Consider the following 111,280-nt stretch of genomic DNA (forward strand, 5'->3'; position numbering starts at 1 on the left):
GCGTCACGCTGCAGGCGTGCGATCGCGTCGGGCGCCCGCTCGACGGCGCCCCCGTGGTGGTCGGGCACGCCGTCGTCGACGAGAGCGCCGAGGGGCGCGAGCGGCTCGTGGCGCTCTTCAAGCGGAAGTACGGGGCCCAGTACCTGGCGATCCTCGGCCTGCAGAAGCTGCGCGGCACGACCGATCGCTCGGTCACGCTGCGCATCACCGCGCCGGTCGCCTCGGGCGGGCACCCGGCCGAGTAGGCGGCGTCGGATGCTGCGCCTACCCTTGCCCGCATGACGACCGTCGCCGACGCGCGCCCCGCGCCGGGCTCGGCGACCCCCGACGCGGCCGGCGTCTACGCTCCCGGCCGGCCGGTGGATCTGCGGCTCACGCTCTTCCCGCTGCGTCGCGGCCACGCCGACCCGACGCTGCAGTGGACGGTCGACGGGGCCGCGTGGCGCACCCAGCGCACCCCCGAGGGCCCGGCCCTGCTGCGGATGCTCGCCCACCGCGCGACCGCGCCCGATGGCTCGCCCGCCACCGCCGTCGAGCTCGCCGCCTGGGGCCCCGGCGCCGCGTGGTCGATCGACCACGCGCCCGAGCTGCTCGGCGAGGGCGACGACTGGAGCGAGCTCGACGCGCTGCTCGCGGCGCACGCAGCGGACGAGGCGGGCGGGCGCTACCCGCGCGGCGTCGTCGCGGGGCTCGCCCGGCTGCGACGGCAGCACCCCGGCCTGCGGCTGCTGCGCACCGGCATCGTGCTCGACTCCGCCGTCGGGGCGGTGCTCGAGCAGAAGGTCACGGGCGTCGAGGCGCGGCGCGCGTGGCGCACGCTCATCCGGCAGCACGGCGAGGTGCCGCCCGGGCCCGCGCCGGAGGGCATGCGTGTCTTGCCCGACGCCGAGCGCTGGCGCAGCATCCCCGACCACGACTGGCACCGCGCCGGGGTCGGCCCGCAGCGCATGCGCACGCTGCGCCGCATGATGGCGGTCGCGCCGGCGCTCGAGCGCACGCTCGCGCACGGCCGCGGCGGGGCGGCGGTCACGGCGGCGCTCACGTCGATCCCGGGGGTGGGGGTGTGGACGGCGGCGGAGATCACCCAGCGCGCCCACGGCGACGCGGATGCGATCAGCGTCGGCGACTTCCACCTCGCGGGGCTCGTCGGGCACGTGCTCACCGGGTCGCGCACCGAAGACGCGGGCATGCTGCGACTGCTCGAGCCGTTCTCCGCTCATCGGCAGCGGGTCGTGCGGCTCGTCATGCTGACCGGCTCGACGGCGCCCCGCCAGGGGCCGCGCATGACGATCCAGGACCACCGCGGGCACTGACCGAAAGCACACGAAAGAGCCGACATGCCGCACGTCATCAAGCCGCTCACCGCCGAGACATTCCCCGCGTGGCTTGCGCTCGCGCAGAAGCACAATGGCGTGTGGGGCGGCTGCTACTGCTCGTACTTCCACGGCGACACCGCGGGGACCGTGAAGGCCGACTACGACCGGGCGACGTTCAAGCGGCGGCTCGTCGAGGAGGGGGTCGCTCACGCGGCGCTGGTCTTCGACGGCGACGACGCGATCGCCTGGTGCGAGTACGGCAGCCCGATCGAGCTTCCGAACATCTACCACCGCAAGCAGTACGACGCGGGCGAGTCGAGACCGGCTCCGTGGCGTATCACGTGCTTCTTCGTCGACCGCGACCACCGCCGCTCGGGCGTCGCCCGCGGGGCTCTCGATGGTGCGCTCGCCCTCATCGCCGCGGCCGGAGGCGGCGAAGTGGTGTCGTTCCCGAATGAGCTCGTGCCCGGCAAGCGCACCTCGTCATCGTTTCTCCACAACGGCACGCGGGCGATGTTCGAGAAGGCCGGGTTCACGTTCGAGCGGCACATCGGCACGAGCAAGACGGTGATGCGCATCACGGTGCTGCCAGCGAGCTTCTGATGTTTGCGGACCACCGCGGGCACGGAGCGGGGGCTGCGGTTGGAGGTGGCCGACAGGCGGCGCGACGGCCGGATGCTCGGCTCGTAGCCTCGGCGGAGTGAACATGCTCTTCCGCCTGCTGTGGCTCAGCATCCGCTCGCGATTCGGGCCGCGCCTGGCGCCGACGGATGTGGCGCGCACGACGTTCCGCGTCTGGCCGACCGACCTCGACGTGCTCAACCACATGAACAACGGCGTGTACCTGTCGATCATGGATCTGGGGCGCATCGACCTCATGGCCCGCTCGGGCGTCTGGCCCGAGCTGCGCCGCCGCGGGTACTACCCGGTCGTCGTGAGCTCGACGATCACCTACCGCCGCTCGCTCGAGCCGTGGCAGCGGTTCACGGTCGAGAGCCGCATCGTCGGCCTCGACGAGGTCGCCGGCTACGTCGAGCAGCGCTTCGTGCGCGACGGCGAGGTGTGCGCGCGCGGCGTGATCAAGGCGCGGTTCCTGAAGAAGTCGGGCGGCATCGTGCCGATTCCCGAGCTCGCCGAGCTGTTCGGCCTCGACCCGCAGAACCACCCGCTGCCGTCGTGGCTCGCCGACTGGAGCGCCGCCGCGAGCCTGCCGCCGCGCCGCGAGCCGACGCCGAGCGTGTGGGACTGAGCGGCGCGCGGGGGTGGCTCGTGGCGCTCCGGCTCGCTACGGTGCCAGGGTGAGCTCCGACGCCGCCCGACCCGCCCCCTCGACCGCCCCCGACGACCGCAAGCCGCAGTCGGTGTACGGCGTCGGCAGCGAGCCCGACGTGCAGGCGAGCCTCGCGAACGAGCGCACGGCGCTGTCGTGGATCCGCACGGGCCTCGCGCTCGTCGCCGGCGGTGTCGCCCTCGCGACGCTCGCGAGCTTCGGCGAGCTGCCGACCGTCATCGTCGCGATCGCGGGCCTCGCGAGCCTCGGCGGCGGACTGCTCGCCGTGTGGGCGCTCGTGAGCTGGCGCCGCACCGAGCGGGCACTGCGCCTGCAGGAGCCGCTGCCCCCGCCCGCGGCGCTGCCGTGGCTGGTCGGCGCGGTCGTCGCCGTCGCGATCTTCCTCGCCGCGTTCTCGGCCTACCAGGCGCTGACGGGCGTCTGATGGTTCCGAGCGTCCAGGCCGGTTCGGCGAACCGCACGACTCTGTCGTGGCAGCGGACGTCGGCCTCGGCGGCGCTCGTGGCGATGTTCGCGGCCTTCACGGCGTTCCGCCTCGGCGAGCCCGGTGTCGCGATCGCCGCCGGTGTCGTGGCGGTCGGGGGGCTGGTGATCGGCGCGACGACGCCCCGGGTCTCGCGCCACCGGCCCGAGGAGCGGCACCCCTACCCGTACATCGTCCGGGGCGCGATCGTGCTCGGCATCACTGGTCTGCTCGGGGCGGCGCTCGCCGTCTACGCGCTCGCCGACGGGTAGTCCGCGCCGCAGCGCCCCGGGTGCAGTCCTTATCGGCAGACTCTGCGAACGGCGGAAGATCGTGAACCGACGTCGCGATTTTCCGCCGTTCGCAGAGGGTGCGTCGCGACCGCCCCTGGGGAGAGGCGGGCCGTGCGACGGCCCGCACTCGACCGACCGGCGTTAGCGTGCGCCGCGCCCGCGGCGACCGCGGCATGCCCGGCGACCCCGTCACCCGCGGCATGCCCGGCGACCGCGTCACCCGCGGCGCGCCGGGCCACCAGAACCCGCGGCATCGGCTGCGCGAGCGGTCCGCCGCCACCGCGGCCGTGCTCAGCGGCTCTCGAGCACCGCCATCGCCGCGTTGTGCCCGCCGATCGCCGAGACCGCGCCGCCGCGCTGCGCGCCCGAGCCGCAGAAGAAGATGCCCGGCAGGCCCGTGTCGACGCCCCAGCGCGCGGCGGGCGTCGAGAGGTCGGCGCCGTCCTCCGCGAACGGCCACGACAGGTCGCCGTGGAAGATGCTGCCGCCCGGCAGGCGCAGCGCGTGCTCGAGGTCGCGCGTCGTCTTCGTCTCCAGGCACGGGTCGCCGTTGCCGTCGGTGAGCAGGAGGTCTCCGATCGGCTCGGCGAGCACCGAGTTCAGCGAGTCGAGCACGCCGCGCTCGAGGCGGGCGCGCATCGCATCGTTCGTGCCCTCGGTGAGCAGGCGGTCGGGAGTGTGGAGGGCGAAGACCGTGAGCGTCTGCGCGCCGGCCGCCTGCAGCTCGGGCGACAGGATCGAGGGGTCGGTGAGTGAGTGGCAGTAGATCTCCGCCGGGATCGGGTCGGGCACCGCGCCGCCCGCGGCCGCGTCGTAGGCGGCCTGCAGCTGCGTCCACGTCTCGTTGATGTGGAACGTGCCGCCGAACGCCGCCGCAGGGTCGACGCTCGCGTCGCGCAGGCGAGGAAGCCGGCGCAGCAGCATGTTGACCTTCACCTGGGCGCCCTCGGCGTCGGGGCAGGCGGTGCCGTGCTCGTCGTCGGCCGTGGCGCCGCCGGCGGCGAGCAGGCGCGCGAGCTCCTGCGGCGAGCATCCGACGAGCACGTGGTCGGCCGCGATGCGGCGCTCGGTCGCGCCGTCGCCGCTGCCGCCTGACCCGCCCTGCCGCACCGTCACGACGCGGTCCGGGCTCAGTGCGGTCACCTCGGCGTTCGGGGTGAGGATGCTCCCCGCGAGCCGCGCCGCCCGCGCGAGCTCGCCGCTCACCGCCCCCATGCCGCCGACCGGCACGTTCCAGTCGCCCGTGCCGCCGCCGATCACGTGGTACAGGTAGCAGCGGTTGGCGGTGAGCGTGGCATCCACGTTCGGGGCGAAGGTGCCGATGAGCGCGTCGGTGTAGACCACCCCGCGCACGAGGTCGTCGGCGAAGGTGCCCTCGATCGTCTCGCCGACGGGTCGCTCGATGAGGGCATCCCACACCGCATCGTCGGCGACGGCCGCCCGAGCCTCCGATCGCGTCAGCAGCGGGTCGGTCACCGTCGGGAACAGCGCGCGGGCGAGCCGCTGCGTTCCCTCGTAGAAGCGGCCCCACGCCTCGGCGTCGGCGCCCGCGCCGAGGGCAGCGAACGAGGCGGCGGTCGCGGCGGCGTCGTGGTTGTCGACGAGCAGCCCGCGGTCGGTGCCGGGCAGCGGGGTGTACGACGAGTAGCGGCGCGGCGCGAGGCGGATGCTCAAGCCCAGGTCGTCGATGATGCGCTGGGGCAGCAGGCTCACGAGGTACGAGTAGCGGCTGAGCCGGGCATCCACGTCGGGGAAGGCCTGGGCGGAGATCGCGGCGCCGCCGAGCACGTCGAGCCGCTCGAGCACCTCGACCTCGAGGCCCGCACGGCTCAGGTAGGCGGCCGCGGCGAGGGCGTTGTGGCCCCCGCCGATGATGACGACGTCGCGGCGCTCGGTGGACGGGATCACGGGCACGGGCTCCTTCGCGGCGGTGCGATCCCGCGGCGTCGCGGGTCGAGTTCCGTCAGCCTACGACGGCGCCGCCAGGCTCACTGTGCCCGTCGGCGACCGACGGCGATATAGGTCACGATCGCCGCGACCAAACCCGCGCCCACGGCGATGAAGAGTCGCGCGAAGACGTCGAGGTCGGTGCCGATAGCGAGCGCAATGCTCACGACCGTGATGACGACGAGGAGTGCGACAGTGGCGGCGACGTCGGCTCGCGGTTTCCGTTGATTGCTCATGTTGTGACCGTAGTGGGTTACGGCGCGACAGCGCGAGCGAGCATCCCTCGCACGGCGACGATCGCGGGGCGGTCGGCCGACGAGCGACGCGCGGCCGTGAACACCTCGCGCGCGGGCGCTCCCGGCAGGTCGACGAGCCGTACGGGCGCGCGGCCGCCCATCCACAGCAGGTCGGGCAGCAGGGCGACGGCGTGGCCGGCCTCGATGAGCCGCACGTGCGCCTGCAGGTCGGCGGTCTCGAAACGCACGTCGGGCTCGAAGCCCGCGAGGCGGCACTGCTGCTCGGCCCAGTGGCGGCTGGCGGTGCCGCGCGGCTCCATGACCCACGCGGCGTCGGCGACGTCGACGAGCGACCGCACCCGCGACCGCGACCGCACGCCGAGCCGCAGGGCGTCGCGGTGCAGCGGCACGCGGTCGAGCTCGCGCCGCAGCGGGGCGGCGTGCGCGGGGTACTGCTCGGCGATGACGAGGTCGAACTCCCGCGCCCACACCTCGTCGAGCGCGCTCTCGGGCTCGCGCTGGGTCACCTCGACGCGCAGCGACGGATGCTCGGCCTCGAGCAGCGAGAGCGCGCGAGGCACGATGCCCAGAGCCGCCGACTGGAACACCGCGAGCCGCACGGTTCCGCGCAGCGGCTCGTCCGCGGTCGCGGCCACGGATGCTCCGAGCGCCGACTCGAGGCGCTCCATCTCGTCGAGGACGCGGCCCGCACCCTCGGCGAGCAGCTCGCCCTGCGGGGTCAGCTGCACGCCCCGGCCGACGCGCTCGAGCAGCGGCACGCCCGCCTCGAGCTCGAGCTGGGCGAGCTGCTGCGAGATCGTCGACGGGCTGTACGACAGGGCGCGGGCGACGGCGTGCACGGTGCCGCGTCGGTGCAGCTCGCGCAGCAGGCTCAGGCGGCGCACGTCGAGCACGGAGGCCTCCTCGGCGAATTGTTCGGGCATCCCGAACATAACCGTGCGTGAATGCCCGCTTTTCTCGACGCGCCGCCCGGCGCAGACTGGCCCGAGCAGGGCACGACGGGGCCGCGATGTGCGCGGGCTCGGGCCCCTCACCGCGGAGGCTGACACGCTGATGACCATGAGCTCTTCGATCGATCACCCGCTCGACCGCTCAGCGCAGGCGGGGGCCGAGCCGCATGCCCACCCCGAGGCTGCGTCGCTCGCCGCCCTCGGCGACGAGGCCGTCGCCCTCGTGCGCCGCTGGCTCGACGAGGCCGGCGATGCGAAGCCCGACGCGGCCGCCGCACGCCTCGCCGGACTGCTGAAAGACCCCGACGGGCTGCACTTCGCGATCGGCTTCGTCGACCGCGTCGCCCGGCCGGAGGACCTGCGCGTCGCGGCCCGCAACCTGGAGGAGCTCAGCGAGCGCATCCCGAGGTTCCTGCCCGCGCCGATGCGGGCGCTCATCGCGCTCGGCGGCGGGTTCGCGCGGTTCCTGCCGAACCCGATCATCCCCATCGCGCGGCGCGTGCTGCGGCAGATGGTCGGGCACCTCATCGTCGACGCGAGCCCCGACCGGCTCGGCGCCACGCTCGAGCGGCTGCGGGCCGACGGCGATCGGCTCAACATCAACCTGCTCGGCGAGGCGGTGCTGGGCGACGCCGAGGCGGACAAGCGCCTGGCGGGCATCCGCGCCCTCGTCGCTCGCGACGACGTCGACTACGTCTCGGTCAAGGTGTCGTCGATCGTCAGCCAGCTGTCGATGTGGGCCTTCGACGAGACCGTCGAGCGCGTCGTCGAGCGCCTCGTGCCGCTCTACGAGGAGGCGGCGCGCTCGGGCACGTTCCTGAACCTCGACATGGAGGAGTTCCGCGACCTCGACCTGACGATCTCGGTCTTCGAGAAGCTGCTCGACCGGCGCTCGCTCGCCCAGTACGAGGCCGGCATCGTGCTGCAGGCCTACCTGCCGGAGGCGGTGCCCGCGCTCGAGCGCCTCACCGCGTGGGCGCAGCGCCGCCGGGCCGCGGGCGGCGCCGGCATCAAGGTGCGCGTCGTGAAGGGCGCCAACCTCGCCATGGAGCGCGTCGACGCCGCCGTGCACGGCTGGCCCGTCGCCGTGCTGCCGAGCAAGCAGGCTAGCGACGCCAACTACAAGCGCGTGCTCGAGCTCGCCCTGCGCCCCGACCGGGTCGACGCCGTGCGCATCGGCGTCGCCGGCCACAACCTGTTCGACATCGCCTGGGCGCACCTGCTCGCCACCTCGCGCGGCGTCGAGAGCCGCGTCGAGTTCGAGATGCTGCTCGGCATGGCGCCCGACCAGTCGGCGGCGGTGCGCCGCACGGTCGGCTCGCTGCTGCTCTACACGCCCGTCGTGCACCCGGAGGACTTCGAGTCGGCGATCAGCTACCTGATCCGCCGCCTGGAGGAGAACGCGAGCACCGAGAACTTCCTCTCCGGCGCGTTCGAGCTCGCCGGCTCGCAGCCGATCTTCGACCGCGAGCAGGGCCGCTTCCTGGCCTCGCTCGCCGACCTCGTCCAGCATCCGGCCGCGCCGGCGCCGCACCGCGTGCAGAACCGGCTGACGGCGACGGATGCCCCGCGCGAGCTGCCCCTCACCGCGACGGTCGCGAGCTCGGGCGTGCGCGACAACTTCGACAACGAGCCCGACACCGACCCGGCGCTGCCCGCCAACCGGGAGTGGGGCCGCGCGATCCTCGCGCGCGCCGCGGCGAGCACGCTCGGCGCCGACGTCGCGGCCGCCGCCGCGATCGCGACGCCGGGGGCCCTGGAGCGCGAGATCGCCGACGCGCGCGGCGCCGCATCCGCCTGGGCTTCTCGCTCGGCCGACGATCGCGCCGCCGTGCTGCACGCCGCGGGGCGGATGCTCGCCGCCCGCCGCGCGGAGCTGCTCGAGGTCATGGCCGCCGAGGCCGGCAAGACCCTCGCCGAGGGCGACCCGGAGGTGAGCGAGGCGATCGACTTCGCCCACTACTACGCCGAGAGCGCGCGCGACCTCGCGCGCGTGGAGGAGGCGCGGTTCGAGCCCGTGCGGCTGACGCTCGTCGTGCCGCCGTGGAACTTCCCCGTCGCGATCCCGGCAGGCGGGGTGCTCGCGGCGCTCGCCGCGGGCAGTGCCGTCATCATCAAGCCCGCCCCGCAGGTGCGCCGCTGCGCCGCCGTTATGGTGCAGGCGCTGTGGGATGCGGGCGTGCCGCGCGAGGTGCTGCGCCTCGTCGACGTGCCCGAGAACGAGCTCGGGCGGCAGCTCGTCAGCCACCCGGCGGTCGACCGCGTCGTGCTGACGGGGGCATTCGAGACGGCGGCGCTGTTCCGCTCGTGGCGGCCCGACCTGCCGCTGCTGGCGGAGACGAGCGGCAAGAACGCGATCGTCGTGACGCCCTCGGCCGATTTCGACCTCGCCGCCGCCGACCTCGCCCGCTCGGCCTTCGGCCACGCGGGGCAGAAGTGCTCGGCGGCGTCGCTCGGCATCCTCGTGGGGTCGGTGGCCGATGCGCCGGCGTTCCGTCGCCAGCTGGTGGATGCCGTGCGCACCCTGCGCGTCGGCTGGGCGACCGACCCGACCACGGTCGTCGGGCCGCTCATCGAGCCGGCGTCGGGCAAGCTGCTGCGCGCGCTCACCGAGCTCGGCCCGGGGGAGGAGTGGCTCGTCGAGCCGCGCCGCCTCGACGAGGAGGGCCGGCTGTGGTCGCCGGGGGTGCGGCTCGGCGTCGCGCCGGGCAGCGAGTTCCACACGACCGAGTACTTCGGGCCGGTGCTCGGCCTGATGCGCGCTCGCGACCTGGACGAGGCGCTCGACCTGCAGAACGCGACGCCCTTCGGGCTCACGGCAGGGCTGCACTCGCTCGACGCCGACGAGGTCGCCTACTGGGCGGAGCACGTCGAGGCCGGCAACCTCTACGTCAACCGCGGCATCACGGGCGCGATCGTGCGCCGCCAGCCGTTCGGCGGCTGGAAGCGCTCGAGCGTCGGCGGGTCGACGAAGGCCGGCGGGCCCTCGTACGTGGCCAGCTTCGGCACGTGGATGCCCGTGCCTCGCTCGCCGAAGCAGAACCTCAGCATGCGCGGGCTGAGCGCTCGCGTGCGCACCGTGCTCGAGGCGGCGCAGCCCGGCCTCGACTTCGCGGGCTTCGACACCGCGCGGGCCGGCGCGCTCGCGGACGAGCGCGCGTGGGCCGACGAGTTCGGCGTCGCCCGCGACGTCAGCGACCTCGGCGTGGAGCGGAACGTGCTGCGCTACCGCCCCGTGACGGAGCCCGTCGTGGTGCGGCTCGCCGAGGGCGTGTCGGCCGGTTCGCTCGTGCGCGTGCTGCTCGCGGCCGTGCGGGCGGGCGCGCCCGTGGCCGTGTCGACGCCGGTCGCGCTGCCCTCGGCGCTGCTGTCGCTCGCGGGGCAGGCCGACTCGCCGCTGCGCGCCGCCTCGGTCGCGATCGAGAGCGATGCGGCGTTCACGGCGCGCGTCGTCGCGGAGCGACCGGCGCGCATCCGCCTCATCGGTGCCGACACCGGGGGCGCGGATGCTCGGCCCGCGTCGGAACTCGCCCGCGAGCTGCTCTCCGCCCTCGGCGGAGACCCCGACGTCGCGCTCTGGTCGGGGCCCGTCACGACCGCGGGCCGCGTGGAGCTGCTGCCGTTCCTGCGCGAGCAGTCGGTGAGCGTCACGGCGCACCGGTTCGGCAACCCGTACCCGGCGCTCGCCGAGCTGCCGCTGTAGGGCGGCGCGCGGCGAGGCTCAGGCTCGCAGGGCAGCCTGCACGAGCGCGAGCGCGACGTCGTCGGCGAGGCCGAGGCGGCGGATGCGGTCGGCGAACTGGCGCGCAGCATCCTGGGCCTGGCGCTCCGTGGGGTCGCCGTGCTGGGCGACGAAGGTGCCGTTGCGACCGCGCGTCTCGATGATGCCGTCGGCCTCGAGCTCGCGGTAGGCGCGGGCGACCGTGTTGACGGCGAGGCCGAGCTCCTGCGCGAGGGCGCGCACCGTCGGCAGCTTCGCCCCCGCCGCGAGGGCGCCGGTCGCGACCGCGTCGCGCACCTGCACGCGCAGCTGCTCGAACGGCGGCGTCGCCGACCGCGGGTCGATCGTGACGATCATGATGCGATCATCCCCGATGCGGGCGCCGGCGCCGACCACAAGCGACGCCGGAAATGCTGAGCCGTTCGCCGGTCGAGCACGACCACGAGCAGCACCGTGAGCAGACCGATCGTGGCGTAGAAGCCCACTGCTGGGCCGGCCGCCGCGCCCGCGAGTGTCGCCTCCGCGAGCCAGAAGGCGTCAGCGATCAGCACCGGCACGGCGAGGAGCGCCGCGAACGCTGGGATCGTCAGCAGGTCGCGAGCGCTCTCGGCGCGGAGCGCGTCGCTCCACGCGAGCGTCATCGTGTCGCCCGCGACCGGGCGCGAGCCCGCGATGAAGCGGACAGCCGGCGCGAAGAGGAGCAGCGACACGACTCCGAGCGCGACGAGGCCTCCGGTCACCGGCAGGGCCGGCGACAGCGGCGAGCTCGGGATGGTGCTCACGTTGTTGAGCGCGAGCACCGCACTGAGCGACGTGATCGCCACGACGAGCGTGACGACCCGCGGCGGCACGAGGTCGAGCGGACTCAGCCGCTCCAGGCGTGCGACGGGCTGCCCGAACGACCGACGCCGCCGGTCGACGAGCTGCATCACCGTCATCGAGATCACGCCGACGAACGCGGAGAGCGGCATGACGAGGAACGACCACGAACTCGTCGCGAGCTCGTCGTTCACCAGAAGGGCGGCGAGACCGAGAGTGCTCGCCAGGCCCATGCCGAGCATCCAGCCACGCTGGCGTCGCGTCACGAGGCGCAGCAGCTCGGGCTCGAGCTCGGCGGGCACCGCGAGGTCGGCGCGCGAGGCGAGGCGGTGGAGCTGCCGCTGCTGCCAGTGGGGCGAGCGCGTGCGCAGCAGCTGCGACGCCCACAGCGCCACGAAGACGAGCGTCACGGCGGCGACGAAGGGGAGTCGATCGCTCATCGGGCACCGCCGTGCGCGAGCTCGGGCCAGAGCCGGCGCTGGTAGTGCTGTGCCGGGTTGCGCGGCGAGGCCGGGCTCGCCTGCAGCGCCGCGGCGACGATCGAGACGACGAGCACGACGAGGGCGAGCAGGCCCAGGCCGGCTCCGGCGATGATCGCGACGGGAGGCTCGGCGAGGGAGATCAGTTCGCCGAGCAGCACGAGCGGTGCGTAGATCGCCGCGGTGAGCGGCAGCGCGATCATGTCGCGCAGCGTGAGCGAGCGGAGGGCGTCGCTCCATGCGAGGGCCTGTGTGCCGCCGCCGATGGGGCGCCAGCGCGCGATACGCGTACCGAGCGCCCACCAGAGGAGCGTGCTCGTGGCGGCGAGTGCGAGGAGTCCGAACGCCACGGCCATCGCCGTCGGATCGAGCTGGTCGAGCTGGTCGGTCAGGCCCAGCCCGAGCAGGATCACGAGCACCAGCACTGCGCCGACGGCCAGCGCGATCGGCATGCCGCGGCGCTCGCCCGACGGCACGAGGTCGGCGATGTGAACGGGGGTCAGGCGCCCGGCGCTCGGTGCCGCCCGGTCTGCGGCGTCGCGGTGCGCCCGCCGCGCGTGCAGCAGCGCCGCGACGGCGACGCCCATCGCGACACCGCCGAAGACTCCGAGCACGATCGCGCCCGAGCGCAGGGACGAGTCGGTCGGCACGAGCACGAGCACCACGCCCGCGGCCGCGAGGGCCCCGAGCGCGGAGGCGACGACGCGGCGACGCTGGAACCGCATGACCTCGTCGCGCACATCGTCGTCGAGGGCGAGGTTGACGCGGCGCGCGAGCCGTTCCACGCTCGCGGCGAGCGAGGCGGGGGTGAGCTGCACGAGCAGCACGAGGGCCACGATCACGGCGATCACGAGTAGGGGTACGAGGGTGGCGAGCAACGTCATCGAGAGCATCCTTCTTTGTCTGTCGTTTGTCTCAATGTAGCAATACAAACGCGCGATGTCGAACGATGCTCCGGCGCGTGCACCACGCCCGCCTCGAGCAGTGCAGCGCTCGCCCGAGAAGTCCTGCGCTGTTCCCCTCGCTCAGCGACGCGGGCATTTGCGTCGAAACGGGCCTGCCGAGAGCCCGGCTCGACGCGAACGCCCGCGTCGAGCCGGCTTTGTTCGGCCTGCGCCCCGCCTACCCCGCGGCGTGCCGCTCGAGGAACGCGTACACCTCCGTGCGGTCCACCCCCGGGAAGCTCTCGCGCGGCAGCGCGGCGAGCAGCGACGAGTGGATGCGCGCCTGCGGGCGGGCGGCGTCGGCCCAGCGGGCGGCGAGCTCCGGCGGGGCATCCTGGCAGCAGGCCGGGTCGGGGCAGGTCGACGAGCCGCGACGGGTCGTCTCGCGCCCACGGAACCACTTCACGTGCGCGAACGGCGTGCCCACCGAGATCGAGAAGTCGCCGCCCGAGCCCGACTCGATGCGCGAGGTGCACCAGTAGGTGCCCGTCGGTTTGTCGGTGTACTGATGGAAGGGGCTGAACCGGTCGGGCTCTTCGAACACCTGCCGCGCCGACCACTTCCGGCACACCGTCTGGCCCTCGACGGCGCCGAGCGCGTCGGAGGGGAAGCGCACGCTGTCGTTCTCGTACGCCTTCGACAGCACGCCCGCCGACGACACCTTGAGGAAGTGCACGGGGATGCCCAGATGCTCGGTCGCGAGGTTCGTGAACCGGTGCGCTGCGGTCTCGTACGAGACGGCGAAGCGGTCGCGCAGGTCTTCGACGGCGAGGGCCCGGTCGCGCTTGGCGGCCTGCAGGAAGGCGACCGCGTCGGCCTCGGCGATGAGCAGCGCGCCGGCGAGGTAGTTCGTCTCGACCCGCTGCCGCAGGAACTCGCCGTACGAGGTCGGCTCGGGCCGCTGCAGCACGTGCGCGGCGAGCGCCTGCAGCAGGTTCGTGCGCGGGTCGCGCCCGGCGGCGTTCTGCACCGGCAGGTAGATGCGCCGATGCTCGAGGTCGGTCACCGAGCGCGTCGACGGCGGCAGGTCGGTGACGTAGTGCAGGGTCACGCCGAGGTGCGCGGCGAGCTCGGCCGCGAGGCGCTGCGAGAGCGGCCCGCCCGTGTGCCCGATTGCCTTCAGCAGCCCCGCCGCGATCTGCTCGAGCTCGCCGAAGTAGTTGCCGCGCGCCCGCATCTCGCCGCGCAGCTCGGCGTTCGCGCGCCTGGCCTCCTCGGGCGTCGCGGCGCGCTCGCGGTGCACGCGCTCGAGCTCGGCGTGCAGGGCGAGGATCGTGCGGATCGCGTCGTCCGACAGCGACTTCCGCAGCGGCAGAGGGGGGATGCCCAGCGCGCCGAACAGCGGACCCTCCTGCACTCGGGCGAGCGCGATCTCGAGCGCGGCGCGACCCGTCGGCGGCTCCGAGCTCAGCAGCCGCTCGAGTGGCACGCCGAGCGCCCGCGCGATCGCCTGCAGCTCGCCGAGCTTCGCCTCGCGCTTGCCGTTCTCGAGCACCGATACGTGCGAGGTCGCGACGCCGATGCGCTCGCCGAGCGCGGCGAGCGTCAGGCCGGCGTCGCCGCGCAGCTGACGGATGCGGCGGCCGAGCGTGAGGGGATCGAGCACCTCTTCAGCGTGGCCGGGGGTCTGCGCGCGGTCGAGCATGCGACGAGCATCCCACGCGTCGCATTTCGGGCCAAGCGAAAAAGCAAGGAATTTCAGTCAATCTTTCGGGATGCGCACGCCCGTTCTTCGACGAACGTGGAGCGCACGGCGCCGTGAAGAAGGCGTCGCAGCCAGCCCCGCACGACACGCGGGCACACCGAAGGAGCAACACGATGACCACCCAGCACCGCACCGGAGACCAGACCCAGACCGCCGCCGAGCTCGAGACCGCGTGGAAGACGGAGGCACGGTGGTCGGGGGTCCAGCGCGACTACTCCGCTGAAGACGTCATCGCGCTGCGCGGCACCGTCCAGGTCGAGCACACCCTCGCCCGCCGCGGCGCCGAGAACCTCTGGAACCTCCTCCACACCGAGGACTACGTCAACGCCCTCGGCGCCCTCACCGGCAACCAGGCCGTGCAGCAGGTGCGCGCCGGCCTCAAGGCCATCTACCTCAGCGGCTGGCAGGTCGCCGCCGACGCCAACCTCAGCGGCAACACCTACCCCGACCAGAGCCTCTACCCGGCCAACTCGGTGCCCTCGGTCGTCAAGCGCATCAACAACGCGCTGCGTCGCGCCGACCAGATCGCCGCCGCCGAGGGCGCCTCGTCGGGTCGCGACGGCAGCATCGACTGGCTCGCCCCCATCGTGGCGGATGCCGAGGCCGGCTTCGGCGGACCCCTCAACGCCTACGAGCTCATGACCTCGATGATCGAGGCGGGTGCGGCGGGCGTGCACTGGGAGGACCAGCTCGCGAGCGAGAAGAAGTGCGGCCACCTCGGCGGCAAGGTGCTCATCCCCACGCAGCAGCACATCCGCACCCTCAACGCCGCGCGCCTCGCCGCCGACGTCGCTGGCGTGCCGACCGTGATCGTCGCGCGCACCGACTCGCTCGCCGCCGACCTCATCACGAGCGACGTCGACGAGCGCGACCAGCCGTTCCTCACCGGCGAGCGCACAGTCGAGGGCTTCTTCCGCACGAAGCCCGGCATCGAGACGGTGCTCGCCCGCGGCCACGCCTACGCGCCCTACGCCGACCTGCTGTGGGTCGAGTCGAGCGAGCCCGACCTGGAGCTCGCGCGCACCTTCGCCGAGAGCATCCACGCCGAGTTCCCCGGCAAGAAGCTCGCCTACAACTGCTCGCCGTCGTTCAACTGGAAGCGCCACCTCGACGACGACACCATCGCGAAGTTCCAGAACGAGCTCGGGGCGATGGGCTACGCGTTCCAGTTCATCACCCTCGCCGGGTTCCACTCGCTCAACCACTCGATGTTCGAGCTCGCGCGCGGCTACAAGGAGCGCCAGATGAGCGCCTACGTCGAGCTGCAGGAGGCCGAGTTCGCCTCCGAGGCGAACGGCTACACGGCCACCAAGCACCAGCGAGAGGTCGGCACGGGCTACTTCGACCGCATCGCGACGGCGCTCAACCCCGACAGCGCGACGCTCGCGCTCGTGGGCTCGACCGAGGCCCAGCAGTTCCACTAGGCCGCTGCCGGGCATCCCCCTCTTCACCGACACGACTCACCTGAGACGAGACGATCATGACCACCTCGACCATCACCGACCACCAGCTGACCACGGGGCCTCTGACGATCCTGGGGCCGATGCGCCCCCGCTACGACGAGATCCTCACGCCGGAGGCGCTCGCCTTCGTCGGCGAGCTGCACCGCCGCTTCGCCGGCGACCGCCACGACCGGCTCGCCGACCGCATGCGCCGCCGCTACGAGCTCGGCAACGGGCGCGACCTCGGCTTCCTGCCCGAGACGGCGGATGTCCGTGCCGACACCTCCTGGAGGGTCGCCGGCGCGGGCCCCGGCCTGGAGGACCGGCGCATCGAGATCACGGGCCCCACCGACCCGAAGATGACCATCAACGCGCTCAACTCGGGAGCCAACGTGTGGCTCGCCGACCTGGAGGACGCCACGAGCCCCACCTGGGCGAACATCGTCGAGGGGCAGCTGTCGCTGCGCGACGCGATCCGCGACCAGCTCGAGTTCACCTCGCCCGAGGGCAAGCAGTACCGCGTGACCGCGAAGCGCACCCCGACGATCGTGATGCGGCCGCGCGGCTGGCACCTGGTCGAGAAGCACCTCGAGTACACCGACCGCTCGGGCCTGCGTCTCGCCGCGAGCGCGAGCCTCGTCGACTTCGGGCTCTACGCCTTCCACAACGCTCGCGAGCTCGTCGCCCGCGGCCGCGGCCCGTACTTCTACCTGCCGAAGCTCGAGAGCCACCGCGAGGCGCGGCTCTGGAACGACGTCTTCACCTTCACCGAGCAGGCGCTGGGGCTCGAGCACGGCACGATCCGCGCGACGGTGCTCATCGAGACCTTCCCGGCGGCGTTCGAGATGGAGGAGATCCTCTACGAGCTGCGCGACCACTGCGCCGGCCTGAACGCCGGCCGCTGGGACTACGTCTTCTCGATCATCAAGAACTACCGCGGCCGAGGCCAGTGGTTCGTGCTGCCCGACCGCGACCGCATCCTCATGACCCTGCCGTTCATGCGCGCCTACACCGAGCTGCTCGTCAAGACGTGCCACCAGCGCGGCGCGCACGCCATCGGCGGCATGAGCGCGTTCATCCCGAACCGCCGCGACCCCGAGGTCACCGAGCGTGCCCTCGAGCGCGTCGCCGCCGACAAGCGCCGCGAGGCCGGCGACGGTTTCGACGGCTCGTGGGTGGCGCACCCCGACCTGATCCCGGTGGCGCGCGCCGAGTTCGACGCCGTGCTCGGCGAGAAGCCGAACCAGCTCGACCGCCAGCGCGACGACGTGCACGTCACCGCGCGCGACCTGCTCGACATCCGCTCGGCCGGGGGCGAGGTGACCCTCGCCGGCGTGCGCGCCAACATCTCGATCACGGTGCGCTACCTCGAGGCGTGGCTGCGCGGCCTCGGCGCCGTCGCGCTCGACAACCTCATGGAGGACGCCGCGACGGCCGAGATCAGCCGCTCGCAGCTGTGGCAGTGGATCCACCAGGACCACGTCACCGTCGAGGGCGAGCAGGTCACGCGCGAGCTCGTCGAGCGGATGCTCGGCGAGGTGCTCGCGGAGCTGCCCCGCCCGGCCGGCCACCGGTACGCCGAGGCGGAGGAGCTGTTCCGCACGGTGACGCTGCAGGAGGAGTTCCCGACCTTCCTCACGGTGCCCGGGTACACGCGGTACCTGGTCGAGCAGCCCGAGGCCGAGGCCGCCGAGGAGGCGCGCGCCGCGTAGGCCGCGCCCCCGGCCCGCCGAGATGGGGGTTTGCGTCGAGCCGGGCCGTTCGGAGGCCCGTCTCGACGCAAGCGCCCGCGTCGGCGTCCCGGGGCGGCGCCGCGTAGCGCGCCGGGCTACTCGTGCGTGCGGTCGACGAGCCGCGAGAAGACGATGGCCGAGCGGGTGTGGTCGACGTTGGGCGCCGACCGCACCCGCTCGAGCGCTTCCTCCATGCTGGGGATGTCGCGCGAGCGCAGCCGCACGATGGCGTCGGCGTCGCCGGTCACGGTGCCGGCCTCGACGACCTCGGGCACGGCGAGCAGGATGCGCCGCAGCTCGTCGGGCGCGACGGTGCCGCGGCAGAACAGTTCGACGTAGGCCTCGACGGCGAGCCCTTCGACGGCGGGGTCGACCTGCACGGTGAAGCCGCGGATGACGCGGTCGGCGACGAGCTTGTCGACGCGGCGCTTGACGGCGGAGGCGCTGAGCCCGACGACGTCGCCGATGTCGCCGTACCCGGCGCGGGCGTTCTGACGCAGCTGTTCGATGATGCGCGAGTCGATGGCGTCCATGCGCTCACGCTAGACGAGGGGGCGGCGCTCGCGGGCATCCGTCGGGCGAAGGCGGGGGATGCCCGTGGCTGGCACTCTCAGGAATGTAAGGCTAGCCTTACCTCCGGCAGCGTCGCCGTGTCCCGCACCTCTTCTCCCTTCGCCCTCGGAGCCTCTCTCATGCGCTCGTTCCGCCCTGTCTCCCTGCTCGCTCTGCCGATCGCCGGGCTGCTGCTCGCCGGCTGCGCCGCCCCCGCCGAGGAGGAGGCCGACGCGGCCTTCACCCTCTACTCGGGCCGCGACGAAGACCTGGTGCAGCCGCTCATCGACGCCTTCACCGAGGAGACCGGCATCGAGGTCGAGGTGCGCTACGGCAACACGCCGGAGATGGCGGCGCTGCTGCTGGAGGAGGGCGACGCCAGCCCGGCCGACGTGTTCCTCTCGCAGGATGCCGGCGCGCTCGGGGCGATCGCCGACGAGGGCCTGTTCACGACGCTGCCGGAGGACATCACGGGCGCGGTCGTGCCCGAGTTCAGCTCCACCGACGGCAGCTGGGTGGGCGTGACGGGTCGCGCACGCGTCGTCGTCTACGACGGCGAGACGCTGACGGAGGACGACCTGCCCGACACGATCGACGGCTACGTCACGGAGGAGTGGGCGGGCCGCCTGGGCGTCGCGCCGACGAACGCGAGCTTCCAGTCGTTCGTGACGGCGCTGCGCGTCATCGAGGGCGAGGATGCCGCCGAGCAGTGGGCGCAGGCGCTCGCCGACAACGACCCGCAGATCTTCGAGTCGAACATCCCGATCCTCACCGCCGTCAACGACGGCGTGATCGAGGCGGGCCTTATCAACCACTACTACTGGTTCCGTCAGGCGAACGAGGTCGGCGCCGAGAACATGCGCGCCCAGCTGAAGTACCTCACCGCCGGTGACGCCGGATCGATCGTGAACGTCACTGGCGCGGGTCTGCTGAACGGCGCCGCCGAGAACGAGGACGCGCTCGCGTTCATCGAGTACCTCGTGTCGGAGGCGGGCCAGCAGTACTTCGTGAACGAGACCTTCGAGTACCCGCTCGTGCCGGGCATCCCCGCCCCGGAGGGTCTGCCGGCGCTCGAGTCGCTCGTCACGCCGAACTTCGACCTCAGCGACCTCGACTCGCTCGCCGAGACGCAGGAGCTGCTGGCCCGCGTCGGCCTCATCTAGTCCACCCGCCGGCGGGTCTTCCGACCCTGCCGGCGCCCAGCCTCGGAATGGTCGAATAGCGCCATGACCCTCGCGCCGCCCGCCGCGGCCGCTCCCGCACCGTCGGGCGCGGCCGCGGCGTCGCGTGCGCCGGGCGAGCGGGGGGCGGATGCCCGGCTCGCGTCGCGCGCGGCCCGGCCGCCGCTCTGGCTGGTGCTGCTGGGGTCGTTCGCGGCGCTGCTGGCGAGCATCCCCCTGGTGTACCTGCTGGTGCGCGCGGGCGGTTCGGGGCCGGAGCGCTTCGTCGAGACGCTGACCCGCGGCCGCGTGCTGGAGTACGCGGCGAACTCGCTCGGGCTCGCGGCGGCGACGACGGCGACGGCGCTCGTGCTGGGCACGGCGGTGGCGTTCACGCTGTCGCGGCTGCGGGTGCCGTTCCCGCGGCTGTGGCTGCTGGCGTCGTCGCTGCCGCTCGCGGTGCCCTCGTTCCTGGCGGGCTACGGCTGGCTGGTGCTGGTGCCGAGCGCGCAGGGCTTCGTGCCGAGCTGGCTGCTGCTGTCGGCGGTGACGATGCCGTACGTGGCGCTGCCGGTCGCGGCGGCGCTGCGCGGGGCGTCGGGCGACCTGGAGGGCGTGGCGCGCACGCTGGGTCGCGGGCCGCTGTCGGCGTTCTTCGTGGCGACGTGGCCGCAGGTGCGGCCGGCGGCGATCGCGGGCGGGCTGCTGGTGGCGCTGTACGCGCTGAGCGACTTCGGGCTCGTGGCGATGATGCGGTTCCCGACGCTGACGTGGGGCATCAGCGCGGCGTACTCGGCGAGCTTCGACCGCGCGCAGGCGGCGATCCTGGCGCTGCTGCTCGTGGTGTTGGCGCTGCTGGTGGTGCTGGGCGAGCGCAGCGCTCGCGGTCGCGTGCCGCGCGCGGCGGCCCGAGCGGTGGCGCCCCGCGCGATCGGCCGCGGGATGCTGCTGTCGCTGCTGCCCGTCGTCGCGGCGGCCCCGGTGGTGGGCGTCGCGATCCCGCTGCTGGGTCTGGCGACGCGCCTGGTGCAGGCGGAGACGCTGCGCGAGCTGGACGTGCCGCGGCTGCTGGCGGCGATCGGCTCGACGGTGGGGGTCGCGCTCGCCGCTGCCGCGCTCGCGGTCGTGCTCGCGCTGCCCATCGCGGCGCTCGGCGCCCGCTTCCGCGGCCGCCTCGTCTCGGTCATCGAGTCGGCGGGCTATCTCGGCCACGCGCTGCCCGGCATCGTGGTGGGTCTCTCGCTCGTGTTCTTCTCGCTCGCGGTGCTACCGGGGCTGTACCAGAGCGTGGTGGTGCTGGTGTTCGCCTACGCGGTGCTGTTCATGCCGAAGGCGATCGGCACGATGCGCTCGGGCCTGGCCGACGTGCCGGTGTCGCTCGTGGCGGTGGCGCGCACGCTCGGCGAGTCGCCGCTGCGCGCGTGGTGGCGGGTGACGGTGCCGCTGGCGCTGCCGAGCGTCGGCATCGGCGCCCTGCTGGTGGCGATCGCGACCATGAAAGAATTGCCGGCGACGCTGCTGCTGCGTCCGACCGGAATCCAGACGCTGGCCACGGAGTTGTGGAACAGGACGGTCGTGTTCGAGTTCGGCGCGGCCGCCCCGTACGCGGCGGTGCTGGTGCTCGTCGCGGCGGTTCCCGCGATGGTGCTGTCGGGCATCCGCAGCACGGCGAAGGAGGAGTGGTGAGCGATCTCGTCATCGATCACGCGAGCGTCACCCACGGGTCGACGCTCGCCGTCGACGACGTGTCGCTGACGATCCGGCAGGGCGAGCTGGTGGCGGTGCTGGGCCCGTCGGGCTGCGGCAAGACGTCGCTGCTGCTGGCGATCGCGGGGCTGCTGCCGCTGCAGGAGGGCTCGATCTCGGTGGGCTCGCGCGAGCTGTCGCGCCGGGGCCGCAGCGTGCCGCCGGAGAAGCGCGGCGTCGGCTGGGTGCCGCAGGAGGCCTCGCTGTTCCCGCACCTGTCGGTCGGCGAGAACATCGGCTTCGCGGTGCCGCGGGGTCGCGGTCGTGCTCGCGCCGACCGCATCGCCGAGCTCGCGCGGCTCGTGGGGCTCGGCGCCCTGACGAACCGCGCCCCGAACCAGCTCTCGGGCGGGCAGGCGCAGCGCGTCGCCCTGGCCCGTGCCCTCGCCCCGCGGCCCGACGTGCTGCTGCTCGACGAGCCGTTCGCAGCGCTCGACACGCAGCTGCGCACGGGTCTGCGCCGCGAGGTCGCCGAGCTGCTGCGCGCGCAGGGCACCACGTCGATCCTGGTGACGCACGACCAGGAGGAGGCGCTGACCCTCGCCGACCGCGTCGCCGTGCTGCGCGACGGGCACCTGGAGCAGTTCGGCACCCCGGAGGAGATCTACCAGCAGCCGGCGAGCGACTGGGTCGCCCAGTTCGTCGGCGACGTCGTCGAGCTCGAGGGCCGCTGGCGCGCGGGCCGCGTGACGTGCGCGCTCGGCGCGGTGGAGGCCGCCGCGGTCGGCTTCGCGCCCGCCGACGGCGACGCGGTGCGCCTCATGCTGCGCCCCGAGTGGATCGTGCCCCGCCACGACCTGCTCGCCCACGCCGCTGCAGGGGCGGATGCCCGGGTCGCCTCGATCTCGTACGCCGGCCACGACGCGATGCTGGCCTGCGATCTCACCGCGGGTCTCACGGTGCGCATGCGCATGGCGGCCGTCGACCTGCCGGAGGTCGGCGAGCAGCTGCGCCTCGCGGTGCAGCGGCCGGGGCTCGCGTTCCCGACGCGCGCGGCGTAGCCGGCGCCCCGCCCCGGCTCCCGCCGCGCCGGCTTCCGCCGCGCCGGCTTCCGCCGGTGACCCGAAATGTGGCGGATGAGCCGGAAGGTTTCGACTCACTTGCCACGTCTCGACTCACTCGCGCCGCCGAGGGGCCCGGCCTAGGCTGACCGGGTGACCGCCGCCGCGCACCTGCCCGACCCGGCCGCGCTCGACGCGGCCGACCTGCTCGCCGCCGTCGTCGACCGCTTCGAGCCGGGCGACGACCTCGTCGCCTACCTCGACGGCAACTCGCTCGGGCGGCCGCTGCGGGCGACGGTCGAGGCGCTGCCCGAGTTCGTGCGTACGCAGTGGGCGGGCAGGCTCATCCGCGGGTGGGACGACGGCTGGCTCACCCTCGCCGAGCGGCTGGGCGACCGCATCGGGGCGGCGTGCCTCGGCGCGGCATCCGGTCAGACGATCGTCGCCGACTCGACGACGGTGCTCATCTTCAAGCTGCTGCGCGCCGCGATCGCGATGCGCGGCGAGGGCGCCGCCCGCGACGAGCTCGTGATCGCGCGCGACGAGTTCCCGACCGACCGCTTCATCGTCGAGCGCCTCGCCGACGATCACGGCCTCACCGTGCGCTGGCTCGACGTGCCGCACGACGGCGGGGTCACCCCCGAGCTCGCCGCCGAGGTCGTGAGCGAGCGAACGATCGCCGCGCTGCTCGGCGGCGTCGCGTACCGCAGCGCGTGGTGGGCCGACATGGCCGCGGTGACCGGCGTCGTGCAGGCGCACGGCGCACTCGTCATCTGGGACTGCTCGCACGCCGTCGGCTCGGTGCCGCTCGAGCTCGACGCCTGGGGCGTCGACATGGCGGTCGGATGCTCGTACAAGTACCTGAACGGAGGCCCGGGCGCCCCCGCCTGGGCCTACGTCGCCGCGCGGCACCAGGCGCAGCTGCGCAACCCGATCCCCGGGTGGCTGGGCGCGGCGGAGCCGTTCAGCATGACGGCCGGCTTCGAGCCCGCGCCGGGCATCCGCCGCCTGGTTAGCGGCACGCCGCCCATCCTGGGCATGCAGCCGATCGCCCACATGGTGGGCGAGATCGAGGCGGCGGGCATGCCTGCGATCCGGGCGAAGTCGGGCGCGCTGACCGAGTACGCGATCGCGCTCGTCGACGCCCTGATCCCGGATGCCGTGCTCGCCTCGCCGCGCGACGCCGCCCGTCGCGGGGGCCACATCACGATCGACCACCCGAACGCTCGCCGCGCCGTCGAGCGCCTCTGGGGCGAGGGAGTGATCCCCGACTTCCGGCATCCGAGCGGCGTGCGCATCGGGCTGTCGCCGCTCAGCACGAGCTTCGCCGAGGTCGAGCGGGGCATCCGCGCGCTCGCGGCGGCGCTCGCCGACTGAGCCGGTCGCCCGCGCGCTGCCTGGGATGCCGCCCCACGCGGCCGCAGCCGGAGGGCCGCCCGCCCCTACCGCGACAGCGTCGCGAACTTGCGGATCGACAGCGGCACGAACACCAGCAGCAGCACGACCACGCCGATGAGCACGGTCGCGATCGGGTTCTGCGCCGGCCACGCGTCGCCGACCGGCGTGCCCGGCGGCACGTTGCCGAAGAGCTCGCGCGCCGACTGCACGAGCGCCGACACCGGGTTCCACTCCGCGAACACGCGCAGCGGTTCGGGCAGGCGCTCGCTCGGCACGAAGGCGTTCGAGATGAACGTGATCGGGAAGAGGATGAGGAACGACGCGTTGTTGATGATCTCCGGGCTCTTCACCGCCATGCCGAGGTACGCCATGACCCACGAGAACGCGTAGGCGAACAGCAGCAGCAGCGCGACCCCGGCGAGGAACTCGGGGAGCGACGAGTTCACGCGCCAGCCCACGATCCAGCCGGTGATCATCATGACGATCATCGACAGCGCGTTGATGGCGAGGTCGCCGTTCGTGCGACCGACGAGCACCGCGGCCCCGCTCATCGGCAGGGTGCGGAAGCGGTCGATGATGCCGTCTTTCAGGTCTTGCGCCATCGCCGAGCCCGAGTACGTCGAGCCGAAGACGACGGTCTGGGCGAAGATGCCCGCCATGAGGAACGACGTGTAGCCGTCGCCGGGGATGTCGATCGCGGCGCCGAAGACGTAGGTGAACAGCAGCACGAACATGATCGGCTGGATCATCGTGAACAGCAGGATCTCGGGCACGCGGATGATCTTCATGAGGTTGCGCCACGTGGTCACCCACCCGTCGCTGAGGAAGCGCGAGATCGCGCTGCCGGGTGCCGGCTCGAGCGTGCCGTGCGCGCCCGAGTCCGACTCCGGCGCCGTCGTGCCGGTTGCCCGGCCGCTGCCGATCGTGCTCATGCCGCGCTCCCCGTCGTCTCGTCGGACTCTTCGGCCACGTGGCCCGTGAGCTGCAGGAACACGTCGTCGAGCGTGGGCCTGCGCATGCCGGCGTCGTGCAGCGCGACGCCCTCGGCCGAGGCTGCCGCGACGACCGACGCGAGCGCCGCCGGCCCGTCGGCGACCGGCACGACCCACGTGCGACCTCCCGTCACGACCGGCTCGCCGGTGCCGTGCCGGGCGAGGATGCCCCGCACCGCGTCGCCGTCGGCCTCATCGACGACGGTCAGAGCCACGCGCTGCCCGCCGACCGAGGCCTTGAGCTCGTCGGCCGTGCCCTTCGCGATGACTCTGCCCTCGTCGATGACCGAGATCGAGTCGGCGAGGCGGTCGGCCTCTTCGAGGTACTGCGTCGTCAGCAGCACGGTCGTGCCGTCGCTCACGAGCGACTCGATGATCTCCCACAGGCCGAGGCGACTGCGCGGGTCGAGGCCCGTCGTCGGCTCGTCGAGGAACAGCACGGGCGGACGGATGACGAGCGCACCGGCGAGGTCGATGCGTCGCCGCATGCCGCCGGAGTAGCCCTTCACCGGCCGGTTCTGAGCTTCGGCGAGGTCGAACAGCTCGATGAGCTCGGTCGCCCGCTGCCGCGCGACCCGCGAGCCCAGGTGGTAGAGCCGACCGACCATCATGAGGTTCTCGAAGCCGGTGAGGTTCTCGTCGACGGCGGCGTACTGGCCGCTCGCGCCGATCATGCGCCGCACCCGGTCAGGGTCGGCGAGCACGTCGACCCCGTCGATCGTCGCCGAGCCCGAGTCGGGGCGGATGAGCGTCGTGAGCACCTTGACGGTCGTCGTCTTGCCGGCGCCGTTGGGCCCGAGCAGCGCGGTGACGGTGCCCTGCGGCACCTCCAGCGACAGCCCGTCGAGCGCCCGCACGACGGGGGCGCCCTTCGGGGTGTAGGTCTTGACGAGCTCGCTCGCCTCGAGGAACGGCATGCGCGGATGCTACTCCTGGCCGGCGACATCGCAACGGCCGGTCAGGGGCCGCGAGTAGCGTGGCAGCATGACCGCCGAGCCGAGCAGTGTGCCGAGCGACGCCCCCACCGCTGTGCCGCCGACCGTGCTGACGCCCGAGCTGCTGCAGGGCATCCGCGATCGCGCCGCCGACTACGACGCCCGCAACGCGTTCTTCTTCGACGACCTCGACGAGCTGCGCGCCGCCGGCTACCTGCGCCCCCGCAGCCTCACCTCAGCGGCGCGCGACCAGCGGCTGCTCGCGGCGCACGCTCCGGCGACGGCGCTCGGCATGACGATGCACCTGGTCTGGATGGGCGTCGCCCGCGACCTCGCCGCCGCCGGCGACGACAGCCTGCGCTGGGTGCTCGACGACTGCGCGGCGGGCGAGCTGTTCGCCTTCGCGATCAGCGAGGCCGGCAACGACCGCGTCATGACCGACTCGGTGACGCGCGCCGAGCGGGTCGAGGGCGCCGACGGCCGCACCGGCTGGGCGGTCACGGGCACGAAGATCTTCACGAGCCTCAGCCCGGCGTGGACGCGCCTCGGCATCATCGCCCGCCACCACCCGGCCGGCGCCGAACCCGCCACCCCCGACCCCGCCCCGCAGATCATCCACGGCTTCCTCACGCGCACCGCCCCCGTCACGACGCCCGACCGCTTCGAGCCGCACCCCGCCCCCGGCGTCACGATCACCCCCGACTGGAACACCCTCGGCATGCGCGCCACGCAGAGCCACACCACGACGCTCGAGCGCGCGTTCATCGCCGACGAGCACGTGTCGCGCATCCTGCCCGTCGGCCCGACGCCCGACCCGCTGCTGCTGGCGATCTCGGCGAACTTCCTCACCCTCATGGCCGCCGTCTACGCGGGGCTCGCCGACCGCGCCCTCGAGCTCGTCGTCGAGAGTGCGCACCGGCGCACGAGCCTCAAGAACGGCGGGGCGCCGCAGTCGGCCGACCCGGACATCCGCTGGCGCGTCGCGGATGCGGCGCTCGCCCTCGACGCGCTCGCCCCGCAGCTCGAGGCCGTCTGCCGCGATCGCGACCACGGCGTCGACCGCGGCAGCCGGTGGCACCGCGACCTGGCGGGGCTCAAGCAGCGCGCCGTCGAGACGGCTCGGCACGTCGTGGACCAGGCGATGCGCATCGCGGGCGGCGGCGCGTACCGCTCGAGCGCCGAGCTCAGCCGCCTGCAGCGCGACGTGCTCGCCGGCATCTACCACCCGAGCGACCCCGAGGCCGTGCACGCGACGGTCGCCGCGGACCTGCTCGGCCCCCTGCCGTGAGCGTCGCCGTCCGCGAGTTCGACGTCGCCCTCGACGGAGGCGCGGTGCTGCACGCCTACGACTCGGAGACCGGCGGGGTGGGTGCGCTCCCGGTGGTGTGGCTCCACGGCACGCCGAACATCGGCACCCCGCCGACCCCGCTGCTCGACCTCGCCGACCGACTCGGGCTGCGGCTGCTGGGCTACGACCGGCCCGGCTACGGCGGCTCGACCGCGCGGCGCGGGCGCTCGATCGGCTCAGCGGCGCGAGACGCCGCCGGGGTGGTCGACGCCCTCGAGGGGGCGGAGGACGGGCGGGCGTCACCGTTCGCCGTCATCGGCCATTCGGGAGGCGGTGCTCACGCGCTGGCCTGCGCGGCGCTCGAGCCGGGGCGCGTCGTGGCGGCGGTCAGCATCGCCGGCCTCTCGCCCTACGACCCGGCCGACGACGCCGCGTGGTTCACCGGCTTCGCGGAGCTGGGCGAGGCGTCGCTGCGCGCGGCGGTCGAGGGCCGGGAGGAGAAGGAGCGCTACGAGTCGACCGAGCACGACGGCGACTTCGGGTTCGCCGAGATCGATCAGCGCGCCTTCGACGGCGAGTGGGGCTGGATCCTGGAGGTGGTGCGGCCGGCGCTCGCCGATGGGCCGGCGCCGGTGGTCGACGACGACCTCGCCGTGGTCGGCGACTGGGGCTTCGCGCCGGCCGACATCCGCGTTCCGGTGCGGCTCGTGCACGGTGGCCTCGATCGCGTGGTGCCGCCCTCGCACTCCGAGCGCCTCGCGCGGAGCATCCCGCACGCCGTCGTCGACCGGCAGCCGGACGACGGCCACGTCTCGATCCTGCGACGCGCCCCGGCCGCGCTCGAGTGGATCGGCGCCGTACGCGACGCGGCCGCGCTGCGCTGAGCCGCCGCGGCGGGCCGCGCATCCCGACACCCCGCCGGCGGGCAGGCGCCGGCCACCGCGCGGGTCTACCCTGTCGGGCGACGGCCGCGCCATCGGGGAACCTCCTCGCGTGAGGCGCGCGACTCCCCGAGCGGCCGAAGGAGGTCGCCCGACCATGCGCACCGCTTCGCTCACCGACACCGGCTCGGTGTCGATCCCGCCCCGCGCGACGCGCGGCACCGACGAGAAGCGCCGGATGCTCTGGCGCCGCATCCTCATCGTGCTCGCCGTCGGCCAGCCGGTGTCGTCGCTCGTGTTCGACTGGCTCTCGCCGACGACGCTGCAGTCGGGGGCGGAGTTCTCACCGCTCGTGCCGCCCGGCGCCTGGTTCGCCGTCTGGGGCGTCATCATCGTGCTGAGCATCGCCTACGCGCTCGCCCAGGTGCGGCCGTCGACGCTCACACCGCTGCCGAGCATCCGCGATCGGGTGGTCGGGCCGCTGAGCGTGGTTTTCGCGTGCTTCGGCCTGTGGCTCGCGACGGCTGCGCTCGGGCAGGACAACCCGCTCGGCCTCGTCGTCTTCGTCGTCATCATCAGCGCCCACGTCGTCGCCTGGACCCGCGTCGTGCGCGCCCGCGACGAGCTCGCCTCCTGGAATCCGCTCGAGCGCGGCCTGCTCTACGGCCTGCTCGGCACCTACTCGGGCTGGACGTCGATGGCGTTCTTCGTGCAGATCGGCACCGTTACGCAGGGCACGGGCGCGCCGGTCGACACCGCGTGGGGGCAGGTGTGGCAGTCGCTCGTGCTGCTCGCGGCGACGGGGCTCGCGGTGAGCTTCGTGCTCGGCTCGCGCGCCTCGATCGTCTACGCCGCGACGGTCACGTACGCGCTCATCGGGGTCGGCATCAGCACGGGCGCCGCGGGTCTCGGCGTGCTGACGCTCGTCTGCGTCATCGGCGTCACCCTGGTCTGGGCATCCGTCGTCGTCATCAGGGCGTCGGATGCCCGGCACCCGTCGCCGACGCCACGCGGCTCCCAGCGCCCCCGCTGACGATCGCGGCGCACGCCGCCCCGCCCTCGCCCCGCGCCCTCGGCGCCGAGGGGTCAGTCGATCCAGCCGAGCTCGCGCAGCCACTCGGCGCAGTCGCGCGTCCAGTGCCGGGCGATGCCGGCCTCCTCGCCGCCGCTCACGCCGGCGACAAGGCCGAGCCCGTGGCGCCCGCGCGGGTAGACGTGCAGCGCGTGCGGAACCTCGTGCGCCGCGAGCGCCCGGCCGAGCAGGTAGGCGTGCTCGACGGGCACGAGGGCATCCTCGGCGGTGTGCCACACGAACATCGGGGGAGCACCCCGCGTCACGAGCCGGTCGATCGAGAGCGCACGGCGGGTCCACGGCCAGGCGCGCAGGCCGATGAGCTGCTCGCGCGAGCCGCGGTGCGTGGGCAGCTGCATCGACACGACCGGGTAGCCGAGCACCGCGGCGTCGACGAGCCCGCTCACCGCGGCGTGCCCGGCGAGGTGGCCGCCGGCCGAGAAGCCGACGACGCCGAGCCGCTCGACCCCGTCCGCGCGCAGCTCGCCGAGGTGGCGCCGCACCGCGTGGAACGGCCCGGGGTGCCGCGTCTTCACCGGATACTCCAGCACGCTCGCCTCGAGCCCGAGGCCGCGCAGCCACTCGGCGACCGGCTGGCCCTCGTGCGGCGCGTGCCGCGCGTAGCCGCCGCCGGGCAGCACGACGACGTGCGTGCGCGGGCGGGCCGCGGCGTCGGCGCTCATCGCGCCGACATGACCGCGTTGAGCAGCTGATCCCACTCGACGCCGACCTCGGGCCGCCAGGTGTCGAGGCGGTTGGTGAGCGCGACGACGCACAGGCCGGTGTCGCGCGAGAGCCAGAACTGTGTGCCGGTCCAGCCGGTGTGGCCGTAGAGCGAGTGGTCGAGTAGGCCGGGCCGGCGGGGCAGGTTCCAGGTGAGCCCGAAGTCTTCGAAGCGCTTGATCGGGTCGGCGTCGATGACGGGCAGCCCCGTCGTGCGCGGGCGCAGCATCGCCTCGAGCGTCGTCGGGTGCACGACGCGGCCGTCGCCGGCGAGCAGTGACTGGCCGATCGCGAGCAGGTCGTGCACGCTGCCGACGAGCCCCGCGGCGGGGTGCCGCACGGCGAAGACGCCTGCCGGGTCGTGCCCGGCGAGGTCGGCGTCGTGGATGCGGTGGGCGTCGGCCGGGTCGAACGAGAGCGTGCCGGCGCCGGCCGCATCCGCCATGCCCTGCACCAGGTCGGTCAGCTCGGCGCCCGTCGCGTGCTCGACGATCGCGGCGGCCCCCTCGAACGCGAGGTTGTTGTAGCGGCGCAGGGTGCCCGGCACCGACTCGAGTCCGGCGACCGCGAGCGCCTCGCGCAGCGCCGTCGGGGCGACCTCCGCGCCGGCGTGCGCGCCGAGGTCGACGTCGATGAGCCCCGAGGTGTGGCTCAGCAGCTGGCCGAGCGTCGTCGCGCCGGCGGGTGACTGCGGCAGGGCATCCCGCAGGGGGGTCTCGCTCGTCAGCAGCCCGTGCTCGATCGTGCGCGCGATCGTGAGGCCGACGAGCGGCTTCGTCACCGAATAGAGGGCGTAGCGGTCGTCGACGGTCGCGGTGCGCCCGCCGTCGACGCCGAAGGCCTCGAGGGCGAGCACGCCGTCGGCCGAGCACACGCCGAGCACGCCCGTGGGCAGCTGGCCGCTCGCGACGCGGGCGCGCATCCAGTCGAGGGCGTGGCCGAAGGTTCTGGGCATGGATGCTCCGCTCTAGCGCACGCGCGCGATCACGTCGCGCGCGATGAGGTCGAGGTGGTCGAGGTCGGTCATGTCCACCGTCTGCAGGTAGACGCGGCTCGCGCCGAGCTCGAGCAGCCGCTCGAGCTTCCCGGCGACCTGCGTGGGCGTGCCCACCAGGCGCGCGTCGTGCGGCGAGTCGGGGTCGATGCCGACGGCCGCGCACCGGCGGCGCAGCTCGGCTTCGTCGTCGGCGACGACCGTCGGCAGCGCGACCGACAGGCGCAGGGTGGCGGGGTCGCGCTCCTCCTCCTCGCACACGCGCAGCACGTTGGCGAACTTCTCGGCGACCGTGGCCTCGTCGACGAAGCCGATGTTGAACTCGGTCGCGTAGCGGGCGGCGAGCTGCGGGGTGCGGCGCGGGCCGCCGCCTCCGACGATGACGGGGATCTGCGGCTGCGCGGGCTTCGGCAGCGCGGGCGCGTCGAGCAGGGAGTAGTGGTCGCCCTCGAACGAGAACGTGGCGCCGTCGGGGGTGGCCCAGAGGCCCGTCACGATCGCGAGCTGCTCCTCGAGCATCCCGAACCGCTTCTCGGGAAAGGGGATGCCGTATGCCGTGTGCTCCGTCGCGAACCAGCCGGTGCCGAGGCCGAGCTCGACGCGGCCGCCCGACATGCGGTCGACCTGCGCGACCTGGATGGCGAGGATGCCCGGCACGCGGAACGTCGCCGACGACACCAGCGTGCCGAGCCTGATCGTGCTCGTCTCGCGGGCGAGGCCGGCGAGGGTCGTCCAGGCGTCGGTGGGGCCGGGCAGCCCGTCGCCGTCGCCCATGACGTGGTAGTGGTCGCTGCGGAACCATCCGTCGAAGCCGAGCGCCTCGGCGCGGCGGGCGTGCGCGAGCTGCGTCTCGTAGTCGGCGCCCTGCTGGGGCTCGGTGAACGCGCAGAACTGCATGGATGCTCCTTGGGGAGGTCGCGGCGGTGCGTCGAGCCTAGGCGCTCGTCCTGACGGGGTGCCGCTCTCGCGCAGACCGCACGACGCACCTTCGCGCGCGGGGGCGACACCGCCGCGCCGCGCCCCCTACGCTCGGAGGCATGACGACGCGACGAGGCGCGAGCCGGGGGCGGTGCTGATGGGCTTCACGCTGCCGGAGCGCGGCGTCGTGCTCGGCGTCGCCTCGCTCGTGCTCAAGGAGGGCGCGACGGTGGATGCGGCGCTCGCCGTCGTGCGGGCCGCCGTCGGCGCCGGCGTGCTCGCCATCGACACCGCGCGCGCTTACGCCACGGTCGACGACGACGCGGCGGGGGAGCGCATCGCGCAGGCGGCGCGGGCGCAGCGGCCGGGTATCCCCATCATCACGAAAGCCGGCCACTTCCGGGTCGCGCGCGCCGCGTGGGACGTCGACGGCAGCGCCGAGCGCGTGCGCGCCGACGCGCTGCGCAGCCGCGAGGTGCTCGGCGCGCCGCCGAGCCTGCTCCTGCTGCACCGCGCCGACCGGGTCGACGACCTCGACGCGTCGGTGCACGAGCTCGCGACGCTGCGTGAGGAGGGCGTCGTCGAGGCGATCGGCCTGTCGAACGCAAGCATCGAGCTGCTCGACCGGGCGCGGGCGATCACGACGATCGACGCGGTCGAGAACCGCTACGCCTTCGGCCTCGACCCCGCCGACGAGTACCGCTACTGCCGCGGGGCGGGCATCCCCTTCCTCGCCTACGCGCCGTTCGGCGGCCCCAAGGCCGAGCCGCTCGCCACGCGCGTGCCCCGCGTCGCGGCGCTCGCCATGAGCCGCGGCGACTCGGTGCACCGCTCGGCGCTCGCCGCCATGCTCGACGCGATGCCGGGCGCCTGGCCCGTCATCGGCTCGACCCGGGTCGAGTCGGTGCTCGACTCGATCGGCGCCGCCGACCTCGCCGTCGACGACTCGCTGCGGCAAGCTTTCGCCGACGACCTCGCCTCGCGCGGGGTCGGGCTCTAGGTCTCCTTCACTCTGCGCCGACCCGTTCGTCAGGGCCGCTCGCGCGCGCCATTCCCCGTGCCTCGCCCTCGACGCTCAACGGCGCCCCGTGACGAAACCGAAATATGTTGTGCTTGACCACATAACAGGCCCGACGTATATTCAGACCGTCCCCATCACTTTCGACGCAGAAGTCGAAACTTTCGAGAGGTTCAATGATGAACAGACGAGCACCGAGGCGCTGGGCGGCTCTCGCCCTCACCGGCCTCGCCATCGGCTCGCTCGCCGCGTGCGCCCCCGCGGGCGGCACGAGCGGCGGCGGCGACGGCGACGAGGTCACCCTGACCTGGTGGCACAACGGAACCGGAGAGCCGCTGCTCGGCTTCTGGGAGGACGTCGCCGCCGAGTTCGAAGAGGCCAACCCGGGCGTCAACGTCGAGGTCACCGCCTACCAGAACGAAGAGCTGCAGCGCACGCTGATCCCGAACCAGCTCCGCACCGGCAGCGGGCTCGACCTCTTCCAGCAGTGGGGCGCGGGCGAGCTCGCCGCCCAGGTCGAGGCGGGCTACGTCAAGGACATCAGCGACGACATCGCCGAGCGGGTCGACGAGCTCGGCGGCGTGGTCGCCCCGTGGCAGGTCGACGGCGCCACCTACGGCCTGCCCTTCAACTTCGGCATCTCGGGCTTCTGGTACAACACCGAGCTGTTCGAGCAGGCCGGCATCGAGGGCACTCCCGAGACCCTCGACGAGCTCTACGACGCCATCGACAAGCTCAAGGCCGCGGGCATCACGCCCATCGCGGTCGGCGCGGGCGACGGCTGGCCGGCGGCGCACTACTGGTACCACTTCGCGCTGAAGTCGTGCTCGCCCGAGGTGCTGCAGCAGGCGCAGATCGACTACACCTTCGACGACGCGTGCTTCGTCGAGGCGGGCGAACTGCTCGAGGAGTTCATCGGCAGCGACCCGTTCAACGAGGGCTTCCTCGCCACGAGCGCCCAGCAGGGCGCCGGCAGCTCGGCGGGCCTCCTCGCCACGGGCAACGCGGCCATGGAGCTCATGGGCCACTGGAACCCGGGCGTCATGGGTGGCATCCTCCAGGAAGAGACCGGCAACGCCGACGCGACCCCGCCGGAGTTCCTCGGCTGGTTCAACTTCCCCGCCATCGACGGCGCGCAGGGCGACCCGACGGCCGCGCTCGGCGGCGGCGACGGCTTCTCGTGCACCGCGTGGGCTCCGCCGGAGTGCACCGAGCTGCTCGAGTACATCACCAGTGTCGAGGTGCAGACCCGCTTCGGTGAGATCGGTGCGGGCATCCCCGTCACGCCCGGCTCGGAGGCCGGCATCAGCGACCCGAACCTCCAGCAGGTGCTCGCGGGTCTGCAGGAGTCGACCTACGTGCAGCTCTGGCTCGACACCGCCTACGGCCCGACCGTCGGCGGCGCCATGAACGAGGGCATCGTCTCGCTCTTCGGCGGCCAGGGCTCGCCCGAGAGCATCATCGACAGCATGAGGAACGCCGCGGCGACGCTGTAACCCTCATGGCTCTCTCCACGATGAACACCGGGCCCGCGGTCACCGCCGCGGGCCCGGTGCCCACGCCCGACCGACCGTCCGCCCCCGCACGCCGGCGCCGTCAGCGCTCCGGCGGCCTGCTGCTCATCTGGGTCTTTGTGCTGCCCGCGCTGCTCGTCTACACGACATTCGTGCTCGTGCCCGTGGCCCTCGCCGCCGTCTACAGCTTCTTCAACTGGAACGGCCTCGGCCCACTCGACCGCTTCATCGGCGTCGACAACTACGCCCGCGCCCTGCAAGATCCGATCTTCCTCGGGGCGATGGGCCACAACTTCGCAATCGTCGCCCTCTCGCTCGCCGTGCAGGGGCCCCTCGCGATCGCGATCGCCCTCTTGCTGAATCGACGGATGCGCGGCCGCGCCCTCATCCGCACCCTCATCTTCGTCCCGTACGTGCTGAGCGAGGTCGTCGCGGGTCTCGCGTTCCGCCTCATGCTCCCGCCCGGCGGCCCCGTCGACACCTTCCTCACGTCGCTCGGCTGGACCGGCGAGAAGCCGCTCTGGCTCGCCGACCCCGAGGTCGCCTTCTGGACCCTCTTCGCCGTCATCACGTGGAAGTACCTGGGCTTCGCGATCATCCTCATGCTCGCTGGCCTGCAGGGTGTGCCGGAGGAGCTCAGCGAGGCCGCCGCGATCGACGGCGCCAGCTGGTGGCAGACGCAGCGCTACATCACGCTGCCGCTGCTCGGGCCGACGATCCGCATCTGGGCCTTTCTGTCGATGATCGGCTCGCTGCAGCTGTTCGACATGGTCTTCATCCTCACGGGGGGTGGGCCGCTCAACGCCACCGAGACGATGGCGACCTACATGGTCGAGTACGGCAACGGCCGCTCGCAGATCGGCTACGGCAGCGCCGTCGCGGTCATCCTCTTCGTCGTCTCGCTCGTCATCGCGCTGGCCTACCAGCGCTTCGTCCTCCGCCGCGACCTCCGCGGCGCCATCACGAGGGGCTGAGCCGTGGCCACCGCGATCGCACCCGTCCGTTCGACCCGCCCAGGGGCATCCCCGAAGCGCCCCCGATCGAGCGCCCCGAGCGGCCCCACGGGCGGCCGCTGGGGCACGCCCGTGGCGTACATCATCGCGCTCGTGATGTGCGGCATCACGGTCGCGCCGGTGATCTACGTGATCCTCGGCGGGTTCCGCACCACCGCGCAGATCAACAGCGACCCCTCGGGTCTGCCCGACCCGTGGGTGCTCGAGAAGTACGGCGCGGTCTTCGCCGACCCGAACTTCTGGACCCAGTTCGGCAACTCGACGATCGTCGCCGTCGCGACGACCCTCGGCGTCGTGCTGCTCGGCGTCATGGCGGCGTTCGTCATCGCCCGCTACGAGTTCGTCGGGCGCGGGCTGCTGTTCTCGCTGTTCACGGCCGGGCTGCTGTTCCCGCTCACGGTCGCCGTGCTGCCGCTGTTCACGATGCTGCGCTCGTTCGGGCTGCTCGGCAACCTGCTCGCCGTGATCGGCCCGCAGATCGCCTTCGCCCTGCCGACGACGATCATCATTCTCGTGCCGTTCCTCCGGGCGATCCCGGCCGAACTCGAGGACGCCGCCCTCATCGACGGCGCCGGCCGCTTCACCTTCTTCTGGCGCGTGCTGCTGCCGCTGTCGTGGCCGGGCCTCGTCACGGTCGGCGTGCTCGCCTTCGTCGCGAGCTGGAACGCCTACCTGCTGCCGCTGCTGCTGCTCGGCAACCCCGCGACGGCCACGCTGCCGGTCGGCGTGCAGTACTTCTCGACCGCCTACTCGCAAGACACGGCCGGCGTGCTCGCCTTCACCTCGATCGCGATGCTGCCCGCCCTGCTGTTCTTCACCCTCGCCCAGCGCCGCATCGTCGGCGGCCTGACAGGAGCCGTCAAGGGATGACCATCCACACCGCCCCCGCCCTCTCGACCGACGGCGCCGCGCCCTGGCGCGACCGTCGCCTCGACCCCGCGGCGCGCGTCGAGGCGCTCGTCGCCGCGATGACGCTGCCCGAGAAGCTCGCCCAGCTGTACGGCGTGTGGGTCGGCGCCGGCGCCGACGGCGGCGACGTCGCGCCGCACCAGCATGACCTCGACGACGCGATCGATCTCGACGAGATCCTGCCCGAGGGGCTCGGCCAGCTGACGCGGCCGTTCGGCTCCGCCCCGGTGGATGCCGGGCTCGGCGCGCTGAGTCTCGTCACGACCCAGCGCCGCATCGTCGCGCAGAGCCGCTTCGGCATCCCGGCGCTCGCGCACGAGGAGTGCCTCGCGGGCTTCGCCGCCTGGGGAGCCACCGCGTATCCGGTGCCGCTGTCGTGGGGTGCGAGCTTCGACCCCGAGCTCGTCGAGCGCATGGCCGCGCGCATCGGCGCGGACATGCGCTCGGTGGGCGTGCACCAGGGTCTCGCGCCCGTGCTCGACGTCGTGCGCGACGCCCGCTGGGGTCGCGTCGAAGAGACGATCGGCGAGGACCCGTACCTCGTCGCGACGGTCGGCAGCGCCTACGTGCGGGGCCTGGAGTCGTCGGGCATCGTCGCGACCCTCAAGCACTTCGTCGGCTACTCGGCCTCGCGCGCCGGCCGCAACCTCGCCCCCGTGTCGATCGGCGAGCGCGAGCTGGCCGACGTGCTGCTGCCGCCGTTCGAGATGGCGGTGCGCGAGGGTGGCGCGCGCAGCGTCATGAACTCGTACACCGACCTCGACGGCGTGCCGAGCGCCGCCGACCGCCGACTGCTCACCGAGCTGCTGCGCGACGAGTGGGGTTTCACCGGCACGGTCGTCGCCGACTACTTCGCGATCGCGTTCCTCAAGCTCCTGCACGGCACGGCGTCGACGTGGGCCGAGGCGGCGGGTTCCGCCCTCGAGGCGGGCATCGACGTCGAGCTGCCGACCGTGAAGACCTTCGGCGAGCCGCTGCGCCGCGCCGTCGAGGAGGGCGTCGTCGACGAGGCGCTCGTCGACACGGCGCTGCGTCGCGTGCTCGCGCAGAAGCTCGAGCTCGGCCTGCTCGACGACGACTACGACCCGGTGCCGCCGGCGCTCGCGGGCGTCGCGCTCGACGCCGAGTCGGTGCGCGGCGCGATCGACCTCGACCCGGCGCCGAACCGCGCCCTCGCGCGCGTGCTCGCCGAGCGCTCGATCGTGCTCGTGCGCAACGAGGGGCTGTTGCCGCTCGCGCCAGCGGGTGCGGCAGCGCCGCGGCGCGTGGCCGTGATCGGCCCCAACGCCGACGAGCGCTACGCGATGCTCGGCTGCTACTCCTTCCCCACGCACGTCGTCACGCAGCATCCGGGCGTCGAGATGGGCATCGACATCGCGACCGTGCTGGATGCCGTGCGCACCGAGTTCCCGTCGGCGTCGATCGCGCACGCGGTCGGCACGGGCGTCGACGACGGAGCGACCGACGGCATCCCCGCCGCGGTCGAGGCCGCGGCCGCGGCCGACGTCGCGATCGTCGTGCTCGGCGACCGCGCCGGGCTCTTCGGCCGCGGCACGAGCGGCGAGGGCTGCGACGCCGACGACCTCGCCCTACCCGGCGCGCAGCAGGCGCTGCTCGACGCGGTGCTCGACTCGGGCACGCCCGTCGTGCTCGTGCTGCTCTCCGGCCGGCCCTACGCGCTCGGCGGCGCCGAGGCGCGGGCGGCCGCGATCGTGCAGGCGTTCTTCCCCGGCGAGGAGGGCGCGGGCGCGATCGCCGGCGTGCTGAGCGGCCGCGTCGAGCCCTCCGGGCGACTGCCGGTGAGCATCCCCGCCCATCGAGGGGTGCAGCCGTCGACCTACCTGGCGGCGCCGCTCGCCCGTCGCAGCGGGGTGTCGAACATCGACCCCACCGCGGCCTTCCCCTTCGGGCACGGGCTCGGCTACGGCTCAGCCACGTGGACCGACCTCGAGAGCCCCGACGTGCGCGTCGGCGTCGACGGCGAGATCGTGCTGTCGCTGCGGCTCGTCAACACGGGCGAGCGCGACGCGGTCGAGGTCGTGCAGCTCTACCTGCACGACCCGGTCGCCTCCGTCGTGCGGCCCGTGCAGCGGCTTATCGGCTATCGCCGGGTCGAGGTGCCTGCCGGGTCGAGCGCGCGCGTCGTCGCGACCGTGCCCGCCGACCTCGCCGGCTTCACCGGCCGCGACGGTCGCCGCATCGTCGAGCCCGGCGCGATCGAGCTCGGGTTCGGCCGCTCGAGCGCCGACATCCCGCTCGTGCACCGCGTCGAGCTCGAGGGCGCGACGCGAGAGCTCGGCGCCGACCGGGCCGTGCACGCGCGCTTCCAGGTGCTGCCCGGCGCATGAGCGAGGCCCTCGCGCACCGCCGCGGCGAGGTCGAGCTCAGGGTGCTCGACCTCGCCGGGCGGCCGCTCGCCGACCGCGAGGTCGTCGTCGAGCAGGTGCGGCACGCCTTCGCGTTCGGCTGCATCGGCTTCGACCTCATCGACCACGCCACCGGCGATCGGGACGAGTCGGCCCTCGCCGCCGACTGGCTCGAGCTGTTCTCCCTCGCGGTGCTGCCGTTCTACTGGGGCGATTTCGAGCCCCGGCGGGGGCGTCCGGCGACGCGTCGGCTGCAGACGGCGGCGCGCTGGTTCCGCGACCGCGGGGTGCGCGTCAAGGGGCACCCGCTCGTGTGGCACACCGTCAAGGCGGCCTGGCTCGACGCGCTGCCCGACGCCGAGGCCGAGGCGCTCGTGCGGGCGCGGGTGCGCCGCGAGGTCGCCGACTTCGGCGGTCTCGTCGACGAGTGGGACGCCATCAACGAGGTCGTCATCATGCCCGACTTCGTCAACGAGCCCGACGGCGTGCCGAACGCGATCTCGCGCATCGCGCGCCGCCTCGGCCGCGTCGAGATGGTGCGGCTCGCCGTCGACGAGGCGCGCTCGGTCGACCCGAGCGCGCGCCTGCTGCTCAACGACTTCGACCTCTCGGCTGACTACGAGCGGCTCATCGAGGGGGTGCTCGAGGCGGGCATCCGGCTCGACGGCATCGGCGTGCAGACGCACATGCACCAGGGGTTCCGCGGCGCGCAGCTGCTCGAGCTCGCCGACCGCTTCGGGCGCTTCGGGCTGCCCGTGCACTTCAGCGAGAGCTCGCTCGTCTCGGGTGACCTCATGCCCGCGCACATCGTCGACCTCAACGATCACGTCGTCGACGAGTGGCCGTCGACGCCCGAGGGCGAGGTGCGGCAGGCCGACGAGCTCGAGCAGCTCTACCGCATGCTCGTGGGGCACCCGGCGGTCGCGTCGATCACCTACTGGGGCATCACCGACCACGGAGCCTGGCTCGGTGCACCCATTGGCCTCGTGCGCGCCGACGGCTCGCGCAAGCCCTCGTTCGACCGCCTGCGGTCACTCGTGCGCGACGAGTGGTGGCTTCCGGCGACGACGCTGCGCACCGACGGCGAGGGTCGCGTGCGCGTCACCGGCTTGGCGGGCGACTACGTGATCACGGCGGCGGATGCTCGTGCCGAGTTCGCGCTGCCCGTGGGCTCGTCGACGCAGGTCGTCGAGCTCGGCGCCGCCTGAGCCGCGCCCGCTCCGCGCCCGCCGAGGTGCACGACGTCGAGCCCGAAGCACTCAGCGAGCCGTGCGGCCACGAGACCGCGGTGGCACGCGCTCGCCTCGCGCTCGACGCAGAGCAGCGCGGCGCTGCCGACGGCGGGCAGCGCGTCGACGAGCGCGTCGAGCGGCGCCGGGTCGAGGATCTCCTGCGTGTAGCGCGTGATGTACGCCTCGCAGAGCTGCGTGCGGGTGCGCTTGCCGACCCCGGCCCGGGCATCCGCCGCGTACTGCAGGTGTCGCAGCTCGGTGGTCGGGGCGAGCGATCGCTCGTGCCGGTAGGCGATGCCGGCGTCGGCGAGCAGAGCCTGCAGGCGTCGCGAGTTCGCCCAGGCGTGATCGGCCCCGCGCACACCGCGACGCTGCCGCACGTCGACAAGAAGGCTGACGTCGGCACCGCGCAGCAGCGCGAGGAAGCCGGGGGCATCGAGTCCGTAAACCCCGATAGTGGCGAGGGTGGTCATGGTGGCTCCTCCCGGCTCCCGTCCGGCGACCACGCTGGCCGCCGGACGGGAGCCGCGTCGGCGGTCAGGCGACCGCGGTCCCCTCGAGCTCGACGAGCTGGCCGGGCACCGCGAGCCGCACGACCTGCAGCATCGTCGTTGCCGGCGCGGCTCCCGCGGCGGCGAGGCGCCCGGCGAGCACCCCGTAGTGCGGCATGAGCGCGTCGATGTCGGTCGTGTAGACCGACAGCCGCACGAGGTCGGCGAGCGTCATGTCGGCGTCGCGCAGCACCGCTTCGACGTTGTCGAGCGCGAGCGCCAGCTGCGCCGCCATGTCGCCGTCGTGCTCGGGCCGCCCCTCGGCGCTCATCGCGGTCTGGCCGGAGAGGTGCAGCACGCGGGTGCCGCCCTCGACGAGCTCGCCCTGGTTGAAGCCGAGCGCCGTCGACCACGTGGTCGGGTTCACGGCGGTGCGGACGATGGTCATGGGTCTCCTCGTTCCCGGAGGGGTCGTGCGCGCCGGCCCCGTGCCGGCCGCATCCCGCTCCGCTTCGAGCCTCTCGACGAATCACGACACCCTCTGTCATGCATTCGGAGCAGAATGGCGAGCGTGCGCGCCGACCGCCTCGTGGCCCTCGTCCTGCTGCTGCGGCAGCGGGGGCGGATGTCCGCGCGCGAGCTCGCGACCGAGCTCGAGGTCTCGCAGCGCACGGTGCTGCGCGACATCGACGCGCTCTCGCTCGCGGGCGTGCCCGTGTACGCCGACCGCGGCCGGCACGGCGGGTTCTCGCTGCTGCCCGGGTTCCGCACCGAGCTCACCGGCCTCACGCACGACGAGGCCCTCGCGCTGCTGACGGCGGGCTCGGCACGAGCCGAGCGGGTGTTCGGGCTGGGGGCGCCCCTCGCGTCCGCGATGCGCAAGATCGCGGACGCGCTCCCGGCCGCGCACCTCCAGGCGGTCGGCGATGCGGCGTCGCGATTCCTCGTCGACCCGGCGACCGACCTGCTGTCGCGCCCGGTCGGCGGTGAGCCGGTCACGGCGGGCGTGCTGGCGGCTCTGCGGCGCGGCGTCGTCGAGGGGCGGCGGCTGCGACTGCGCTACGCCGCCCCCGACAGCGAGCCGCACGACGCTGTCATCGATCCGGTCGGCCTCGTGACCGTGCGCGACCGCGCCTACCTGCTGGCGCTGCGCGACGGCGCCGATCGCACCTACCGGGTCTCGCGCATCCTCGCGGCCGACCTGCTCGACGAGCCCGCGCGACGGCCGGCCGAGGTCGACCTCGCCGCAGCCTGGGAGGAGCGACGATCGCGCTTCCTCGCCGACGATCGCCTGCGGGCCGTCGTCGCCGTCGACCAGGATGCTCGAGCGACGCTGCTCGACACGGCCCGAGCCGTGCTCGCCGAGCACGAGGGGCCCGACGGGAGGGCCGTCGTCGAGGTGCTCTTCGACGACGAGCGGCACGCGGTGTGGGCGCTGTGGCAGCTCGACGTCGCGGCCGAGGCGCTCGAGCCGCCGTCGCTGCGTCGCGCCCTCGCGGAGCGGGCGCGGCTGCTCGGCGAGCGGTACGCACGCGGCTGAGGTCGGCGGCGCGCGCCGAGCATCCGCGCCCGCCCCGCGCGTCCCTCGTCGACCAAATGAAGGGAGGCGCCTGCGCTCCAGCGGCGTGTCGCACGCGACACGCCGACCGCTCGCTCCCGGCTCCCTTCATTCGGTCGACTGCGGCGGGGGTGTCGAGAGCACGGCACGCGCGCGCCGCGCGCCGCGCGGCGCGGGCGGGATCAACGGGCTGGCGGCGCCGTCGAGTCGCGCACCACGAGGCTCGTGGCGAGGTCCATGCGCTGGGTGGCCGCGGCGCCCTCGGCGACGGCGAGCACGAGCCGCGCCGCCTCGACGCCCATCTGGCGCAGCGGCTGGTGCACGGTCGTCAGGCGCGGGCTCACCCAGCGGCTGAGCGGGATGTCGTCGTAGCCGACGATCGAGAGGTCCTCCGGCACGCGCAGCCCGAGCGAGCGGGCGGCCTCGAGCGTGCCGAGCGCCTGCAGGTCGCTGCCGGCGAAGATCGCGGTCGGCCGGTCGGGCCGGTCGAGCAGGCGCATCGCCTCGGCGCGCCCGCCCTCGACGTGGAAGTCGCCGAAGCGCACCCACGAGGGGTCGATCGGCAGCCCGGCGGAGTTCATTGCCGACCGGTAGCCGTCGAGGCGGGCTAGCGAGCACATCATGTCGGCCGGGCCGGTGATCGCGGCGATGCGCGTGTGCCCGAGCTCGATGAGGTGACGCGTCGCGGCGAGGCCGCCCGACCAGTTGGCCGAGCCGACCGAGGGCACGTCGGGTGAGGGGTCGCCGGCGGGGTCGACGATCGCGAACGGGATCGCGCGCGACCGCAGCCGCTCGCGCAGCGCGGGCGGCAGGTCGCTGAAGACGAGGATGACGCCGGCGGGCCGCCGGCGCAGCACGCCGTCGAGCCACTCGGCGCCGGGGGAGTGCCGGTCGCCCGTGACGGTGAGCACGACGCTGAGCCCGTGCTCCTTGGCGACGGATTCGACGCCATCGATGAGCTCCATCGACCAGATGCGGTCGAGCTCATGGAAGACGAGCTCGAGCAGCTCGGCCTTCGCCGTCGTCTGCCCGGTGCGGCGCTGGTAGCCGTGCCGGGCGAGCAGCTCCTCGACGCGGGCGCGCGTGGCGGCGGAGACGTCGGGGCGACCGTTGAGCACCTTCGAGATGGTGGCGAGCGACACGCCGGCCTCCGCGGCGACGTCGGAGAGGGTCACGCGCGAATCGGTCGACATGTTTCGAAGCCTAGACCCGAAAGTTACGGCTCATCGTGCATCATGCCGAGACGCCGACGGCGCTCGCCGCGTCGGTCGTCTCCGCACCGAGCGGGTCAGCAATGAGGCCGTCCCACGCGAGCTCGGCGGCGCCGACGAGCAGGCGCTGCGAGCCGAGCGCGGCGACCTCGATCGTCGCGTCGGCCGCGTTGACCGGCAGCGCCTGGGCGAGCAGGGATGCGCGCTGGTCGCGATCCGCGGCCCGCCACAGGGCGGCGAGGTGGCCACCGAGCACGATGCGCTCGGGGTTCAGCAGGTTGACCGCGCCGCGCAGGGCGATCGCGAGCCAGCGCAGCTGCCGGGCGACCTCCTCGTGCACGGGCCCGTCGTCGTTCTCCGCGACGATCGCCGTCAGCAGGGCGCTCTCGAGCGTGTCGTCGTCGGGGTGCTCGAGGCCGACCGCGGCGGCGAGCGCGGCGCGGGGCACGAGCGCCTCCAGGCAGCCGGTCGCGCCGCACGCGCACAGGGGGCCGTTCGGGTCGACGCTCGCGTGGCCGAGCTCGCCGGCGTAGCCCGCGGCGCCGTCCATGGGGCGCCCGTCGACGACGAGCCCGCCGCCGATGCCGCTCGGGCCGCCGTTGAGGTAGAGCATCGTGCGCGCGCCGATGCCGGCGCCGAACGCCTGCTCGGCTCGGCTGCCGAGGTGGGCGTCGTTCGCCGCGGCGACCGGCACGCCGAGGGCTGCGGCGAGCGGCGCGGCGAGCGGCTGCTCGCGCCAGCCCAGGCGCGGGGCGAGGCGCACGTGCCCGTCGTCGTGGCGCACGAGGCCCGGCACGGCGACGCCCGCGGCGACAACCTCGCTCTCGGGCTGGGTCGCGGCGAGGTCGCGCACGGTGGCGGTGATGAGCTCGATGGCGCGGTCGACGCTCGGCGGCTCCGACAGCGGCACGCGGCGGCGTGCGACGAGCTCGCCGCCGAGCGAGACGAGCGCGACGTCGATGACGTCGACCTCGGGGTTGATCGCGGCCACGAGCCGGGCATCCCGCGGCACCACCCGGGGGCTGGGGCGGCCGACGCCCGCGCGCGGGGCGTCGTCACGCTCGTCGACCCAGCCGTGCTCGGCGAGCACGGCGACGAGGTCGCCGATCGTCGAGCGGTTGAGGCCGAGCGCGCGCGTGAGGTCGGCGCGCGTGACGCCGCGACGCAGGTGCACGAGCTCGAGCACCGCCGAGAGGTTGCGGCGGCGCACGGCGGCGGCATCCATGGCTCTCGGTCCTCGATTCGGCATGCGACCAGTGTGGCGGTTCTTCCGAGCACCATGATACGTTGTGACGACCAACAAATAGCGCTGGCGCCCCCGCGCGCCGCCCCACCGGGAGACACCATGGCAACGACGCCCACGCCCGCCGACAAGTTCACCTTCGGTCTCTGGACCGTCGGCTACAACGGCGCCGACCCCTTCGGCGGCCCCACCCGCGCACCCCTCGACGTCGTGCACGTCGTCGAGAAGCTCACCGAGCTCGGCGCCTACGGCCTCACGCTGCACGACGACGACCTCTTCGCCTTCGGCTCGACCGACGCCGAGCGCCGCACGCAGATCGACCGCCTCATCGCGGCGAAGGAGCGCACCGGGCTGCAGGTGCCGATGATCACCACGAACCTCTTCAGCGCGCCCGTATTCAAAGACGGCGGCTTCACTTCGAACGACCGCGCCGTGCGCCGCTTCGCGCTGCGCAAGGTGCTGCGCAACCTCGACCTCGCCGCCGAGCTCGGCGCGCACACCTTCGTCATGTGGGGCGGCCGCGAGGGCGCCGAGTACGACGCCGCCAAGAACGTCGGCGCGGCGATCGAGCGCTACCGCGAGGCCGTCAACCTGCTCACCCAGTACGTCACCGAGCAGGGCTACGGCATCCGCTTCGCGATCGAGCCGAAGCCGAACGAGCCGCGCGGCGACATCCTGCTGCCGACCGTCGGCCACGCGATGGCCTTCATCGAGACGCTCGAGCACCCCGAGCTCGTCGGCCTCAACCCCGAGGTTGGGCACGAGCAGATGGCGGGCCTCAACTTCACCGCCGGCATCGCGCAGGCGCTCGAGGCGGGCAAGCTCTTCCACATCGACCTCAACGGCCAGCGCGGCATCAAGTACGACCAGGATCTGGTGTTCGGCCACGGCGACCTGCACAATGCCTTCTCGCTCGTCGACCTGCTCGAGCACGGCGGGCCGAACGGGGGGAGCGCCTACGACGGCCCCCGCCACTTCGACTACAAGCCGAGCCGCACCGAGGACGAGTCGGGCGTGTGGGAGAGCGCGAAGGCCAACATGCGCACCTACCTGCTGCTGAAGGAGCGCGCGGCCGCCTTCCGCGCCGACCCGGAGGTGCAGGAGGCCCTCGCGGCGGCCCGCGTCGCCGAGCTGTCGCAGCCGACGCTCGGCGAGGGCGAGAGCATCCGCGACCTGCTCGACGACCGCACCGCGTTCGAGGAGTTCGACGCGAACGCCTACTTCGACGGCCGGGGCTTCGGCTTCGTGCGCCTGCAGCAGCTGGCGACCGAGCACCTCATGGGTGCTCGCTAGCCGCACTCGCCTCCACCGACCCGGTCGGGGCGCGCGACGCCGTTTCGCCGCGCGCCCCGACCGAACCTCGTCAGCACGCCCGCCCGTGCGCCCGCCAGCGAAGGAGCTGCCATGACCCTCGTCGCCGGCGTCGACTCGTCGACGCAGAGCTGCAAGGTCGTCGTCGTCGACGCCGCCACGGGACGCGTCGTTCGCGAGGGCCGCGCCCCGCACCCCGACGGCACCGCCGTCGACCCGACCGCCTGGTGGGATGCCCTGCTCGCCGCGATCACGGAGGCCGGCGGTCTCGACGACGTCGCCGCGATCGCGGTCGCGGGCCAGCAGCACGGCATGGTCGCGCTCGACGCTGACGGCCGAGTCGTGCGCGACGCCCTGCTGTGGAACGACACCCGCTCGGCCGACGCCGCTCGGGCCCTGGTCGACGAGCTCGGCGCAGACGAGCTCGCCCGCCGCACCGGCTCGGTACCGGTGGCCTCGTTCACGGCGACGAAGCTGCGCTGGCTGCGCGACCACGAGCCCGAGAACGCGCGCCGCGTCGCCGCCGTGTGCCTGCCGCACGACTGGCTCACCTGGCGGCTTCGCGGTTACGGGCCCGCCGGCGAGAGCCCGCTCGGGCCCGTGCTCGACGAGCTCGTGACCGACCGCTCCGACGCGAGCGGCACCGCGTACTGGTCGCCCACCACCGGGCAGTACGACCTCGAGCTGCTCGAGCACGCGCTCGGCCACCGTGCGCGCCTGCCGCGCGTGCTCGGCCCGCTCGAGCGCGCGGGCGAGACCGCCGCGGGGGCGCCCGGGGTGCCCACGGGCATCCCGATCGGTGCGGGCGCCGGCGACAACGCGGCGGCCGCCCTCGGCCTCGGGGCGAGCGCCGGCGACGTCGTCATCTCGATCGGCACGAGCGGCACGGTCTTCGCCGTCACCGACGCCCCCGTGCTCGACGCGACCGGGACCGTCGCGGGCTTCGCCTCCGCCGACGGCGCCTTCCTGCCGCTCGTCGCCACGCTCAACGCCGCTCGCGTGCTCGACGCGCTCGCCCGCCTGCTCGGCGTCGACCACGAGGCGCTCGCCGAGCTCGCCCTCGTCGCCGAGCCCGGCGCCGGCGGCGTCGTGCTGCTGCCCTGGTTCGAGGGCGAGCGCACGCCCAACCTGCCCGACGCGACCGCGAGCCTCACCGGTCTCACGCTCGCTTCGACGACGCGCGAGAACCTCGCGCGCGCCGCAATCGAGGGGATGCTGTGCGGCCTCGCCGCCGGATTCGACGCCATCGCGCGCCACGGCCTCGCCGCGCGGCGCGTGCTGCTCGTCGGCGGCGCCGCGCGCTCCGCGGCGGTGCCGGCGATCGCCTCCGAGGTGCTCGGCCTGCCGGTCGTCGTGCCCGACCCGGGGGAGTACGTCGCGCGCGGTGCCGCGCGGCAGGCGGCAGGGGTGCTCGCCGGCGCGCTGCCGGACTGGCCGCTCGCGGTGCACGCCTCGGTGCAGCATCCGCCGCAGCCGCGCGTGCGCGCCGCCTACCAGACGGCCGTCGCGCGCACGATCGGCGCCGCGTGACCGACCGCGCGCCCCTCGTCGCGCGACTCGAGGTCGACGCCGCGCACCCGATCGGCCGCGTGCACGACCGCGTCTTCGGCGGCTTCGTCGAGCACATGGGCCGCGGCGTGTACGGCGGCCTGTTCGACCCCGAGCACCCGTCGGCCGACGCCGAGGGCTTCCGGCGCGACGTGCTCGACCTCGTGCGCGAGCTCGGCATCACGATGGTGCGCTACCCGGGCGGCAACTTCGTCTCCGGCTACCGCTGGGAGGACGGCGTGGGCCCCATCGAGCAGCGCCCCCGCCGCCTCAACCTCGCCTGGCACAGCGTCGAGTCGAACCGCGTCGGCCTGCACGAGTTCGCGCGCTGGGCCGAGCTCGTCGGCGCCGAACTCATGCTCGCGGCGAACCTCGGCACGCGCGGCGTGCTCGAGGCGCTCGACCTCGCCGAGTACGCGCTGCACCCGGCGGGCACGGCACGCGCCGACGAGCGCCGGGCGAACGGCCGCGAGGAGCCCTTCCCGGTGCGGCTGTGGTGCCTCGGCAACGAGATGGATGGGCCCTGGCAGCTCGGCCAGCAGACCGCCGACGAGTACGGCCGGCTCGCCTCGCGCACGGCGAAGGCGCTGCGGCAGCTCGACCCGGCCCTCGAACTCGTGGCCTGCGGCTCGTCGGGGCCGCTCATGCCGACCTTCGGCTCCTGGGAGCGCACGGTGCTGCGCCACGCCTACGACGACGTCGACCTGCTCTCGGCGCACTTCTACGCCGAGCCGGTCGACGGCGACCTGGCCGCGTTCCTCGCCTCGGGCGTCGCGCTCGACCGCTACCTCGACGACGTGATCGGCATCGTCGACGCGGTGCGCGACGAGCTCGGCTCCGTGCGCACGCTCGGCATCTCGGTCGACGAGTGGAACGTCTGGTACCAGTCGCGCATGGCCGCGAGCCTGCCCACCGGCGACAACTGGCCCGAGGCGCCCGCGCTCAGCGAAGACGACTACTGCCTCGCCGACGCCGTCGTCGTGGGCGACCTGCTCATCTCGCTGCTGCGCCGGGCCGACCGGGTCACGGCCGCGTGCCTCGCGCAGGTGGTCAACGTCATCGCCCCGATCGCGGCGCCAGCGGATGCTCTTGCCTGGCGCCGCGCGACCTTCCACCCGTTCGCCCTCACGGCGCGGCACGCGCGCGGCGAGAGCCTCCCGGTCGCCGTCGACGCCCCGTTCATCGCCGCGGGGTCGCTCGGCGAGGCGCCCGCCGTGAGCGCCGCCGCCGTGCGCACCGACGACGGAGGGCTGACCGTGCTGCTGGTGAACCGCGACCTCGAGCGCGAGGTCGACGCGACCGTCGTCGTCGCCGGCCTCGCGCCGGGCGCGCGGGTGCTCGAGGCGGTCAGCCTGAGCGGGCCGGATCCGCTCGACGCGAGCACGATCGACGCGCCCGACCGGGTGTCGCCGTGCGGCAACACCTCGACGCGGGTCGAGGCGGGCGTCGTGCGCGTGACACTGCCGGCCGTGTCGTGGAGCCTCGTGCGCGTCGGCCGCTGACCGCGGCGGAGACGGGACCTTCGCCCCGGGCATCCGCGAACCGGTCTCACTAGGCTGAGATCGCCGTCCGTCCGCCTGCGAGAGCCCGGGAGCCCATGGAGTCGTTCGACACCGCCTTCGGGCTGCCGCTGCCGCTCGCCGTCGCGCTCTTCTACGTCGTCGTGCTGCTGCGCGGCGGCGCGACGTACGCGGCCGGTCGCGGCGCACGCGGTGGCGTCGGCCGCACGCGGCTGAAGGCCCGGCTCGAGTCGCCGCGGTTCCGTCGTGCCGAGCGCATCGTCGAGCGCTACGGGGCGCCGGTCGTCGCCGCGTCGTTCCTGACGGTCGGCTTCCAGACGCTGGCGAACCTCGCCGCGGGCGTGCTGCGGATGCCCCTCCTCGCGTACCTCCCGGCCCTCGCGGTCGGCGGCCTCGCGTGGGCGCTCATCTGGGGCGTGGTCGGCGTCGCCACCTACGAGGCGGTCGCCCAGCTCGCGATGCGCAGCCCCGTCGAGGCCGCGATCTTCGTCGTCGTGCTCGTGGGCGTGCTCGTCGTCATCGAGGTGCTCAACATCCGGCGCCAGCGTCGACGCGACGAGGTGACGCTCGCCGAGGTGGTCGAGGCCGAGCGGGCAGGCGAGCCGCAGGCCTAGGCTCTCGGCCATGACAGCGCCCGTGCCGCAGTCGGCGCCCATCGTCACGCTCACCATCAACCCCGCGCTCGACGTCTCGACCTCGACCGAGCGGGTCGAGCCCGAGCACAAGCTGCGCTGTGGGCCGAGCCGCACCGACGCGGGCGGCGGCGGCGTCAACGTGAGCCGCGTCATCCACCGCCTCGGCGGGCAGTCGGTCGCGATCTACGCCGTCGGCGGGCCGACCGGGCAGGCGTATCGGCAGCTGCTCGAGGCCGACGGCATCATCGGCCGCGCGATCGGCATCGAGGGCTCCACGCGCGAGAACATCACGATCGACGAGCTGTCGACGGGGCGGCAGTTCCGGTTCGTGCTGCAGGGCCCGCACCTCACCTCCGACGAGTGGGGGGAGTGCCTCGCCGCGACGCTCCGCGCGATGACGCCCGGCGGCTACGTCGTCGCGAGCGGATCCCTCGCCCCCGGCGTGCCCGACGACGTCTACGCGCGCCTCGCGCGGGCGGCGAGGGCCCACGGGGTGCGCTGCATCGTGGATGCCTCGGGGCCGGCGCTCGCCGCCGCCCTCGCCGAGGGCGTGCACCTCGTGAAGCCCTCGGCGCGCGAGCTCGGCGAGCTCGTCGGCCGAGCGCTGCCGACCCTCGACGACCGGGTGGAGGCCGCCCGCGAGCTCGTCGACCGCGGCAGCGCCGAGGTCGTCGCCCTCACCCTCGGCGGCGACGGCGCCGTGCTCGTCACGCGCGAGGGCGTCACGCGACTGGAGGTGCCGAAGGTCGAGGTGCGCTCGACGGTCGGCGCCGGCGACTCCTTCCTCGCCGCCCTCGTGCTGCGCCTCGCGCAGGGCCGCACCCTCGACGAGGCCTTCCGCGCCGGGGTCGCTGCTGGCACCGCCACCGCGATGACCGAGGCGACCGAGCTGTGCCATCGCGATGACGTCGAGCGTCTCGAGGCGCAGCTGCTCGCGCAGCGCGACTAGGGTCGAGAGCCGACGACGAGGAGGCAGCATGTCCGTGATCGACACGGCCGTCTACGTCGACGGCGAGCGCACGCCCGACCCGCCTTCGCTCGACGTCGTCGCCGAGCTCACCCGCGAGCGCGGCGGCATGGCCTGGATCGGCCTGTACCGCCCGACGCCCGATGAGCTCGCGGGGGTCGCCGACGAGTTCGCCCTCAACGCGACCGCCGTCGAGGATGCCCACCACGGGCACCAGCGCTCCAAGCTCGATCGGCACAGCGACGACGACTTCGTCGTGCTCAAGCCCGCCCGCTACCTCGACGCCGACGAGCGCGTCGACATCGGCGAGCTGCACGTCTTCGTCGCCGCCGACGCCGTCATCACGGTGCGGCACGCCGAGTCGCCCGACCTCGCCGCGGTGCGGCGCCGCCTCGAGGTCGACCGTGAGCTGCTCGCGCTCGGCCCGCGCGCGGTGCTCTACGCGATCCTCGACCAGGTCGTCGACGAGTACGCGCCCGTGCTCGCCGGCCTCGAGAACGACATCGACGAGATCGAGGACGAGCTGTTCGCCGGCGACGACGCCGTGAGTCGCCGCATCTACGAGCTCTCGCGCGAGGTCATCGAGCTGCAGCGCGCCGTGCACCCGCTCGCCGGCATCATCCGCACGGTCGCGGTGGGCGTGCCCGACGGCCGGCTGCGCGACGCGTTCGCCGACGTGCTCGACCACGCCATCCGCGTCGGCGAGCGCGTCGACACCTTCCGCGCCGTGCTGCAGAACGCGCTGCAGGTCAACGCGACGCTCGTCACTCAGCGCCAGAACGCGGAGATGCGCGCGCTCAGCGAGGCCTCGCTGGTGCAGAGCAACGAGGTGCGCAAGATCTCGTCGTGGGCGGCCATCCTCTTCGCCCCGACCCTCGTCGGCACGATCTACGGCATGAACTTCACGGTCATGCCCGAGCTCGACGAGCCGTGGGGGTACCCGGCGGCGCTCGCCGCGATGCTCGCGACGAGCGTGGGGCTCTTCGCGATCTTCCGCGCGCGGCGCTGGCTGTAGCGGCCGTCACTGCGGCGAAACACTCGCGCAACACGCCGCCCCTAGGCTCCCCGCCATGACGGGCGTCGGCGAGCCCCTCGTGCGGGGAGCAGCGAGCACGACCTCCGCCGTGCCCGCGCACCTGCTGGCGCTGGGTCGCGCCATCGAGCGGGCCGACGCGACCGCGCGCATCCTCGAGGCGCACCTGCTGCTCGCGCGCGACGACCACTGGCTCGACGATGCGGCCGCGGCGCGCCTGCTGCTCGCCTCGTGCGGCGTCGACGCGCCTGCCGACCCGCCGTCGACGGCGCGCGCCGCCGACCGTCTGACCGCCGACCGCGCGCACCCCGCCTCGATCGCGCACGCCCTCGTCGAGGCGCGCGACGCCGCTCGCCTCGCGCGCGAGTCGCTGCCCGCCGAGCTCGCCGACATGCTCGTCGCCACGCGCGCTCGACTGCCGCGCAAGGTCGTCGGCCCGCGCGTCGGCGACTTCCTCGCGTGGGTGCGCGAGCGCTCGGCGATCGCCGTCGGCCTCGTCGAGTCGGCGGTCGCGCGCGGGGGCGCCTACGAGCTCATCACGCTCGGCCGCCGCCTGGAGCGCGCGGTCGCGACCTCGCGCGTGCTCGCCGCCCACGCGGGCGAGCCCGAGGCCAGCATCGGGTGGATGTCCGTGCTCCGCAGCGCCGGAGCCCACGAATCGCACGTGCGGGCCCATCGCGGTGCGCCCACGGCCGCGGCGACGATCGAGCTGCTCGTGCTCGACGAGCGCTTCCCGCGCTCGGTCGCCCAGTCGCTCGCCCGGGCGGAGGCGGCGCTCGCCGGGGTGCCCGGGCCGCCAGCGCTCTCGGCGCTACCCGGCGCGGGGGCGGCGGGGGAGGCAGGGTCGTCGCGTGTGGCGGTGCGGGCGCTCGCCGCCGCGCGCGCTGCGGCCGATGCGCTCGGCGGCGTCGTCGTAGCGGTCGGGCACGCCGACGACGAGCGTGCGGCGGGTCACCGCCGTGCGGCGCTCGTGACCCTGCTCGAGGCGGTCGTGCGGGCCGCCGACGAGGTGACGGCGGCGCTCAGCCCCGGGTAGGGCAGTGCAGCCGGGTCGGGGTCGTGCCGGCGCCGCGCTCGATCTCGTGCTCGGCCATGGGTTCGCCGCACATCGGGCAGCGCGGGTCGGCGGGCGGCACGTAGGGCTCCTCGGGGCGGCCGATGCCGACCTGGGCGGGGCCGGTGATGCGCCACAGCACGCGCCCGAACGCTCCCCAGAAGCCCGGCACGTCGTTCCACGGGTTCAGGGGATTTACTTTGCGCACGAATCAATCGTACGCCCCGTATTCTGAGGGCGTGAACCACTCGGACGACCCGCTCGCGCTCGACCGCCAGGTCTGCTTCGCCATCGCCGCGGCCGCCCGCAGCATCGTCACCGTCTACCGCCCCGTGCTCGAGCCGCTCGGGCTCACGCACCCGCAGTACCTCGTCATGCTCGCCCTGTGGGAATCCGGCGCGGTGCGGGTGAAAGACCTCTCCGAGCGCCTGCTGCTCGACCCGGCCACGCTGAGCCCGCTGCTGAAGCGGCTCGAGCAGCAGGGGCTCGTCGTGCGCCGCCGCGCGGTGGACGACGAGCGAGCGCTCGCGCTCGAGCTCACGCCCGCGGGTCGGGCGCTGCGGCAGCGCGCCGAGCAGGTGCCCGGGCGCGTGGTCGAGCGGCTAGGGCTGTCGATCAGCGAGCTGGAGGGCATCCGCGACGCCGCCACGCGGCTCATCGAGGCGAGCCGCCCGGTCGCGCCGCAGCCGACCGCGGGCTGACGCGCGGCACGCCGCCGCGACCCCCGCCGCCCGCTCAGCCTCGCCGGGCCGAGGCCTCGACGATCGCGATCTCCTGCGTCGCGGCCTCGAGGTCGTAGTCGTCGCCGTCGTAGCGCACTCGCACGCGCGGTCGCCACCAGGGGCCGCCGTGCCGACGCAGGCGCAGGTTGCGGGTCGAGCGCATCCAGATCACGGCGACCGCCGCCGCGATGACGCCGGCGAGCGCGGCGACGCCGAGCGCCCAACGGGGACCGAGCTCGTTGGCGACGAAGCCGATGAGGGGGCTGCCGATCGGAGCGCCGCCGATGAAGATCGTGTGGAACAGCGCCATCACACGCCCGCGGATCGCCGGCCGCGTGGTCGTCTGCACGTAGGCGTTGCTCGAGGTGATCATCGTGAGCGAGGTGAACCCGACCGGGATCAGCGCGAGGGCGAAGGTCTCGAACGTCGGCATGAGCGCGGCGCCGAGCGCGGCGAGCGCGAATCCCGCCGTCGCGAGCACGATGACGCGCAGCCGCGGTCGTTCTCGGCGGGCCGACATGAGGGCTCCCGCGACCGATCCGATGGCGAGGATGCTCGACAGCAGGCCGAACGCCGTGGCATCCCGATCGAACTCGACGCGGGCCATCGTCGCGGTGAAGATGCCGAAGTTGAAGCCGAACGTGCCCAGCAGGAAGATCATCGTGAACACCACGACGAGGTCGCCGCGGCGCCGCACGTAGAGGAACCCGGCGCGCAGCTGCCCGCGGCCCTTCTTCTCCTTCTTCATCGGGTGCAGCTCGTCGCGGCGCAGCATCGCCAGCGCGATGAGCGTCGCGAGGTACGTGAGCCCGTTGAGCACGATCACCCAGCCGACGCCGACGACGACGACGAGCACGCCGGCGACGGCCGGGCCGACGAGGCGCGCGACGTTGAACGACGCGGAGTTCAGCGCCACCGCATTCGGCAGCTGCGCCGTGCCGACGAGCTCGCTCACGAAGGTCTGCCGCACGGGCACGTCGAGCGCCGTGACGATGCCGAGCGCGAGCGCGAAGAGGTAGACCATCCAGAGCTCGGCGATGCCGAGCACGACGATGACGCCGAGGCCGAGCGCGAGCAGCCCCTGCACCGACTGCGTGATGGCGAGCAGCTTCCGGCCGTTGAGGCGATCGGCGAGGATGCCCGCGAAGGGCCCGACGACGAGCGCCGGCCCGAACTGCAGCGCCATCGCGAAGCCGACGGCAGCAGCATCCTCGTTCGTCAGCTCGGTCAGGATGAGCCAGTCCTGCGCCGTGCGGTTCATCCAGGTGCCGATGTTCGACACGATCGCGCCGATGAACCAGACGCGGTAGTTGAAGAGCCCGAGGCTGCGGAACATCGTCCTCACGAGTCGGCGAGCTTCCGCAGCACCGGGCGCACCGCTTCGAGCGCCGCGCGCTCGTCGTCGTCGAGCGCGTCCAGCTGGCGGTGGAACCACGCCGTGCGCAGGCGGCGCGTCTCGGCGATGAGCTCGACGCCCGCCGCGGTCAGGTCGACCCAGACCTGCCGGGCATCCTGCTCGCTCGGTTCGCGGCGCACGTAACCGGCGGCCTCGAGCGCGTTGAGGGTGCGGTTCATCGACGGCGGGCTCACGCGCTCGCGCTCGGCGAGCGCGCCCGGCGTCGAGCGGCCGTGCGTCTCGAGCTGCCACAGCACGCCGAGCTGCGTGTCGGTGACGCCCTCGCCGCCGCGCTCGGCACGGATGCGCCTGGCCACCTTCTGGATGAGCACGCGCAGCTCTTCGTCGGGGTCGCTCGCCGTCGTCATATCGGCTCCAGGGTAGATCATTACCCTGGCTAACGATCCCTCGCGGCGCAGCATTCCCGCAGGGGCGCGAGGCGGGCCCGGCACCCCTACGATGAACGCAGGGAGGCCCACCCATGGTGAAGTTCATCGCCGAACGCGACCACCGCACCTTCGTCGACGACCACGGCGTCACGATCCACTACTACGTCTGGGCGCCCGGCCGCCCGAAGGCCGTCGTGCAGCTCGCGCACGGCGTCGGCGAGCACGCGCTGCGCTACGAGGTGCTCGCGCAGGAGCTCGTCAACGCCGGCTACGCCGTCTACGCCGACGACCACCGCGGCCACGGCGCCACCGGCGTCGAGATGACGGGCGGCGACTCGTCGAGGATGGGCCGGCTCGGCCCCGGAGGGCTGCGCGCGACGGTGCAGAATCTGCGCGACCTCGCCACGATCATCCGCACCGACTGGCCGCAGCTGCCGGTCGTGCTGCTCGGCCACTCGTGGGGCTCGCTCATGGCGCAGATGCTGCTCAACGAGCACGCCGACGAGTACGAGGCCGCCGTGCTCACCGGCACCACGTACCGCATGCCCGGGTACATGAACTCCGGCGACCTCAACGCCAAGCACGCCCACCTCGGCGACACCGGAGCCGAGTGGCTCAGCCGCGACCCCGAGGTGCACCGGCTGTTCCGCGACGACCCGCTGACCTTCGACGCGACGATCCTCAAGCTGTTCGGCGTGCGCGACGGGCTGCGGCTCTTCGGCCGCCCGAAGCGCCTGCGCCGAGACATCCCGCTGCTCGTCATGGTCGGCGACGACGACTCCGTCGGCGGCGAGCGCGGCGCCGTCAAGCTCGTCGAGGCGTACGCGCACCGTGGCGGGCTGACCGACGTCGAACTGATCGTGTACGCGGATGCCCGGCACGAGATCTTCAACGAGCTCAACCAGGCCGACGTGCGCCGCGACCTCATCGCGTGGCTCGATGACCGCGTCGCGCCGAAGGTCTGACGCCCCGGTCAGTGCCCTTGCCCGCCGGGCAGCGAGACGGCCGTGAGCAGCATGACGCTGGGCTCGAGCGCCTCGACCCGGTGCGTCGCGTCGGGGATGCGCACGAGCATCCCGGGCCGCGCCTCGATGCTGCGCTCGCCGCCGTCGCCCGCCCACGACAGCCGCACCGCGCCGCGCAGCACGCGCAGCGTCGCCTCGCCGGGGTTGCCGTGCTGCGGCAGCCCGCCGCCGGTGTCGAACGCCATCGCCAGGTGGCGCAGCGTCGACTGCCCGAGGTCGAGCTTCAGGGTCGCGCGCCGCTCCGGTGAGGCGAGCGCCTGCTCGAGCAGGCGGTCGGCGAGACGGTCGAGGTCGACGGCGACGGTGTCCATGCCCGCACCCTACGCCGCACCTCGCACCCGCCGCACCGCCTGAGTAGCCTGGACCGATGCCGACGACGCTGCCGCCCTTCGTCTCCGCCGCCGACCTCGAGGCCCTGCAGGAGCGGGCCGCCGCCGGCGAGCTCGAGCTCGCGATCGCCGACGTGCGCTGGTACCTCGACGGCCGCTCCGGCCGCGACGCCTTCCACGCCGGCCACCTGCCCGGCGCCGTCTTTGTCGACCTCGACGAGTGGCTCGCCGCCGCGCCGAGCGCGGCCGAGGGTCGCCACCCCCTGCCCGACCCCGAGCGCTTCGCCCGCGGCATGGCCGAGGCCGGCATCGGCGACGGCACCACCGTCGTCGCCTACGACGACGCCGGCGGGGTCATCGCCGCCCGCCTGGTCTGGATGCTCCGCACCCTCGGCCGCGACGCCGCCGTGCTCGACGGCGGCATCACGGCCTGGCCGGGCGAGCTCGCGGCCGGTGCGGCGCTCGCCGCGCGCGCGGGCCGCCACCGCACCGAGGCGACGTTCACCGCGGCGCCGTGGCCGGCATCCGCCCTCGCCTCGATCGACGAGACGCAGCAGCGCGCCGCCGACGGCACCGCGATCGTGCTCGACGCCCGCACCGCCGACCGGTACGCGGGCGAGACCGAGCCGGTGGATGCCCGTGCGGGCCACATCCCCGGCGCCCGCAACCTCTCGGTGCGCGATCACGTCGCGGCCGACGGTCGGCTCAGGGCGCTCGACGAGCTGCGGGCCCGCTTCGCGTCGGTCGGCGTCGAGGGCGCCGCGGGCGAGGCGCCCGAGGTCATCGCGTACTGCGGCTCGGGCGTGACCGCGTGCCACGAGCTGCTCGTGCTCGAGCACGCGGGGCTCGGCCGCGGCCGGCTGTTCGCGGGCTCGTGGTCGCAGTACGCCGCCGACCCGGCGCGGCCGCTCGCGACCGGCTCCTAGCTCGACGCTCCTAGGCTGGCCTCATGCACGGTGAGACAGCGCATGGTGAATTCAAGGTCCCCGGAGGCAAGCTCGTCGTCGTCGACCTGGAGGTCGACGGCGGCGCGATCCGCGAGTTCCGGCTCGCGGGCGACTTCTTCGTCGAGCCCGACGAGGCGATCCCGGCGATCGAGGCGGCGATTGTCGGGATGCCCGCCGACGCCGATCACGCGGCGTTCGCGGCGGCGATCTCCGCGGCTCTGCCGCCCGGCACGGTGATGCTCGGCTTCAGCGCCGACGCGGTCGCGACGACGATCCGTCGGGCGCTCGCGCGGGCGACGGCGTTCACCGACTACGAGTGGAACCTCATCGTCGGCCCGCCGCTCACCCCGCAGCAGCAGATGGCCGCCGACCAGGTGCTCACCGAGGAGGTCGGCGAGGGCCGCCGCGGCCCCACCCTGCGCATCTGGGAGTGGGAGCGCCCCGCCGTCGTCATCGGCTCGTTCCAGTCGGTGAAGAACGAGGTCGACATGGAGAACGCGCAGAAGTACGGCTTCGAGGTCGTGCGCCGCATCTCCGGCGGCGGCGCGATGTTCATGGAGGCCGGCAGCGTCGTCACCTACTCGCTCTACGCGCCGATCGAGCTCGTGCAGGGCATGAGCTTCGCCGAGTCGTACGCCTTCCTCGACGAGTGGGTCATCGAGGGGCTGAAGAGCCTCGGCATCGAGGCCAGCTACCAGCCGCTCAACGACATCACCTCGACGAAGGGCAAGATCGGCGGCGCCGCGCAGAAGCGCCTCGGCTCGGGCGCCGTGCTGCACCACGTCACGATGAGCTACGACATGGACGGCGACCGCATGGTCGAGGTGCTGCGCATCGGGCGCGAGAAGCTCAGCGACAAGGGCATCCGCAGCGCCAACAAGCGCGTCGACCCGCTGCGCAGCCAGACCGGCCTGCCGCGCGAGGAGGTCATCGAGCGCCTCATCGCCACCTTCCGCGCGCGCAACGGCCTCACCGAGTCGGCCATCACGCCCGCCGAGCTCGAGCGCATCGACGCCCTCGTGGAGGAGAAGTTCGGCACCGAGGAGTGGCTCTACCGCGTGCCGTAGCGGCCCGTCTGTTCACCCGCCGTTCACCCGGGCCGCCCAGACAGCCCGGGTATCCTGGGCCGCATGCCGGTGTGGGGGTGGGTTCTTCTCGTGGGCGCGGCCGTCGCGCTCGCGCTCGTCGCGCACCTCCGCGGCTGGATCGACCTGAGCGACAAGAGCCGCCGCGGCGGCGTCGGCGGCGGACTCATCGGCGGCGTCGACGAGGTCTTCTTCCCGACGCGCCACGAGGCGCAGGTCGAGCTCGATCGGCAGACCATCCTGCCCGCGCCGGCTCCGACCCCCGGCGACGGCCCGAACGGCATCGTGGATGCTCCCGCCGAGTCGCCCTCCTACCGGGGCCGTCTGCGCCTCGACGTGCCGGCCGACCGCTAGCGCGAGCCGCGCGCGCCTCGCACCCGCCCGCTCCCTGAGCGCGCCGCTCGCCCGCTCCCCGCGCGCGTCGCTCGCCCGCGCGCTTCCGCGGGCTCTTGCGTCGAGACGGGCCTCCCGTTCGCCCGACTCGGCAGAAGAGCCCGCGTCGACGAGCCATCTCTGCCGGCGCGCGACCGTCAGCGGGTCGTGAGGTCGGCGTACTCGGGGTGGCGCCGCATCCACATCACCACGAACGGGCACGAGGGCACGATGCGGTCGGTGCTCTCGGTGCGCAGGTGGTCGAGGATCGCCTGCACCATCTCGCCGCCGACGCCCTTGTTGCGCAGGAACGGCGGCACCTCCGCGTGGATCAGCCGCAGCTGCCCGGGCGAGGCGTCGTAGACGATGAAGCCCTGCAGGGCTCCGGCGTCGTCGTGCACCACGTAGCGGTCGGCGTCGGGCTCGTGCGTGACGGTGAGGCTCATGCTCGGCACCCTACCCGCGCCGCCGAACACCGCACTCAGGCTCGGCGCCGCGCCGACACCGCACCGGCCGCGCCCGACTGCACGTGCGTAAACGACGAGAACGTGCGAAGAAGCGCACGCGCTGGTCGCAAGCGCACGTCGTGGCGAAGAACGAGCCGCTAGAGAGGCGCGCGCGACTACGCGCTCGCGCGCACCACAATGTCGGTCGGCAGGATGGCGGTGCGGTTCGTCGGCTCTCCGCGCAGCAGCTGCAGCAGCATCCGCGCCATCTGCTCGCCCATCTCCTCCGAGGGCTGGCGCACCGTCGTGAGCGGCACCGCGGCCGCCTCGGCGGCGGGGCTGTCGTCGAAGCCGAGCACCGCGACGTCGTCGGGCACCCGCACCCCCCGCTCGGCGAGCGCCGAAAGCGCGCCGACGGCCATGAGGTCGCTCGCGACGAAGAGCGCGTCGAACCCGCCGGCGTCGAGCAGCTCGCGCGCGGCCCGCGCCCCGCCGACCATGGTGAAGTCGCCGTTCGCGCTCGGGCCGGCCTCGAGCCCGGCCGCCTCGATCGCGCGCCGCCAGCCCTCGACGCGGTCGATGCCGGCGGGCATGTCGGGCGGGCCGGTGATCGTCGCGATGCGTCGGTGGCCCCGGTCGATGAGGTAGCGCACCCCGGCCTCGGCGGCCGCGGCGTTGTCGACGTCGACGAAGTGGGCGCCCGCGGCGGCGTCCGACCCGAGCGGGTGGCCGCCGAAGACGACGGGGATGCTGTCGCCCAGCTTCTCCAGGAAGCTGTCGCTCGAGTGGTGCGAGACCACGATCGCGCCGTCGACGCTGCCGCCGAGCAGGTAGTCGACGGTCTTCTGCGAGGGGCCGGGGTTCGCCAGGTGCAGGTTCAGCACGTAGTCCGAGGCGTCGAGCACGCGGCTGATGCCCCGCACGACGGCGGCGAAGTAGGGGTCGCCGAAGAACCGGGTCGTGTCCTCCGGCACGACGAGCGCGATGGCCATCGCGCGTCGGTTCGCGAGCGACCTGGCCGCGCGATTGGGGGTGTAGCCGAGGCGGGCGATGGCGGCCTGCACGGCCTCCACGGCATCCGGGCTCACCTTCGGCGAGGCGTTGACGACGCGCGAGACGGTCGAGCGCGAGACGCCCGCCTCGGCGGCGACCATCTCGAGGGTCGGCGCCGAGCGCGGGGAGCCGGCCTCGATCGTCATGCTGCGGAGTCTAGTGAGCGGTGCGCGCCGAGCCGCGCCTACGGCGCCGCGCCCTCGCGCAGCCCGCGGTCGGCGATGATGCGCTGGTAGCGCCGCCCGCTCGCCTTCACCGTGCGCTGCTGCGTGTCGTAGTCGACCCGCACGAGCCCGAACCGCTTGTCGTAGCCCCAGGCCCACTCGTAATTGTCCATGAGCGACCAGTAGAAGTAGCCGCGCACGTCGACGCCCGCGTCGATCGCGTCGAGCATCGCCGCGAGGTGCTGCTCGAGGTAGTCGGCGCGCTCCAGGTCGTCGACCGACCCGTCGGGCCCGACGACGTCGTCGTAGGCGGCGCCGTTCTCGGTGACGTAGAGCACCGTGCCGGCGGGCTTGGCGTACTCGGCGTCGACGCGCACGAGCAGGCGCGTGAGGCCTTCGGGCTGCACCTCCCACTGCATGGCGGTGACGGGCAGGCCCCGCGGGTGCCAGTGCACGCCCTCGTCGGCGGGGAACGGCGAGCGCTTGGGGCGCTCCGACGGCGCGGCGGGCGCGAGCGGCGTGCCCGTGAACGGATGCCCGCTGACGGCGTCGCCGTGGTAGTAGTTGACCCCCAGTGCGTCGATGGGCGTCGCGATCGCGGCGAGGTCGCCGTCGCGCACGGGCACGCTGACGCCGAGCGCGCCGAGGTCGTCGACGATGTCGGCCGGGTACGCGCCGCGGAAGATCGGGTCGAGGAACCACCGGTTGTGCTGCCCGTCGATGCGCCGCACCGCGTCGAGGTCGGCGGGGTCGCTCGCGTCGACGGGGTCGGCGACGGTGAGGTTGAGGGTAATGCCGAGCTGCAGTTCGGGGTCGCGGCGGCGCAGCTCCTGCACGGTCAGGCCGTGCCCGAGCAGCAGGTGGTGCGAGGCGGCGACGGCGGCCTGCGGATCCTGTCGGCCGGGGGCGTGCTCGCCGCTGAGGTAGCCGAGGAACGCGCTGCACCACGGCTCGTTGAGCGTCGTCCAGGCGTCGATGCGGTCGCCGAGCACGTCGTGCACGAGGCCCGCGTACTCGACGAACCGCAGCGCGGTGTCGCGGTTCGCCCAGCCCCCGGTCTCCTCGAGCGCCTGCGGCAGATCCCAGTGGTAGAGCGTCAGCCACGGCTGGATTCCCGCGCCGAGCAGGTCGTCGACGAGCCGCGAGTAGAAGTCGAGCCCCGCCGGGTTGGCGGCGCGCCCGTCGGGCTGCACCCGCGCCCACGACGTCGAGAACCGATAGGTCTGGATGCCCAGCTCGCGCATCATCGCGACATCCGAGCTCGAGCGCCGGTAGTGGTCGCAGGCCGGCTCGCCGTCGTCGCCGTTCACGACGGCGCCCGGCACGCGCGCGAAGGCGTCCCAGATGGAGTCGGTGCGGCCGTCGACGTGGGTCGAGCCCTCGATCTGGAAGGCCGCGGTCGCGACGCCGAACCGGAAGTCGGCGGGGAAGGCGCGCACGCCGGCGAGGGGCGCCGTGGTGGGCGCCGGGGTCGAGAGGGTCATCCCTTGACAGCTCCTTGCATGATGCCGCTGACCAGCTGGCGGCCGGCGACGATGAACAGGATCAGGAGGGGGATGGTCGAGAGCAGCACGCCCGCCATCACCACCGAGTAGTCGACGAAGTAGTTGCTCTGCAGCAGCGAGAGCGCCACCGGCAGGGTGGGGCTCTGCCGGTCGAGCACGATGAAGGGCCAGAAGAAGTTGGTCCACGTCGAGATGAAGACGAACAGCCCGAGCATGGCGGCGGCGGGGCGCGCGGCGGGCAGCGCGACCGACCAGAAGGTGCGGATCATGCTCGCGCCGTCGACGCGCGCCGCCTCGATGAGCTCGTAGGGCAGCGCCTGGCTGAGGTACTGCGTCATCCAGAACACGCCGAACGCGCTGACGATCGCGGGCAGGATGACCGCGCCGAGGCTGCCCGCGAGCTGCAGCTGCGTCATCGCGATGAAGAGGGGCACGACGCCGAGCTGGGTCGGCACGGCCATCGTCGCGATGACGAAGACCAGCAGCCCGTTGCGGCCGCGGAAGCGCAGCTTCGCGAACGCGAACCCGGCGAGCGTCGAGAACCACACGACCGAGGCGGCGACGACCGTGGAGACGATGATCGAGTTGGTGATCGCCTTCCAGAAGTTGACGCTGTCGTTCTCGATGACGGCGGCGGCGTTGGCGAGGAAGTTGCCGCCCGGCCACCACACGATGTCCTGCCGCGTGATCGTCGTCGCGTCGCCCGAGCCGATGAGGAACGACCAGTAGAGCGGGAAGACGCTGCCCAGCAGCACGGCGATGAGGAAGCCGTAGGCCATCCACCCGGGGCGCTGCCCGTTGACCAGGCGGCGACGACGGGGCGTGCGTCCGGCACGGCGAGCCGCGGCGCGCTCGGCGGGCGACGACCCGCGCGGAGCATCCGCGTCATCGGCGATCGGGGCGAGGGGGATGCTGGGCGCGCTCATCGGGCTGCCTCCTTCTGCGCGGCGCGGCGCTGCGATCGCGCGAGCACCTTCTGCGGGCTGTCACCCGACGCGATGGCGCGCGTGAGGGCGAGGTTGATGAGCCCGACGATGACGATGATGAGGAAGAGCAGCCAGGCCACGGCCGCCGCGCGCCCGAAGTTCAGCTGGCCCCACCCGAGGTTGTAGAGGTAGATCGTGATGGTCATCCACTGACCGGATGCCCCGCCCTGGCCGAACTGGTCGAACATGCGCGGCTCGTCGAAGATCTGCAGTCCGCCGATCGTCGAGGTGACGATGACGAAGATGAGGGTCGGCCGCAGCTGCGGGATGGTGATGGAGAAGAACTGCCGCACGAGGCCGGCGCCGTCGATCATGGCGGCCTCGTAGTAGTCGCGCGGGATCGCCTGCATCGCGGCGAGCAGGATGAGGGCGGTGTAGCCCGTCCAGCGGAAGTTCACCATCGTCGCGATCGCGAGGTGGCTCGGCAGCACCTCCGAGTGCCAGCCGATCGGGTCGAGCCCGAGGCGGCCGAGCATGTTGTTGATGAGGCCGTACTGGTCGCCGAACATGTTGCTGAAGATGAGGGCGACCGCGACGGGGGCGACGACGTAGGGCAGCAGCACGCCCATGCGCCAGAAGGTCTTGGCGCGCAGGTTGCGGTCGAGCACGGCGGCGATGAGCAGGGCGGCGATGACCTGCGGCACGGCCGAGATGAGGAAGATCGAGAAGGTGTTGCGCAGGGCGATCCAGAACTGCGGCTGGCCGAGCACGAAGGCGAAGTTCTCGAAGCCGACGAAGTCGCCCTGGCCGCCGATGAGGTTCCACTCGTGCACCGAGACCCATGCCGTGTAGAGCAGCGGGAAGAGGCCGACGATCGCGAACAGGATGAAGAACGGCGAGATGTAGAGGTACGGCGAGACCTTGACGTCCCACCGCGAGAGGGTCTGCGAGAGCGCGATCCGTCGCGGCGAGCGCTCCGGCCGCAGGGCGGGCGGCGGGCTCGCGAGGGCGGGGCGCTCAGGGCGCGTGGCCGTCGTGGTCATGGGGATGCTCCCGAGGAGTGGTTCGTGGGGGAGGGGCCGCGCGGCGCGGGTCGTGCGCCGCGCGGCCCCCAGGGGGTGGAGAGGGTGCTGCTTAGCCGAGCGCGTTCACGTCGGCCACGAACTGCTCCCACGACGACTCGATCGTGTGGGTGCCGTCGGAGTCGACGCGCGTGAGCGCCTTCTGCATGGCGTCGTTGATCGGGAAGTACTTCACGCTCTTGAACGGCGCGACCTCGATCGCCTGCGAGCGGTTGATGAGGATCTCACCGACCGGGGCGTCGTTGAAGTACGCGTTCGTTGCGCCGGTGAGGGCCTCGCTGTCGTACGCCTCGACCTGGCTCGGGAAGGTGCCGGCGGCCTCGAACGCCGAGAGCTGCTGCTCGGGGGCGGTGAGCCAGGCGGCGAGTTTCGCGGCCTCCTCGGTGTTCTCGCCCTGGGCGGGAACGGTCAGGTACGAGCCGCCCCAGTTGCCGCCGCCGCCGGGGAAGACGTCGGCGACGTCCCAGCCGGTGACGTCGGGCGCGTTGCCCGAGATGACGCCGAGCATCCAGCCGGGGCAGAGCATCGTGGCGAAGGCGCCGTTGGCGAGACCGGCGAACCAGTCGTCGCTCCACTGGCCGAGGTGCGCCGACTGCGTCGCGCTGGCCTCGAGCACCTGCTCGTAGATGCCCTTGACCTCGTCGTTCTCGGTCGCGATGACCGTGCCGTCCTCCTCCTCGTAGGCGAACTCGACCTGGTTGATCATGCCCTGGTAGGTGGCACCGGCCGAGTCGAACCAGGCGGCGCCGGTCGCGTCGACGTACTGCTGGCCGACCTCGAAGTAGCGATCCCAGTCGCCCTCGAGCAGCGCGGCGACCTCGGTGCGGTCGGTGGGCAGGCCGGCGGCGGCGAAGAGGTCGCTGCGGTAGCAGACGGCCTCCGGGCCGATGTCGGTGCCGTAGGCGACGAGGCGGCCGTCGGCGTCGGTCGCGGCCTCGGTCTTCCAGTCGACCCAGCGGTCGGCGACCTCGTCGCTCGATAGGTCGGTGAGCAGGTCGCTGTACTGCATCATCTCGGCGAACCAGTCGATCTCGACCGCCTCGATGTCGGCCAGGCCGCTGCCGGCGCCGAGCTTGGTGAAGAAGTTGTCGCGGGCGTCGTTCGACGTCGCGGCCTTGTTGTGCACGATCGTGATGCCGGGGTTCTCGTCCTCGTACTGCTGCAGCAGCTCGTCGGTGTAGCCGAAGTCGTTGAACGTGGCGATCGTGAGGGTGATCTCGCCGTCGCCGCTCGAGGCAGCGTTCTCGCTGCTCGCGCAGCCGGTGGCGATGAGGGTGAGCGCGGTGGCGCCGGCGAGGGCGGCGGCCGCGGTGGTGCGTCGTCGTGAGGTGCTCACGGTCACTCCTTTGTGCGTGGGGGTGGGGCGTGAGAGCGCTCTCATTCTCAACACGTGAGAGCGCTCTCACGAATGCGGCCACGCTAGGGGCGCCGTTGCCGAAAAGTCAACAACGAATCTGGAACGGGTATGAAATGCCCGGTCAGGGGCGCTTCATCGACCCGCTGGCGACCGGCGTGTCGCGCCCGCGGGCTACACTCGACGGATGCCGCGCAGCCCCCAACCAGCCCCACCGCGGGCCCTCGTGGTCGGGCTCGCCATCGCCCTCGGGCTGAGCGCGTGCGCGCCGGCCGCACCGACGCCGACGCCCGATGCGCGGCCGACGGTCACGGGCATCCCCGCCCCCTCGCAGTCGCCGACGGCGACGCCGACCCCCAGCCCCGAGCCGACCTTCGACCGGGGTGCGCGCTCGATCGACGACCCCGCCTCGCTGTGGGTCGTCGCCAACAAGCTGCGCCCGCTGCAGCCTGCCGACTACGCGCCCGCCGACCTGCGCGCCGCCGACATTCCGTACGTCTACGAGCCCGTGCTGCGCGCCGACGCGGCGGCCGCCGCCGAGCAGCTCGTCGCCGCCGCGGCGGCCGAGGGCATCGCACTCGCCGCGCAGAGCACCTACCGCAGCTACGCCAGCCAGCAGCGCGTCTACGCCGGATGGGTCGCGCAACTCGGGCAGGAGGCCGCCGACCTCACCAGTGCCCGCCCCGGCCACAGTGAGCACCAGACCGGGCTGTCGATCGACTTCAGCGCGGTGCCGGCGAACTGCACCCTCGACCAGTGCTTCGCGCAGACCCCCCAGGGGCAGTGGCTGGCCGCCAACGCCTGGCGCTACGGCTTCCACCTGCGCTACCCGGAGGGCGCGACGCCCGTCACTGGCTACGAGTTCGAGCCGTGGCACTACCGGTACGTCGGGCCCGAGCTTGCGGCCGAGCTGCACGAGACGGGCATCCGCACGCTCGAGGAGTTCTTCGAGCTGCCACCGGCCCCCGACTACGCCGGCTGAGCGCCAGGTCACAATCGCCGTGAACCCCTGGATCGCGCGACGAGCCCGTCGTTAGCGTGGATCGATGGCCATTCGACACGACCACCGCCCGCTGCTCGTCGCCTCCGCCTCGCTCGCCTCCCTGCTCGGGCTCGCCGGCTGCGCACCCGACCACTCCGAGCGGCTCGAGGAGCTCGAGGCCGTCAACCTCGGCACCAACGCCGAGGTCGGGGCGGTCTCGTTCGACAACATGCTCGTCGTCACGCGAGGCGAGGGCGAGCCCGCCCGCCTCATCGGCGTGCTGCTCAACACCTCCGACGCGCCGGTCGAGGTCGGCATCGCCGACGCCGACGACGCCACGACCGTGACCCTCGCCGCGGGCGAGCAGTACGCCTTCCAGGAGCACGAGGTCGTCTTCGCCACCGCCGACGACCGACCGGGAGCACGCCTGCCGCTCACGCTCGAGGTCGACGGCGAGCGCGAGGAGCTGCCCGTGCCCGTGCGCAACGGCACGCTCGATTGGCTCGAGCCCTATCTGCCTGAGGCCTGACCGCTAGCGCACCGCCTCGGCGATGCGCTCGACGAGCAGCTCGACGATCGGCGTCGGCGTGGCGAGGATCATGCGCACGTGCCCGGCGCCGACCTCGCCGCACGCGCGGCCGTCGGTCAGCGCGATGCCGGCACGATCGCGCAGTCGCGTCGCCGGGTCGTCGCCGAGGCCGAGGCCGCGCACGTCGAGCCAGGCGATGTACGTGCCCTCGGGCATCCGATAGCCGACCTCGGGCAGCAGCTCGGCCAGCCGCTCGCCGAGCACGCGACGGTTGCGGTCGAAGTAGGCGACCGTGTGGTCGAGCCAGTCGCGGCCGTCGCGGTAGGCGACCGCGTTGGCGATGACGCCGAGCGTGCTCGCGCCGTGGCTCGCGAGCGGGCCGAGCGCCTGCCAGGTCTTCTCGGCCCTGTCGCTGCTCGTCACGAGCTGCGCGGTCTTCAGGCCAGGCAGGTTCCACGCCTTCGAGGCGGAGTAGGCGGTGATCGTGTGCTCGGCGGCCGCGTCGCTGATGCTCGCGTACGGCACGTGCTGCCGACCGTCGAAGACGATCGGCGCGTGGATCTCGTCGGCGAACACCGTCGCCCCGTAGCGGTCGACGACCTCGCACAGCGCCTCGAGCTCGGCGCGCTCGAACACGCGACCGCCCGGGTTCAACGGATTGCACAGCACCACGAGTCCGGCGCCGGCGGCGAGCGCCTCATCGATCGCGACCAGGTCGAGGGTGTGCCGGCCCTCGTGCACGGCGTTCGGCACCTCGATCACCTGCCGCCCCATCGCGACCGGCACCGTCAGGAACGGCATGTACGCCGGCGTCGGCACGACGACCGCGCTGCCCGGCTTCGACCAGTGCTCGATCGTCAGCTCCAGCCCGCGGATCACGTCGGCGATCGGGTGCACGCGGCTCGACGACACGCTCCAGTCGAAGCGCTCGCGCAGCAGCCGCGCCGTCTCGCGCGACATCTCGCGGCCCACGGCGGGCGGCAGGTAGCCGAGCTGGCGGCCGTCGATCGCGCGATGCAGGGCGGATGCCACGGCCGGCGCCGTGCCGAGATCCGACTCGGCCACCCAGGCGCCGACCGTGCCGGGGTGCATCGTCCACTTGAGGCCGCCGCGGGCGGCGAGCTCGTCGGCACTCAGCGCGTCCCACTCGGCGAAGAGCGCCGCGCGCTCGGCCGCGGGGGCGGGGTCGAGTTCCACGCCCGTCGCGCCCGCGGCCTCAGCGGAGGGCTGCATCGACGATCGCCTTCGCCTCGGCCTGCACCTCGCGCAGGTGCTGCTCGCCGCGGAACGACTCGGCGTAGATCTTGTAGACGTCCTCCGTGCCGCTCGGGCGTGCCGCGAACCAGGCGTTCTCGGTGACCACCTTCACGCCGCCGATCGCGGCGCCATTGCCCGGCGCCTCCGACAGGCGGGCCGTGATCGGCTCACCCGCCAGCTCGGTGGCCGCGATCGCGTCGCCCGACAGCTTCGACAGGGCCGCCTTCTGCTCTTTCGTGGCCGCGGCATCCACCCGCTCATAGGCGGGAGCGCCGTACCGCGCGGTCAGCCCCGCGTACAGCTGCGACGGCGTCGAGCCGGTCACCGCGGTGATCTCGCTCGCGAGCAGGGCGAGCAGAATGCCGTCCTTGTCGGTCGTCCACGCGCTGCCGTCGCGGCGCACGAAGCTCGCCCCCGCGCTCTCCTCGCCGCCGAACGCGACCGAGCCGTCGATGAGGCCCGGCACGAACCACTTGAAGCCGACCGGCACCTCGTGCAGGCGACGGCCGAGACCCGCCGCGACCCGGTCGATCATCGAGCTCGACACGAGCGTCTTGCCGATCGCGGCGTCGGGGCGCCAGTCGGGGCGGTGCGTGTACAGGTACTCGATCGCGACCGCGAGGTAGTGGTTGGGGTTCATGAGGCCGCCGTCGGGGGTGACGATGCCGTGGCGGTCGGCGTCGGCGTCGTTGCCGGTCAGCAGCGCGTAGTCGTGCTGGTGCGCGAGCACGCTCGCCATCGCGCTCGGGCTGGAGGGATCCATGCGGATCTTCTCGTCCCAGTCGAGCGTCATGAAGCTCCAGGCCGGGTCGACGAGCGGGTTCACGACCGTGAGGTCGAGGCCGTAGTGCTCGGCGATGAACTGCCAGTACTCGACGCTCGCGCCGCCCAGCGGGTCGGCGCCGACATGGAGGCCGGCCTCGCGCACGGCATCCATGTCGAGGATGCTCGCGAGGTCGGCGACGTAGTGCAGCCGGTAGTCGTACGCGTGCGTGTCGATCGCGGCACCGCGTCGCACGTCGGCCGAGCCGTCGGCGATGATCGCGTTCGCGCGGTTCGCGATCCACGTCGTCGCGTCGGAGTCGGCCGGCCCGCCGTGCGGCGGGTTGTACTTGAAGCCGCCGTCGCGCGGCGGGTTGTGGCTCGGCGTGATGACGATGCCGTCGGCCTGCGCGAGCCCGCTGCGGTTGTGGGTGATGATCGCGTGGCTCAGCGCCGGTGTCGGCACGTAGCCGTCGTGGGCGTCGACGAAGGCGGCGACGCCGTTCGCCGCGAGCACCTGCAGCGCCGTGCGCTGCGCGGGCGCCGAGAGGGCGTGGGTGTCGGCGCCGACGAAGATCGGCCCGGTCGTGCCCTGCGTCGCGCGATACTCCACGATCGCCTGCGTGATCGCGGCGATGTGCGTGTCGGTGAACGCGCCGTCGAGGCTCGACCCGCGGTGGCCGCTCGTGCCGAACACCACCCGCTGCGCGGGGTCGTCGAGGTCGGGCACGCGGTCGTGGTACGCCGCGATGAGCGCGTCGACGTCGACGAGGTCGGAGGGCTGGGCGGGGGTTCCGGCACGGCTCTGCATGCGCCCATCCAACCACCGGGGCCCGCGCGCGGCACAGGCTCTCGCGGGCTCCTCGCAGTCGCGGCCCGCCACGGCTCGCCGCGGCCCCGCCCCTAGACTGCGGAGCATGAGCGCCGCCCCCGACAGCACGCCCGCCTACAGCTACCTGGGCCCCGTCGGCACGTTCACGTGGGAGGCCCTGCGGCAGGTGCCCGAGGCCGAGGGTGCCGTGTGGCGCAGCGTCGCAAACGTCGGCGAGGCGCTCGACGACGTCATCACCGGTCGCAGCGTCGCGGCCATGATCGCGATCGAGAACTCGGTTGAGGGCGGAGTGAGCGCCACGCAGGATGCGCTCGCGACCATCCCGGGCCTGCGCATCATCGGCGAGTACCTGGTGTCGGTCGACTTCGTGCTCGTGGCCCGACCGGGCACGACGCTGGCGGATGTTCGGGTCGTCTCCGCGCATCCGGTCGCCTACGCGCAGTGCCGCCGGTTCCTGGAATCGGCCATCCCCAGTCACGGGCACGTGCCGGCGACCTCGAACGTCGCCGCGGCCGCGGGCCTGCTCGAGTCGGAGCTCGCCCAGGCCGCCGTCGCCCCTGTCGGCATCACCGCCCACCACGACCTGGAGGTGCTCGCCGAGCACATCGGCGACAACCCCAACGCCGTGACACGCTTCGTGCTCGTCAGTCGCACGCTCGGCCTGCCCGACCGTACCGGAGCCGACAAGACGAGCGTCATCGTCGAGCTGCCCGACAACGCGCCCGGTCGCCTGCTGGAGATGCTCGAGCAGTTCGCGACGCGCGGCGTCAACATGAGCCTCATCGAGTCGCGCCCCATCGGCGACGCCCTCGGCCGCTACCGCTTCGTCATCGACCTCGACGGCCACGTCCGCGACGAGCGCGTTGCCGACGCCCTGCTCGGCCTCAAGCGGTTCAGCCCGAACGTCATGTTCCTCGGCTCGTACCCGCGGGCCGATCGCCAGCAGATCGAGGTCGTCTCGCAGTACGGCGACGACGTCTTCACGGATGCCCGCGACTGGCTGCGCGGCATCCTCAGCGGCGAGCCGCTCGCGTAGGGGCCGCGCGGCCCGTGCCGCGTGCTGACCTCGGGTCGCTCGCGCCGGCCCCGGGTCGCTCGAGAGGCTCGAGCCGGGGTGTCGTCCGCCCGCTCGCCCCGTCGCCGCACGGTTCGCACACACCACCGTGGGCGGCATGCACTGCGTCGCGAAGCGCAGTGCATGCCGTGAACCGCAGTGCGTGGTCGAGGCTTGCGCGGCACTGCTGCGGGCGCGCGGCACGCCCGGGGGCGGCGGTCGCTCAGGCCGCCGCACCCGTTGCGATGGTCGCGCTCCCACCCCAACACCGCGAAAAACTTTCGATCTCGTTTCGGTAACAACATGTTGTACTGATCAACATATTCCTTGAATACCGGCCCTGCTCCGGCTTATCGTGGCCGAGTTTCCGCCACTTCCTCGCGCAAAGGAGCGCCATGCGTCGGCTACGACGAACCGAAACTTTCGCAGCCTGGGGGGCCGTCACGGCTCTCCTCCTCGCCCCGATGACCGCCACGCCGGCCCTCGCCGCCGACACGGTCGTCATCGACGCGGGCTTCGAGACCCTGCCGCTGCCCGCCGGTCTCCAGCAGAGCGGCAACCCCACCCTGTCGATCGTCGAGGTCGACGGCGATCCCGCCCTCTCGGTCGGCGGTCGCGCCAATGACTACGACGGCATCCAGACCGCCCCCGCCGCCCTCGCCGCGGGCACCACCTACCGGTTCTCGGTGGATGCCCGCCTCGCGGCCGGCACCGTCGGCACCGCCAACCTGCGCCTCGTCGTGAACTTCAACGGCGGCGGCGGCACGTACGCCTACGCCGCGGCCGCCGACGTCACCGCCGACGGCTGGACGACGCTCACGGGCGAGTACGCCATCCCCGCCGGCGCCACCGAGCCGAAGGTCTACACCGGCAGCGGCCCGCTCAGCGGCAGCGCCGACGCCTACGGCTTCGTGCTCGACGACTTCGTCGTCACCGCGCTCGACACCGCTCCGGGAGGACCCATCACGCCCTCGCCCGACGTCGCCCCCGGCGGCTTCGTGAATCCGACGACGACCGAGCTGGCCGCGGCCCAGGGCACCGGGAACGTCGCCGCGCTGACCTTCGACGACGGGCCCGCACCCGACACGGATGCGCTGCTCGACTTCCTCGCCGAGCAGGGCATCCCCGCCGTGTTCTGCGTGATTGGCTCGCAGATCCAGCAGCCCGGCGGCGCCGAGACGCTGCGCCGCATCGTCGACGAGGGCCACGTGCTGTGCAACCACTCCACCGGCTTCGCGAGCATGGACTCGCTCACCCCCGAGCAGGTGCAGGCCGACCTCGAGCAGAACCTCCGCATCATCCGCGAGGCGCTCGGCGACCCCGACGCGCCCGTGCCGTTCTTCCGCGCGCCCAACGGCGCCTGGGGTCAGACCCGCGAGGTGGCCGTCGCGCTCGGCATGCAGCCGCTCGCGGTGTCGAATCTCATCTTCGACTGGGACGGCAACGACCTGAGCGTCGAGACGCTCGAGGCGAACATCCGCACCGCGATGGAGCCCGGCCGCATCCTGCTCGCCCACGACGGGCCAGCCAACCGCGCCAACACCGTCGCAGCGATCCGCACCGTGGTGACTGAGCGCCTGGCCGAGGGCTGGAGCTTTACGCTCCCCGCCGGCACGCCTGCGGCGACCGACCCCGGCACCCCCGGCGCGGTGGTGCTCGAGACGAGCTTCGAGGAGGGCCTCGACGGCTGGCAGCTGCGCCGCTCGAGCAACCTCGAGGTGGCACCGACGGTCGACGTCACAACCGAGCAGGCCCGCACCGGCGCCCAGTCGGCGGTGGTCGCGAACCGCGGCAATCAGGGCGACGGCATCGGCCTGCCCGTGGTCGGCACGCTGCTGCCCGGCATCACCTACGAGCTCTCGGCCTGGGTGCGCTTCGCCGCCGGCCAGCCCGCGGGCGACATCTGGGTCACGCTGCAGGCCGACAGCGCGTTCCTCACGCAGGCGCAGGTCACGGGTCTGTCGAACGGCGAGTGGCGCGAGGTCGCGGCGTCGATCACGATGCCCGCCGGCGAGCTCGCGACGGGGCTGCTGTACTTCGAGACCGCCTACGACGGCGGAGCGGTCGGCAACACGAGCACCTTCTACGTCGACGACGTGACGATCACGCAGGCCGAGGAGCTCGTCGTGCAGGAGCTCACCCCCATCAAGGACACGGTCGACTTCCCGATCGGCGTGGCGATCGACTCGCGCGAGACGGGCGGCGCGCAGGCGCAGCTCGTGAACCGGCACTTCGAGCAGGTCTCGAGCGAGAACTTCATGAAGCCGGAGGCGTTCTACACCGCCGACCGGGAGTTCTCGCCGAACGCCGAGGGCGACTTGCTGATGGACTTCGCCGCCGAGAACGATCTGCGGGTCTGGGGCCACACCCTGGTCTGGCACTCCCAGACGCCGGCGTGGTTCTTCCAGAACGCCGAGGGCGCGCCGCTGACGACGTCCGAGGCCGACAAGCAGGTGCTGCGCGACCGCATGCGCCAGCACATCTTCGACGTCGCCGGCTACTACGCCGAGACGCACGGCCTGTATGGCGGCGGCAACCCGATCGTCGCGTTCGACGTCGTCAACGAGGTTGTCAACGACGGCTCGCAGTTCGACGACGGTCTGCGCCGCAGCGAGTGGTACCGCATCCTCGGCGAGGAGTTCATCGATCTGGCGTTCCAGTACGCCGACGAGGCCTTCAACGGCGAGTTCGCCGCGGAGGGCGCTGATCGCCCGGTGGCCCTCTTCATCAACGACTACAACACCGAGCAGCTCGGCAAGCAGGACCGCATGCGGGCGCTGCTGGAGCGCCTGCTCGACCGCGGTGTGCCGGTCGACGGGCTGGGGCACCAGTTCCACGTGAGCCTGTCGTTCCCGGTCGACGCGCTCGGTGCGGCGATCGACCGCTTCGCCGACCTGCCGATCACGCAGGCGGTGACCGAGCTCGACGTGACGACGGGCACGCCGGAGAGCGAGGCGCTCTTCGTCGACCAGGGCTACTACTACCGCGACGCATTCCGCGACTTCCGCGAGCGCGCCGAGGAGCTCTACTCGGTCACGATCTGGGGCCTCACCGACAACCGCAGCTGGCGCGCCGCCAACGGTGGTCCGCTGCTGTTCGACGCCCGCCTGCAGGCCAAGCCCGCCTACTTCGGGGTAATCGACGGCGAGCTGCCGGCTCCGCAGCGCTCGGCGAACGTGTTCGGCGCGACCGTCACCGACGTCGATGACGCGCAGTGGCAGCGGATGCCCGACACGCGCGTCGACGACGAGGTCGCCTTCCAGCTCCGCTGGGCCGGCGATGCGCTCACGGTGCTCGTCGAGGTCGCCGACGCGACGCCCGAGGCGGGCGACGCGGTCGAGCTCGAGCTCGACGGTGCGGTCGTCTCGGTGCCGCGCGAGGATGCCCAGCGCGACTCGGCCGACGGCTGGGCGACGGTCGTCGCGCTGCCGCTGAACGGCGCGGGCGAGGGCGACGCGGTCGGGTTCGATCTGCGCCGCTTCGACGGCGGCGAGCTGGTCTCGGCGTGGAACGCGCCGGGCGAGCTGGGCACGCTGACGCTGCTGGAGCCGCTGTCGTTCGTCGAGGTGGTCGAGACCGCCGAGGCGCCCGTCATCGACGGCGCGGTCGACGAGGCCTGGGCTGCGGCGAACGTCGTCGAGACGGGCAAGCAGGTCGAGGGCACGTCGGGTGCGTCGGCGACGGTGCGCACGCTGTGGCGCGACGACCGGCTGCTGGTGCTCATGGAGGTCGCCGACCCGGTGGTCGACGTCTCGGGCTCCGACCCGTGGATCCAGGATTCGGTCGAGATCTACGTCGACGCCGGCAACGTCAAGAACGGCCCGTACCGCTACGACGACACGCAGATCCGCATCAGCGCTGAGAACGTGCTGTCGTTCGGCGCGGGCGGCGATGAGGGCTTCCAGCGGGCTCGGGTCGAGTCGGCGACGGCGCTCGTCGACGGCGGCTACGTCGTCGAGGCGTCGATCAGCCTGCTCGACAGCAGCGGGCTCGGTACGGTGCACGGCCTCGACTTCCAGGTCAACGACGCGAGCGAGGGCGCGCGCACCTCGATCCGCAACTGGGCCGACCCGTCGGGCGCGGGCTACCAGTCGACGGCCCGCTGGGGCGTCGGCCAGCTCGTCGCGGCCGATGCCGGCGAGCCGGGCGAGCCGGGCGTCTCGATCGAGCTGGGTGCGTCGTCGGTGCGCGCCGGCGGCACGCTGCCGGTGAGCGTCTCGGGACTGGAGCCCGGCACCGAGCTCGAGCTCGTCCTCGCCGAGCCCTCGGCGGCGGATGCGCTGCGCACGGCCTCGGCGAGTCTCACGCTCGCCGCCGCGGCCGAGCTGCCGCTCGTGCTCGGGTCGTTCGTCGCCGACGAGTCGGGCGCCGTCGACGCCGAGGTGCGCATCCCCGCCGAGGTCGCCGCGGGCGACTACGAGCTGCGCGTCGTGGTCGCCGGGGAGGTGCTCGCGAGCGCCGACCTGCAGGTGACCGCGGCGGCCGGCCCGGGTGCCGGCGGACCGGGCGCGGGAGCACCCGGCGCCGGCGGGCTGCCCGTCACGGGAGCGCTCGGCATGCTGCCGCTGCTCGCGCTCGCGCTGCTGCTGCTCGTCGGGGGAGCGGTGCTGCGCCACCGCGAGCCCGCGATGCGCTGAGTCAACGGCTCGATCGGTCTGCGCCCGTCGTCCCTCCGGGGTCGGCGGGCGCAGCCGCGTCAGCGAGCGGCGTCAGACGACGGGCTCGTCGCGCGCCGCGACGCGCCCGGCCTCCTCGGCTTCGAGGCGCTTCGCCTCGGCCTCGGCCTCGGCGTCGGGCTTGACCGAGTGCACGTCGGCGGTCTGGGGCACGCGCACGATGAGCGCGGCCGGGTCGACGCGCACGCCGAGGCGGGTGATCATGCCCATCTCCTCGCCGTCGATCTCGAACTCCTCCGGGCCGCGGAAGCGCAGGTCGGCGCGACGGCCCTGGAAGTAGCGCAGCGGGCGCACGCGCTTGTCGGCGGCGATGAGGCGCCGCCCGAAGCGGCTCTTGCGCAGCACGCCGTTCTCCCAGATGACGGTCGTGCCGATGCGCACCCAGCCGAGCACGTTCTTCGGCCGCATCGCGACGATGTCGATGAGGCCGTCGTCGACCTTCGCGTCGGGCAGGATCGGCACGTTGCCCGGCAGGATGCCGCAGTTGCCGATGAGCAGCGTGCTCACGGTGGTCGAGCGGCTCGAGGCGCCGTCGAGCGAGTAGGTGACGCGCACCGCGTTGACGTCCTTGAAGATGCGCGCGACGGCCTCGACGTAGGCGAGCCAGCCGACCTTCTTCTTCAACTCGGGGTTCGTCGCGGCGATCATCTTCGCGTCGAGCCCGACGCCGAGCATCACGACGAAGACGTGCGAGGTCGCGGCGCCCTCGGCGTCGACGATGTCGACGACGCCGACGTCGATCGCGCGGTCGCTGCCGGTGAAGGCGGTGCGCACGGCGCCGGCGACGTCGTTGAGCGTGAGGTCGAGGTTGCGGGCGAGCAGGTTGCCGGTGCCGGCCGGCAGCAGCGTGAGGGGGGTGCCCGAGCCGCGCAGCCCCTCGGCCACGGCGCGCACGGTGCCGTCGCCACCGGCGGCGAGCACGACGTCGACGCCCTGCTCGACGGCGTGCCGCGCGGGGCCCTGACCCGGGTCGTCGACGCTCGTCTCGAGCCAGAGGGTCTCGGCCCAGCCGTGCTCGCGCTCGGCGATGAGCACGGCCTGGCGCACAGCATCCTCATCGATCTTGATCGGGTTGTAGACGACCGCCGCGCGGGGGCGACGGGCATCCTGCTGAGGCACGCTCATGGCGTCAGGCTAGGGCATCGCCCCTGAACGGCCGAGGGGGTCGCTCCGAGCGCGCGTGCCAGACTAGAGGCGTGATCGACCCCCAGCTGCTGCGCGAGAACCCCGACATCGTCAGAGCATCCCAGCGGGCGCGTCGATCGTCGGTCGAGGTCGTCGACGAGGCCGTCGACGCCGACCGCGCGCGGCGCGAGGCGATCACCGCCTTCGAGGCGCTGCGGGCCGAGCAGAACGCGCACGGCAAGCGCGTCGCGCAGGCTCCGAAGGAGGAGAAGGCCGCGCTCGTCGCCGAGGCGCAGCAGCTCTCGGCCCGGGTGAAGGCCGCGCAGCAGGCCGCGAACGAGGCGGACGAGGCGTTCACGCGCATCGCCGGCGGCATCCCCAACGTCGTGCTGCCGGGCGTGCCCGAGGGCGGGGAGGACGACTTCGTCACCCTGCGCGAGGTCGGCGAGAAGCCGACCTTCGACTTCGAGCCGCGCGACCACCTCGCGCTCGGCGAGCTGCTCGACGCGATCGACATGCCGCGCGGCGTGAAGGTCAGCGGCTCGCGCTTCTACTTCCTCAAGGGCGTCGGCGCGCGCCTCGAGCTCGCGCTCATGAACCTCGCCCTCGACCGGGCACTCGCCGCCGGGTTCACCCCGCTCATCACCCCGACGCTCGTGAAGCCCGAGATCATGAGCGGCACCGGGTTCCTCGGCGAGCACGCCGACGAGATCTACCACCTGCCCGCCGACGACCTCTACCTCACGGGCACGAGCGAGGTCGCGCTCGCCGGCTACCACGCGGGCGAGATCATCGACGTCGCCAAGGGCCCGCTGCGCTACGCCGGCTGGTCGACCTGCTACCGCCGCGAGGCCGGCAGCTACGGTCGCGACACCCGCGGCATCATCCGCGTGCACCAGTTCCAGAAGCTCGAGATGTTCAGCTACATCGACCCGGCCGACGCCGAGGCCGAGCACGAGCGCCTGCTGGCGCTGCAGGAGGGGATGCTGCAGTCGCTGGGCCTCGCCTATCGCGTCATCGACACCGCGGCCGGCGATCTCGGCACGAGCGCCGCGCGCAAGTTCGACGTCGAAGCCTGGGTGCCGACGCAGGGCGCCTACCGCGAGCTGACGAGCACGAGCAACTGCACGACCTTCCAGGCCCGCCGCCTCGACACGCGCTTCCGCGGGGAGGACGGCCGCACGGCCCCGGTTGCGACCCTCAATGGCACGCTCGCGACGACCCGGTGGATCGTCGCCCTCCTCGAGACGCACCAGCGCGCCGACGGCTCGGTCGCGGTGCCGGATGCCCTGCGCCCGTACCTCGGCGGCCTCGAGGTGCTGGAGCCGGTCGCGTGACCCCGACGCGGCACGAGCACGACGCGGCCGACGACGAGCGCTGGCTCATCGCCCTCGACATCGACGGCACCGTGCTGCATGAGGACGGCACGCTCACCGACGCCGTCGAGCGCGAAGTGCACCGCCTGCGCGACGCCGGGCACGAGGTCATGCTCGCCACGGGCCGCTCGGTCGCCATGACCCTGCCGGTGCTCGAGCGGCTCGACATCGCCCCCCACTACGTCGTGTGCTCGAACGGCGCCATCACGCTCGCTCGGGATCCGGAGGCCCCCACGGGATACCGACGCGAGCACGTCGAGACGTTCGATGCGACGGACGTGCTGACGCGCATCCGCCCGCATCTGACCCAGGCGAACTACGCCGTCGAGGACGAGACCGGTGTGTACCGCTACACCGGCTGGTTCCCCGACGGCGCGCTCGGCGCCATCAGCCACGAGGTGCCCTTCGACGAGCTGTGCCGCGAGCCCGCGACGCGCGTCGTCGTCATCTCGCCCGGCCACGCGATGGAGGAGTTCCTCGCCGCCGTCGAGCTCATGGGTCTGCACCAGGTCAGCTACAACGTCGGCTGGACGGCCTGGCTCGACATCGCGCCCGACGGCGTCAACAAGTCCACGGCTCTCGAGCGGGTGCGGGATGCCCTCGGCATTCCCGGGGAGCGCGTCATGGCCGTGGGCGACGGTCGCAACGACATCGAGATGCTCGCGTGGGCGACGAGCATCGGCGGCCGCGGCGTCGCCATGGGGCAGGCGCCGGAGGAGGTCGTCGCGGCGGCCTCCGAGGTCACCGAGCGCGACACCGCCGACGGGCTGGCACGTGCGCTCGCCTCGCTCGGCTCGTCACGCTGAGCGTTCGTCACCCGAACGGGGAGCATCCCGGCCAGCCCGTTCTGAGCGTCACTCCGGCTAGGATCGAGTTTTGGTGTCCAAGGAGGGCTGTCCGAGCGGCCGATGGAGCCGGTCTTGAAAACCGGTGGGCAGAGATGTCTCGTGGGTTCGAATCCCACGCCCTCCGCTGCGGGGCGGCGCTCGACGCCTGCCGCCGACCATCGAGGAGAGTGAATGTCGGAACCGAGGCGCGATCGCACGATGCGCTCCCTGCCGACCGCCCGCATCCGTCACGGCCGGCTGCGCCGATCGAGCGGATGGCGCACGGCGCTCTCGGGCATCGCCGCGGGTCTGTCGATCGTGCTCGTCAGCGGCGCCTCCGTCGCGGCGATCACACTCGCCCAGCTCGACGCGAACATCGACGAGGTCGTGCTGACCGGCGCGAACGGCGAGGTGCGCGAGCTGCCGACGGTCGGCGAGTGGGAGGGCGGCTTCAACGTGCTCATCGTCGGCGTCGACAACGCCGAGGGGCAGAGCGACGCCCGCGAGCGCGACGGCGCGACCCTCAACGACGTCAACATCCTCGTGCACGTCGCGGAGGACCAGCAGTCGGCGGTCGCCGTCTCCATCCCCCGCGACCTCGTCGTGCCGATCCCCGAGTGCCCGCAGGAGGACGGCGGCACGAGCTACGCGATGAGCGCGCAGCCGTTCAACTCGGCCTTCAGCGTCGGCGGGCTCAACTGCGTCGTGCTGACCGCGGAGGCGCTCACGGGTCTGTCGATCCCGTACGCCGGCACGATCTCGTTCGACGGCGTCGCCATGATGTCGACGGCCGTCGGCGGCGTCGACGTCTGCGTCGACGCGCCCGTCTACGACAGCTACACCGGCCTCGACCTGCCGACGGCCGGCACCCACACGATCGAGGGCTACACGGCGCTCGCCTTCCTGCGCTCGCGGCACGGCGTCGGTGACGGCTCCGACCTCAGCCGCATTTCCAGCCAGCAGGTCTACATGTCGTCGCTCATGCGCACCCTGCAGAGCAACGGCACGCTCACCGACCCGACGAAGCTGTACGGCCTCGCGCAGGTCGCCACGAAGGCGATGTCGCTGTCGTCGAGCCTCGCGAGCCTCGACACGATGGTGTCGATGGCGCTCGTGCTGAAGGACATCCCGACCGAGAACATCACCTTCGTGCAGTACCCGGCGACGACGGGCCTCGGCGGCGTGTACGCCGGCAAGGCCGCCCCGGTCGAGCGCCTGGCGGATGCTCTCTTTGAGAAGATCCGCAACGACGAGTCGTTCCTGCTCGAGGAGGACGCGACCGGCAACGGCTCGACCCTCGCCGAGCCGGCCCCGAGCCCCTCGGCACCGGCCCCGGAGCCGAGCCCGACCGAGACCGCGACCGCGGCTCCCGCCCCGAGCGCGTCGCCCACCGTGCCGCCCGTGCCGGGTGAGGAGCCCGCCGCGCCCGAGGTGCTCGAGGGCGTGCTCGGCCAGACCGCCGCCCAGCAGACCTGCTCGGTCGCCAACTGATCGGCGACGCGACGTGACCGACTCGAGCCGTCGCACCGCCGCGGCGCCGACGGCTCCGCGCGCCGCCGTGCGCCACGGTCGGCTGCGCCCGGCCTCCGCGCTGCGCACGGCGCTGTCGGCGCTCGCCGGGGTGCTCGTCGTCGCGCTCGTGAGCGGAGCATCCGTCGCTGCGATCGCCGCGTACCGCCTCGCGGCGGAGGTCGACGCGGTCGACATCGGGGGCGAGACGCCCACCGTCGGCGAGTGGGAGGGCGGCTTCAACGTGCTCATCGTCGGCATCGACAACGCCGAGGGGCAGGCCGATGCGGAGGAGCGCGACTCGACGCTCAACGACGTGAACATGCTCGTGCACGTCGCGGAGGACCAGCAGTCGGCGGTCGCCGTCAGCATCCCGCGCGACCTCATGGTCGACATCCCCACCTGCCAGCAGGAGGACGGCTCGACCTCCGACGCCGTCGAGTTCGTGCAGATCAACTCGGCCTACGGCCGGGGCGGACTGCCCTGCGTGGTCGACACCGTCGAGCAGCTCACCGGGCTCGAGATCCCCTACGCGGGCACCATCTCCTTCGACGGCGTCGCCCGCATGTCGTCCGCCGTCGGCGGCGTCGAGGTCTGCATCGACGCACCGATCTCCGACCCGTACACGGGCTTGAACCTCAGCACCGCCGGCACGCACACGGTCGAGGGGTACGAGGCGCTCGCCTTCCTCCGAACGCGGTACGGCGTCGGGGACGGCGGCGACCTCAGCCGCATCTCGAACCAGCAGACCTACCTGTCGTCGCTCGTGCGGAAGGTGCAGAGCGACGGCGTGCTCACCGACCTCGGCGCGCTCTACGGCCTCGCCCGCGTCACCACCGAATCGATGGAGCTCTCGACGAGCCTCGCGCCGCTCGACACGATGGTCGCCATGGCGCGCGTGCTCGCCGACATGCCCACGGAGAACATCGTCTTCGTGCAGTACCCGGGCGAGACCGTGCTCGACGGCGACCTCGCCGGACGCGTGGTGCCCCTGGAGGATGCGGCGGATGCCCTTCTGGAGCGCATCCGGAACGACGAGCGCTTCCTGCCCGACGAGCCGGAGCAGGGCACCGTCGCCGACCCGAACGCTCCCAACCCGGCACCCTCGGCGACCGCCGCGCCCGCGCCGAGTGAGCCGGCCGCCGCGCCGTCGGCCACTCCCTCGAGTTCGGCCACCGCGGAGCCGGAGCCGCCCGTGCTCGAGAACGTGCCCGGGCAGACCGCGGCAGACCGGCGCTGCTCGGCCGCGAACGACTGACGGCGAGCATCCGCCCGCTCTCGGGCTATAGTGGTGGAGGCTCACGCCAGGAGACGTCGCATAGTCCGGTCGAGTGCACCACCCTGCTAAGGTGGAGTCCCCGTTTAGGGGACCGAGGGTTCAAATCCCTCCGTCTCCGCGCTCTGTTCTTTATCGCGCCGCCGCTCCTGCGGCGCGAGTGTTCTCCATCGCGCCGCCGCTCCTGCGGCGCGGCTCAGCCGCGGGGGAGCCGCACGGTGACGGTCGTGCCCTGACTGACCGCGCTCTCGACCAGCACCTCGCCGCCGTGCGCCTCGACGATCGCCTGCACGATCGCGAGGCCCAGCCCGATGCCCCGGATGGCCGCCGAGCGCGCCTCGTGCGCGCGGAAGAACTGCTCGAAGAGCCGCTCCTGGTCCTCGTCGGAGATGCCGATGCCAGTGTCGCGCACCCGCACGATTGCGCTGGCACCCTCCTCGATGAGTGCCACGTCGATCGTGCCTCCCGCCGGGGTGTAGCGGATCGCGTTCGTCAGCAGGTTCTCGACCACCTGGGAGACCCGGTGCGCGTCGACCGACGCCGCGACGGGATGCCCCGGAGGCTCGCACGCGAGCTGCACGCCCTTCCGCTCCGCTTCCGCACGCACGGCGCCGACCGCCTCCTGGACGACCCGGACGAGATCGACGGGCTGCCGGTCGAGGGCGATCGGAGCCCGCCGTGAGCCGGCGACGGTCAACAGGTCGCGCACGAGCAGCTGCTGACGCTGCACGCTGCGCTCCATGACCTCGAGATACCCGGCGACCTCCTCGCCGAACTCCTCGCGGCGCTCGAGCAGGATGTCCAAGAAGCCGCGCATCGTCGTGAGGGGTGTGCGCAACTCGTGCGAGACGGTGCCGATGAAGACGTCCTTCGACTCGAGCGCCTGGAGGTACGCCGTGACGTCGTTGATGACGAGCACGTTCGCGAGGTGCTCCCCCGACTCGGTGTGCACCGGTCCGCCGGAGATCGAAAGGGCGCTCTGACGGCCGGCGGGAGGGCCCACCCACACCAGTCGGTCGCGCAGCGTGTCGCCGCGCAGCACGCGCTGGAAGGAGGACTCCTCCGCGGCGATCGGGGTAACGCGGTCCATCTCGAAGGCCCGCACCTCGCCGAACGACAGTCACGGGTCACGTCCGTCGGCCGAGAGGTCGGGGCTCTCTCGCAGCACGCGATTCATGAGGATCGGCTCCCCTGCGGGCGAGAAGACGATGACGCCGACGTCGAGCTGATCGAGCACGGTGTCGAGGAGGCGACGCGTCCGCTCGATGTCGCGCGTCGCGTCGGCCCGTCGACGCTGCTCCGCTCCGAGCTCGTCCTGCCTGCCGGAGAGCACCGAGGCGATCGCGTAGGCGATGCACGCCGCGACGACCAGCACGAGCGGGCTCACGATCGCCGACATGAGGGCGGCATCGGCGCCCTGCTCGTCCAGCACGCCCTGCTGCAGCCGGATGACGTCGGCGGTGCCGACGGTGAGCGTCGCGGGCGCGAAGAGCAGGAGCGCAGCGCGCTTGCGCGTGAGGCCGATCCACGCCGCGGGCAGGGCGAGCAGCAGCAGGAGAGCGCTCGTCGTCGCACCCCCATCGGCGAAGCGGAGCACCGCGACGCCTGCAACGTCGAGGAAGGGCATCGCGAACATCCACGGCCGGTAGCGCGGTGAGTCGAAACCGGGAAGGACGAGCATCGCCGATGCCGCGAGGATCAGCGTTGCACCGACGAGGAAGGCCGGCGTCGAGACGGCCCCCGCATCGACGACGAGCAGGATGACGGTGCTGATGGCGAAGAGCGCGAGCGTGGCACCCTGCAGGAAGAGACTCGTCGCTCGCGGCGATACGAGCGGGTGGTCGTCAAACATCGGCGCATCCTGGCCCCGGGACGTCGTAGGGTCCTGCACGGTTCCGAGAGTAGGAGGAGCGCGGGCCCCGGCGCGCGCGGGCGCGCGGGGGAGCGCCGCAGTCGTCGTCACGCCCCAGGGCGCACCGCCGACTCGATTCGCGACCCTCCCGCGTCGCTGATATGCTCGCTCAGTCGCTCCGGTGACAGTGCGCCCGTAGCTCAATGGATAGAGCATCTGACTACGGATCAGAAGGTTAGGGGTTCGAGTCCCTTCGGGCGCGCAGACGGCTTCCGAGCCGCAGGAAGGCCCTCGCTCAGCGGGGGCCTTCGTCGTTCGCGCGATAATCGAGGGGATGCACGCCCCCGACCTCCCCGACTCCTCCGGCGACCTCGCCCTCGCCGCCCGCGCCCTCGCTGACGGCCGCCTGGTGGCCTTCCCCACCGAGACGGTTTTCGGGCTCGGGGCGAATGCGCTGGATCCGGCCGCGGTCGCCCGCATCTTCGCCGCCAAGGGCCGCCCGGCCGACCACCCTCTCATCGTGCACGTCAGCGACCCCGCCCTGCTCGACACGCTCGCGATCGACGTGCCCGACTACGCTCGCGCCCTCGCCGCGGCGTTCTGGCCCGGCCCGCTCACGCTGATCCTGCCGCGGTCGCCGATCGTGCCCGACGCCGTGACGGGCGGGCAGCCCACGGTCGGCGTGCGGGTGCCGAGCCACCCAGTGGCGCTCGAGCTGCTGCGTGCCTTCGAGGCGCTCGGCGGGCGCGGCGTGGCCGCGCCGAGCGCGAACCGGTTCGGGCGGGTCTCGCCGACGACGGCGCAGGCGGTGCGAGACGAGCTCGGTGCGCACCTCGAGCCGGGCGACTTGGTCGTCGAGGGCGAGCCGTCGCACGTCGGCATCGAGTCGACGATCGTCGACTGCACCGGGCCCGCGCCGGTCATCCTGCGCCCGGGGGCGGTGACGGGCGCCGTGATCGAGGCGACCACGGGCCTCGCGCTGGGCGAGCGGCACGAGCGCATCCGCGTGAGCGGGTCGCTCGCCTCGCACTACGCGCCGACCGCGGCGGTCGTGCTCGACGTCGAGCCTCGCCCCGGTGACGGGCTCATCGCGCTCGCCGACGTCGCGACTCCCGAGGGCGTCGTGCGGCTCGCCTCGCCCGCGACCGCGGAGCAGTACGCGCAGCGTTTGTACGCGGCGCTGCGCGACGCCGACGCGCGCGGGCTGGGGCGGGTCGTCGCCGTCACCCCGAGCGGCGAGGGCATTGCGGCGGCGATCCGCGATCGACTGCAGCGGGCGGCGCACGGCTCCGTGCCGGGCGCGGCGTCGAGCACCTCGCCAAGATAGCAGGAACCCCTAGCATTTCCTCGGCCTCCCGAGTATCGTGAGGCGCGCCCACAAGGCGCCGCGCTCGCGAGAGCGCAGAACGAGGGAGTTCCCATGAGGATCATCGTCCTGATCAAGCACGTGCCCGACACCTGGGAGGAGCGCGTGCTCGACCCCGCAACGGGTCGGCTCGATCGCTCCGCGAGCGAGCGGGTCGTGGACGAGATCACCGAGCGGGCCCTCGAGGCCGCCCTCGCGCTCAAGGACAGCGACAAGAGCATCGAGGTCGTCGCGCTGACGATGGGTCCGGGCGAATCGACGGGCGCGATCAAGAAGGCGCTCTCCATGGGCGCCGACTCGGGCATCCACCTCGTCGACGACGCGCTCGCCGGCGCCGACGCGATGACGACCGCCGCGACGATCGCCGCCGCCCTGCGCGACGCGGGTGCCGACCTCATCATCGCGGGCAACGAGTCCACCGACGGGCGCGGCGGCATGCTGCCGGCCATGCTCGCCGAGCACCTGGGCCTGCCCGCCCTCACCTTCATCAGTGACCTCGTCGTCGAGGGCGGCCGCGTGCGCGGCGAGCGCGCGACCGAGACCGCCACGAGCGTCGTGAGCGCGGCCCTGCCCGCCGTCGTCTCGATCACCGAGGGGATGCCCGAGCCGAGGTTCCCCTCGTTCAAGGGCATCATGGGCGCCAAGAAGAAGCCCGTCGCCTCCCACTCGCTCGCCGACCTCGGGCTCGCCGCCGATGCGACCCCCCGCGCCGCCTCGGTCGTTCTGAGCTGCGAGCCGCGCCCCGGCCGCACCGGAGCCGAGCCCATCGTCGACGACGGGTCGGCCGGTCAGCGCCTCGCCGACTACCTGGCCCAGCAGCGACTCGTCTAGGAGGACGCCATGACCGCCGCTCTCGTCCACATCGAGCTCACCGCCGACGGCGCCCCCACCGACGCGGCCGCCGAGCTGCTCGGCGCGGCCACCGTGCTCGGCGAGCCCGTCGCCGTCATCACCGTCGCGCCCGGCAGCGACACCGCGGCCCTTGTCGCCGCTCTGGGGCGCGCGGGTGCTGCCCGCGTCGTCGTCGCCGAGGCCGCCGAGGTCGGGTCGGTCATCGCGACCCCGCAGGTCTCCGCGCTCGCCGCGGCGATCGACCGCGAGCAGCCCAGCGTCGTGCTGCTCGCCCACTCCGTCGACGGCCGCGACGTCGCGGGCCGGCTCGCCGTGCGCGTCGGCGGCGCCCTCGCGTGGGACGCCGTCGGGGTGACGCGCGACGGCGACCGCGTCGTCGCCGCGCACTCCGTGTTCGGCGGCGCCTACGCGACGACGTCGACCATCGAGGGAGGCCTGCCGATCGTGACCGTGCGCCCCGGCGCGATCGACGCGCGCGCCGCGGCCGTCGAGGCACCCGCCGTCGAGAGGCTGACCGTCGAGGTGAGCGGCGCCGCCGCGACGATCGAGTCGTCGACCCCCGTGCGCCCCTCCGGCCGGCCCGAGCTGCGCACCGCGAAGGTCGTCGTCGCCGGCGGCCGCGGGCTGGGCTCACCCGAGAAGTTCGCGCTCGTCGAGCAGCTCGCCGACGCGCTCGGCGGCGCCGTCGGCGCCTCGCGCGCCGCCGTCGACGCGGGCTACATCGACCACGCCGCCCAGGTCGGCCAGACCGGCACGACCGTCGCCCCCGACCTCTACATCGCCCTCGGCATCTCCGGCGCGATCCAGCACAAGGCCGGCATGCAGACGGCGAAGACGATCGTCGCGATCAACACGGATGCCTCGGCGCCGATCTTCGAGGTCGCCGACTTCGGCGTCGTCGGCGACGTTTTCACCGTCGTGCCGCAGCTGCTCGACGCCCTGCAGTCGCGGCGGTCGGCGTGAGCGCGATGACGGGGCGCCCGAGCGCGGCGCGCGGCAGGGCAGGCGCCAGCGGGGGCGGGCGCGGCCCGCGGGTCTCGCGCAGGGCCGCGCTGAGCATCCTCGCCGCGATCGTGGGCCTCGTGCTGCTCGTCGTCGCCGCCCGCGCGCTGCGCGAGCTGCCCGGCGTGCAGCAGTTCATCGCCGAGAACCCCGGCGAGACCGAGCTGCCGCAGGGCGCGCCCGTCGGGCTGCCGGTGTGGCTCAACGCCACGCACTTCCTGTCGAGCCTGTTCCTGCTGCTCATCATCCGCACCGGCTGGCAGGTGCGCACGACGAAGCGCCCCGCCGGGCACTGGACGAGGGACAACTCCGGCCTCGTGCGCACGAAGAACCCGCCGCGGAGGATCACGCTCGAGCTCTGGCTGCACCTCACCCTCGACGCGCTGCTCGTCATCAACGGCATCGTCTTCCTTGTGCTCGCGTTCGCGACCGGCCACTGGGTGCGCATCGTGCCGACCACGTGGGAGGTCGTGCCGAACGCCGCCTCGGCGCTGCTGCAGTACCTCTCGCTCGACTGGCCCACCGAGAACGGCTGGGTCAACTACAACAGCCTGCAGCAGCTGAGCTACTTCGCGATCGTCTTCGTCGTGACGCCGCTCGCCATCATCACGGGCCTGCGGATGTCCGGCGCCTGGCCCGCGAACGCGCCGCGCCTCAACCGCGCCTTCCCCCTCGAGTGGGCGCGCGTCGTGCACTTTCCGGTGATGCTCGTCTTCGTCGCCTTCATCGTCGTGCACGTCGCGCTCGTGCTCTCCACCGGCGCCGTGCGCAACCTCAACCACATGTACGCCGCGCGCGACGACGACTCGTGGGTCGGCGTCGCCGTCTTCGCGGGCAGCCTCGTCGTCATGGCGGCGGCCTGGCTGCTCGCGCGCCCCGTGCTGCTGCGGCCCGTGGCATCCCTCACCGGAAAGGTCAGCCGATGACGCTGCTCAACGACGCGCCCATGGCGGCGCCCGCCCACGCGCTCACCGACGAGCAGGCCGCACTCGTCGACATGGTGCGCGACTTCGCGCGGCACGAGCTCGAGCCGCACGCGATCGAGTGGGATCGCACCAAGCACTTCCCCGTCGACGTGATCCGCGGCGCGGGCGAGCTCGGCTTCGGCGGCATCTACGTCTCGGAGGACGTCGGGGGAGCCGGCCTCACGCGCGCCGACGCGGCGCTCATCTTCGAAGAGCTCGCCAAGGGCGACGTGACGATCGCCGCCTACATCTCCATCCACAACATGGTCGCGTGGATGATCGACACCTTCGGCGACGGGGCCCAGCGCGAGCGGTGGGTGCCACGGCTCGCGAGCATGGAGCACCTCGGCAGCTACTGCCTCACCGAGCCCGACGCCGGCTCGGACGCGGCCGCGCTCTCCACGCGCGCCGTGCGCGACGGCGACGAGTACGTGCTCACCGGCGTCAAGCAGTTCATCTCCGGCGCCGGCAGCACCGACGTCTACATCGTCATGGCTCGCACTGGCGAGCCGGGCCCCGCCGGCATCACCGCCTTCATCGTGCCCTCCGACGCCGCCGGGCTGTCGTTCGGGGCCAACGAGGTCAAGATGGGCTGGAACGCCCAGCCGACCCGCGCGGTCATTCTCGACGGGGTGCGCGTGCCCGCCGCCGACCGTCTCGGCGGCGAGGGGCAGGGCTTCACGATGGCCATGAAGGCCCTCAACGGCGGTCGCCTCAACATCGCCGCGTGCTCGCTCGGCGGTGCGCAGTGGGCGCTCGACCGCGCGGTGCAGCACATCCGCACCCGCCGCGCCTTCGGCAAGCCGCTGTCGGAGCAGCAGTCGCTCGTGTTCACGATCGCCGACATGGAGACGGAGCTGCAGGCCGCCCGCCTGCTGCTGCGCAGCGCCGCGCAGTCGATCGACACCGGGCATCCCGACGTCGCCGCGCACTGCGCGATGGCGAAGCGCTTCGCCACCGACGTCGCCTTCACGGCCGCCAACGCCGCCCTGCAGCTGCACGGCGGCTACGGCTACCTCGCCGAGTACGGTATCGAGAAGGTCGTGCGCGACCTGCGGGTGCACCAGATCCTGGAGGGCACGAACGAGATCATGAAGCTCATCATCGGCCGCAGCGTGCTCGAGAAGGCGTCGTGACCGGCAGCGCGGCGCGGGCCGCGACCGACGTCGACGACGACGCCTCCGGCGGCGAGCCAGAGGTCATCGTCGAGGTGCGCGGCTCCCTCGGGCTGCTCACGCTCAATCGGCCGCGCGCCCTCAACGCGCTCACCCACGGCATGGTCGTCATGCTGCGTGCGGCGCTCGACGAGTGGGCGGCGCGCGACGACGTGCGCGCCGTCGCCATCGTCGGCGCCGGCGAGCGCGGGCTGTGCGCCGGCGGCGACATTGTCGGCCTCCACGCCGAGGCCCGCAGCGGCGGCGGCGCCGGCGCGGCCGCCTTCTGGCGCGACGAGTACGCCCTCAACGCGCGCATCGCCCGTTACTCGAAGCCCTACGTCGCCCTCATGGACGGCATCGTGCTCGGCGGCGGCGTCGGCGTCTCCGCCCACGGCTCGCACCGCATCGTCACCGAGCGCTCGCGCGTCGGCATGCCCGAGACCGGCATCGGCTTCGTGCCCGACGTCGGCGGCTCATGGCTGCTCGCGCACGCGCCCGGTGAGCTCGGCACGCACCTCGCGCTCACCGGCGCGATGGTGGGGGCGGGCGACGCGATCGCGGTCGGGCTCGCCGACCTGCACGTTCCCAGCACCCGCCTGCCCGAGGTCGTCGCCGCCCTCGAGGTGCTCGACCCCTCCGAGCAGCCGGCGGCGGCCGTCGACGCCACGCTCGCCGAATACGCAGAACCGGCACCCGCGGCCCCGCTGCTCGCCGAACGCGCGTGGATCGACGCGGCCTACGCCGGCGACGACGTGGCCGTCATGATCGAGCGGATGCGCGCATCCGGCACCGAAGCGGCCCTCGCCGCCGCCGACGCCCTCGCGCAGCGATCGCCGCTCGCGCTCGCCACCACGCTCGCCCTGCTGCGCCGCTCCGCGCGCGCCGGGTCGCTCGAAGCGGCGCTCGCGCTCGAGTTCCGCGCCGCGCTGCGCGCCCTCGCCGCCCCCGACTTCGCCGAGGGCGTGCGCGCGCAAGTCATCGACAAGGATCGCTCGCCGCGGTGGAGCCCGCCGACGCTCGCCGAGGTCGACCCCGCACAGGTCGAGGCCGCGCTCGCGCCGCTCACCGACGCCGAGCGGGTCAGATTCGGCACGAGCGAGTGGGAGGCGGCATGACCGAGCGCAGCGCATCCGGGATCGAGCACGCGGCGGTCGCGTTCATCGGCCTCGGGCACATGGGTGCGCCGATGGCCGCCAACCTCGCCCGTGCCGGCATCGACGTGCGGGGCTTCGACCTGTCTCCCCACGCCGTCGAGCACGCGCGAGTCGCCGGAGTGCCGATCGCCGAGTCGGCGGCCGCGGCCGTCGCCGGGGCGGGCGTCGTCATCACGATGCTGCCCGTCGGCCGCCACGTCATGGGGGCCTACACCGGCACGGCGGCCGACGGCAGCGACGGCCTGCTCGCCCTCGCCGCCCCCGGCACGCTCTTCATCGACTGCTCGACGATCGCCGTCGACGACGCCCGCCGCGCGCACGAGCTCACCGTCGCCGCCGGGCACCGCAGCGTCGACGCCCCCGTCTCCGGCGGCGTCATGGGCGCCGAGGCGGCGACGCTCGCCTTCATGGTCGGCGGCGACGAGGCCGACGTCGAGGCAGCGCGACCACTGCTCGAGCGCATGGGTCGGCGCGTCGTGCACTGCGGCGGCCCCGGCCTCGGGCAGGCGGCGAAGACGTGCAACAACATGATCCTCGGGGTGTCGATGATCGCCGTCAGCGAGGCCTTCGTGCTCGGCGAGCGGCTCGGCCTGACGAACGAGGCCCTGTTCGAGGTCGCCGCGAACGCGAGCGGACAGTGCTGGGCCCTCACCACCAACTGCCCCGTGCCGGGCCCCGTCCCGGCGAGCCCCGCGAACCGCGACTACGAGCCCGGCTTCGCGAGCGCCCTCATGGCCAAAGATCTCGGCCTCGCGCTGCGAGCCATCGAGGCGACCGGCACGCACGCCGAGGCCGGATCGCTCGCCGCCGCGCTGTACGCGCGCTTCGCCGAGGGCGACGGCGCGATGCGAGACTTCTCGGCGATCATCACCGACATCCGCGCGCGCAGCGCCGCCGCGGCGGACGACCCCGGAGGAGCCGCATGACCGAGCCCAGCACGATCCTCACCGAGCAGCGCGGCCGCGTCGGCCTGCTCACCCTGCACCGGCCCGACGCCCTCAACGCACTCAACTCGCAGCTCATGCGCGAGGTCGTCGAGCAGGTGTGGGCGTGGGATGCCGACCCCGGCATCGGCGCGATCGTCATCACCGGCGCGGGGCGGGCCTTCGCCGCCGGCGCCGACATCAAGGAGATGGCGAGCGCCACCTACGACCAGGTCTCCCGCGACCGGCTCTTCGCCGGGTGGGACGCCCTCGCCGCCACCCGCACTCCCGTCATCGCGGCCGTCAACGGCTTCGCGCTCGGCGGCGGCTGCGAGCTCGCCATGCTGTGCGACCTCATCATCGCCTCCGAGGCGGCGTCGTTCGGGCAGCCGGAGATCAACCTCGGCGTCATCCCCGGCATCGGCGGCACCCAGCGCCTCACCCGCGCGATCGGCAAGGCGAAGGCGATGGAGCTCATCCTCACCGGGCGCCGCATGGATGCCCACGAGGCCGAGCGCGCCGGCCTCGTCGCGCGCGTCGTCGCCCCCGAATCGCTGCTCGACGAGGCCATGGCCCTCGCCGCCACGATCGCGTCGAAGTCGAAGCCCGTCGCCCAGGCGGCGAAGGAGGCGGTCAATGCAGCCTTCGAATCCTCGCTCGCTGAAGGCGTGCGCTTCGAGCGGCAGCTCTTCTACGCCGGCTTCGCGCTCGCCGACCAGAAGGAGGGCATGGCCGCCTTCGTCGAGAAGCGCGAGCCGCGGTTCGAGCACCGGTAGGGGGCCCGCCTCTCCCTCGGCGGCACCCCGCGCCCCCCGGGCGAGGGCGGCTCGTGCCGCCCGTGGTGGCTAGAGCGGCTCGGGCGCCGGCGGCGGCGTCACGAAGTCGCCGGCCGCCTCGCGGAAGCGGGCGAGCGCCCGCACGACCGCGGCGACGTCGTCGCGCGGCATGCCCGGGTCGGCGAACACTTCGGCGTTGAGCGCCGCCGTCGCCTCGGCGGCCGCGGCCCGGCCCGCATCCGTCAGCACCAGCATCGAGGCGCGACCGTCGCGCGGATGCGGCCGCCGCTCGACGAGCCCATCACGCTCGAGGCGCTGCACGGTGCTCGTCACGCTCGTCGGGTGCACCTGCAGGCGCGCCGTGGCGCTCGCCATCGGGATGACGCCGTCCTTCGTGAAGCTCAGCAGCTGCAGTAGCTCGTAGCGGGCGAACGAGAGGTCGAACCGCTTGAGCGTGCCCTCGACGCGGGCGAGCAGCAGCTGGTGCGCGCGCATGACCGAGGTGACGAGGGTCATGCCGTCGGCCGCGTCGCCCCAGCCGTGCGCGACCCACTGCCGACGCGCCTCGGCGAGCGGGTCGATGGGCAGCGGCTCGGGCACGCCTCGAGCGTAGTCGCGTGGCGTGCGCGCGGGCCGGTGCGCGCCGCTACCCGCGCGCGATCGTCGCGATCGCCGGCACGACTGACTCGTCCTGCAGCGAGGTGGTGTCGCCCAGCTCGCGCCCGTCGAGCACATCTGCCAGCAGGCGGCGCATGATCTTGCCCGAACGGGTCTTCGGCAGGTCGGGCACGAGCAGCACGTGGCGCGGCTTCGCGACCGGGCCGATGACGCGCGCGACGTGCGCGGCCAGCTCGGCCCGGGCATCCGCTGCCGCCGCGCGCCAGGCCGCGACGTCGAGCTCCTCGGCGCCCGCGGCCACCGGCGCGGACACGGGCACGACGAACGCCGCGACCGCCTGGCCCGTCACCGCGTCGGCGACCCCGACGACTCCGGCCTCGGCGACGAGCGGGTGCGCGACGAGCGTCGACTCGATCTCGATCGTCGACAGCCGGTGCCCCGACACGTTGATGACGTCGTCGACGCGGCCCTGTAGGCGCACGTAGCCGCGCTCGTCGATCGTCGCGCCGTCGCCGGCGAAGAACAGGCCGGGAAAACGGCTCCAGTAGGCGGCGCGATACCGGTCGTGGTCGCCCCACACGGTGCGCGACATCGCGGGCCACCGGCCCTCGATCGTGATGTACCCGCCCTCGCCGGGCGCGACGTCCGCGCCGGCCTCGTCGAGGACGCGCACCCTCAGGCCCGGCAGCGCGACGCCCGCCGCCCCCGGAACCCCCTCGTGCACGCCGGGCAGGGTCGCGACGATCGCGGCGCCCGACTCCGACTGCCACCACGTGTCGACGATCGGGGCGCGCCCACCGCCGATGCGCGCGTGGAACCAGACCCAGGCCTCGGGGTTGATCGCTTCGCCGACCGTGCCGAGCAGCCGGATCGACGACAGGTCGAATGACGCAGGGAAGCCCTCGGGGAACCGGGCCATGAACGTGCGGATGAGCGTCGGCGCCGTGTAGTAGACGGTCACGCCGAGGCGCTCGATGATCTCGGCGTGCCGCGTCGGCGCCGGGTGGTCGGGCGAGCCCTCGGCGATGACGATCGACGCGCCGTTCGACAGCGGCCCGTAGAGCACGTACGTGTGCGCCGTCACCCACGCGAGGTCGGCGGTGCACCAGTACACGTCGTCGGGCTTCGCGTCGAAGGCCGCCCAGTGCGACCAGCTCGCCTGCACGAGGTAGCCGCCGGTCGTGTGCACGACGCCCTTCGGCCGCCCCGTGGTGCCGCTCGTGTACGTGATGAACAGGGGATGCTCGGCGTCGAGCTCGGGAGCCGCGTGCTGCTCGGGCTGAGCATCCACCGCCTCGTGCCACCAGACGTCGCGACCGGGCGTCCACGGCACGTCGGCCTCGCCCGTGCGTCGCACGACGAGCACGTGCTCGACGTGGTCGAGCCCGGCGACGGCCTCGTCGACGATGCGCTTCACGCCGACGGCGGCGCCGCGGCGGAACTGCCCGTCGCTCGCGATGACGACCCTCGCGCCGGTGTCGGCGACGCGGAACCGCAGTGCCTCGGCCGAGAAGCCGCCGAAGACGAGCGAGTGCACGGCGCCGATGCGGGCGACGGCGAGGGCCGCGACGACCGTCTCGACGAGCACCGGCAGGTAGATGACGACGCGGTCGCCGGCCGTCACACCGAGCGACTCGAGCGCGTGCGCGGCCTGCGCGACGCGGCGCTGCAGCTCGGCGTACGTGACGGTCTCGCGGTCGCCGCGCTCGCCCTCGAAGTGCAGCGCGACCCGGTCGCCTCGGCCGGCGGCGACGTGCTGGTCGACGCACACGACGCTCGCGTTGAGGGCGCCGCCAGCGAACCAGGTCGCGCGGGGGCTCGCCGGGTCGTCGTCGCTCGGCGGCACCCACTCGTGCACGCTCGCCCAGAGCCGCGACCAGGGCAGGCGGTGGGCCTGCTGCTCCCAGAAGGCCTGCGCGTCGGCGGGCAGCGCGGCGAGGTCGGCGGCGGTCACGTTCGCGCGCGCCGCAAAGGCGGGCGGCACCGGGTAACGGCGGGCGTCGTGCACGCTCGCGGGCGGGGCGGCGGGTTCGGCGGTCGGGCGGTCGGCGGGGGCGGATGCTGCGCGCGAGCTCATCGTGCGCACCACGCTAGGCGGCGCGCGCGGTCGGCGCAGGTCGGGGCGTCACACGGGGTCACGGTCGCGGGGCCCGCACCCGACGTGGGCGACGTCGCCGACCTCGGGGGCCACGACAACGAGGCTCAGCCGCCGTGCGGCGCGCGGAGTAGCCTGACTCGGTGACCCAGCCCCTGCAGCTCTCCGACGAGGTGGCCGCGGCGCTCGCCGCCGGTCGGCCGGTCGTCGCCCTCGAGTCGACCATCATCAGCCACGGCCTCCCGCGGCCCCGCAACCACGAGGCGGCGCTCGAGTTCGAGCAGCTCCTCCGCGATCAGGGCGTCACGCCCGCGACGATCGCGGTGCTCGACGGCGTCGCGCAGATCGGCCTCGACGCGGAGGGGGTGCGGCGCATCTCCGACGACGAGATGGCGAAGGCCAGCGTGCGCGACCTGCCCATTCTCGCGGCCCGCGCCGCGAGCGGGGCGACCACCGTCGCGGCGACGGCGCATCTGGCGGCGATGGCGGGCATCCGCGTCTTCGCCACCGGCGGGCTCGGCGGCGTGCACCGCGGCGCGAGCGAGACCTTCGACGAGTCGGCCGACCTCTCGACGCTCGCCGTCACCCCGATCACGGTCGTCTCGGCCGGTGTGAAGAGCGTGCTTGACATCGCCGCGACGCTCGAGCGGCTCGAGACCTACTCGGTGCCGGTCATCGGGCTGGGCACGACGGTCTTCCCGAGCTTCTGGCTGCGCGAGAGCGCCTTCACGCTCGACTGGTCGGTGGAGGACGAGAGCCAGGTCGCCGCCGTCATGGCCGCGCACGACGCGCTCGGCCACCGGCAGGGCATCGTCGTGGCGAACCCCGTGCCCGCCGATAAGGCGTGGGATCCGGCCGAGCACGACCGCGTGCTCGCCGAGGCGTTCGCGCTCGCCGACGCCGCGGGCGTCACCGGCAAGGCGGTCACGCCGTTCCTGCTGGGCACCATCGTCGAGCTCTCCGGCGGGCGCAGCCTCGAGGTGAACCTCGACCTGGCCCGCAACAACGTGCGCGTCGCCGGTCGCATCGCGACCGCGTGGGCCGCGCACCAGGCCGCCTGACGCCGGCGCCGACGACCGTGGCCGGCTCGCGCGCCCTGCTCGTGGGCGACGTCATCGACGACATCATCGTCGTGCCCTCGGGCCCGATCCGCGCCGACACCGACACGGTCTCGCGCATCACGCGGCAGCCGGGCGGCAGCGCGGCGAACTCGGCGGCGTGGCTCGGCTGGCTCGGTGCGGCGGTCGACTTCGTCGGGCGAGTGGGGGCCGGCGACGCCGAGCGCCATGCGCGCGAGCTCGCCGTGACGGGCGTCGCCGCGCACCTGCACGAAGATCCGGAGCGCCCCACCGGCACGATCGTCATCCTCGTCGAGGGCCAGCAGCGCACGATGCTCACCGATCGGGGCGCGAATGCGGGCCTCCACCCCGATCAGGTGACGGATGCCCTGCTGCAGGCCGCGGGCATCCTGCACCTGACCGGCTACTCGCTCGTCGACGCCCTCTCGGCCCGCGCGCTGCGCGAGCTGCTCGAGCGCGCGCACGCGGCCGGATCCGCCGTCACGCTCGACCCCAGCTCGGTGGGGTTCATCGCCGACCACGGCGTCGAGGCGTTCCGCGCCGCGATCGCGGGCGTCGACGTGCTACGGCCCAACCTCGACGAGGGCCGCCTGCTCGCGGGGCTCGGGGGCGACGCGCCACCTGCGCTCGTCGCCGAGGCGCTGCTCGACCTCGCACCGGCGGTCGTGCTGACGTGCGGCGCGGCAGGGGTCACCGTGGCCGAGCGTCGTGCCGACGGCACGGCGCGCGTCGTGCCGCTCGAGGTCGAGCGCGTGCCCACGGTCGACCCGACGGGGGCGGGCGACTCGTTCACCGCCGGGTTCCTCGCCGCACGCCTCGCCGGGGCTGACCTCGCGCACGCCGCTCGTGAGGGGCAGCGGGTGGCGGCCATCGCGGTGAGTCGCATCGGCGGCCGGCCGCCCGCCGAGCCGCGCTGAGCGGCGTCTACGACCGGCTCGCCGACCGCACCGCCCCTGCGCTCGCCGCGATGATCACCACGATCGCGGCGAGCTGCAGGGGCGTCAGCAGCTGCCCGAGCACGATGAGGCCGGCGAGCGCGGCCACGACGGGGCCGAGGCTCGAGAGCACGCCGAAGAGCCTGGTCGGCATCGACTTGAGGGCGATGAACTCGAGCGCGTAGGGCAGCGCCGAGGTCATGACGGCGATGCCGGCGAAGGCGGCAATCAGCCACGGATCCGCGACGACGGCGGCGGCCGCGGGCGCAGCGCCGAGCGGCACGACGATGACGGCGGCGACGACCATCGCGACGGCGAGCCCGTCGACCCCGCGCACGCTCGTCGCGCCCAGTCGCGCCGACGCGACGATGTAGAGCGCCCAGAACGCGGCCGCGCCACCGGCGAGCACGAGACCGAGCAGGCCGATCGCTCCGTCGCTGTCGACTGCGAGCATCCCGACGCCGACCGCGGCGAGCGCGACCCACAGCAGGTCGCGGGCGCGGCGCGCCCCGGCGACGGCCACGGCGAGCGGGCCGATGAGCTCGACGGCGACGGCCACGCCGATCGGCACCCGCTCGATCGCCAGGTAGATGAGCGCGTTCATGCCGGCGAGCCCCACGCCGAGGGCGAGCACGCCCGCCCACACCCGCCGCGACCATCCCCGCACCGACGGGCGGAGCACGATGAGCAGGATCGCCGCCGCGAGCAGCAGGCGAAGGGATGCTGCGCCGAGGGCGCCGACCTCGGCGAAGGTCGTGCCGGCGAGCGCGTTGCCGAACTGCACCGAGACGATCGCGGTGAGCGCGAGCGGGAGCGGTCCGAGGCGCGGGCGCCGGGCATCCGATGCCGGCGCGGGCGGCGGGGTCATGCGAGCAGTATGCCCGCCCGCACGACTCGCCCCGCACAGGCGAACCGCCTCGCCCCCCTGGGGGAGCGAGGCGGTTCTCGGGGTGCGCCGTCCGCGCCCGAATCGCGGCGACGCGGGTCGGGGCGACTAGTCGTCGTCGCCGTCGTCGTCGACCGAGACCGGCGAGGCCGGGGTCACGGGCGAGGCGGGGCTGACCGGCGACGGCGGCGTCACGGGCGACACCGGCGACGCGGGCGTCGGCGGCGTGACGACCGAGGCCGGCGTGACCGGCGTCGCGGGCGTCGCGGGCGTGACCGGCGAGGCGCTCGTCGCGGGGTCGGGGGTCACGATGCTGTCGCTCGTGACGTCGAAGGTGACGTCGGCGCTGCCGCGCGAGTCGTCGCCGCGCACGTCGTCGACGTTCGTCAGGCCGGGCACGCGGGTGTCGTCGCTCGTCAGCTCCATCGCGTTCGCGGTGGCGACGGCGCCGCCGGCGATGACGCCGATGCCGAGGGCCGAGGCGGCGCTGACGGCGATCCAGGTCTTCTTCTGCATGATGCTCTCCTTCTGTCGGTTTCGGGTCTGAGGGGGGAGGGGGCTGCCCTCCCGATGACTCAAGACTCGGGCGCCTCGATGAGACGCGAAGGAGGCGGAGGTGAGAGGGTTCTCATCGTTCGGCGGCATCCCGTGCCTGCTTGGCGGCCTTGACCGCCTCGTAGGCGTCGAGGGCGGCCTGCCGCGACGCCTTGAGATCGACCATCGGCTCGGGGTAGGCGTCGGTGCCGGCCTCAGGAACCCACCGGTGCACGTACTCGCCGCGCGGGTCGAACTTCGCGGCCTGCAGCTCGGGGTTGAAGACGCGGAAGTACGGCGCGGCGTCGGCCCCCGACCCGGCGACCCACTGCCACGAGGCGGCGTTGCTGGCCTCGTCGGCGTCGACGAGCGTGTCCCAGAACCACTGCTCGCCGATGCGCCAGTCGACCTGCAGGTTCTTCGCGAGGAAGCTCGCGGTGATCATCCGCACCCGGTTGTGCATCCAGCCGGAGTGCCACAGCTGCCGCATGCCCGCGTCGACGATGGGGATGCCCGTGCGCCCGTGCCGCCACCGATCCAGCTCGTCCTCCGCGGGCGACGTCCACGGGAAGTGGTCGAAGTCGGCGCGATAGTTGCGCGTCGCCAGGTCGGGGTGGTGGAAGAGGATGTGGTAGCTGAACTCCCGCCAGCCGATCTCGCTGAGGAACTTCTCGCGGTTGCGCAGGGCCGCCGCGTCCAAGCCGTGCCGTAGCCGGTGCCACACCTCGAACGGGCTGATCTCGCCGAAGCGCAGGTGCGGGCTGAGCATGCTGGTGGCGTGCAGGGCGGGCTCGTCGCGCCGGTGGTAATCGGCGAGCACGGTCTCGGCGAACTGCTCCAGGCGGTCGTGGGCGCCGGCCGAGCCGGGCGTCCAGGTCTCGCGCAGCCCGCCGGCCCAGTCGGGGCGGGTCGGCAGCAGCGTCCAGTCGTCGAGGGCGTCGCCGCCGGGCGCGAGGCCGTCGATGCGGGTCGGCGCCGGCAGGGGCTCGCGCGGCTCGGGTCGGCTGAGGCACGCCTTCCAGTAGGGGGTGAAGACGCCGTAGGGGCCGCCGCTGCCGGTCGTGATGCTCCATGGCTCGAACAGCAGCGAGGCCTGGAAGCTCTTCGCCTCGATGCCGTCGTCGGTCAGGCTCGACTTGAGTGCGGCATCCGTCTCGCGCGCCGCGCCGTAGCGGCGGTTCCAGTGCACGGCGTCGGCGCCGGTCTCGTCGATCAGGGCGCGGATGCTCGCCGCGGCCTCCCCGCGCCGCAGGGTCAGCGCGCCGCCGAGCTCGGAGAGCTCCTCACCCAGCCGGGCGAGCGAGTGATGCAGCCACCACCTGCTCGCGGCGCCGAGCGGCCGCACCCCCGGCGACGACTCGTCGAGCAGATACAGCACGATGACGGGCCCGCCCCGCTCGACGGCGGCGCTGAGGGCGGGATTGTCGGCGATGCGCAGGTCGTCGCGCAGCCACACGATCGTCGGTGAGCCGGGCATGCGCCCAGGCTAGGGCCGCGGGGGTTACGCTCACTGGGAGGTGACCGATGGTTCCAGGGGCTGCCCAGCAGGGCTCGATCGACCCCCGCGATCGGCGGTGGGCGCCGGGCGCCGGCTTCCGGCCGCCCGAGCGCCTGGTCGAGCGGCCGATGTCCGACGACCCGCGCGAGCGCGCGCGGCACGAGGCGTTCCGTCGACTGCTCGATCTTGCCGACGAGACCGGCGCACGGCTGCTGCTGACCGGGTTCCTCGTGTTCCCCGCGAACGGTCTCGGCGATCCGCCGCTGCGGCCCGCGCTCAACGCCGTCATCGACCACGACGCTTGCGCGCCGCTGCTGGCGGCGCTCGGCGCGGAGGGCTGGCGTCCGACGCGCGTGCGGGGTCGCTCGCTGCTGCCGCCCGCGGCGGCCGCCATCGAGGAGCCGGTCTCGGGCGCCCAGGTGAACCTCTTCCCGGTCATCCCCGGCTTCTTCGCCGACCCGCGCGTCGTGTTCGAGGATGCCTGGCGGCGCCGGCACCGGATGCTCGTCTTCGGCCGCGAGGCGGCGATCACCGATCGCGTGTTGACGATGATGCTCGCCGTGCACGACAGCGCCGGGCCGCGCGCGAACGCCCCGCGCCCCGAGTCGGAGACGCGCGCGCTGCTCGACCGCTTTCACTCGGTGATCACAAACGACGAGCTGGAGCTGCTCGCGGCGAGCGTGCATCGCTACCGCGCGGAGGGCGTGATGCGTCGGCTGTTCGGCGGCCTGGGGCTGCCGATCCCGCCGAGTCGGATGCCCACGCGGCGCTACGCGATCGCCCGACTCTTCGTCGACCACGTCGGGCTGGCCGGGCGCCTGCTGCTGCTGTCGCTCGAGTCGAGCCCCGGCTACCCCGGCGAGGTCGCCGCCGACGTCGTCGCGGCGCGGCGCCGGCTGGCTCAGCGCGGGTTCGCCGCAGCCGCCGAGGTGCCGGCGCTGCTGGTTCGCGCACGGAGGGCGAGGCGCGCTCGCCTGCGCGCGCTGCTCGCGGCGGGTCGCTAGCCGCGCAGCCGGCGGCAGAGCGCGGCGAGCTGCTCGAGCTCGTCGGGGGTGAGCGCGCCACCGACGCGGCGGGCGATCGAGTCGGCGTGTACGACGGCGACGCGCTTGAAGAGCTCCCACCCGTCGGAGGTGAGCGCGACGATGGTGCCGCGAGCGTCGTTCTCGTCGGGCAGCTTCTCGACGAGCCCGCGGGCGGCGAGACGGTCGATGAGGCGCGAGACGCTCGGCTGGCTGAGCAGCAGGTGGGGGATGAGGTCGCGGATGCGCATCCGGCGCTCGGGCGCCCGACTGAGGTTGAGCAGCACGTCGTACTCGGTGAACGAGATCTCGCTCGACGGGAACTCGGCGTTGAGCTGCCGCAGCACCGAGACCTGGGCGCGGAACAGCGCCTCCCAGGCGTCGATGGCGAGCGACTTGTCGGTCATGCGACAACTCTATGCACGCGCATGAGCATCGTGAGCGATGCGCGCGTGCCGATCACGAGGATCGCGGTCGTCCGGGCACTCGCCCGGGCCTGGCAGAGGGAGTACACCCGGGCATGACAGAGGCCCGGCCGCCGAGGCGAGCGACCGGGCCTCTCCCTTGCACCAAGAGTGTCCTGCAATCACATTCCGCGGCAGTCGCCACAGCAAACAACTGACGCTCTCTGAATGTATAACGGTCAGGTAACGGTGTCTAGTTATCCGTTCGTTATTTTTCCTATGAGTTCGCTGGTACGCGGATCACGGGCGACCGGTGGGGCGCGAGGTCGACGTCGCGCCGCCCGCCGGGGGCAGCTTCTGCGTCGGCGCCGCGCTCGAGGCGGTGCTGCCCATCGAGGTGCCGGCCGTCGCGCCGCCGCGCAGCTCGTCGGCCTTCTGGCGCAGCTGCTCGCCCGCGCTCGGGCTCGAGCCGGCCTCCTGCTTGATGCGCGGAGCCTCGGCCTCGGCCTTGTTCAGCCAAGCCTCCCAGCGCGACTGCATCGGCTTGATGAGGCCGCCGCCGGCGCCGACGATGATGACGCCGCCGATGATCGCGAGCACCGTGATGAGCACGGGTGTCGTCACGGTCGTGGCGATGTCGACCTGGTTGAGCGCGGCGGTGATGCCGAGGAAGAGGATGAACACACTCGCGATGTTCGCGATGACGCGTCCGTACGACAGGCCGCCGAGCATCCCCTGGATCAGGGTCTTCGCGCCGGCCGCGATCGCCGCCGCGACGATGATGATGATGATCGCCACGATGATGCGCGGCAGGAAGGCGATGATGCCCTCGAGCAGGTCGCTCACCGGGTTCGGGCCGAAGACGCCGAAGGCGAACTGCAGCACGAACAGCACGAGCGTGTAGTACACGATCTTGGCGATGATGTCGCTCGCGTCGAACTTCGAGCGGTCGAGCACGCGCTTCACGCCGCCGCGCTCGACGAGGCGGTCGAAGCCGACCCGCTCGAGCAGTTTGTCGAGTCCCTTCGCGATGAGCTTCGCGACGATGAGGCCGACGACGAGGATGACGATGAAGAGCAGCAGCTTGGGCAGGAAGTCGATGACGTTCGCGAGCCCGTCTCTGAGGATGACGTTGACGTCGTTCATGGTGAGCCTTTCGGTGGTTGCGGTGCCCGACGAGGGTGTCCCCCGTTCGAGGGGAGCGCACAGGGGCTTGCGCGGGCGAGCGCGGTGCCGCACCATGCCGAGCCCGCGACGCCGACGACGCGATCGCCCGGCGAGGCATCCGGGGCCATAATCGCCCGGGGCGCCTGCGGTCAAGCCCGTGACCGCGAGGGCGGATGCCCGCCTACGGTTCCCCCATGCCTCGCGACACCCTGCGCCCCGTCGACGCCGCTCCCGTGCCAGGGCCTCCGCAACCAACACGCCTGCGCCGCGCCATCACCGGCCCGCTGCTCTACCTCTTCATCGTCGGCGACGTGCTCGGCGCCGGCATCTACGCGCTCACCGGCGTGCTCGCCGCCGAGGTCGGCGGCGTCATGTGGGCCTCGCTGCTCATCGCGCTCGCCCTCGCGCTGCTGACGGCGGGCTCGTACGCCGAGCTGGTCACGAAGTTCCCGCGCGCGGGCGGCGCGGCGGTCTTCGCCGAGCGCGCCTTCCGCACCCCGGTGGTGTCATTCCTTATCGGGTTCTGCATGCTCGCCGCCGGCGTGACGAGCGCCGCGGGGCTCTCGCTCGCCTTCGCGGGCGAGTACTTGCAGCAGTTCGTGCCCGTGCCGACCTGGGTCGCCGCGCCGCTGTTCCTGCTGCTCGTCGCCGCGCTCAACGCCCGCGGCATCCGCGAGTCGCTCGCCTCGAACGCCGTCATGACGATCATCGAGCTCTCCGGCCTCCTCATCGTCGTCATCGCCGGCGCCGTGCTGCTCGGCTCGGGCGGCGGCGACACGAGCCGCCTCACCGAGTTCCCCGACGACGCGGTGCCGGGCCTTGCGCTGCTGGGCGGCGCCATCATCGCCTTCTACTCCTTCGTCGGCTTCGAGGTCTCCGCGAACGTCGCCGAGGAGGTGCGCGACCCCGCCCGCATCTACCCGCGCGCCCTGTTCGGCGCCCTCGCGACGGCCGGCGTGGTCTACGTGCTCGTCGCCATCGCCGCGGCCGTGGCGACGCCTCCGAGCGAGCTCGAGGGATCGACCGCGCCGCTGCTCGACGTCGTCGAGGCCTCCGGCTTCGCGATCCCCTCGTGGCTCTTCGCCGCGATCGCGCTCGTCGCCGTCGCGAACGGCGCGCTGCTGACGATGATCATGACCAGCCGACTGGCCTACGGGATGTCCGAGCAGCGCCTCCTGCCCGGCGCGCTCTCCCGGGTGCTGCCGCAGCGTCGCACCCCCTGGCTCGCGATCCTCGCCACCACTGCCGTCGCGATCATCCTCACCCTCATCGGCGACCTGGCACTGCTGGCCGAGACGGTCGTGCTGCTGCTGCTCGTGGTCTTCATCTCCACGAACGTGTCGGTGCTCGTGCTGCGGCGCGAGCGCGTGCAGCACGAGCACTTCCGCGTCTGGACCTTCGTGCCGGTGCTCGGCGTGCTGTCGTGCATCCTGCTCATGACGCAGCAGGCGCCGCGCGTCTGGCTCATGGCGGGCATCCTGCTCGCGATCGGCGCCGTGCTGTACCTCACCGCCCGGTTCGCGGCCGATCGCCGCACGCGCCGCAGCGGTCACGGCGCCGACGAGCGCGGGGCCTAGAAGAAGTCGGGCGAGGGTCGCGAGGAGTAGGTGATCGACACGTCGGCGTGCCGGTCGAACCGGTAGCCGGCGCCGCGCACGGTGCGCACGATGTCCTCGTAGCCGCCGAGCTTCGAGCGCAGGCGGCGCACGTGCACGTCGATCGTGCGCTCGTTGGGCACGTCGCCCTCGTCGTCGGCGCCCTCGGCCCACAGCGAGGCGATGAGCTCGCCGCGGTCGATCGTGCGGCCCTCGCGCAGCACGAGGTACTGCAGCAGCTCGAACTCCTTGTAGGTCAGCGGCGCGGTCTCGCCGTCGAGCACGACGCGCTTGCGCGAGATGTCGATGACGACGCCCGGCACGATCTTCTCCGCCGGCTCCTCGGTGCGGCGGTAGCGGGCGAGCGCCGCCGGATCCTGCAGTGCGAGGCGCACGACGTCGACGTCACGGCCACCCGCGCCCGCCGGGGCGAGCGCGACGGCCGCGTGCGTCTCGGCGCCCGGCGCCAGCTCGGCGGTGACGCGCTTGAGCTCGCTCACGAGGCGGCCCAGGTCGATGCCGGCGGCGGCGGCCTTGCGCTCGTCGAGGCCCACGTAGAGCACGAAGCCGCGGGCCTCGGTGCCCTCCGGCACGGCGCGCGGCCGCTGCGCGCCGCCCGCAGCCGGGGCATCGGATGCCGGGCGCGGCTGATCGACGGCGGGGTCGACGGCGCGTGGGTACGCCGGCCGCGTGGCCGGGGCGGGGGAGGAGGAGGCGGTGCGGGAGTCGAGGGTCGCGAGAGACATGGTCGAGACGCTTTCTGCGGAGTCGAACGGCTCGTCGCGCGGAGCAGCAGGGGCGCTCGCGGCGGGGGAGGCGTTCGCGGTGTCGAAGGGGCGCGCGTCGGGGCGGAGGGCATCCTGCCCGTGCGCGGGGGTTCCCGGATCGTGGCGGTCGGTCATGGTGATCCGATCGGTCGGTCGATCAGCGGTGCGGGGCGCGAGCGGTCAGGCGCACATTCGACAGTGAGCGTCGACGCGGGTCGGCATCATCATGCCGATGCTCCCCGGGGCCTCGAGGGAGGTCGGGTGCAGCGCGTGGACGGTCATGCGGGCAAGTATCCCCGCCGTGCGCGGGCACGGTCAACCCGCGGGGTCCGCCGCGCGCAACACGGGGTCACACGCCGCGCGCCGGGCGGAGCATCCGCTCAGACGGTGCCGTACAGGCGGTCGCCCGCGTCGCCGAGCCCCGGCACGATGTAGCCGTGCTCGTTGAGGCGCTCGTCGAGCGCGCCGAGCACGATCGTGACGTCGCGGCCCTCGACGGCCTTCTCGATCGCGGCGAGGCCCTCGGGGGCGGCGAGCAGGCAGATCGCCGTGACGTCCTGCGCGCCGCGGTCGAACAGGTACTCGATCGCCGACAGCAGCGAGCCGCCCGTGGCGAGCATCGGGTCGAGCACAAAGCACTGGCGGTTCGAAAGGTCCTCCGGCAGGCGCTCGGCGTAGACGCTCGGCTCGAGCGTCTCCTCATTGCGCACCATGCCGAGGAAGCCCACCTCGGCGCTCGGCACGAGCGTGACCATCCCGTCGAGCATGCCGAGGCCGGCGCGCAGGATCGGCACGATGAGCGGCCGGGGCTCGGCGATCGCGACGCCGGTCGTCTGCGTCACGGGGGTCTGGATCGTGACCTCCTCGACGCGCACCTCGCGCGTGGCCTCGTAGGCGAGCAGCGTGACGAGCTCGGAGGTCAGCGCGCGGAAGGTCGGCGAGGGCGTGCGCTCGTCGCGGAGCACCGTCAGCTTGTGCGTGATGAGAGGGTGGTCGGCAACGTGCACTCGCATAGGCTCAATCTAACGGAGGTGCCGATGACCGCAGTGCCCGAGCGCGACATCGCCGCCATGCGGGAGGCGCTCGCCGAGGCGGTCGCGGCGCTCGAGACCGACGACGTCCCGGTCGGCGCGGTCGTCGTCGACGCCGATGGGCGGGTCATCGGCCGCGGTCGCAACGAGCGCGAGCGGCTCGCCGACCCGACCGCGCACGCCGAGGTGGTCGCGCTGCGTCAGGCGGCCGCCGCGACGGGCGACTGGCAGCTGAGCGGATGCTCGCTCGTGGTCACGCTCGAGCCCTGCGTCATGTGCGCCGGGGCCATCCTGTCGGCGCGCATCCCGCGCGTCGTCTTCGGCGCGTGGGATGACAAGGCCGGGGCGGCCGGGAGCGTGCTCGACCTGCTGCGCGAGCGCAGCCTGCCGATCCGCGTCGACGAGGTCGTCGGCGGCGTGCTCGCCGACGAGAGCGCCGAGCTGCTCAGCCGGTTCTTCCGGGGGCGGCGGTGAACCCCGGCTCGAGGTAGATGACGCGAGCGTGCGGCACGGCCTCGCGCATCCGCTCCTCGATCCGGTTGATCTCGCCGGCGACGTGCTCGACGCTCGAGCCCGCGCGGAAGGCGAGCTTCGCCGCAACGAGCAGCTCGTCGGGGCCGAGGTAGGGGGTCTTCATGTGCACGAGGCGCTCGACGGCCGCGTCGCCCTCGAGCAGCGTGCGGATGCGCGCGTCATCCTCGAGCGTGGCGCCCTCGCCGACGAGCAGGCTCTTCGTCTCGACGCCGAGCACGATCGCGACGGCGACGAGCAGCAGGCCGATCATGATCGTGCCGATGCCATCCCACAGCGCGTCGCCCGTGATGATCGTGAGGCCGACGCCGAGCAGCGCGAAGACGAGGCCGAGCAGCGCCGCGACGTCCTCCAGCAGCACGACCGGCAGCTCGGGCTGCTTCGCGCGACGCACGAACTGCACCCACGACTGCCGCCCGCGCACCTTGTTCGACTCCTTCACCGCGGTGCGCAGCGAGAAGGTCTCGAGCGCGATCGCGATGAGCAGCACGACGATCGGCAGCCACGCGTTCTCGAGCGGGTGCGGCTCGCGCAGCTTCGCGACGCCCTCGTAGAGCGAGAACACGCCGCCGACCGAGAACAGGATGATCGCCACGACGAAGGCGTAGACGTAGCGCTCTCGGCCGTAACCGAAGGGGTGCTCGCGGTCGGCTGCTCGGCGGGCGCGACGCCCGCCGAGCAGCAGCAGCAGCTGGTTGCCAGCGTCGGCGACCGAGTGCACGCTCTCGGCGAGCATCGCGCTCGAGCCCGAGACGAGGAAGGCGATGAACTTCGTGACGGCGATGCCGGTGTTGGCCAGCAGCGCCGCGACGATGGCGCGCGACCCTCCCTCGGTGCTCATGCGGGCCTCCTCGGCCGATCAGCTCACCAGAAGACGGCGAGGATGATGTTGACGAGCGCGAGCCCGCCCGCCGCGTGGAAGAACGGCTTGATCGAGCGGTCGTTCGAGCCCTTGCGGGCGCGCAGCCAGCCGAGCAGCGCGGCGACGAACACGACGAGCGCGATGACGAGCTTCGTCGTGATCTTCGCGTAGTCGAGGTCGCGGTCGAGGCCCTCGGCGAGACCGGTGAGCAGGATGCCCGTGGCGAGCTGCGTGATCGCGCCGCCGAACACGGCCGCGATGGCGAAGTTCTCGTTGCGGCGCATCTGCACGAGGAAGGGGCCGACGATCGCGGCGAGGCCGATGAAGTGGCCGACGACGAGGAACGAGTAGAGAGTCTCCATGGCCGAATCCTGGCAGAGAGGCCTAGTCGGCGCCGCGGATGACGATGACGTCGGTCGGCGTGTCCATGTCGTCGCGGGGCCCGGCGAGCGCCGGCTCGAGCACGATGCCCGTCACGCCCTTGACCGCGGCCGCGATCGCGACCTTCACCTCGCGCAGCACGGCGACGACGTCGCTGACCGGTGTCGACGGTCCGAAGCCGAGCACCGCGGTGACCAGCAGGCCGTCGTCGTGACGGTGCAGCACGACCTCGCCGACGCTCTGCACCCCCGGCGTCGAGATCAGCGCCTCACGGATGGCCCGGGCGTCGCGCGGGTCGACCTCGTGCTGATCCACCTCGCGGGGGGCGGTGCTGTCTCCGGTCGCGCTCATGCCTTCGTCCTCCGTCGGTTGCTGCGCTTCGTCCGTTGACCCTCCAACCTACACTCGTGGCATGAGCTCGCCACTGCCCTCCACCGCCATCCTGGGAACCGGCTCGATGGGCGGGGCGATCCTGTCAGGGCTGCGCCGGCCGGAGGTCTCGGTCGAGGGCGTGCGGGTCACGACGCGCACCGACGCCTCGGCTGCGGCGCTGCGCGCGCAGGGCGTCGAGGCCCGCGCCGTCGAGCACGACAGCGGCGCGAACGCGTGGGCCGTCGAGGGAGCGCGCGTCGTCGTGCTCGGGGTGAAGCCGGCCCAGATCACCGGTCTGCTGGCGGAGATCGCGCCTGCGCTCGCACCCGACGCGCTCGTGGTGAGCGTCGCCGCGGGCGTCACGACCGCCGCGATGGAGGCGGAGGTGCCGAACCCCGTCGTGCGCGCCATGCCCAACACGCCCTCGCTCATCGGCCGCGGCGTCACCGGCCTCAGCGCCGGCGCGCGGGCCGACCGTGGCGAGCTCGCGCTCGCGACGGCGCTCTTCCGCACCGTCGGCACCGTCATCGAGCTGCCCGAGGCGCAGATCGATGCGCTCTCGACGATCTCCGGCTCGGGCCCGGCCTACGTCTTCCTGCTGATCGAAGAGCTCACGCGCGCCGCCCAGGCGCAGGGCTTCGACGACGACATCGCCCGCCTCATGGTGCAGCAGACGTTCCTCGGCGCGAGCCTGCTGCTCGAGGCGACGGGCGACGACCCGGAGGAGCTGCGCCGCCGCGTGACGAGCCCCAAGGGCACCACCGAGCGGGCGATCGCCGTGCTGCAGGAGGCCGAGCTCGCCGAGCTATTCACGCGCGCGACCGACGCCGCCCTCGCCCGCGCCCGCGAGCTCGCCGCTGGCGCCTGATGCCGGGCGACGCCTGCCGTCTCACGACGTCGCCGTCCGCGCAGGCGCCGATGGCGTCCGCAGCGCCGACCATCGGTCCGTCGAGAGCCCGTGCCCGGCGAGCGTCCGCAACGAGTGACTGATGGACGCGCCCTCGGGCGTCGGGCGGCCATGCTCGGGCCGGCCTGCTGTGGCGCCGCTGGGCGAGAGCGTGGGCATGTCATAGAGCGCGCATAGATCTCGTATAGACAGCGGGATGACGGTGGTTGCCGAGCCCGCGATCGGCGCGGGCACGAGCAGAAGGCACGCCCATGTCGCAGAACACGCCCGACGACTCCACCCCGCGCGAGACGACTCCCGACGCCTCGCCGACGACCCCGCTCCTCGAGCAGCGGCCCGAACCCGCGCCAGCACCCGCCCCGTCCGCGGCCCAGCCCTCGCGCCTGCCGCGCGCCCTCGCCATCACCGGCATCGCGGTCGGCGGCGCGCTGCTCGTCGGCATGATCTTCGCCGGCGGGGTCGCCGTCGGCCGACTGCTGCCCGACCACCACGGGCCGGCCGGCATCGCGATGGGCGGCTTCGACCGCGAGGGCGGCTTCGGCCGAGGCGATCGCGGCCCGATGGGCGGCGACCGCGGCGACCGCGGCCCGATCGGCGGCGATGGCCTCACGCAGGAGCAGCGCGAGCAGTTCCGCGACGAGATGATCGAGCGCTGGCAGGAGCTGCAGCAGCAGAACGGCTAGACCGGGACGGCGGCGCGCAGCGCCGTCGCATCCGCGCCGATCATCGACGGGCGGGCCTCGTCAGCTCAGTTGTCGAGCGAGGCGAAGCGGTCGATATCGGCCTCGGTGCCCGAGACGATGATGAGGTCGTGGTTCGACACCACGGTCTGTTCGGTCGCGTAGGTGAACGGCTTGCCCGGGCTCTTCACGCCGACGACGGTGATGCGGTACTTCGAGCGCACCTGCGACTCCGTGAGCGAGAGCCCGCGGATCGGCTTCGGCGGGTACATCTTCACGAGCACGAAGTCGTCGTCGAACTCGATGAAGTCGATCATGCGGCCCGAGACGAGGTGGGCGACGCGCTCGCCCGCCTCGGCCTCGGGGTAGATGACGTGGTTCGCGCCGATGCGGGCGAGGATCTTGCCGTGCGACTGGCTGATCGCCTTCGCCCAGATCTGCGGGATCTTGAGGTCGACGAGGTTGGCGGTGATGAGCACGCTCGACTCGATCGACGAGCCGGTCGCGACGACGGCGATCGAGAAGTCCTGCGCGCCGATCTGGCGCAGGGCATCCAGCGATCGGGCGTCGGCCTGCACCGCGTGCGTGACGCGCTCGGCCCACTTCTGCACAAGCAGCGGATCCTCGTCGACCGCGAGCACCTCGCGGCCCAGTCGCTGCAGCTGGCCGGCGGTCGCGGCGCCGAAGCGCCCGAGGCCGATCACCAGCACGGGGGCGTCGTGGCGGATGCGCTCAACCAACGATGGGCCTCTCTTCCGGGCGGCGGAACAGCTGTCGCCGCTGGCTCGCGGCGAGGGCCGCCGCGAGCGTCACTGTACCAACGCGCCCCGCCCACATCGTGGCCGCGAGCACGACCTTCGCCGGGTCCTCCAGGTCGGGGCCGGTGAGCCCCGTCGAGAGCCCGCAGGTGGCGAACGCCGAGATGACGTCGAAGAGCACGCGATCCAGCGGCTCCTGCGTGACGTGCAGCACGATGACGGATGCTGCGCTCACGATCGTCGCGCCCCACAGCACGACGCTCACCGCCAGGCGCAGCACGTCGACGGGCACGCGCCGCTCGAACGCCTCCATGTCCTTCACGCCGCGCGCTTCGGCGACCGCGGCGAGGAAGAGCACCGCGAGCGTCGTCACCTTGATGCCGCCGGCGGTGGAGGCCGAGCCGCCGCCGACGAACATGAGCATGTCCATCACGAGCAGGGTCGAGCCGTGCATCTCGCCGACGTCGACCGTCGCGAGCCCGCCCGAGCGGGTCATCATCGACATGAAGCCCGCCGTGAGCGGGCGGTTCCACGGGTCCTGCCCGCCGAGCGTGGCCTCGTTGCCCCACTCCAGCAGGCCGATCGCGACCCAGCCGAGGCCGAGCAGGATGAGCGTCGTGGTGAGCGTGAGCTTCGCGTGCACCGAGAGGCGCGCCCGCTCGCGCACCCAGCGGGCGAGCGCGAAGATCACGGGGAACCCGATCGCGCCGAGGAACACGGCGATCGACAGCACGCTGAGCATCCACACGTCGGCGGCGAAGAGCTCCATGCCCTGCGGGAACGGTACGAAGCCGGTGTTCGTGAACGCCGACAGCGACAGGTAGAAGCCCATCCAGATCGCCGACCAGGGGTCGAAGCCCTCCAGGAGCAGGCGGGGGATGATCAGGGCGGCGATCGCGAGCTCGATGACGATCGCGCTGAGGGCGACCGTGGCGAGCAGCGTGCCGATCTCGCCGAGACGCACCGCCTGTGACTCCGAGACGGGGCCGGCGTGCACGCGCGCGGCGTTCGTGTCGGAGGCCGCGACGAGCTTCGCCCGCAGCCCCATGCGCTTGGCGACCACGAGGCCGAGGATGCTCGCCATCGTCAGCACGCCGATGCCGCCGATCTGCATCGCGAGGATGATGACGACGTTGCCGAACACCGACCAGTGCGTCGCCATGTCGACGACCGTGAGGCCCGTGACGCAGATGGCGGAGACGGCGGTGAACAGCGCGTCGACGAGGGGCGTCCACTCCCGCTCGCCGGCGCGCGCGATCGGCAGCGTCAGCAGCAGCGTCGTGATGAGGATCAGGCCGGAGAAGACGATGATCGCGAACCGGGCGGGCGAGGATGTCGTGACGTCGCCGAGCGCGCTGCGCACCCGCTTTAGGGGCCCGGCCCCGTCGTCGCGGCGCACGCCCGACCGTGCCGCAGTGGACATGCTCGACTCCTCACCGGCCCGCAAGCCGGTGTCATGGTACTCCCGCGCCCGGCTGAACTAGATTTGACCCATGGCCGACATCTTCGACGTGATCGCCGACGCCACGCGTCGTGAGCTGCTCGACCACCTCCGCGAGGCGGCCACGAGCTCCGCGCGCGGCGAGCTGAGCGTCGGCGAGCTGGTCGATCGCATGGAGGCCACCCAGCCGACCGTGTCGAAGCACCTGAAGGTGCTGCGCGACCACGGCCTCGTGCGGGTGCGCGAGGAGGGCCAGCACCGCTACTACTCGATCGACGTCGAGCCGCTGGAGGAGGTGGAGGACTTCCTCCTGCCCTTCCTCGCCCTCGACGACCTCCAGTCGGGCGCCGGCAGCCCCGTCTTCGCCGCGTGGGCGGGGGCCGACGTCGAGCAGGCCGGCAGCACCGTAGGCCGCGCCGCCGCTGACGCCTCCTTCCGCGCCCGCTCGGCGCTGCAGGGCGCGCAGGAGCGCCTCGCCGACGTTCGCGAGCAGGTCGCCGAGGCGCAGCACAGCGTCGCGCGCCGGCTGCCGTGGCGCCGCGACGAGGCGTGAGCGCTGACCCCCTTTAGGGCGGCTTTACTCCCGTCACAGCAGCCCCTACAGTGACAACGCGCCACCCCGTCATCCCGAAGGGGCCAGCGCTGATGGAGGACGTGACCGCATGACCCGCGATCTCTCTGACGTGAGGTTCCTCACCGTGGCCGAGGTGGCCGAGATGATGCGCGTCTCCACGATGACGGTCTACCGGCTCGTGCACGCGGGCGAGCTGCCCGCGATCCGCTTCGGTCGCTCCTTCCGCATTCCCGAGTCGGCGGTCGCCGCGGCCGTGCGGCCTCCCGTCGCCGACGTCGGCTGAGCGGGTCGCACGACGCCCGTCTCGCGCCGAGCATCCGTCGACCGCCGCCCCGCGCGGCGCGCCTGAGCCCTGCGCTAGACTTCTGCGGTACATGACCGGGTCTGAACTGGACCGACGGTTCGTTCAGGCGAAGATCAGAGGTTTTCCATGGGTTCTGTCATCAAGAAGCG

Annotated in this window: 107 protein-coding genes and 3 tRNA genes (1 of these 110 running past the window's edge); 64 read left to right on the top strand and 46 right to left on the bottom strand. The window is 73.2% G+C overall.

All coding sequences use genetic code 11. From position 1 onward, the window contains the following. Positions 1-53 precede the first annotated feature (53 nt). The 6 genes from ID804_RS12125 to ID804_RS00285 all read left to right on the top strand — a co-directional run bounded on the left by ID804_RS12125 (position 54) and on the right by ID804_RS00285 (position 3,342). Positions 54-245, top strand: coding sequence for a hypothetical protein (locus ID804_RS12125; protein WP_211160871.1), 192 nt, complete (start codon positions 54-56; stop codon positions 243-245). A gap of 33 nt (positions 246-278) precedes the next feature. Beyond that, positions 279-1,313, top strand: a complete 1,035-nt coding sequence (locus ID804_RS00265; RefSeq protein ID WP_188219130.1) for a DNA-3-methyladenine glycosylase family protein — start codon at positions 279-281, stop codon at positions 1,311-1,313. A gap of 24 nt (positions 1,314-1,337) precedes the next feature. Further along, complete coding sequence (locus ID804_RS00270) at positions 1,338-1,919, top strand: GNAT family N-acetyltransferase (RefSeq protein WP_169076983.1); 582 nt, start codon at positions 1,338-1,340, stop codon at positions 1,917-1,919. Positions 1,920-2,022: 103 nt separating this feature from the next. Continuing rightward, positions 2,023-2,565 (top strand): acyl-CoA thioesterase, encoded by a 543-nt coding sequence (locus tag ID804_RS00275; RefSeq protein ID WP_169077733.1) that lies wholly within the window; start codon positions 2,023-2,025, stop codon positions 2,563-2,565. Positions 2,566-2,614: 49 nt separating this feature from the next. After that, on the top strand, positions 2,615-3,031 hold the full coding sequence (locus ID804_RS00280) for a YidH family protein (protein ID WP_317451114.1): 417 nt from the start codon (positions 2,615-2,617) through the stop codon (positions 3,029-3,031). Continuing rightward, positions 3,031-3,342 (top strand): hypothetical protein, encoded by a 312-nt coding sequence (locus tag ID804_RS00285; protein WP_169076984.1) that lies wholly within the window; start codon positions 3,031-3,033, stop codon positions 3,340-3,342. The genes ID804_RS00280 and ID804_RS00285 overlap by 1 nt, the downstream gene beginning before the upstream one ends. A gap of 312 nt (positions 3,343-3,654) precedes the next feature. Here the strand turns inward: ID804_RS00285 and ID804_RS00290 are convergent, their stop codons facing one another. The 3 genes from ID804_RS00290 to ID804_RS00300 all read right to left on the bottom strand — a co-directional run bounded on the left by ID804_RS00290 (position 3,655) and on the right by ID804_RS00300 (position 6,460). Continuing rightward, complete coding sequence (locus ID804_RS00290; protein ID WP_188219148.1) at positions 3,655-5,268, bottom strand: phytoene desaturase family protein; 1,614 nt, start codon at positions 5,266-5,268, stop codon at positions 3,655-3,657. Positions 5,269-5,351: 83 nt separating this feature from the next. Further along, on the bottom strand, positions 5,352-5,546 hold the full coding sequence (locus tag ID804_RS00295; RefSeq protein WP_169076986.1) for a hypothetical protein: 195 nt from the start codon (positions 5,544-5,546) through the stop codon (positions 5,352-5,354). A gap of 17 nt (positions 5,547-5,563) precedes the next feature. Further along, positions 5,564-6,460, bottom strand: a complete 897-nt coding sequence (locus tag ID804_RS00300; RefSeq protein WP_169077735.1) for a LysR family transcriptional regulator — start codon at positions 6,458-6,460, stop codon at positions 5,564-5,566. Between the two features lie 166 nt (positions 6,461-6,626). On the opposite strand from ID804_RS00300, the gene ID804_RS00305 reads away from it, so the two are divergent. Beyond that, a complete protein-coding gene (locus ID804_RS00305) occupies positions 6,627-10,220 on the top strand; it encodes a proline dehydrogenase family protein (protein ID WP_169076987.1) in 3,594 nt (1,197 codons plus the stop codon). Positions 10,221-10,238: 18 nt separating this feature from the next. Here the strand turns inward: ID804_RS00305 and ID804_RS00310 are convergent, their stop codons facing one another. The 4 genes from ID804_RS00310 to ID804_RS00325 form a co-directional block, all read right to left on the bottom strand. Beyond that, entirely contained in the window at positions 10,239-10,595 is a 357-nt protein-coding gene (locus ID804_RS00310) for a GntR family transcriptional regulator (protein WP_169076988.1), read from the bottom strand. Then, positions 10,592-11,497: a hypothetical protein gene (locus ID804_RS00315; RefSeq protein ID WP_169076989.1), complete on the bottom strand. Its 906-nt coding sequence runs from the start codon at positions 11,495-11,497 to the stop codon at positions 10,592-10,594. The genes ID804_RS00310 and ID804_RS00315 overlap by 4 nt, the downstream gene beginning before the upstream one ends. Then, on the bottom strand, positions 11,494-12,420 hold the full coding sequence (locus ID804_RS00320) for a hypothetical protein (protein WP_169076990.1): 927 nt from the start codon (positions 12,418-12,420) through the stop codon (positions 11,494-11,496). Before ID804_RS00320 ends, ID804_RS00315 begins: the two co-directional genes overlap by 4 nt. 238 nt (positions 12,421-12,658) lie before the next feature. After that, positions 12,659-14,125: a helix-turn-helix transcriptional regulator gene (locus ID804_RS00325; protein ID WP_169076991.1), complete on the bottom strand. Its 1,467-nt coding sequence runs from the start codon at positions 14,123-14,125 to the stop codon at positions 12,659-12,661. A gap of 173 nt (positions 14,126-14,298) precedes the next feature. Between ID804_RS00325 and aceA the strand changes: the two genes are divergently transcribed. Next, complete coding sequence (gene aceA, locus ID804_RS00330) at positions 14,299-15,609, top strand: isocitrate lyase (protein ID WP_169076992.1); 1,311 nt, start codon at positions 14,299-14,301, stop codon at positions 15,607-15,609. A gap of 56 nt (positions 15,610-15,665) precedes the next feature. After that, on the top strand, positions 15,666-17,339 hold the full coding sequence (gene aceB, locus ID804_RS00335) for a malate synthase A (RefSeq protein ID WP_169076993.1): 1,674 nt from the start codon (positions 15,666-15,668) through the stop codon (positions 17,337-17,339). Between the two features lie 116 nt (positions 17,340-17,455). Here aceB and ID804_RS00340 read toward each other — a convergent pair whose 3' ends face one another. Beyond that, on the bottom strand, positions 17,456-17,893 hold the full coding sequence (locus tag ID804_RS00340) for an Lrp/AsnC family transcriptional regulator (RefSeq protein ID WP_169076994.1): 438 nt from the start codon (positions 17,891-17,893) through the stop codon (positions 17,456-17,458). Between the two features lie 159 nt (positions 17,894-18,052). Between ID804_RS00340 and ID804_RS00345 the strand changes: the two genes are divergently transcribed. The 4 genes from ID804_RS00345 to ID804_RS00360 all read left to right on the top strand — a co-directional run bounded on the left by ID804_RS00345 (position 18,053) and on the right by ID804_RS00360 (position 23,196). Further along, on the top strand, positions 18,053-19,075 hold the full coding sequence (locus tag ID804_RS00345; protein WP_169076995.1) for an iron ABC transporter substrate-binding protein: 1,023 nt from the start codon (positions 18,053-18,055) through the stop codon (positions 19,073-19,075). Between the two features lie 63 nt (positions 19,076-19,138). Continuing rightward, a complete protein-coding gene (locus ID804_RS00350) occupies positions 19,139-20,758 on the top strand; it encodes an ABC transporter permease (RefSeq protein ID WP_211160873.1) in 1,620 nt (539 codons plus the stop codon). Then, the gene (locus tag ID804_RS00355; protein ID WP_169076996.1) at positions 20,755-21,819 is read left to right on the top strand and encodes an ABC transporter ATP-binding protein; all 1,065 of its coding nucleotides are present in this window, start codon (positions 20,755-20,757) and stop codon (positions 21,817-21,819) included. The genes ID804_RS00350 and ID804_RS00355 overlap by 4 nt, the downstream gene beginning before the upstream one ends. Positions 21,820-21,972: 153 nt before the next feature. Beyond that, positions 21,973-23,196, top strand: a complete 1,224-nt coding sequence (locus ID804_RS00360) for a kynureninase (protein WP_169076997.1) — start codon at positions 21,973-21,975, stop codon at positions 23,194-23,196. Positions 23,197-23,261: 65 nt separating this feature from the next. Here ID804_RS00360 and ID804_RS00365 read toward each other — a convergent pair whose 3' ends face one another. Both ID804_RS00365 and ID804_RS00370 read right to left on the bottom strand, forming a co-directional pair. Beyond that, positions 23,262-24,149, bottom strand: a complete 888-nt coding sequence (locus ID804_RS00365) for an ABC transporter permease (protein ID WP_169076998.1) — start codon at positions 24,147-24,149, stop codon at positions 23,262-23,264. Beyond that, complete coding sequence (locus ID804_RS00370) at positions 24,146-25,126, bottom strand: ATP-binding cassette domain-containing protein (protein ID WP_169076999.1); 981 nt, start codon at positions 25,124-25,126, stop codon at positions 24,146-24,148. The genes ID804_RS00365 and ID804_RS00370 overlap by 4 nt, the downstream gene beginning before the upstream one ends. Before the next feature lie 67 nt (positions 25,127-25,193). Between ID804_RS00370 and ID804_RS00375 the strand changes: the two genes are divergently transcribed. From ID804_RS00375 to ID804_RS00385, 3 genes are all read left to right on the top strand, one after another. After that, complete coding sequence (locus ID804_RS00375) at positions 25,194-26,432, top strand: acyl-CoA dehydrogenase family protein (protein ID WP_169077000.1); 1,239 nt, start codon at positions 25,194-25,196, stop codon at positions 26,430-26,432. Next, positions 26,429-27,316 carry an alpha/beta fold hydrolase gene (locus ID804_RS00380; protein WP_169077001.1) on the top strand — a complete coding sequence of 296 codons (888 nt, stop codon included), beginning with the start codon at positions 26,429-26,431 and terminating at the stop codon, positions 27,314-27,316. The genes ID804_RS00375 and ID804_RS00380 overlap by 4 nt, the downstream gene beginning before the upstream one ends. A 154-nt stretch (positions 27,317-27,470) precedes the next feature. Further along, entirely contained in the window at positions 27,471-28,346 is an 876-nt protein-coding gene (locus ID804_RS00385; RefSeq protein WP_169077002.1) for a hypothetical protein, read from the top strand. A gap of 53 nt (positions 28,347-28,399) precedes the next feature. Here the strand turns inward: ID804_RS00385 and ID804_RS00390 are convergent, their stop codons facing one another. Genes ID804_RS00390 through ID804_RS00400 form a run of 3 tightly spaced genes read right to left on the bottom strand, consistent with a single transcriptional unit; the run spans position 28,400 to position 30,999 of the window. Further along, positions 28,400-29,068 (bottom strand): alpha/beta hydrolase, encoded by a 669-nt coding sequence (locus ID804_RS00390; protein WP_169077003.1) that lies wholly within the window; start codon positions 29,066-29,068, stop codon positions 28,400-28,402. Next, positions 29,065-30,063 (bottom strand): serine hydrolase domain-containing protein, encoded by a 999-nt coding sequence (locus ID804_RS00395; RefSeq protein ID WP_169077004.1) that lies wholly within the window; start codon positions 30,061-30,063, stop codon positions 29,065-29,067. The genes ID804_RS00390 and ID804_RS00395 overlap by 4 nt, the downstream gene beginning before the upstream one ends. Before the next feature lie 12 nt (positions 30,064-30,075). Then, positions 30,076-30,999 carry an LLM class F420-dependent oxidoreductase gene (locus ID804_RS00400; protein WP_169077005.1) on the bottom strand — a complete coding sequence of 308 codons (924 nt, stop codon included), beginning with the start codon at positions 30,997-30,999 and terminating at the stop codon, positions 30,076-30,078. Positions 31,000-31,177: 178 nt separating this feature from the next. Here ID804_RS00400 and ID804_RS00405 point away from each other — a divergent pair, with 178 nt between their 5' ends. The 6 genes from ID804_RS00405 to ID804_RS00430 all read left to right on the top strand — a co-directional run bounded on the left by ID804_RS00405 (position 31,178) and on the right by ID804_RS00430 (position 39,048). Continuing rightward, positions 31,178-32,020 carry an aldo/keto reductase gene (locus ID804_RS00405; protein ID WP_169077006.1) on the top strand — a complete coding sequence of 281 codons (843 nt, stop codon included), beginning with the start codon at positions 31,178-31,180 and terminating at the stop codon, positions 32,018-32,020. Positions 32,021-32,217: 197 nt separating this feature from the next. Then, the gene (locus ID804_RS00410; protein ID WP_169077007.1) at positions 32,218-33,534 is read left to right on the top strand and encodes an ABC transporter substrate-binding protein; all 1,317 of its coding nucleotides are present in this window, start codon (positions 32,218-32,220) and stop codon (positions 33,532-33,534) included. Between the two features lie 5 nt (positions 33,535-33,539). After that, positions 33,540-34,526 carry a carbohydrate ABC transporter permease gene (locus ID804_RS00415; RefSeq protein ID WP_223158879.1) on the top strand — a complete coding sequence of 329 codons (987 nt, stop codon included), beginning with the start codon at positions 33,540-33,542 and terminating at the stop codon, positions 34,524-34,526. A 3-nt stretch (positions 34,527-34,529) separates the two neighbouring features. Beyond that, positions 34,530-35,435, top strand: coding sequence for a carbohydrate ABC transporter permease (locus ID804_RS00420; RefSeq protein WP_317451116.1), 906 nt, complete (start codon positions 34,530-34,532; stop codon positions 35,433-35,435). Beyond that, complete coding sequence (locus tag ID804_RS00425) at positions 35,432-37,822, top strand: beta-xylosidase/alpha-l-arabinosidase (protein ID WP_169077008.1); 2,391 nt, start codon at positions 35,432-35,434, stop codon at positions 37,820-37,822. The genes ID804_RS00420 and ID804_RS00425 overlap by 4 nt, the downstream gene beginning before the upstream one ends. Beyond that, positions 37,819-39,048, top strand: a complete 1,230-nt coding sequence (locus ID804_RS00430; RefSeq protein ID WP_169077009.1) for an endo-1,4-beta-xylanase — start codon at positions 37,819-37,821, stop codon at positions 39,046-39,048. Before ID804_RS00425 ends, ID804_RS00430 begins: the two co-directional genes overlap by 4 nt. On the opposite strand, the gene ID804_RS00435 is transcribed toward ID804_RS00430, so the two are convergent. Both ID804_RS00435 and ID804_RS00440 read right to left on the bottom strand, forming a co-directional pair. Next, on the bottom strand, positions 38,961-39,545 hold the full coding sequence (locus tag ID804_RS00435) for a DUF488 domain-containing protein (protein WP_169077010.1): 585 nt from the start codon (positions 39,543-39,545) through the stop codon (positions 38,961-38,963). The genes ID804_RS00430 and ID804_RS00435 overlap by 88 nt on opposite strands. Positions 39,546-39,609: 64 nt before the next feature. After that, positions 39,610-40,005: a RidA family protein gene (locus ID804_RS00440; RefSeq protein WP_317451167.1), complete on the bottom strand. Its 396-nt coding sequence runs from the start codon at positions 40,003-40,005 to the stop codon at positions 39,610-39,612. Between the two features lie 129 nt (positions 40,006-40,134). On the opposite strand from ID804_RS00440, the gene ID804_RS00445 reads away from it, so the two are divergent. After that, positions 40,135-41,103 carry a helix-turn-helix transcriptional regulator gene (locus ID804_RS00445; protein WP_169077012.1) on the top strand — a complete coding sequence of 323 codons (969 nt, stop codon included), beginning with the start codon at positions 40,135-40,137 and terminating at the stop codon, positions 41,101-41,103. 200 nt (positions 41,104-41,303) lie between these two features. On the opposite strand, the gene ID804_RS00450 is transcribed toward ID804_RS00445, so the two are convergent. Next, on the bottom strand, positions 41,304-42,314 hold the full coding sequence (locus ID804_RS00450; RefSeq protein ID WP_169077013.1) for a LacI family DNA-binding transcriptional regulator: 1,011 nt from the start codon (positions 42,312-42,314) through the stop codon (positions 41,304-41,306). Positions 42,315-42,354: 40 nt separating this feature from the next. Further along, positions 42,355-43,557 carry an ROK family transcriptional regulator gene (locus tag ID804_RS00455; protein WP_169077014.1) on the bottom strand — a complete coding sequence of 401 codons (1,203 nt, stop codon included), beginning with the start codon at positions 43,555-43,557 and terminating at the stop codon, positions 42,355-42,357. A 120-nt stretch (positions 43,558-43,677) separates the two neighbouring features. On the opposite strand from ID804_RS00455, the gene xylA reads away from it, so the two are divergent. The 7 genes from xylA to ID804_RS00490 all read left to right on the top strand — a co-directional run bounded on the left by xylA (position 43,678) and on the right by ID804_RS00490 (position 51,625). Further along, positions 43,678-44,868, top strand: coding sequence for a xylose isomerase (xylA, locus tag ID804_RS00460; RefSeq protein WP_169077015.1), 1,191 nt, complete (start codon positions 43,678-43,680; stop codon positions 44,866-44,868). Positions 44,869-44,979: 111 nt separating this feature from the next. Beyond that, the gene (gene xylB / locus ID804_RS00465; RefSeq protein ID WP_169077016.1) at positions 44,980-46,416 is read left to right on the top strand and encodes a xylulokinase; all 1,437 of its coding nucleotides are present in this window, start codon (positions 44,980-44,982) and stop codon (positions 46,414-46,416) included. Then, positions 46,413-47,936: an alpha-N-arabinofuranosidase gene (locus ID804_RS00470; protein WP_317451117.1), complete on the top strand. Its 1,524-nt coding sequence runs from the start codon at positions 46,413-46,415 to the stop codon at positions 47,934-47,936. The genes xylB and ID804_RS00470 overlap by 4 nt, the downstream gene beginning before the upstream one ends. 95 nt (positions 47,937-48,031) lie before the next feature. Continuing rightward, positions 48,032-48,568 carry a DedA family protein gene (locus ID804_RS00475; protein WP_169077017.1) on the top strand — a complete coding sequence of 179 codons (537 nt, stop codon included), beginning with the start codon at positions 48,032-48,034 and terminating at the stop codon, positions 48,566-48,568. A gap of 10 nt (positions 48,569-48,578) precedes the next feature. Continuing rightward, complete coding sequence (locus tag ID804_RS00480; RefSeq protein ID WP_169077018.1) at positions 48,579-49,538, top strand: 1-phosphofructokinase family hexose kinase; 960 nt, start codon at positions 48,579-48,581, stop codon at positions 49,536-49,538. Between the two features lie 28 nt (positions 49,539-49,566). After that, positions 49,567-50,571 (top strand): magnesium and cobalt transport protein CorA, encoded by a 1,005-nt coding sequence (locus ID804_RS00485; protein WP_169077019.1) that lies wholly within the window; start codon positions 49,567-49,569, stop codon positions 50,569-50,571. A gap of 55 nt (positions 50,572-50,626) precedes the next feature. After that, entirely contained in the window at positions 50,627-51,625 is a 999-nt protein-coding gene (locus ID804_RS00490; RefSeq protein WP_169077020.1) for an alpha-E domain-containing protein, read from the top strand. Here the strand turns inward: ID804_RS00490 and ID804_RS00495 are convergent. Continuing rightward, positions 51,612-51,851 (bottom strand): hypothetical protein, encoded by a 240-nt coding sequence (locus ID804_RS00495; protein ID WP_317451118.1) that lies wholly within the window; start codon positions 51,849-51,851, stop codon positions 51,612-51,614. The genes ID804_RS00490 and ID804_RS00495 overlap by 14 nt on opposite strands. A 31-nt stretch (positions 51,852-51,882) precedes the next feature. Between ID804_RS00495 and ID804_RS00500 the strand changes: the two genes are divergently transcribed. Then, a complete protein-coding gene (locus ID804_RS00500; protein WP_317451119.1) occupies positions 51,883-52,344 on the top strand; it encodes a MarR family winged helix-turn-helix transcriptional regulator in 462 nt (153 codons plus the stop codon). Between the two features lie 34 nt (positions 52,345-52,378). Here the strand turns inward: ID804_RS00500 and ID804_RS00505 are convergent, their stop codons facing one another. Beyond that, a complete protein-coding gene (locus tag ID804_RS00505) occupies positions 52,379-53,710 on the bottom strand; it encodes an MFS transporter (RefSeq protein WP_169077023.1) in 1,332 nt (443 codons plus the stop codon). Then, positions 53,707-54,129: a MarR family winged helix-turn-helix transcriptional regulator gene (locus ID804_RS00510; RefSeq protein WP_169077024.1), complete on the bottom strand. Its 423-nt coding sequence runs from the start codon at positions 54,127-54,129 to the stop codon at positions 53,707-53,709. The genes ID804_RS00505 and ID804_RS00510 overlap by 4 nt, the downstream gene beginning before the upstream one ends. Positions 54,130-54,242: 113 nt before the next feature. Here ID804_RS00510 and ID804_RS00515 point away from each other — a divergent pair, with 113 nt between their 5' ends. Beyond that, a complete protein-coding gene (locus ID804_RS00515; RefSeq protein ID WP_169077025.1) occupies positions 54,243-55,115 on the top strand; it encodes an alpha/beta fold hydrolase in 873 nt (290 codons plus the stop codon). Between the two features lie 8 nt (positions 55,116-55,123). Here the strand turns inward: ID804_RS00515 and ID804_RS00520 are convergent, their stop codons facing one another. Then, positions 55,124-55,486, bottom strand: a complete 363-nt coding sequence (locus ID804_RS00520; protein WP_169077026.1) for a cupin domain-containing protein — start codon at positions 55,484-55,486, stop codon at positions 55,124-55,126. 56 nt (positions 55,487-55,542) lie between these two features. Between ID804_RS00520 and ID804_RS00525 the strand changes: the two genes are divergently transcribed. The 3 genes from ID804_RS00525 (at position 55,543) to ID804_RS00535 (ending at position 57,890) form a co-directional block, all read left to right on the top strand. Continuing rightward, on the top strand, positions 55,543-56,430 hold the full coding sequence (locus ID804_RS00525) for a sulfurtransferase (RefSeq protein ID WP_169077027.1): 888 nt from the start codon (positions 55,543-55,545) through the stop codon (positions 56,428-56,430). A gap of 23 nt (positions 56,431-56,453) precedes the next feature. Beyond that, positions 56,454-57,518: a lipoate--protein ligase family protein gene (locus ID804_RS00530; RefSeq protein WP_169077028.1), complete on the top strand. Its 1,065-nt coding sequence runs from the start codon at positions 56,454-56,456 to the stop codon at positions 57,516-57,518. A 63-nt stretch (positions 57,519-57,581) separates the two neighbouring features. Next, positions 57,582-57,890: a hypothetical protein gene (locus ID804_RS00535; RefSeq protein ID WP_169077029.1), complete on the top strand. Its 309-nt coding sequence runs from the start codon at positions 57,582-57,584 to the stop codon at positions 57,888-57,890. Between the two features lie 176 nt (positions 57,891-58,066). On the opposite strand, the gene ID804_RS00540 is transcribed toward ID804_RS00535, so the two are convergent. From ID804_RS00540 to ID804_RS00565, 6 genes are all read right to left on the bottom strand, one after another. Next, entirely contained in the window at positions 58,067-58,354 is a 288-nt protein-coding gene (locus ID804_RS00540; RefSeq protein ID WP_169077030.1) for a GNAT family N-acetyltransferase, read from the bottom strand. 176 nt (positions 58,355-58,530) lie between these two features. Further along, on the bottom strand, positions 58,531-59,553 hold the full coding sequence (locus ID804_RS00545) for a LacI family DNA-binding transcriptional regulator (RefSeq protein WP_169077031.1): 1,023 nt from the start codon (positions 59,551-59,553) through the stop codon (positions 58,531-58,533). Positions 59,554-59,591: 38 nt separating this feature from the next. After that, positions 59,592-61,055, bottom strand: coding sequence for a GH1 family beta-glucosidase (locus ID804_RS00550; protein WP_169077032.1), 1,464 nt, complete (start codon positions 61,053-61,055; stop codon positions 59,592-59,594). Continuing rightward, complete coding sequence (locus ID804_RS00555; protein ID WP_169077033.1) at positions 61,052-62,002, bottom strand: carbohydrate ABC transporter permease; 951 nt, start codon at positions 62,000-62,002, stop codon at positions 61,052-61,054. Before ID804_RS00555 ends, ID804_RS00550 begins: the two co-directional genes overlap by 4 nt. Beyond that, positions 61,999-63,045: a carbohydrate ABC transporter permease gene (locus ID804_RS00560; protein WP_169077034.1), complete on the bottom strand. Its 1,047-nt coding sequence runs from the start codon at positions 63,043-63,045 to the stop codon at positions 61,999-62,001. The genes ID804_RS00555 and ID804_RS00560 overlap by 4 nt, the downstream gene beginning before the upstream one ends. A 91-nt stretch (positions 63,046-63,136) precedes the next feature. Continuing rightward, the gene (locus ID804_RS00565; protein WP_317451120.1) at positions 63,137-64,420 is read right to left on the bottom strand and encodes an ABC transporter substrate-binding protein; all 1,284 of its coding nucleotides are present in this window, start codon (positions 64,418-64,420) and stop codon (positions 63,137-63,139) included. A gap of 205 nt (positions 64,421-64,625) precedes the next feature. Between ID804_RS00565 and ID804_RS12305 the strand changes: the two genes are divergently transcribed. Both ID804_RS12305 and ID804_RS00575 read left to right on the top strand, forming a co-directional pair. Further along, positions 64,626-65,420, top strand: coding sequence for a M15 family metallopeptidase (locus ID804_RS12305; protein ID WP_169077036.1), 795 nt, complete (start codon positions 64,626-64,628; stop codon positions 65,418-65,420). Between the two features lie 64 nt (positions 65,421-65,484). After that, a complete protein-coding gene (locus tag ID804_RS00575; RefSeq protein ID WP_169077037.1) occupies positions 65,485-65,949 on the top strand; it encodes a hypothetical protein in 465 nt (154 codons plus the stop codon). A 3-nt stretch (positions 65,950-65,952) separates the two neighbouring features. On the opposite strand, the gene ID804_RS00580 is transcribed toward ID804_RS00575, so the two are convergent. Beyond that, on the bottom strand, positions 65,953-67,182 hold the full coding sequence (locus tag ID804_RS00580) for a MalY/PatB family protein (RefSeq protein ID WP_169077038.1): 1,230 nt from the start codon (positions 67,180-67,182) through the stop codon (positions 65,953-65,955). Next, positions 67,166-68,779 (bottom strand): phosphoglucomutase (alpha-D-glucose-1,6-bisphosphate-dependent), encoded by a 1,614-nt coding sequence (pgm, locus tag ID804_RS00585; protein ID WP_169077039.1) that lies wholly within the window; start codon positions 68,777-68,779, stop codon positions 67,166-67,168. The genes ID804_RS00580 and pgm overlap by 17 nt, the downstream gene beginning before the upstream one ends. 106 nt (positions 68,780-68,885) lie before the next feature. Between pgm and pheA the strand changes: the two genes are divergently transcribed. Then, positions 68,886-69,836 carry a prephenate dehydratase gene (pheA, locus tag ID804_RS00590; protein ID WP_169077040.1) on the top strand — a complete coding sequence of 317 codons (951 nt, stop codon included), beginning with the start codon at positions 68,886-68,888 and terminating at the stop codon, positions 69,834-69,836. Between the two features lie 482 nt (positions 69,837-70,318). After that, a complete protein-coding gene (locus tag ID804_RS00595; protein WP_169077041.1) occupies positions 70,319-74,491 on the top strand; it encodes an endo-1,4-beta-xylanase in 4,173 nt (1,390 codons plus the stop codon). 72 nt (positions 74,492-74,563) lie between these two features. On the opposite strand, the gene ID804_RS00600 is transcribed toward ID804_RS00595, so the two are convergent. Beyond that, positions 74,564-75,655 carry a diacylglycerol/lipid kinase family protein gene (locus ID804_RS00600; protein WP_169077042.1) on the bottom strand — a complete coding sequence of 364 codons (1,092 nt, stop codon included), beginning with the start codon at positions 75,653-75,655 and terminating at the stop codon, positions 74,564-74,566. Between the two features lie 71 nt (positions 75,656-75,726). Here ID804_RS00600 and serS point away from each other — a divergent pair, with 71 nt between their 5' ends. The 6 genes from serS to ID804_RS00630 all read left to right on the top strand — a co-directional run bounded on the left by serS (position 75,727) and on the right by ID804_RS00630 (position 80,764). Next, positions 75,727-76,992: a serine--tRNA ligase gene (gene serS, locus ID804_RS00605; protein ID WP_169077043.1), complete on the top strand. Its 1,266-nt coding sequence runs from the start codon at positions 75,727-75,729 to the stop codon at positions 76,990-76,992. Then, positions 76,989-77,837: an HAD family hydrolase gene (locus ID804_RS00610; RefSeq protein ID WP_317451121.1), complete on the top strand. Its 849-nt coding sequence runs from the start codon at positions 76,989-76,991 to the stop codon at positions 77,835-77,837. Before serS ends, ID804_RS00610 begins: the two co-directional genes overlap by 4 nt. Before the next feature lie 81 nt (positions 77,838-77,918). Further along, a tRNA-Ser gene (locus tag ID804_RS00615) sits at positions 77,919-78,003 on the top strand. A 47-nt stretch (positions 78,004-78,050) separates the two neighbouring features. Further along, the gene (locus tag ID804_RS00620) at positions 78,051-79,349 is read left to right on the top strand and encodes an LCP family protein (RefSeq protein WP_169077044.1); all 1,299 of its coding nucleotides are present in this window, start codon (positions 78,051-78,053) and stop codon (positions 79,347-79,349) included. 13 nt (positions 79,350-79,362) lie between these two features. Continuing rightward, complete coding sequence (locus tag ID804_RS00625) at positions 79,363-80,625, top strand: LCP family protein (protein WP_169077045.1); 1,263 nt, start codon at positions 79,363-79,365, stop codon at positions 80,623-80,625. Between the two features lie 49 nt (positions 80,626-80,674). Beyond that, a tRNA-Ser gene (locus ID804_RS00630) sits at positions 80,675-80,764 on the top strand. Between the two features lie 75 nt (positions 80,765-80,839). On the opposite strand, the gene ID804_RS00635 is transcribed toward ID804_RS00630, so the two are convergent. Then, the gene (locus tag ID804_RS00635; protein WP_169077046.1) at positions 80,840-81,733 is read right to left on the bottom strand and encodes a sensor histidine kinase; all 894 of its coding nucleotides are present in this window, start codon (positions 81,731-81,733) and stop codon (positions 80,840-80,842) included. 30 nt (positions 81,734-81,763) lie between these two features. Further along, positions 81,764-82,495: a hypothetical protein gene (locus tag ID804_RS00640; RefSeq protein WP_169077047.1), complete on the bottom strand. Its 732-nt coding sequence runs from the start codon at positions 82,493-82,495 to the stop codon at positions 81,764-81,766. A 189-nt stretch (positions 82,496-82,684) separates the two neighbouring features. On the opposite strand from ID804_RS00640, the gene ID804_RS00645 reads away from it, so the two are divergent. The 9 genes from ID804_RS00645 (at position 82,685) to ID804_RS00685 (ending at position 90,690) form a co-directional block, all read left to right on the top strand. Continuing rightward, a tRNA-Arg gene (locus tag ID804_RS00645) sits at positions 82,685-82,757 on the top strand. Between the two features lie 72 nt (positions 82,758-82,829). Continuing rightward, a complete protein-coding gene (locus tag ID804_RS00650) occupies positions 82,830-83,822 on the top strand; it encodes an L-threonylcarbamoyladenylate synthase (RefSeq protein WP_169077048.1) in 993 nt (330 codons plus the stop codon). 93 nt (positions 83,823-83,915) lie between these two features. Beyond that, the gene (locus tag ID804_RS00655; RefSeq protein WP_169077049.1) at positions 83,916-84,692 is read left to right on the top strand and encodes an electron transfer flavoprotein subunit beta/FixA family protein; all 777 of its coding nucleotides are present in this window, start codon (positions 83,916-83,918) and stop codon (positions 84,690-84,692) included. Between the two features lie 9 nt (positions 84,693-84,701). Next, positions 84,702-85,676 (top strand): electron transfer flavoprotein subunit alpha/FixB family protein, encoded by a 975-nt coding sequence (locus tag ID804_RS00660; protein ID WP_169077050.1) that lies wholly within the window; start codon positions 84,702-84,704, stop codon positions 85,674-85,676. A gap of 5 nt (positions 85,677-85,681) precedes the next feature. Next, positions 85,682-86,641, top strand: coding sequence for a cytochrome b/b6 domain-containing protein (locus ID804_RS00665; RefSeq protein WP_169077741.1), 960 nt, complete (start codon positions 85,682-85,684; stop codon positions 86,639-86,641). After that, entirely contained in the window at positions 86,638-87,816 is a 1,179-nt protein-coding gene (locus tag ID804_RS00670; RefSeq protein WP_223158880.1) for an acyl-CoA dehydrogenase family protein, read from the top strand. The genes ID804_RS00665 and ID804_RS00670 overlap by 4 nt, the downstream gene beginning before the upstream one ends. Continuing rightward, complete coding sequence (locus tag ID804_RS00675) at positions 87,813-88,952, top strand: 3-hydroxyisobutyryl-CoA hydrolase (RefSeq protein ID WP_317451123.1); 1,140 nt, start codon at positions 87,813-87,815, stop codon at positions 88,950-88,952. The genes ID804_RS00670 and ID804_RS00675 overlap by 4 nt, the downstream gene beginning before the upstream one ends. Continuing rightward, the gene (mmsB, locus tag ID804_RS00680; RefSeq protein ID WP_169077051.1) at positions 88,949-89,917 is read left to right on the top strand and encodes a 3-hydroxyisobutyrate dehydrogenase; all 969 of its coding nucleotides are present in this window, start codon (positions 88,949-88,951) and stop codon (positions 89,915-89,917) included. Before ID804_RS00675 ends, mmsB begins: the two co-directional genes overlap by 4 nt. Next, positions 89,914-90,690, top strand: a complete 777-nt coding sequence (locus ID804_RS00685; RefSeq protein ID WP_169077052.1) for an enoyl-CoA hydratase — start codon at positions 89,914-89,916, stop codon at positions 90,688-90,690. The genes mmsB and ID804_RS00685 overlap by 4 nt, the downstream gene beginning before the upstream one ends. A gap of 69 nt (positions 90,691-90,759) precedes the next feature. On the opposite strand, the gene ID804_RS00690 is transcribed toward ID804_RS00685, so the two are convergent. Then, on the bottom strand, positions 90,760-91,290 hold the full coding sequence (locus ID804_RS00690; RefSeq protein WP_317451124.1) for a MarR family winged helix-turn-helix transcriptional regulator: 531 nt from the start codon (positions 91,288-91,290) through the stop codon (positions 90,760-90,762). Positions 91,291-91,336: 46 nt separating this feature from the next. Then, positions 91,337-93,385, bottom strand: coding sequence for an acetate--CoA ligase (gene acs, locus ID804_RS00695; RefSeq protein ID WP_169077054.1), 2,049 nt, complete (start codon positions 93,383-93,385; stop codon positions 91,337-91,339). A 161-nt stretch (positions 93,386-93,546) separates the two neighbouring features. Here acs and ID804_RS00700 point away from each other — a divergent pair, with 161 nt between their 5' ends. Then, positions 93,547-94,464 (top strand): pseudouridine-5'-phosphate glycosidase, encoded by a 918-nt coding sequence (locus tag ID804_RS00700; protein ID WP_169077055.1) that lies wholly within the window; start codon positions 93,547-93,549, stop codon positions 94,462-94,464. Further along, entirely contained in the window at positions 94,440-95,399 is a 960-nt protein-coding gene (locus tag ID804_RS00705; protein WP_169077056.1) for a carbohydrate kinase family protein, read from the top strand. The genes ID804_RS00700 and ID804_RS00705 overlap by 25 nt, the downstream gene beginning before the upstream one ends. 7 nt (positions 95,400-95,406) lie before the next feature. On the opposite strand, the gene ID804_RS00710 is transcribed toward ID804_RS00705, so the two are convergent. From ID804_RS00710 to ID804_RS00720, 3 genes are all read right to left on the bottom strand, one after another. Continuing rightward, positions 95,407-96,285: an EamA family transporter gene (locus ID804_RS00710; protein ID WP_169077057.1), complete on the bottom strand. Its 879-nt coding sequence runs from the start codon at positions 96,283-96,285 to the stop codon at positions 95,407-95,409. Positions 96,286-96,411: 126 nt separating this feature from the next. Then, positions 96,412-96,819, bottom strand: a complete 408-nt coding sequence (locus tag ID804_RS00715) for a hypothetical protein (protein ID WP_169077058.1) — start codon at positions 96,817-96,819, stop codon at positions 96,412-96,414. 112 nt (positions 96,820-96,931) lie between these two features. Further along, the gene (locus ID804_RS00720) at positions 96,932-98,314 is read right to left on the bottom strand and encodes a cryptochrome/photolyase family protein (RefSeq protein WP_169077059.1); all 1,383 of its coding nucleotides are present in this window, start codon (positions 98,312-98,314) and stop codon (positions 96,932-96,934) included. A 47-nt stretch (positions 98,315-98,361) separates the two neighbouring features. On the opposite strand from ID804_RS00720, the gene ID804_RS00725 reads away from it, so the two are divergent. After that, positions 98,362-99,339, top strand: a complete 978-nt coding sequence (locus tag ID804_RS00725) for a hypothetical protein (protein ID WP_169077060.1) — start codon at positions 98,362-98,364, stop codon at positions 99,337-99,339. On the opposite strand, the gene ID804_RS00730 is transcribed toward ID804_RS00725, so the two are convergent. After that, a complete protein-coding gene (locus tag ID804_RS00730; protein WP_169077061.1) occupies positions 99,336-99,764 on the bottom strand; it encodes a MarR family winged helix-turn-helix transcriptional regulator in 429 nt (142 codons plus the stop codon). The two genes, ID804_RS00725 and ID804_RS00730, sit on opposite strands and share 4 nt — an antisense overlap. A gap of 297 nt (positions 99,765-100,061) precedes the next feature. After that, a complete protein-coding gene (locus tag ID804_RS00735) occupies positions 100,062-100,907 on the bottom strand; it encodes a mechanosensitive ion channel family protein (protein WP_169077062.1) in 846 nt (281 codons plus the stop codon). Between the two features lie 215 nt (positions 100,908-101,122). On the opposite strand from ID804_RS00735, the gene ID804_RS00740 reads away from it, so the two are divergent. Then, on the top strand, positions 101,123-102,505 hold the full coding sequence (locus tag ID804_RS00740) for an APC family permease (protein ID WP_169077063.1): 1,383 nt from the start codon (positions 101,123-101,125) through the stop codon (positions 102,503-102,505). Here ID804_RS00740 and ID804_RS00745 read toward each other — a convergent pair. Then, positions 102,502-103,269 (bottom strand): winged helix-turn-helix domain-containing protein, encoded by a 768-nt coding sequence (locus ID804_RS00745; protein WP_169077744.1) that lies wholly within the window; start codon positions 103,267-103,269, stop codon positions 102,502-102,504. The genes ID804_RS00740 and ID804_RS00745 overlap by 4 nt on opposite strands. A 401-nt stretch (positions 103,270-103,670) precedes the next feature. Next, complete coding sequence (gene upp, locus ID804_RS00750; protein WP_169077064.1) at positions 103,671-104,303, bottom strand: uracil phosphoribosyltransferase; 633 nt, start codon at positions 104,301-104,303, stop codon at positions 103,671-103,673. Positions 104,304-104,327: 24 nt separating this feature from the next. Between upp and tadA the strand changes: the two genes are divergently transcribed. Then, positions 104,328-104,795 carry a tRNA adenosine(34) deaminase TadA gene (gene tadA / locus ID804_RS00755; RefSeq protein ID WP_348981075.1) on the top strand — a complete coding sequence of 156 codons (468 nt, stop codon included), beginning with the start codon at positions 104,328-104,330 and terminating at the stop codon, positions 104,793-104,795. Here tadA and ID804_RS00760 read toward each other — a convergent pair. The 3 genes from ID804_RS00760 to ID804_RS00770 are packed head-to-tail and all read right to left on the bottom strand — an operon-like array spanning position 104,767 to position 106,446. After that, positions 104,767-105,693 (bottom strand): cation diffusion facilitator family transporter, encoded by a 927-nt coding sequence (locus ID804_RS00760; protein ID WP_169077065.1) that lies wholly within the window; start codon positions 105,691-105,693, stop codon positions 104,767-104,769. The genes tadA and ID804_RS00760 overlap by 29 nt on opposite strands. 23 nt (positions 105,694-105,716) lie before the next feature. Continuing rightward, positions 105,717-106,076, bottom strand: coding sequence for a hypothetical protein (locus tag ID804_RS00765; protein WP_169077066.1), 360 nt, complete (start codon positions 106,074-106,076; stop codon positions 105,717-105,719). Positions 106,077-106,098: 22 nt separating this feature from the next. Next, a complete protein-coding gene (locus ID804_RS00770) occupies positions 106,099-106,446 on the bottom strand; it encodes a cation diffusion facilitator family transporter (RefSeq protein ID WP_169077067.1) in 348 nt (115 codons plus the stop codon). Positions 106,447-106,507: 61 nt separating this feature from the next. Between ID804_RS00770 and proC the strand changes: the two genes are divergently transcribed. Next, a complete protein-coding gene (proC, locus tag ID804_RS00775) occupies positions 106,508-107,335 on the top strand; it encodes a pyrroline-5-carboxylate reductase (RefSeq protein ID WP_169077068.1) in 828 nt (275 codons plus the stop codon). Positions 107,336-107,625: 290 nt separating this feature from the next. Continuing rightward, positions 107,626-108,057: a hypothetical protein gene (locus ID804_RS00780; protein ID WP_169077069.1), complete on the top strand. Its 432-nt coding sequence runs from the start codon at positions 107,626-107,628 to the stop codon at positions 108,055-108,057. A 65-nt stretch (positions 108,058-108,122) separates the two neighbouring features. On the opposite strand, the gene ID804_RS00785 is transcribed toward ID804_RS00780, so the two are convergent. Beyond that, the gene (locus ID804_RS00785; protein WP_169077070.1) at positions 108,123-108,794 is read right to left on the bottom strand and encodes a potassium channel family protein; all 672 of its coding nucleotides are present in this window, start codon (positions 108,792-108,794) and stop codon (positions 108,123-108,125) included. Beyond that, positions 108,787-110,235, bottom strand: a complete 1,449-nt coding sequence (locus ID804_RS00790) for a TrkH family potassium uptake protein (RefSeq protein ID WP_169077071.1) — start codon at positions 110,233-110,235, stop codon at positions 108,787-108,789. The genes ID804_RS00785 and ID804_RS00790 overlap by 8 nt, the downstream gene beginning before the upstream one ends. A 70-nt stretch (positions 110,236-110,305) precedes the next feature. On the opposite strand from ID804_RS00790, the gene ID804_RS00795 reads away from it, so the two are divergent. From ID804_RS00795 to ID804_RS00805, 3 genes are all read left to right on the top strand, one after another. Continuing rightward, a complete protein-coding gene (locus ID804_RS00795) occupies positions 110,306-110,806 on the top strand; it encodes an ArsR/SmtB family transcription factor (RefSeq protein ID WP_169077072.1) in 501 nt (166 codons plus the stop codon). A gap of 109 nt (positions 110,807-110,915) precedes the next feature. Further along, positions 110,916-111,110, top strand: coding sequence for a helix-turn-helix domain-containing protein (locus ID804_RS00800; protein WP_169077073.1), 195 nt, complete (start codon positions 110,916-110,918; stop codon positions 111,108-111,110). 147 nt (positions 111,111-111,257) lie between these two features. Beyond that, a protein-coding gene (locus tag ID804_RS00805; protein WP_003792170.1) for a 30S ribosomal protein bS22 crosses the window boundary here: on the top strand, positions 111,258-111,280 show its 5' portion. Its footprint extends 76 nt past the window's final position; the window shows 23 of its 99 coding nt (coding positions 1-23); the start codon lies at positions 111,258-111,260; its stop codon lies off the right edge, out of view.

It is taken from the genome of Microcella alkalica, assembly GCF_014595885.1.
Lineage (GTDB): Bacteria > Actinomycetota > Actinomycetes > Actinomycetales > Microbacteriaceae > Microcella > Microcella alkaliphila_B.

Coding starts and splice junctions, on each gene's coding strand:
- ID804_RS00265 (WP_188219130.1), top strand. CDS start 279: ATGACGACCGTCGCCGACGCGCGCCCCGCGCCGGGCTCGGCGACCCCC.
- ID804_RS00270 (WP_169076983.1), top strand. CDS start 1,338: ATGCCGCACGTCATCAAGCCGCTCACCGCCGAGACATTCCCCGCGTGG.
- ID804_RS00275 (WP_169077733.1), top strand. CDS start 2,023: ATGCTCTTCCGCCTGCTGTGGCTCAGCATCCGCTCGCGATTCGGGCCG.
- ID804_RS00285 (WP_169076984.1), top strand. CDS start 3,031: ATGGTTCCGAGCGTCCAGGCCGGTTCGGCGAACCGCACGACTCTGTCG.
- ID804_RS00295 (WP_169076986.1), bottom strand. CDS start 5,546: ATGAGCAATCAACGGAAACCGCGAGCCGACGTCGCCGCCACTGTCGCA.
- ID804_RS00305 (WP_169076987.1), top strand. CDS start 6,627: ATGAGCTCTTCGATCGATCACCCGCTCGACCGCTCAGCGCAGGCGGGG.
- ID804_RS00310 (WP_169076988.1), bottom strand. CDS start 10,595: ATGATCGTCACGATCGACCCGCGGTCGGCGACGCCGCCGTTCGAGCAG.
- ID804_RS00315 (WP_169076989.1), bottom strand. CDS start 11,497: ATGAGCGATCGACTCCCCTTCGTCGCCGCCGTGACGCTCGTCTTCGTG.
- ID804_RS00320 (WP_169076990.1), bottom strand. CDS start 12,420: ATGACGTTGCTCGCCACCCTCGTACCCCTACTCGTGATCGCCGTGATC.
- ID804_RS00325 (WP_169076991.1), bottom strand. CDS start 14,125: ATGCTCGACCGCGCGCAGACCCCCGGCCACGCTGAAGAGGTGCTCGAT.
- aceA (WP_169076992.1), top strand. CDS start 14,299: ATGACCACCCAGCACCGCACCGGAGACCAGACCCAGACCGCCGCCGAG.
- aceB (WP_169076993.1), top strand. CDS start 15,666: ATGACCACCTCGACCATCACCGACCACCAGCTGACCACGGGGCCTCTG.
- ID804_RS00340 (WP_169076994.1), bottom strand. CDS start 17,893: ATGGACGCCATCGACTCGCGCATCATCGAACAGCTGCGTCAGAACGCC.
- ID804_RS00345 (WP_169076995.1), top strand. CDS start 18,053: ATGCGCTCGTTCCGCCCTGTCTCCCTGCTCGCTCTGCCGATCGCCGGG.
- ID804_RS00350 (WP_211160873.1), top strand. CDS start 19,139: ATGACCCTCGCGCCGCCCGCCGCGGCCGCTCCCGCACCGTCGGGCGCG.
- ID804_RS00365 (WP_169076998.1), bottom strand. CDS start 24,149: ATGAGCACGATCGGCAGCGGCCGGGCAACCGGCACGACGGCGCCGGAG.
- ID804_RS00370 (WP_169076999.1), bottom strand. CDS start 25,126: ATGCCGTTCCTCGAGGCGAGCGAGCTCGTCAAGACCTACACCCCGAAG.
- ID804_RS00375 (WP_169077000.1), top strand. CDS start 25,194: ATGACCGCCGAGCCGAGCAGTGTGCCGAGCGACGCCCCCACCGCTGTG.
- ID804_RS00385 (WP_169077002.1), top strand. CDS start 27,471: ATGCGCACCGCTTCGCTCACCGACACCGGCTCGGTGTCGATCCCGCCC.
- ID804_RS00390 (WP_169077003.1), bottom strand. CDS start 29,068: ATGAGCGCCGACGCCGCGGCCCGCCCGCGCACGCACGTCGTCGTGCTG.
- ID804_RS00395 (WP_169077004.1), bottom strand. CDS start 30,063: ATGCCCAGAACCTTCGGCCACGCCCTCGACTGGATGCGCGCCCGCGTC.
- ID804_RS00400 (WP_169077005.1), bottom strand. CDS start 30,999: ATGCAGTTCTGCGCGTTCACCGAGCCCCAGCAGGGCGCCGACTACGAG.
- ID804_RS00405 (WP_169077006.1), top strand. CDS start 31,178: ATGGGCTTCACGCTGCCGGAGCGCGGCGTCGTGCTCGGCGTCGCCTCG.
- ID804_RS00410 (WP_169077007.1), top strand. CDS start 32,218: ATGAACAGACGAGCACCGAGGCGCTGGGCGGCTCTCGCCCTCACCGGC.
- ID804_RS00415 (WP_223158879.1), top strand. CDS start 33,540: ATGGCTCTCTCCACGATGAACACCGGGCCCGCGGTCACCGCCGCGGGC.
- ID804_RS00425 (WP_169077008.1), top strand. CDS start 35,432: ATGACCATCCACACCGCCCCCGCCCTCTCGACCGACGGCGCCGCGCCC.
- ID804_RS00430 (WP_169077009.1), top strand. CDS start 37,819: ATGAGCGAGGCCCTCGCGCACCGCCGCGGCGAGGTCGAGCTCAGGGTG.
- ID804_RS00435 (WP_169077010.1), bottom strand. CDS start 39,545: ATGACCACCCTCGCCACTATCGGGGTTTACGGACTCGATGCCCCCGGC.
- ID804_RS00450 (WP_169077013.1), bottom strand. CDS start 42,314: ATGTCGACCGATTCGCGCGTGACCCTCTCCGACGTCGCCGCGGAGGCC.
- ID804_RS00455 (WP_169077014.1), bottom strand. CDS start 43,557: ATGGATGCCGCCGCCGTGCGCCGCCGCAACCTCTCGGCGGTGCTCGAG.
- xylA (WP_169077015.1), top strand. CDS start 43,678: ATGGCAACGACGCCCACGCCCGCCGACAAGTTCACCTTCGGTCTCTGG.
- xylB (WP_169077016.1), top strand. CDS start 44,980: ATGACCCTCGTCGCCGGCGTCGACTCGTCGACGCAGAGCTGCAAGGTC.
- ID804_RS00475 (WP_169077017.1), top strand. CDS start 48,032: ATGGAGTCGTTCGACACCGCCTTCGGGCTGCCGCTGCCGCTCGCCGTC.
- ID804_RS00480 (WP_169077018.1), top strand. CDS start 48,579: ATGACAGCGCCCGTGCCGCAGTCGGCGCCCATCGTCACGCTCACCATC.
- ID804_RS00485 (WP_169077019.1), top strand. CDS start 49,567: ATGTCCGTGATCGACACGGCCGTCTACGTCGACGGCGAGCGCACGCCC.
- ID804_RS00490 (WP_169077020.1), top strand. CDS start 50,627: ATGACGGGCGTCGGCGAGCCCCTCGTGCGGGGAGCAGCGAGCACGACC.
- ID804_RS00510 (WP_169077024.1), bottom strand. CDS start 54,129: ATGACGACGGCGAGCGACCCCGACGAAGAGCTGCGCGTGCTCATCCAG.
- ID804_RS00515 (WP_169077025.1), top strand. CDS start 54,243: ATGGTGAAGTTCATCGCCGAACGCGACCACCGCACCTTCGTCGACGAC.
- ID804_RS00520 (WP_169077026.1), bottom strand. CDS start 55,486: ATGGACACCGTCGCCGTCGACCTCGACCGTCTCGCCGACCGCCTGCTC.
- ID804_RS00525 (WP_169077027.1), top strand. CDS start 55,543: ATGCCGACGACGCTGCCGCCCTTCGTCTCCGCCGCCGACCTCGAGGCC.
- ID804_RS00530 (WP_169077028.1), top strand. CDS start 56,454: ATGCACGGTGAGACAGCGCATGGTGAATTCAAGGTCCCCGGAGGCAAG.
- ID804_RS00535 (WP_169077029.1), top strand. CDS start 57,582: ATGCCGGTGTGGGGGTGGGTTCTTCTCGTGGGCGCGGCCGTCGCGCTC.
- ID804_RS00540 (WP_169077030.1), bottom strand. CDS start 58,354: ATGAGCCTCACCGTCACGCACGAGCCCGACGCCGACCGCTACGTGGTG.
- ID804_RS00545 (WP_169077031.1), bottom strand. CDS start 59,553: ATGACGATCGAGGCCGGCTCCCCGCGCTCGGCGCCGACCCTCGAGATG.
- ID804_RS00550 (WP_169077032.1), bottom strand. CDS start 61,055: ATGACCCTCTCGACCCCGGCGCCCACCACGGCGCCCCTCGCCGGCGTG.
- ID804_RS00555 (WP_169077033.1), bottom strand. CDS start 62,002: ATGAGCGCGCCCAGCATCCCCCTCGCCCCGATCGCCGATGACGCGGAT.
- ID804_RS00560 (WP_169077034.1), bottom strand. CDS start 63,045: ATGACCACGACGGCCACGCGCCCTGAGCGCCCCGCCCTCGCGAGCCCG.
- ID804_RS12305 (WP_169077036.1), top strand. CDS start 64,626: ATGCCGCGCAGCCCCCAACCAGCCCCACCGCGGGCCCTCGTGGTCGGG.
- ID804_RS00575 (WP_169077037.1), top strand. CDS start 65,485: ATGGCCATTCGACACGACCACCGCCCGCTGCTCGTCGCCTCCGCCTCG.
- ID804_RS00580 (WP_169077038.1), bottom strand. CDS start 67,182: ATGCAGCCCTCCGCTGAGGCCGCGGGCGCGACGGGCGTGGAACTCGAC.
- pgm (WP_169077039.1), bottom strand. CDS start 68,779: ATGCAGAGCCGTGCCGGAACCCCCGCCCAGCCCTCCGACCTCGTCGAC.
- pheA (WP_169077040.1), top strand. CDS start 68,886: ATGAGCGCCGCCCCCGACAGCACGCCCGCCTACAGCTACCTGGGCCCC.
- ID804_RS00595 (WP_169077041.1), top strand. CDS start 70,319: ATGACCGCCACGCCGGCCCTCGCCGCCGACACGGTCGTCATCGACGCG.
- ID804_RS00600 (WP_169077042.1), bottom strand. CDS start 75,655: ATGAGCGTGCCTCAGCAGGATGCCCGTCGCCCCCGCGCGGCGGTCGTC.
- ID804_RS00620 (WP_169077044.1), top strand. CDS start 78,051: ATGTCGGAACCGAGGCGCGATCGCACGATGCGCTCCCTGCCGACCGCC.
- ID804_RS00635 (WP_169077046.1), bottom strand. CDS start 81,733: ATGGACCGCGTTACCCCGATCGCCGCGGAGGAGTCCTCCTTCCAGCGC.
- ID804_RS00640 (WP_169077047.1), bottom strand. CDS start 82,495: ATGTTTGACGACCACCCGCTCGTATCGCCGCGAGCGACGAGTCTCTTC.
- ID804_RS00650 (WP_169077048.1), top strand. CDS start 82,830: ATGCACGCCCCCGACCTCCCCGACTCCTCCGGCGACCTCGCCCTCGCC.
- ID804_RS00655 (WP_169077049.1), top strand. CDS start 83,916: ATGAGGATCATCGTCCTGATCAAGCACGTGCCCGACACCTGGGAGGAG.
- ID804_RS00660 (WP_169077050.1), top strand. CDS start 84,702: ATGACCGCCGCTCTCGTCCACATCGAGCTCACCGCCGACGGCGCCCCC.
- ID804_RS00665 (WP_169077741.1), top strand. CDS start 85,682: ATGACGGGGCGCCCGAGCGCGGCGCGCGGCAGGGCAGGCGCCAGCGGG.
- ID804_RS00670 (WP_223158880.1), top strand. CDS start 86,638: ATGACGCTGCTCAACGACGCGCCCATGGCGGCGCCCGCCCACGCGCTC.
- mmsB (WP_169077051.1), top strand. CDS start 88,949: ATGACCGAGCGCAGCGCATCCGGGATCGAGCACGCGGCGGTCGCGTTC.
- ID804_RS00685 (WP_169077052.1), top strand. CDS start 89,914: ATGACCGAGCCCAGCACGATCCTCACCGAGCAGCGCGGCCGCGTCGGC.
- acs (WP_169077054.1), bottom strand. CDS start 93,385: ATGAGCTCGCGCGCAGCATCCGCCCCCGCCGACCGCCCGACCGCCGAA.
- ID804_RS00710 (WP_169077057.1), bottom strand. CDS start 96,285: ATGACCCCGCCGCCCGCGCCGGCATCGGATGCCCGGCGCCCGCGCCTC.
- ID804_RS00715 (WP_169077058.1), bottom strand. CDS start 96,819: ATGCAGAAGAAGACCTGGATCGCCGTCAGCGCCGCCTCGGCCCTCGGC.
- ID804_RS00720 (WP_169077059.1), bottom strand. CDS start 98,314: ATGCCCGGCTCACCGACGATCGTGTGGCTGCGCGACGACCTGCGCATC.
- ID804_RS00725 (WP_169077060.1), top strand. CDS start 98,362: ATGGTTCCAGGGGCTGCCCAGCAGGGCTCGATCGACCCCCGCGATCGG.
- ID804_RS00730 (WP_169077061.1), bottom strand. CDS start 99,764: ATGACCGACAAGTCGCTCGCCATCGACGCCTGGGAGGCGCTGTTCCGC.
- ID804_RS00735 (WP_169077062.1), bottom strand. CDS start 100,907: ATGAACGACGTCAACGTCATCCTCAGAGACGGGCTCGCGAACGTCATC.
- ID804_RS00740 (WP_169077063.1), top strand. CDS start 101,123: ATGCCTCGCGACACCCTGCGCCCCGTCGACGCCGCTCCCGTGCCAGGG.
- ID804_RS00745 (WP_169077744.1), bottom strand. CDS start 103,269: ATGTCTCTCGCGACCCTCGACTCCCGCACCGCCTCCTCCTCCCCCGCC.
- upp (WP_169077064.1), bottom strand. CDS start 104,303: ATGCGAGTGCACGTTGCCGACCACCCTCTCATCACGCACAAGCTGACG.
- tadA (WP_348981075.1), top strand. CDS start 104,328: ATGACCGCAGTGCCCGAGCGCGACATCGCCGCCATGCGGGAGGCGCTC.
- ID804_RS00760 (WP_169077065.1), bottom strand. CDS start 105,693: ATGAGCACCGAGGGAGGGTCGCGCGCCATCGTCGCGGCGCTGCTGGCC.
- ID804_RS00765 (WP_169077066.1), bottom strand. CDS start 106,076: ATGGAGACTCTCTACTCGTTCCTCGTCGTCGGCCACTTCATCGGCCTC.
- ID804_RS00770 (WP_169077067.1), bottom strand. CDS start 106,446: ATGAGCGCGACCGGAGACAGCACCGCCCCCCGCGAGGTGGATCAGCAC.
- proC (WP_169077068.1), top strand. CDS start 106,508: ATGAGCTCGCCACTGCCCTCCACCGCCATCCTGGGAACCGGCTCGATG.
- ID804_RS00780 (WP_169077069.1), top strand. CDS start 107,626: ATGTCGCAGAACACGCCCGACGACTCCACCCCGCGCGAGACGACTCCC.
- ID804_RS00790 (WP_169077071.1), bottom strand. CDS start 110,235: ATGTCCACTGCGGCACGGTCGGGCGTGCGCCGCGACGACGGGGCCGGG.
- ID804_RS00795 (WP_169077072.1), top strand. CDS start 110,306: ATGGCCGACATCTTCGACGTGATCGCCGACGCCACGCGTCGTGAGCTG.
- ID804_RS00800 (WP_169077073.1), top strand. CDS start 110,916: ATGACCCGCGATCTCTCTGACGTGAGGTTCCTCACCGTGGCCGAGGTG.